At 70.7% G+C, this 83,111-nt stretch carries 50 protein-coding genes and 1 pseudogene; 23 read left to right on the top strand and 28 right to left on the bottom strand.

Features of this window, described 5'->3' with window-relative positions:
- From AB0C16_RS29965 to AB0C16_RS29935, 7 genes are all read right to left on the bottom strand, one after another.
- Positions 1-6,932, bottom strand: a 6,932-nt coding sequence (locus AB0C16_RS29965) for a type I polyketide synthase (protein ID WP_357687612.1), incomplete at its 3' end; no start/stop codon positions are given.
- Positions 6,933-11,771: a type I polyketide synthase gene (locus tag AB0C16_RS29960; protein WP_357687610.1), complete on the bottom strand. Its 4,839-nt coding sequence runs from the start codon at positions 11,769-11,771 to the stop codon at positions 6,933-6,935.
- A 101-nt stretch (positions 11,772-11,872) separates the two neighbouring features.
- Positions 11,873-12,862, bottom strand: a complete 990-nt coding sequence (locus AB0C16_RS29955) for a nucleotide disphospho-sugar-binding domain-containing protein (protein ID WP_357687608.1) — start codon at positions 12,860-12,862, stop codon at positions 11,873-11,875.
- A gap of 172 nt (positions 12,863-13,034) precedes the next feature.
- On the bottom strand, positions 13,035-14,315 hold the full coding sequence (locus AB0C16_RS29950) for an activator-dependent family glycosyltransferase (protein WP_357687606.1): 1,281 nt from the start codon (positions 14,313-14,315) through the stop codon (positions 13,035-13,037).
- A 7-nt stretch (positions 14,316-14,322) separates the two neighbouring features.
- Positions 14,323-15,642, bottom strand: coding sequence for a P450-derived glycosyltransferase activator (locus AB0C16_RS29945; protein WP_357687604.1), 1,320 nt, complete (start codon positions 15,640-15,642; stop codon positions 14,323-14,325).
- The gene (locus tag AB0C16_RS29940) at positions 15,639-16,745 is read right to left on the bottom strand and encodes a nucleotide disphospho-sugar-binding domain-containing protein (RefSeq protein WP_357687602.1); all 1,107 of its coding nucleotides are present in this window, start codon (positions 16,743-16,745) and stop codon (positions 15,639-15,641) included. The genes AB0C16_RS29945 and AB0C16_RS29940 overlap by 4 nt, the downstream gene beginning before the upstream one ends.
- 11 nt (positions 16,746-16,756) lie before the next feature.
- Positions 16,757-27,937 carry a type I polyketide synthase gene (locus AB0C16_RS29935; protein ID WP_357687600.1) on the bottom strand — a complete coding sequence of 3,727 codons (11,181 nt, stop codon included), beginning with the start codon at positions 27,935-27,937 and terminating at the stop codon, positions 16,757-16,759.
- 319 nt (positions 27,938-28,256) lie between these two features.
- On the opposite strand from AB0C16_RS29935, the gene AB0C16_RS29930 reads away from it, so the two are divergent.
- Together AB0C16_RS29930 and AB0C16_RS29925 are read left to right on the top strand one after the other, a co-directional pair.
- On the top strand, positions 28,257-28,937 hold the full coding sequence (locus AB0C16_RS29930) for a PIG-L family deacetylase (RefSeq protein WP_357687598.1): 681 nt from the start codon (positions 28,257-28,259) through the stop codon (positions 28,935-28,937).
- A 386-nt stretch (positions 28,938-29,323) separates the two neighbouring features.
- Positions 29,324-30,325, top strand: coding sequence for an NAD-dependent epimerase/dehydratase family protein (locus AB0C16_RS29925; RefSeq protein ID WP_357687596.1), 1,002 nt, complete (start codon positions 29,324-29,326; stop codon positions 30,323-30,325).
- Here AB0C16_RS29925 and AB0C16_RS29920 read toward each other — a convergent pair.
- Entirely contained in the window at positions 30,285-30,950 is a 666-nt protein-coding gene (locus AB0C16_RS29920; RefSeq protein WP_357687594.1) for a response regulator transcription factor, read from the bottom strand. The two genes, AB0C16_RS29925 and AB0C16_RS29920, sit on opposite strands and share 41 nt — an antisense overlap.
- A gap of 126 nt (positions 30,951-31,076) precedes the next feature.
- Positions 31,077-33,812, bottom strand: a complete 2,736-nt coding sequence (locus AB0C16_RS29915; RefSeq protein WP_357687592.1) for a histidine kinase — start codon at positions 33,810-33,812, stop codon at positions 31,077-31,079.
- Between the two features lie 186 nt (positions 33,813-33,998).
- Here AB0C16_RS29915 and AB0C16_RS29910 point away from each other — a divergent pair, with 186 nt between their 5' ends.
- The 3 genes from AB0C16_RS29910 to rfbB all read left to right on the top strand — a co-directional run bounded on the left by AB0C16_RS29910 (position 33,999) and on the right by rfbB (position 39,259).
- Positions 33,999-36,614 carry an AAA family ATPase gene (locus tag AB0C16_RS29910; RefSeq protein ID WP_357687590.1) on the top strand — a complete coding sequence of 872 codons (2,616 nt, stop codon included), beginning with the start codon at positions 33,999-34,001 and terminating at the stop codon, positions 36,612-36,614.
- 186 nt (positions 36,615-36,800) lie between these two features.
- Complete coding sequence (locus AB0C16_RS29905) at positions 36,801-38,243, top strand: NDP-hexose 2,3-dehydratase family protein (RefSeq protein WP_357687588.1); 1,443 nt, start codon at positions 36,801-36,803, stop codon at positions 38,241-38,243.
- Complete coding sequence (gene rfbB, locus AB0C16_RS29900; protein WP_357687586.1) at positions 38,240-39,259, top strand: dTDP-glucose 4,6-dehydratase; 1,020 nt, start codon at positions 38,240-38,242, stop codon at positions 39,257-39,259. The genes AB0C16_RS29905 and rfbB overlap by 4 nt, the downstream gene beginning before the upstream one ends.
- Before the next feature lie 64 nt (positions 39,260-39,323).
- Here rfbB and rfbA read toward each other — a convergent pair whose 3' ends face one another.
- Complete coding sequence (gene rfbA / locus AB0C16_RS29895) at positions 39,324-40,229, bottom strand: glucose-1-phosphate thymidylyltransferase RfbA (RefSeq protein WP_357687616.1); 906 nt, start codon at positions 40,227-40,229, stop codon at positions 39,324-39,326.
- Between the two features lie 169 nt (positions 40,230-40,398).
- Positions 40,399-41,301: a putative sugar O-methyltransferase gene (locus AB0C16_RS29890; RefSeq protein WP_357687614.1), complete on the bottom strand. Its 903-nt coding sequence runs from the start codon at positions 41,299-41,301 to the stop codon at positions 40,399-40,401.
- Positions 41,302-41,662: 361 nt separating this feature from the next.
- On the opposite strand from AB0C16_RS29890, the gene AB0C16_RS29885 reads away from it, so the two are divergent.
- From AB0C16_RS29885 to AB0C16_RS29875, 3 genes are all read left to right on the top strand, one after another.
- A complete protein-coding gene (locus AB0C16_RS29885) occupies positions 41,663-42,604 on the top strand; it encodes an aldo/keto reductase (protein ID WP_357687584.1) in 942 nt (313 codons plus the stop codon).
- On the top strand, positions 42,604-43,344 hold the full coding sequence (locus AB0C16_RS29880) for an NAD-dependent epimerase/dehydratase family protein (protein ID WP_357687582.1): 741 nt from the start codon (positions 42,604-42,606) through the stop codon (positions 43,342-43,344). Before AB0C16_RS29885 ends, AB0C16_RS29880 begins: the two co-directional genes overlap by 1 nt.
- Before the next feature lie 97 nt (positions 43,345-43,441).
- A complete protein-coding gene (locus tag AB0C16_RS29875) occupies positions 43,442-44,401 on the top strand; it encodes a TAXI family TRAP transporter solute-binding subunit (protein ID WP_357687580.1) in 960 nt (319 codons plus the stop codon).
- A gap of 142 nt (positions 44,402-44,543) precedes the next feature.
- Here AB0C16_RS29875 and AB0C16_RS29870 read toward each other — a convergent pair whose 3' ends face one another.
- Both AB0C16_RS29870 and AB0C16_RS29865 read right to left on the bottom strand, forming a co-directional pair.
- Positions 44,544-46,097, bottom strand: a complete 1,554-nt coding sequence (locus tag AB0C16_RS29870; RefSeq protein WP_357687578.1) for a HAMP domain-containing sensor histidine kinase — start codon at positions 46,095-46,097, stop codon at positions 44,544-44,546.
- Between the two features lie 6 nt (positions 46,098-46,103).
- Positions 46,104-46,787, bottom strand: a complete 684-nt coding sequence (locus AB0C16_RS29865) for a response regulator transcription factor (RefSeq protein WP_357687576.1) — start codon at positions 46,785-46,787, stop codon at positions 46,104-46,106.
- Between the two features lie 174 nt (positions 46,788-46,961).
- Here AB0C16_RS29865 and AB0C16_RS29860 point away from each other — a divergent pair, with 174 nt between their 5' ends.
- Genes AB0C16_RS29860 through AB0C16_RS29850 form a run of 3 tightly spaced genes read left to right on the top strand, consistent with a single transcriptional unit; the run spans position 46,962 to position 49,976 of the window.
- Positions 46,962-47,987 carry a tripartite tricarboxylate transporter substrate-binding protein gene (locus tag AB0C16_RS29860; protein WP_357687574.1) on the top strand — a complete coding sequence of 342 codons (1,026 nt, stop codon included), beginning with the start codon at positions 46,962-46,964 and terminating at the stop codon, positions 47,985-47,987.
- Between the two features lies 1 nt (position 47,988).
- Positions 47,989-48,450, top strand: a complete 462-nt coding sequence (locus AB0C16_RS29855; protein WP_357687572.1) for a tripartite tricarboxylate transporter TctB family protein — start codon at positions 47,989-47,991, stop codon at positions 48,448-48,450.
- Positions 48,451-48,470: 20 nt separating this feature from the next.
- Positions 48,471-49,976, top strand: coding sequence for a tripartite tricarboxylate transporter permease (locus tag AB0C16_RS29850; RefSeq protein WP_357687571.1), 1,506 nt, complete (start codon positions 48,471-48,473; stop codon positions 49,974-49,976).
- A 211-nt stretch (positions 49,977-50,187) separates the two neighbouring features.
- Here AB0C16_RS29850 and AB0C16_RS29845 read toward each other — a convergent pair whose 3' ends face one another.
- Positions 50,188-50,553, bottom strand: coding sequence for a DoxX family protein (locus AB0C16_RS29845; protein WP_357687569.1), 366 nt, complete (start codon positions 50,551-50,553; stop codon positions 50,188-50,190).
- A gap of 94 nt (positions 50,554-50,647) precedes the next feature.
- Between AB0C16_RS29845 and AB0C16_RS29840 the strand changes: the two genes are divergently transcribed.
- Together AB0C16_RS29840 and AB0C16_RS29835 are read left to right on the top strand one after the other, a co-directional pair.
- Positions 50,648-51,193 carry a hypothetical protein gene (locus tag AB0C16_RS29840; RefSeq protein ID WP_357687567.1) on the top strand — a complete coding sequence of 182 codons (546 nt, stop codon included), beginning with the start codon at positions 50,648-50,650 and terminating at the stop codon, positions 51,191-51,193.
- Positions 51,194-51,424: 231 nt separating this feature from the next.
- Positions 51,425-53,932 carry a polysaccharide lyase family 8 super-sandwich domain-containing protein gene (locus tag AB0C16_RS29835; protein WP_357687565.1) on the top strand — a complete coding sequence of 836 codons (2,508 nt, stop codon included), beginning with the start codon at positions 51,425-51,427 and terminating at the stop codon, positions 53,930-53,932.
- 1,370 nt (positions 53,933-55,302) lie between these two features.
- Here AB0C16_RS29835 and AB0C16_RS29830 read toward each other — a convergent pair.
- On the bottom strand, positions 55,303-56,013 hold the full coding sequence (locus tag AB0C16_RS29830) for a helix-turn-helix domain-containing protein (RefSeq protein WP_357687563.1): 711 nt from the start codon (positions 56,011-56,013) through the stop codon (positions 55,303-55,305).
- 173 nt (positions 56,014-56,186) lie between these two features.
- On the opposite strand from AB0C16_RS29830, the gene AB0C16_RS29825 reads away from it, so the two are divergent.
- The 3 genes from AB0C16_RS29825 (at position 56,187) to AB0C16_RS29815 (ending at position 59,244) form a co-directional block, all read left to right on the top strand.
- Positions 56,187-57,275, top strand: a complete 1,089-nt coding sequence (locus tag AB0C16_RS29825) for a copper oxidase (protein WP_357687561.1) — start codon at positions 56,187-56,189, stop codon at positions 57,273-57,275.
- 173 nt (positions 57,276-57,448) lie between these two features.
- Entirely contained in the window at positions 57,449-58,801 is a 1,353-nt protein-coding gene (locus AB0C16_RS29820; RefSeq protein ID WP_357687559.1) for a multicopper oxidase domain-containing protein, read from the top strand.
- Positions 58,798-59,244 carry a hypothetical protein gene (locus tag AB0C16_RS29815; RefSeq protein ID WP_357687557.1) on the top strand — a complete coding sequence of 149 codons (447 nt, stop codon included), beginning with the start codon at positions 58,798-58,800 and terminating at the stop codon, positions 59,242-59,244. Before AB0C16_RS29820 ends, AB0C16_RS29815 begins: the two co-directional genes overlap by 4 nt.
- Before the next feature lie 69 nt (positions 59,245-59,313).
- Here AB0C16_RS29815 and AB0C16_RS29810 read toward each other — a convergent pair whose 3' ends face one another.
- A complete protein-coding gene (locus tag AB0C16_RS29810) occupies positions 59,314-60,084 on the bottom strand; it encodes a TIGR01458 family HAD-type hydrolase (RefSeq protein WP_357687555.1) in 771 nt (256 codons plus the stop codon).
- 53 nt (positions 60,085-60,137) lie between these two features.
- The gene (locus tag AB0C16_RS29805; RefSeq protein ID WP_357687554.1) at positions 60,138-61,082 is read right to left on the bottom strand and encodes an amidohydrolase family protein; all 945 of its coding nucleotides are present in this window, start codon (positions 61,080-61,082) and stop codon (positions 60,138-60,140) included.
- Positions 61,083-61,242: 160 nt separating this feature from the next.
- Between AB0C16_RS29805 and AB0C16_RS29800 the strand changes: the two genes are divergently transcribed.
- From AB0C16_RS29800 to AB0C16_RS29790, 3 genes are all read left to right on the top strand, one after another.
- Complete coding sequence (locus tag AB0C16_RS29800; RefSeq protein ID WP_357687552.1) at positions 61,243-63,147, top strand: MGMT family protein; 1,905 nt, start codon at positions 61,243-61,245, stop codon at positions 63,145-63,147.
- A 160-nt stretch (positions 63,148-63,307) separates the two neighbouring features.
- Positions 63,308-64,474, top strand: coding sequence for an acyl-CoA dehydrogenase family protein (locus AB0C16_RS29795; RefSeq protein ID WP_357687550.1), 1,167 nt, complete (start codon positions 63,308-63,310; stop codon positions 64,472-64,474).
- 135 nt (positions 64,475-64,609) lie between these two features.
- The gene (locus tag AB0C16_RS29790; protein WP_357687549.1) at positions 64,610-64,996 is read left to right on the top strand and encodes a TraR/DksA C4-type zinc finger protein; all 387 of its coding nucleotides are present in this window, start codon (positions 64,610-64,612) and stop codon (positions 64,994-64,996) included.
- A gap of 169 nt (positions 64,997-65,165) precedes the next feature.
- Here AB0C16_RS29790 and AB0C16_RS29785 read toward each other — a convergent pair whose 3' ends face one another.
- Together AB0C16_RS29785 and AB0C16_RS29780 are read right to left on the bottom strand one after the other, a co-directional pair.
- A complete protein-coding gene (locus tag AB0C16_RS29785) occupies positions 65,166-65,345 on the bottom strand; it encodes a hypothetical protein (protein ID WP_357687547.1) in 180 nt (59 codons plus the stop codon).
- Positions 65,346-65,610: 265 nt separating this feature from the next.
- Positions 65,611-66,177: an ABATE domain-containing protein gene (locus AB0C16_RS29780; RefSeq protein ID WP_357687545.1), complete on the bottom strand. Its 567-nt coding sequence runs from the start codon at positions 66,175-66,177 to the stop codon at positions 65,611-65,613.
- A gap of 95 nt (positions 66,178-66,272) precedes the next feature.
- On the opposite strand from AB0C16_RS29780, the gene AB0C16_RS29775 reads away from it, so the two are divergent.
- The 3 genes from AB0C16_RS29775 to AB0C16_RS29765 all read left to right on the top strand — a co-directional run bounded on the left by AB0C16_RS29775 (position 66,273) and on the right by AB0C16_RS29765 (position 68,583).
- Positions 66,273-67,517 (top strand): MFS transporter, encoded by a 1,245-nt coding sequence (locus tag AB0C16_RS29775; protein WP_357687543.1) that lies wholly within the window; start codon positions 66,273-66,275, stop codon positions 67,515-67,517.
- Between the two features lie 62 nt (positions 67,518-67,579).
- Positions 67,580-67,948, top strand: a complete 369-nt coding sequence (locus tag AB0C16_RS29770; RefSeq protein ID WP_357687542.1) for a hypothetical protein — start codon at positions 67,580-67,582, stop codon at positions 67,946-67,948.
- An 83-nt stretch (positions 67,949-68,031) separates the two neighbouring features.
- Entirely contained in the window at positions 68,032-68,583 is a 552-nt protein-coding gene (locus tag AB0C16_RS29765; protein WP_357687540.1) for a hypothetical protein, read from the top strand.
- Positions 68,584-68,773: 190 nt separating this feature from the next.
- Here AB0C16_RS29765 and AB0C16_RS29760 read toward each other — a convergent pair whose 3' ends face one another.
- From AB0C16_RS29760 to AB0C16_RS29725, 8 genes are all read right to left on the bottom strand, one after another.
- Positions 68,774-70,597, bottom strand: coding sequence for an ABC transporter ATP-binding protein (locus AB0C16_RS29760; protein ID WP_357687539.1), 1,824 nt, complete (start codon positions 70,595-70,597; stop codon positions 68,774-68,776).
- Complete coding sequence (locus AB0C16_RS29755; protein WP_357687537.1) at positions 70,597-72,441, bottom strand: ABC transporter ATP-binding protein; 1,845 nt, start codon at positions 72,439-72,441, stop codon at positions 70,597-70,599. The genes AB0C16_RS29760 and AB0C16_RS29755 overlap by 1 nt, the downstream gene beginning before the upstream one ends.
- A gap of 114 nt (positions 72,442-72,555) precedes the next feature.
- Complete coding sequence (locus tag AB0C16_RS29750; protein WP_357687535.1) at positions 72,556-73,788, bottom strand: TIGR02679 family protein; 1,233 nt, start codon at positions 73,786-73,788, stop codon at positions 72,556-72,558.
- Positions 73,785-77,858, bottom strand: a complete 4,074-nt coding sequence (locus AB0C16_RS29745) for a TIGR02680 family protein (protein WP_357687533.1) — start codon at positions 77,856-77,858, stop codon at positions 73,785-73,787. The genes AB0C16_RS29750 and AB0C16_RS29745 overlap by 4 nt, the downstream gene beginning before the upstream one ends.
- Positions 77,855-79,042: a TIGR02678 family protein gene (locus tag AB0C16_RS29740; RefSeq protein ID WP_357687531.1), complete on the bottom strand. Its 1,188-nt coding sequence runs from the start codon at positions 79,040-79,042 to the stop codon at positions 77,855-77,857. Before AB0C16_RS29740 ends, AB0C16_RS29745 begins: the two co-directional genes overlap by 4 nt.
- On the bottom strand, positions 79,035-80,543 hold the full coding sequence (locus tag AB0C16_RS29735) for a TIGR02677 family protein (RefSeq protein WP_357687530.1): 1,509 nt from the start codon (positions 80,541-80,543) through the stop codon (positions 79,035-79,037). The genes AB0C16_RS29740 and AB0C16_RS29735 overlap by 8 nt, the downstream gene beginning before the upstream one ends.
- 93 nt (positions 80,544-80,636) lie before the next feature.
- Positions 80,637-81,776, bottom strand: a complete 1,140-nt coding sequence (locus tag AB0C16_RS29730; protein WP_357687528.1) for a serine hydrolase domain-containing protein — start codon at positions 81,774-81,776, stop codon at positions 80,637-80,639.
- A gap of 36 nt (positions 81,777-81,812) precedes the next feature.
- Positions 81,813-81,974: a QsdR family transcriptional regulator gene (locus AB0C16_RS29725; protein ID WP_357687526.1), complete on the bottom strand. Its 162-nt coding sequence runs from the start codon at positions 81,972-81,974 to the stop codon at positions 81,813-81,815.
- Between the two features lie 470 nt (positions 81,975-82,444).
- On the opposite strand from AB0C16_RS29725, the gene AB0C16_RS29720 reads away from it, so the two are divergent.
- Entirely contained in the window at positions 82,445-82,780 is a 336-nt protein-coding gene (locus AB0C16_RS29720; RefSeq protein ID WP_357687524.1) for a cupin domain-containing protein, read from the top strand.
- 147 nt (positions 82,781-82,927) lie between these two features.
- Here the strand turns inward: AB0C16_RS29720 and AB0C16_RS29715 are convergent.
- Positions 82,928-83,111 (bottom strand): annotated as a pseudogene (locus AB0C16_RS29715) (hypothetical protein); the annotation flags it as partial.

Raw genomic sequence — 83,111 nt, 5'->3', positions numbered from 1 at the left:
CACATCACCTCACGCAAACCCCCACCCACCACACCCCCGAACCCACCCACCACCTCATCCAACGCCCCCGCGAACACCCCAAAACGCTCATACAACCCCCGCCCCATCCCCACCCACTGCCCCCCCTGACCCGAAAACACGAAGCCGGTACGGCCGGCCGTACGAGCGAGGCCGCTCACCACGCCCGGCGCGTCCTCCCCGTCCACCAGCGCCGTGAGCCCGCGCAAGAACTGCGGGGCCCGGCTGCCGATCACCACGGCGCGGTGCTCCATCGCGGCACGCGTGGTCGCCAGCGACAACCCGACGTCGGCCAGGTCACGATCCGGATCCTCGTCGAGGAAGGACAGCAGCTGCTCGGCCTGCGCCCCCAGCGCGTCACGGCTTCGGGCGGACAGCACCCACGGGACACTGCCCCCGCCGGCCGGCCGCGCGCCGGGCGCGGGCGCCGCGGCAGGTGGCTCCTCGAGGATGACGTGCGCGTTGGTGCCGCTGACGCCGAAGGAGGAGACACCGGCACGCCGGAGCCGCCCGCCGCCCGGCCAGGCGACGGGCTCGGTCAGCAGCCGTACCGTGCCCGCCGACCAGTCCACTTCAGGCGAAGGCTCGGTGACGTGAAGCGTCTTGGGCATCAGGCCGCGCCGCATGGCGAGGATCATCTTCATCACGCCGGCGGCTCCGGCGGCCGCCTGAGTGTGGCCGATGTTGGACTTGATCGAGCCGATCCACAGCGGCCGTTCCGCCTGGCCGTAGATGGCCATGAGGGCCTGTGCCTCGATGGGATCGCCGAGCCGCGTCCCGGTGCCGTGCGCCTCCACGGCGTCCACGTCGGCGGGCGACAGGCCCGCGTCCGCCAGCGCCTCAAGGATGACCCGCTGCTGCGCGGGCCCGTTCGGCGCGGTCAGCCCGTTGGACGTGCCGTCCTGGTTCACCGCGCTGCCCCGGACGATCGCCAGCACCGGATGACCGTTGCGCCGCGCGTCGGACAGCCGCTCCACGACCAGCAGCCCCACGCCCTCCGACCAGCCGGTGCCGTCCGCGGCCCCCGCGAACGCCTTACACCGCCCATCACGCGCGAGCCCACGCTGCCGCGAGAACTCCACGAACGTCTCCGGCGTCGCCATCACCGTCACGCCACCCGCCAGCGCCAGCGAACACTCCCCCGACCGCAGCGCCTGCCCCGCCAGATGCAACGCCACCAGCGACGACGAGCACGCCGTGTCCACGCTGAGCGCGGGTCCCGAGAGGCCGAGAGTGTAGGCGATCCGGCCGGTGACGAGCGAGCCGGCACTCGCCGAGCCGACGTAGTCGTGGTACTGCACGCCGACGTAGACGCCGGTACGGCTGCCGCGCAACGAGCGCGGGTTGATGCCCGCCCGCTCCAGCGCCTCCCACGACACCTCCAGCAGCAGCCGCTGCTGCGGGTCGATCAGCGGCGCGTCCCTGGGCGCGATGCCGAAGAACGCCGGATCGAAGTCCCCGGCGTCTCGCAGGAACCCGCCCTCCCGCACGTAGCTGCTACCGGGCCGGCGGCCTTCCGGGTCGTAGAGAGCGTCGACATCCCAGCCGCGGTCGGCGGGGAACGGGCCGATCGCGTCGGTCCCCTCCTCCAGCAGCGTCCAGAGGTCATCCGGTGAGGCGACCCCGCCGGGAAGCCGGCAGGCCATGCCCACGATCGCGATGGGGTCGTCGTGTTCGATTTCCCGGCCGTCGCGACGCTCCGGGAGGGTGGCGTGCTCCGCCGTCCCCGACAGCCGGCCGTACAGGTGCTCGGCGAGCGTCTCCGGGGTCGGGAAGTCGAAGATCATGGTGGCGGGCAAGCTCAGGCCCGTCGCCTCGCCGAGCCGGTTGCGCAGTTCGAGCGCGGTCAACGAGTCGAAGCCGAGCTGCTGGAATTCCAGGACCGTCTCGACGTCGGCAGCCGACTCATAGGCCGCCACCGCGGCCACGTGCTCGCGTACCAGGTCCAGGACGGCGGCGCGGCGTTGCTCCGGCGCCGTCGCGGCGAGTCGGCCGGCGAAGGTGGGCGCCGTGCCCGGCGGCGGCGCGGCGACTTGCCGTGCCGTCCCACCAGCGAGGCCGGCCAGCGGTCCCGCGCTCATGGCGCCCCGCACGCGCAGAGCCGGGAGGTCGAGTTTGGCCGCCACCAGCGCGGGCTCCGCCATCCCGAGCGCGGCGTCGAACATGGCCAGCCCCTCGGACACGGTCAGGGGCGCCAGGCCGCCGCCGGTGTGCCTGGCGACGTCCGCGTCGCTGAGCTTGCCGCCCATGCCGCCGGCATCGCGCCACAGGCCCCACGCAAGGGACAGCGCGGGCCGTCCGGCGGAGCGGAGATGCGCGGCGAACGCGTCGAGGAAGCTGTTGGCCGCGGAGTAGTTGGCCTGCCCGGGCGCGCCGAGGGCGGCGGAGACCGATGAGAAGAGCACGAAGGCCGACAGGTCGCGGTCTCTGGTCAGCTCGTGCAGGTTCACCGCGCCGTTCACCTTGGGCCGCAGCACCCCGGCCACCCGATCCGGCGTCATGGCGGTAACCACGCCGTCGTCGAGCACGCCGGCGAGGTGCACGATCGCGGTGAGCGGACGGTCCTCCGGGATGCCCGCCAGCACGGCGGCCAGCGCCTCCCGGTCGGCCACGTCGCACTCGGCGACGTGCGCGTTCGCGCCGAGTTCGGCCAGGTCGCCGGCCAGTTTCGCGGCCTCGGTGCCGGGGGTACGGCTGAGCAGCACGAGGTGGCGCACCCCGTGCCTGGTCACCAGGTGCCTGGCCACCAGGCCGCCGAGTGCTCCGGACGCGCCGGTGACGAGCACGGTGCCGGTGTCGCCGAACCCCGGACCCCCGTCCGCGGTGCTCCGCACGCCGCCTGCCGTACCTCTGACCAGGCGGGCCGCGTACCGCACGCCGCGTCGGACCGCGAGCTGTGGCTCGCGGGAGGCAACCGCGCCGGGTACCAGGTCGGCGGCGCGAGCCGCGTCATCGACATCGAGCAGGACGAACCGGCCAGGATGCTCGGTCTGCGCCGACCGGACCAGGCCCCACACCGCCGCCCCGGCGAGGTCCGTCACCGGCTCGCCGTCCACCGAGACCGCGCCGCTGGTGATCACCACCAGGGGCTCGTCACCCCCGGCGCGCACCCATGCCTGGACGGCGCCCAGCACCCGCTCCGAGGCGGCGTGCACCGCCTCGGCGTCCACCCCGGGCGAGCTCCGCACCATCACCGTGTCCTGGACCGGTGCGGCGAGATCCACCTCATCGAGCTCCACCACCCCAGCCGCGACCTCGGTGGGGCGTACCTCGGCAGCCCGTCGCCAGGCCAGCCGATACAGCGGCGGGGCGGCCTCCCCTGTCGCCGGCTGGACGGCGCGGAAGACCGCGGCGTCGACGGTCGCGACCGTACCGCCGGCCCCATCCGCCACGTGCACGGCGAAGGTGTGCGACCTGAGCGCGGTGAAGCGGACCCGCGCGACGGCCCCGGCGCGGGCCGACAGCTCGATGCCCGACCAGGAGTACGGCGCGACCCCCTCGCCGCCCTCGCCCCCGGCGCGCAGGGCGTGCGTCCCGGCGTCGAGGACGGCCGGGTGCAGCCAGAGCCGGTCGACGTCGTGCGCCGCCTCGTCGGCCAGCCGCACCTCGGCGAAAATCTCCTCGCCGCGTCGCCAGGCCGCGCGCAGCGCGCGGAAAGCCGGCCCGTACTCCAGTCCGCTCGCGGCGAAGTCGTCGTACAGCTGCTCCAGCGGGACCGGCTCGGCGTCCAGCGGGGGCCAGGCGGTCAGCCCGGCGTCGTCATGGCCGCCGGTGGCGGGTGCCAGCGTGCCCGTCGCGTGTGTGGTCCAGGGATCGTCCGCGGCGGCGCCGTCCGGCTGGGAGTGGACGGCGAGGGCGCGGCGGCCGGCCTCGTCAGCGACCCCCACGGTGAGCTGGATGCGGACGCCGCCGGACCGAGGCAGCACGAGCGGGCTGCTCAGCGTCAGCTCCTCGACCCTCCGGGAGCCGACATGGTCGCCCGCCTCCAGAGCGAGCTCGACGAAGGCGGTGCCCGGCAGCATGACGGTCCCGTTGACGGCGTGGTCGGCCAGCCACGGCTGCTGGGTGGCGGCCAACCGGCCGGTGAGCACCGCGCCCCCGTCGCCGGCGAGACTGATCGCGGCGCCCAGGAGCGGGTGGGCCGGCGCGTGCAGACCCGCGGCGGCCAGCCGGCCCTGCCGCTCACGTCCGCCGATCCAGTAGCGCCGGCTCTGGAACGCGTACGTCGGCAGCGGGATCCGCCGCGCGCCCCGCGAGGCGAAGACCGCGTTCCAGTCGGGATCGACGCCGCTCACGTACAGCCGCGACACTGCGGCGAGCACGGCGTCCGCCTCCCCGTGTCCTGTGCGCGCCGTGGGGACCACGACCGTGCCAGCCCCGCCCACACTCTCCATGACGAGCGGCGACAGCGGACCGCTGGGGCCCGCCTCGACGAACCGGGAGACCCCGGCGGCACGCAGGGCTCGAACGCCGTCGTGGAACCTGACCGGCTCTCTGACGTGCCGCACCCAGTAACCGGGCGAGCACAGCTCCTCGGCGGGCGGCACCGCGCCGGTGAGGTTGGAGACCACGGGGATCGTGGGCGCCGCGTAGGTCACGTCGGCGGCGACGCGCGCGAACTCCGCCAGCATCGGGTCCATGAGGGAGGAGTGGAAGGCGTGCGAGACCTGAAGCCGCCTGGTCCTGCGGCCCGCGTCGGCGAAGCGCGCGGCGACGGTGAGGGCGGCATCGGCGGCGCCGGAGACGACGACCGACGCGGGGCCGTTGACCGCGGCCAGGCTCACCCCGTCCGTCAGCCACGGAAGCATCTCCTCCTCCGACGCCTCAACGGCCACCATCGCGCCGCCCGGCGGCAGGTCCTGCATCAGCCGGGCGCGAGCGGCGACCAGCTTCGCGGCATCGGCGAGCGAGAACACCCCGGCGACGTGGGCGGCGACGACCTCTCCGACGGAGTGGCCGAGGAGCAGGTCGGCGCGGACGCCCCAGACGCCGAGCAGCCGGGACAGCGCCAGCTCGACCGCGAACAGCGCCGGCTGCGTGTAGCCGGTCTGGTCGAGCAGCCCGGCCTCGTGCCAGATCACCTCCCGCAGCGGCCGGTCCAGGAGGCCGTCGAACGCCGCGCAGGCTTCGTCGAAGGCTTCGGCGAAGGCGGGGAACGCCTCATGCAGCTCACGCCCCATGCCCACCCGCTGCGCGCCCTGGCCGGGGAACAGGAACGCCGTCGCTCCCCTGACCGCCGGCCCCGTCACCACCTCCGGGGCAGCTCCGTCCGTGGCGATCGCCGCGAGCCCGCGCCGGGCCGCGCCGGGGTCCCGGGCGAGCACCACCGCGCGATGCAGCAGAGGAGTCCGCGTGGTCGCGAGCGAGTAGCCGAGGTCGAGCACGCCTGCCTCCGCCGCCACAGGCTCGAACAGGTCCGCCTGGGCTCTCAGAGCCCGCGCGCCCTGCCCTGCGACCGGCAGCGGCACGGCGACGCCATCCGGCCACCCGAACCCCTCATCGTGCGCCTCGCTCTCCTCCACTGGAGCCTCTTGAAGGATCACGTGGGCGTTCGTCCCACTGACCCCGAAGGAGGACACACCGGCGCGGCGTGGACGGCCCTCCTCGCGCGCCCACGGCCGTTCGCTCGTCAGCAGCCGTACGGCTCCGCGCGACCAGTCCACCTCGCCGCTGGGCCGCGTCACGTGCAGGGTTCTGGGCAGTATTCCGTGCCGCAGGGCAAGCACCATCTTGATGACGCCACCTATCCCGGCGGCGGCCTGGGCGTGCCCGATGTTCGACTTGATCGACCCCAGCCACAACGGCCGATCCGCGGGCCGATCCGCGCCGTAGGTCGCCAGCAGGGCGCCCGCCTCGATGGGGTCGCCGAGCGTGGTGCCCGTGCCGTGCGCCTCGACCGCGTCGACGTCGGCCGGGGTCAGCCGGGCGCCGGCCAGCGCCTGCCGTATGACGCGCTGCTGGGACACGCCGTTCGGCGCGGTGAGCCCGTTGGACGCGCCGTCGGAGTTGATCGCCGAGCCGCGGATGACGGCCAGGACGGGATGCCGGTTGCGCCGCGCGTCCGAGAGCCGTTCCAGCAGCACCATCCCGGCCCCCTCCGACCAGCCGGTCCCGTCGGCGTCGTCGGAGAAGGCCTTGCACCGCCCGTCGGGAGCCAGGCCGCGCTGCCTGCTGAAGGCCAGGAACGGCGCGGGCGTCGACATCACGGCGACGCCGCCCGACAGCGCGAGTGAGCACTCCTGCCGGCGTAGGGCCTGGCAGGCGACGTGCAGCGCGACGAGCGAGGACGAGCAGGCGGTGTCGAGGGTGACGGCCGGCCCTTCCAGGCCGAAGCAGTAGGCGATCCGGCCGGAGATGACCGATGCGGCGGTGCCCGTGCTGAGGTAGTCGCCCGCGACCTCCGACAGGAGCTCGGGCGCGACCCCGTCGTAATAGTCCTGACCGCCGCTGCCGATGAACACGCCGACGGACGTGCCGCGAAGCGAGTGGGGCGCGATCCCGGCGAGCTCGAAGGTCTCCCAGGCCAGTTCCAGTGCGAGCCGCTGCTGCGGGTCCATGGCCAGCGCCTCGCGCGGCGAGACGCCGAAGAGTTCGGCGTCGAAGTGGGCGGCGCCGTCGAGGAACCCGCCCTCGGTCACGTAGCTGGTGCCGTGCTGGTCCGGATCGGCGTCGAAGAGCGCCTCGAGGTCCCAGCCGCGGTCGGCGGGGAAGGGGCCGATGGCGTCGACGCCATCGGCGACCACGCGCCAGAGGTCTTCCTGCGACTTCACCCCGCCCGGGAAGCGGCAGCCCATCGCGACGATGGCGATCGGTTCGTGCTCGGCCGACTCCAGCTCGCGCAGCCGTTCGCGCGTCTGGTGCAAGGTAGCCGTCACCCGCTTGAGGTAGTGGACGAGCTTCGCCTCGCTGGCCATCTACACCTCGTATCCGGTCGCGCCGAGTTCGTTGTCGATCAGGTCGAAGAGGTCGTCGGCGGTGGCCGTCCGCAGCCGCTCGGCGACCGCGGCCTGGCCGTCGTCAAGGGTCTCGATCAGCTTCCCGGCCAGCGTCTGGAGCCGCGTGATGATCCGCGCGCCCTCGATCTGGCCGCGCGACAGGGTGGCGAGCCTCGCCTCCAGGCGGTCCAGCTCCACTGAGAGCGGCACGTCGGTGGCGGACTCATCCTGGAACAACCGGGCCCACAGGTCCTCGGCCACGCCCGCGGCGTTGACGCGGTCGTAGGCGAGTGTGGCGGGCAGGCGCAGCCCGCACGCGGCACTGAGCCGGTTGCGCAGGTCCACGGCGGCCACCGAATCGAAGCCGACGTCCTTGAACGCCCGTCCCGGTTCGACCGCCGCCGCACTGTCATGGCCGAGCAGCACCGCGACGTGGGTGCACACCAGGTCGAGCAGCGCGCGACGTTGCTCCGCCGCTCCCGCTCCGGCCAGCCGGTCGGCGAGCCGCCCGCCCTCAGCCGAGCCCTGGGCAGCCTGCGGGGCGAGCGCCTGGGACGCATCGGGCAGGTCACGCAGGAGGGGGCGGCTGCGGTGCAGGGCGTAGACGGGCGCGAACCGGGGCCAGTCGATGTCCGCGACCACCAGGTGGCTCTCCCCGGCGCCGACCGCCCGGCCCATGGCCTGAACGAGCGGTCCGGGATCCATCTCGGCCAGGCCGATACGGCGAAGCTGCCGGCTCGTGTGGGCGTCCACCATGCCTCCACCGGCCCAGGAACCCCACGCGATCGAGGTCGCGGGCCGGCCGCGCGCGCGGCGGCGCTGGGCGAGCCCGTCGAGGAAGGCATTGGCGGCGGCGTAGGCGGGCCGTCCAGAGGAGCCCCAGATGGCCGCGCCGGATCCGAAGAGCACGAAGGCGTCGAGCGGCCGATCGGCGAGCACGTCGTCCAGGTGCGCCGCCCCGGCGACTTTGGCGCGCATGGCGTCGGCGAAGCGCTCCGGGGTCGTCTCCGCCAGAGGCGCCTCGTCGGGCAACACCCCGGCCACGTGCACGACGGCGGTCAGCGGCAGCCCGGCCACCAGCTCGGCGACGGCCGCGCGGTCTGCCACGTCGCACGACTCCACGCTCACCGTGGCGCCGAGCTCCTCCAGTTCCGCGGCGAGCTCGACGGCGCCGGGCGCCTGCCTGCCCCGGCGGCTGACCAGGACGACGTGCTCGGCGCCGTTACCCACCAGCCAGCGGGCGACGTGCGCTCCCGCCGCTCCGGTGCCGCCGGTCACCAGCACGGTGCCGCGCGGGCGCCACGGGGTCGCGGCGCCTGTTTCCAAGGGGGCTCTCACCATGCGCCTGGCGAACGCTCCAGCTTGCCGTACTGCCACCTGATCCTCGTGGTCGGAGCCGGAGAGCACGCGGCACAGCCGGTCGAGGCCGCTGTCGTCCGTCACGTCGGCGAGATCGACCATGCCGCCCCACGTGCCGGGCTGGTCCAGCGAGAGCACCGTGCCCATGCCCCACAGCGCGGCTGCCGCCGGATCGGCGTCCTCGAACCGGTTCGCCGCGACCGCGCCCGTGGTCACGCACCAGACCGGCGCGGTGACGTCGGCGTCATGGAGCGCCCCGAGCAGCCGGAGTGTGCCTTCGAGCGCGTGGGACAGCACCGGATGCGCGGGGTGTCGCCGTTCATCCAGCGCCAGCAGGGAGAGCACCCCGGCGGGGCGGGTGTCGCCCAGGGCCGAGCGCAGCCGCCGCACGAGTTCCGCGCGATCCGCGCCGTCGACCTCCAGGCCGATCACCGTGGCGCCGCGCCGCGCCAGCCCGACGGCGACCGCGTCAGCCTTCTCACTTCCGGGCGGCGTGGCGACAAGCCAGGCGCCGCGGAGAGCCGCGGGCCCCTTCAGGCCGAGCGGCTTCCAGGAGACCCGGTAGGACCAGGAGTCCAGGAGCGCGTCCTCCGTGCGGTCGCGCCGCCACGCCGACAGGTGGGGCAGCACCTCCCGCAGCCGGGCGGCGTCGATGCCGAGCCTGCCTGCGAGCGCCTCAGCGTCCTCGCGCTCCACGTCCTGCCAGAACGCGCGGTCGTCGGCGCGGTCGAGGTCCTCGGCGGGCGGCGGCTCGGGTTTCGTCTCCCAGTACCTGGCGCGTTGGAAGGGGTAGGTGGGCAGCTCGACCGGCCGCGAGCCGGGGAAGAAGGCGGTCCAGTCCGGCGCCAGGCCGCGAACGTGCAGCTCACCGAGGGAGGCGGCGAACCGCTCGACGCCGCCCTCGTCGCGCCGCAGCGTGGCGGCGACCGCCGCGTTGACGCCGAGCTCGTCCAGCGTCTCCTGGATGCTCATGGTGAGCACGGGATGCGGGCTGACCTCCACGAACATCGCATGGCCGCGCTTGGCCAGGTCGGCCACGACGGGACCGAACCGGACCGTCCGCCGCAGGTTCTCGAACCAGTACGCGGCGTCCATGGTTTCGCCGTCGACCGGCCCGCCTGTGACCGTGGACATCATGTCCACGTGCTCCGGCCGGGGAGTGATGGAGGCGAGATCCTCCAGCAAACGTTCGCGCAGCGCGTCGACGGACGGGGCATGCGACGCGTAGTCCACCGGCACGCGCTTGGCCCGCACGTCCTGGGCCACCAGGTCCAGCCGGAGTTCCTCGAGCGCGTCGGCCTCCCCGGACAACACCACCGAGCCGGGGCCGTTGTCCGCGGCGAGCGAGATCCGGCCCTGCCACCGGTCGAGGTGGGCGCCCACGCCGGCGGCCGGCAGTCCCACGGCGAGCATGCCGCCGCCGCGATCGAGCACCTCGCCGATCGCCCTGCTGCGTAAGGCCACGACTCGGGCGGCGTCCTCCAGCGACAGCAGACCGGCCACGCACGCCGCTGCGATCTCGCCCTGCGAGTGCCCGATCACCACGTCGGGCTCGACGCCGTGAGCGCGCCATACGGCCGCCAGCGAGACCATCACCGCCCACAGGGCCGGCTGGACGACGTCCACCCGGTCGGCGGGTGGCGTGCCTGGCTCACCACGCAGGACCGCGGTCACCCGCCAGTCCACGCTCCCCCGCAGGGCCTCCTCGCACTCGTGCAGGCGCTCAGCGAACACCTCGGACTCCGCCAGCAGCGCGGCGGCCATTCCCGGCCACTGTGAGCCCTGGCCCGGGAAGACGAAAACGGTCTTGCCTCTGACGTCGGCCAGTCCGGACACCACGCCGCGGGGCGAGTCCCCGGCCGCCAGGGCGCGCAGCCGTACCTCCGCCTCGTCCCGGTCCCGGGCGAGCAGCACCGCGCGCCTGTCGAAGGACGCGCGGCCGGTCACCAGGGAGAGGCCGATGTCGGCCAGCCGCTCGCCAGGGTGAGCGGCCAGATGTCCGGCCAGCCGCCCGGCGTATTCGCGCAACGCGTCGTCGGTCTTCGCGGACAACACCACCGGCGTGATCGCCGCCCCTGCCGCTTCCGCGGGCACCTCGTCCGAGTCCTGCCTCGGTTCCTGCGGCTCCTCCAGGATCACGTGCGCGTTGGTGCCGCTGGCCCCGAACGACGAGACCACCGCCCGGCGGGGACGCCCGTTCCGCGGCCACGGCATCGACCGCGTCAGCAGTTCGACCGCGCCCGCCGACCAATCCACGTGCCGGGAGGGCTCACGCACGTGCAGGGTCCTGGGCAACTCGCCGTGGCGCATCGCCATGACCATCTTGATGATCCCGGCGATCCCGGCCGCGGCCTGGGCGTGCCCGAGGTTCGACTTGATCGACCCGAGCCTGAGCGACCGGTCTGCCGGCCTGCCCGTGCCGTACGTCGCGATCAGGGACTGCGCCTCGATCGGGTCGCCGAGTGCTGTGCCCGTGCCGTGCGCCTCCGCCGCGTCGACGTCCGACGGCGTGAGCCCGGCCACGGCCAGCGCGCTCCTGATGACCTTCACCTGGGAGGGTCCGTTCGGCGCGGTGATGCCGTTGCTCGCGCCGTCCTGGTTCACCGCCGAGCCGCGGAGCACGGCGAGCACCCGGTGGCCGCGCCTCCGCGCCTCCGACAGCCGCTCCAGCACCAGCATCCCCGCGCCCTCGGACCACGCTGTGCCATCAGCGTCGTCGGAGAACGACTTGCACCTCCCGTCGGGAGCCAGCCCGCGCCGCCTGCTGAAGTCGAGGAAGATCTGCGGCGTGGCCATGATCGCCACGCCCCCTGCCAGCGCGAGCGTGCACTCGCCGCGCCGCAGCGACTCCGCGGCCAGATGCAGGGCGACCAGCGACGAGGAGCACGCCGTGTCCAGGCTCACCGCGGGCCCTTCCAGACCGAAGCTGTAGGCGATGTGTCCGGAGACCATGCTGCCCGCCGGGTCGCCGGCGCCGTAGTCGTGGTACATCAGCCCCGCGAACACGCCCGTCCGGCTTCCGGCCAGCGAGTCGGGTGGGATGCCCGCCCGCTCCAGCGCCTCCCACGTCACCTCCAGCAGCACGCGCTCCTGTGGGTCGGTCTTGCGGGCCTCCAGGGGGCTGATGCCGAAGAACGCCGCGTCGAACTCCGCCGCGCCGTACAGGAAACCGCCGTGCCGTACGTAGGTCCTGCCCGGCTGGTCGGGCTCGGGGTCGTAGATGGTGTCCAGGTCCCAGCCCCGATCGGCCGGGAACTCGCCGATGGCGTCGCGGCCGTCGGCGACCAGCCGCCACAGGTCCTCGGGCGAGGCGACGTCACCCGGATACCTGCAGCCCATCCCGATGATCGCGATCGGCTCCGTGGCGCTCGCCTCGACCTCCCGGAGTCGCCGCCGCGTCCTCTGCAGGTCGGCGGTCGCTCGCCTGAGATAGGAGCGAAGCTCCTCCTCGTCGGCCACGACGCTCACCCCAATGTCGCGCGAATGGTGTCGCGCTGAACGCTACAGAGACGCCAAAACCACACACACCCCTATTCGTCGGGGTGGACCCCCAATGCCTCCTACCGGTCCGCGGCGAGCTCGGCCAGCACGGGCACCACGTCGCGCGGGCTCGGCAGCTCCGCGATCTCCCGCCGCGCCAGCTCCGCCCGCTCCCGCAGCGCGGGGTCGCCCAGCAGCCGGTCGAGGTGTCCGGCCAGCGCCTCGGCACCGGCTCGCGCCGGGTCGGCCAGCAGGCCCGCACCGAGGCGCGCGACTTCTCCAGGCAGGCCGCCCTCGCCCGACAAGCCGCGTCCCACCGGGCCGCCACGCGGCGGCACGAGCGCGAGCTGGGGCAGCCCGCAGGCGAGGGCGGTCACAGTGGCCACGGGATCGCCGTCGTGCACGACCGCCGCACACGAGGTGAGCACCGCGACCTCCGGGACGCCGTCCACGAGCCGGACGTTGGCGGGCAGTCGCAGCCCTTCGGGCAGGCGGCGCGCCGCACAGACGATCTCGACCCGCCTGCCCCCGGCCGCCTCGAAGAGCCCGCCCAGCACGACGGCGGAGTCCAGCCGCGACACGTAGACGCGCGGCCTGCGCGATTTCCTGCCCAGCCAGGCCGGGAGCTCGGCGGGGCCCGAATAGGGCACGAACCGCACCGGACGATGGTCGGCGTGGGCGGCGGGCCGCAGCGACCGCGGCAGGGTGGTCAGCGTGACGGCCCCCGGGTCCTGGGGCACGGTGTCGTGGTCGTGTGGTCCCACCAGGCACACGCCCGCGGCCCCGCCCTTCCGCGCGACCGCGGCCACGCCCCAGGCCGCCGCGTCCCAGATGACCAGATCCGGACGCCACCGGGCGGCGTAGTCCAGCACCCCGCCCAGCTCGCGCGGGTCATCGCGGATCGCCTCGTTCACGCTCACCGCCACGAACCCGGTCGCCGTGATCGTCCCGGTGAACGATGACCGGCCGGCGATCTGCACCTCGTGCCCCGCTGTACGCAACGCCCAACCCAGCGGGACCATCCCGTACAGCCGCGCTCGCGAGGACGGCACGGCCAGCAGCACACGCATAGGACCCTCCGCGAGGCGCTCTACTCGGTGCCGAATGTAACGCGCGGCGGGACAGACCAGACCCCCTAACCACAAGGAGTGGCGGTGGACGCCGGCAGTAGGGGTCGGCCGGTCCGGCCGCCCGGCGTGAGGCCGATCGAGGCCATCGGGAACGCCGGCTCCCGCCCGCGGGCTAGAGCCTGCGCCGGTAGCGGATGGTCAGCTCTTCGAGAGTCGGCACGATGCTGTGCGGGGTCGGCGCGGCGAGCAGGTCTCGCTGGGCCTCCCTCGCGGTGGTGCGGAACGACGGGTCGGCCAGGATCGTGACCAGCTTGGCCTTGAGCGCCTCCGGCGTGAACTCCTCCAGCGGCAGGTGCAGCCCGATGCCGCGGGTCTGGAACATCCGCCCGCACTCCGGCCCGTCCCAGATCGGGTGGGGGATGACAACGCTCGGCACGCCATGGGTGATCGCCAGATTCCTGGTCCCGGCCCCCGCGTGGTGCACGATCGCCGAGCAGGTGGGGAGCAGCTCATTGAGCGGGACGAAGTCCACGATGGTGACGTTGTCCGGGATGGTGGCCATGTCGAGCTGGCTGGGGTCGAGAGTGGCGACCAGCTCGATGTCGAGGTCGGCGAGCTCGCGCAGCAAGTCGCCGGTGGACCCGCTGGTGTCGCCGAGCAGCTCACGCATCGTCAACCCGAAGGTCAGGCAGACCCGCGGCTTGGCCGGCGGCGTGTGCACCCAGTCGGGGATGACCACGGGTCCAGGGGACGACAGCGCCCGGACCGACACGGTCGGCAGCGTCGTGGGCAGTCGCATCCAGGTCGGCGCGGGGTCGATGGTCCATTGCCCGGTGAGCAGCTCGGTCGCCATCTCGGGCTCGTAGCGGCGGCCGATCCTGGCGAGCCGGCCGGTGAACCAGTCGGCCAGCGGATCGTCGCGCCGCTCCGGCGGCTGCAGGTCGCGGAGACGGATGTAGTCCTGATACAGGCGGTAGATGTAGTCCAGACCGAACAGCAGGCGGGCGTGCGCGGCGCCACTGGCGTGTGCGGCTATGGGTCCGGGGAACGTCAGCGCGTCCCAGATGATGAGGTCGGGTTCCCAGGCGCAGGCCGTCTTCACCAGGTCGTCGGCGAAGGACTGGTCGGCCAGCGACTCGTACCTGACGCCGCACCCCATCGTGAATTCGCCGAGCACATGGTTCCAGCCGCCCAGGAGCTGCTCCTCGTGCGGTGCGGCGAGGCCGCGGCTGATGGCCGCCTGGTTCCACGTCCCGCCGGCGCGCCAGGAGCCGCCGGAGTCCAGCTCGTCGCCCACGGCGACCGCCGGCAGCCCGGTCATCGTGGCCACGTCCACGACGCCGGGCTGGCCGGCCACGAAGACCTCGTGCCCGGCCGCGCGCAGCGCCCAGGCCAGCGGCACGAGGTTGTACACGTGGGTCGGGGACGCGAACACCGCGAACAGGACACGCATCTGCTACCTACCTCAGCGAGGTCGTGGAGACCGGGCACCGTGCGATCAACCCGATGACGGGCGAGCGGATGTGCCGCACGACCTCCCCGGCCCGTTCCAGGCCGGGAAGGAGCGGCACGAGCGCTCGGATCGCTTCGGTGGCCAGAAGCCGCACGACGGGGGCGACGAACCGGGCCGGGAAGTCATCGAAGGTCAGGTGCGGCACCGGGTCGGCCCTGGCGAGGTCGAAGGTCTCCGGCTCGGAGAACGCCGCGGGGTCGCGGTTGGCGGCGTCGACGAGGACGACGACCTGGTCTCCCGCGTTGACCGTGACTCCGCACAGGTCAGTGTCCCGGTCGGCGATCCGGCTGACGATCCTGAGCGGCGGGTCGTAGCGCAGGGTCTCCTCCACGACGGCGCCGGCGAGCGACGGGTCTTCGCGCACAAGGGCCCACTGATCCGGATGGTCCAGGAGCGCCAGGATGGCGTTGCAGATCAGGTTCGACGCCAGGTGGGTGCCGACGACGAGGGTGAGCAGGCCCGCCGCGAGCGTGTCCGCCTCCCGCTTCTCACCGTCGGCGAGGCGCGACAGCTCGTGGAGCACCGTGCCCTCATCCACGCGGTCGAGGCATCGGCCATCCTCGATGAGGCCGGTGAGCATCTCCTTCACCCTGTCGTAGCACTCCACCAGCCTGCGGGTGGAGTGCAGGGTGGGCGGGCACAGCAGAGCGTCCAGCACGTGGCCGGCTCCCACGACGTCTTCGGCGAACCACGGCCGCTTCTCGACGGGCAGGCCGACCACGTCGGCGAGCGCCACGATGACGCCCCTCGTCGCGTAGTCGGTCATCAGGTCGAACTCGCCGGCCAGGTCCTCGGCGACCTCGCCGAATACGGCCGCCACGTGCGCGCGGCGGGCGTTCGTGGCGGCGGCCCCGAGCACGGGATCGGTCAGCCGCCGCAGGCGGTCGTGATCGTCGCGCTCCAGGGCCAGAGTGGCGTCGTCGATCGCCAGCACATGCTTCGGCGTCGTGTCGGCGTCAAGGCCGTAGATGCGCCTGCGGCGGCGGGCGAACCTCGGGTCCCGCACCTTCAGCCTGGGGTCGGCCATGACCTTGGCCGCGATCGCGTGCTCGGCGATGATCCACACGTCGAGGTCGCTCTGCCGCAGCGCCGGATAGCCCCGCAACTCCGGGTACCACGCGCGGGGGTCGGCCTCCTGAGCGCGCAGGATGCGGGCCAGCGGCACGCCGCGCTCCCCCTGCAGCCACTGAACGCCGCGCACCGTCAGCAGGTGACGTGAAAGGTCGCTGTCGTTGTAGAGCCGCGGATCGATCTGATGTCTGGTCATGGTCGGCGTGAGCCCCCTGGGGATATCGGATCGGCCGCGAGCTTCGCGAGCCAGGAAACGATGTCGTGCGGGCTGGGCCTGCGCGACAGCTCCTCTCGTGCCCCGGCCGCGCCGTCCCGGATCGACGGCTCCTCCAGGAGCCGGGTGATCTGCTCCGGCAGTGCGCCGGCGTCGCCGGACAGTCCCGCACCGGAGCGCTCGATCTCGGCCATGACGTCGCTGTCGCCCCAGACAGCGGTGGCCAGGCCCAGCTGAGGCACTCCGTAGATCATCGCGGCCAGGATCGTGCCCGACCCGCCGTCGTGCACGAGAGCGGCGCAGCCGGGCAGCAGGACGGTCAGCGACATGCGCTCCAGGAGCCGGACGTTGGCCGGGATGCGCGTGCCGAGCGGGAGGGCGGCGGCGTCGAGCACCGCCACCACGTCAACGTCGAGCTCGGCCACCGCGGCGAGGACGGCCGCTGTCGAGGAGGCCTGCGGCCGCGTCAGCGTGACGCAGACCCTGGGGTGCTTGGGCTTCCGCTGGAGCCATCCTGGAGCGACGGCCACCCCGTCGTACGGCACCTGCCGTATCACCTGGACCTCACCCTCCAGCGGGAGCCGAAGACAGGACGGCAGCGGGTCGATCGTCGCCTGACCCAGCACCAGGTCTTCGGAGAACGAGGCGCCGAACCTGGCGGCCTCGGCGCTCAACTGGCGAGCCAGGTCCTCGCGGCCGGGCGGAGAGGTCCATATCCGGCCCCAGCGGTCCGGTGCGGTCAGCACGCGGACGTGGGCGGTGCCGACCGCGTGGGCGGCGAGGGGGCCGGCGAAGTGGTCGGCATCCCAGATCACGAGGCCGGGTTTCCAGCGGGCGGCGAAGTCGGCCAGGGCCGCCGCGTCGACTTCGGCGGCCTCGGCGGCCTCGGCGACCTCGGCGACCTCGGCGACCTCGGCGCCGCCTTGTCCCACCACTGCCACGGGCAGCCCGGTGCCCCGCGCGGCAGGCAGGAGCGCGGGCGGTACGGCGACGCAGACCTCGTGCCCCGCGGTCCGCAGCGCCCACCCCAGGGGAACCAGGCCGGCGAGGCGGGTCCACGTCTCGGTGGTGACGAGCACGCGCATGAGGCTTTCCTTCAGCTCAGGGAGTCGAGCCAGCGGTCGACGGCCGCGGCGGTGGTCTCCGCGTCGTCTTCGACGAGGCCGAAGTGATCGCCGGGCACGGTGTCGATCGTGCCGGCTTCCGCCCACGTGGTTCGCCAGCCGTCCCCGTCCTCCTCGCCGGTGAACGGCCGTGCGGCGCGCAGCAGCAGCGTCGGCGCCGCGAGAGCGGCCGGCTCGATCTTCGGCAGCAGGTCGACGTACCTGGCCATCGCGGTGAGCGTGGTCCGGTCGATGCGGCCGTACTGCTCGCCCCGCTCGATCGCCACGGCCGCCAGACCGGCCGCGATATCCTCGCCGATGGCCGCGCCGGGTTCCCCCTGCGGTCCGGTGACCACGTAGGTGTCCAGCAGAACGACAGCCGCGGGCTGATGGCCGGTCCGCTCGAGCCGTTCCGCCGTCGCATAGGCGAGCAGGCCGCCAGAGGAGTGGCCGAGCAGGGCGAACGGCTGGTCTCCCGCCACTTCGCGCACGGCGGCGGCGAGCACGTCGAGGATCGCGTCGACCGATGTGGGCAGGCGCTCGTCGGGGCCGAAGCCGGGGATCGCCAGGGCGCTGAGGCTGCGTCTGTCACGGAAGTAGCCGGCGAGCTTGGAGAACTGGTACGGCCCGCCCATGGGAGCGGGGGTGCACAGGCAGATCACATGCGGCGGCTTCGGCCCGCCCGCGAGCCGGACCGGCGCGGGGAGCCGCCCGGCGTCGGCGAGCGAGGAGAAGGCAGGCCGTAGGTTCGCCACCGATCCCATCAGGTGGAGCCCGTCCATCAGCCGTCCGGCCTCGGCGGCTTCGCGGAACAGGTCTACCACCGTGTCACGGGGCGCGGCTGCGGCCGGGGCGGGCTCGGTCACGAGTTCCGTAGCGAGGTGGGCGGCCAGCCCGGCCGGAGTGTGCCGGTCGAAGACGATCGTGGGGGGTAGCCGCAGCCCGGTGGCAGTGGCCAGGCGATTGCGCAACTCGACGGCGGTCAGCGAGTCGAAGCCGGACTCCAGGAAGTCACGTCGCGGATCGATCGTCTCGTTGTCGCCGTAGCCGAGCAGGGCGCCCGCGTGCTCCAGGACGAGGGCCAGCAGGTCCTTGTCGAGCTGCTCTCCGGTGAGGCCTGCCAGCCGGTGGCGGAGGCCGGGTGTGTGCGCCTCGGTCGCGGAGACCCGGGCGGCGGCGCGCCGTCTCGTCGAGACCAGCGCGCGGAACACGTGCGGGACCTCGCCGTCCGTGTCACCGGTGGCCGAAAGCCTGATCGGGACGAGCAGGGACTCCGGTCGCGCTACGGCGGCGTCGAACAGGGCCAGGCCTTCCTGGTCCGTGAGCGCCGCCATGCCGTTGCGCTCCATGCGCCCCCGGTCGGCCGCGGCGCCGGAGGACACCCACAACCCCCACGCGAGCGCCTGGGCGGGCAGCCCGCGGGCGCGGCGATGGGCGACCAGCGCGTCGAGGAAGCTGTTGGCGGCGGCGTAGTTACCCTGTCCAGCGTTGCCCAGGAGCCCGGCCACCGAGGAGAACACCACGAACGCGGTGAGCGGCGCGTCATTGGTGAGTTCGTGCAACACCAGAGCACCGTCCACCTTGGGACGCAGCACCGCGTCCACCTGGTCCTCGGTCAGCGTCCCGACGGTCGCGTCGTCCACCGCCCCGGCGGCGTGTACCACGGCGGTCACCGGCTGCTCGGCCGGAACGGCCGCGAGCACGGCGGCCACCGCGTCGCGGTCCGCCACGTCGCACGCGGCGAAGGTGGCCTCGGCACCCAGTTCGGCCAGTTCGGCGGCGAGGTCTGGCGCGTCGCCTCCCCTGGAGAGCAGGAGCAGCCGCCGCACACCGTGCGCGACGACCAGATGCCGGGCGAGCAGCCTGCCCAGCGCGCCCGTGGCGCCGGTGACGAGCGTGGTGCCCGCGCCTCCGAAGGCTCCGGCCCGCTCGCCGGCCTCGGCGGGTGGCTGCACGAGCCGGGCCCCGTGGGCGATGCCGTGCCGCAGGGCCACCTGGGGTTCGCCGGTCGCGAGTGCGGCGGGGAGCGCTCGCAGCGAGGCGGGGTCGTCATCGACGTCGACCAGCACGATGCGGTCGGGGTTCTCCGCCTGCGCCGAGCGCACCAGCCCCCAGGCCGCCGCCCCGGCGAGATCGGTGACGGCCGCGTCGCCGACCGCGACCGCGCCCGTCGTGAGAACCACGATCGTCGCCGCGCTGAGGCGGTCGTCGGACAGCGACGTCCTGAGCAGGTCCAACGTCCCCAGAACCGCGGCGCGGGCCGTCGTGGCGGGTTCAGTGCGATCCAGCAGCACGACATCGGGGGTGCCCGCCAGGTCGGAGAGCGGCGTCACGTCCATCCCGGTGACCCGCCAAGACTCAGGTGTCCCGCCCACGATCGTCCACGGTCCCGGCCTCGGCGCGGTGGTGGACGGCACGCGCCGCCAACTCCAGCCGAGCAGCCATCCGGGACCCGCGGCAGGTGCCTCCGCACCGCCCGGCCGGCCCGCGGGACGCAGCACCAGGGCTTCCACGCCGGCCACGGGCGCGCCCGACGCGTCGGCCAGCAGGAGCGCCACAGTGTCGCCGCCGGTCGGCGTCAGCCGTACGCGCAGCTTGGTCGCACCGGTGGCGTACAGCTGCATGCCCGACCAGGAGAACGGCACGCCGCCCTCGACGTCGATCTCCTCGGCCAGCGCCACGGCCTGGAGCGCGGCGTCCAGCGCGGCCGGGTGCAGGCTGAACCCCGAGGCGATCTGGCTGGCCTCGTGGCCGAGACGCACCTCGGCGAACACCTCGCCGCGCAGCTTCCAGGCGGCGCGCAGCGCGCGGAAGGCGGGGCCGTACCGGAATCCGGTCTCGGCCATGACCCCATAGAACCCGTCGAGGTCGATGGGTTCGGCCTCGGGCGGCGGCCACGTGGTCAGGCCAAGCGGCTCCGGCGCGGCGTCGGAGGCGAGCAGGCCGCTCGCGTGCCTGGTCCACGGCGCGTCCCCGCCGTACGGCCGGGAGTGCACGGTCACGCTCCTGGCGCCGGAGTCGTCCGCCCCGCCGACCAGGACCTGAACCTGGATCTTCCCGCGCTCGGGCAGCACGAGGGGACGTTCCAGGGTGAGCTCCTCCAGGCGGCGGCATCCGACCTCGTCACCTGCCCTGATCACCAACTCGGCGATACCGGCGCCGGGGAACACGATGGCCTCGCCGAGGGCGTGGTCGGCCAGCCACGGCTGCGTCTCGATCGACAACCGGCCGCAGAGCACGACGTGGCCGGAGTCGGCCAGGGTGACGGCGGCCCCGAGCAGCGCGTGCTCCGTGGAGTCCACCCCGCTCGTCAACATGCCGCCGGAGCTGCGTACCGCCCCCATATCGGCGTCCGGCCAATACCGCTTGCGGTGGAAGGCGTAGGGCGGCAGCTCCACCCTCCTGGCGCCACGGCCGTCGAACAGCCTCACCGGATCCAAACCGGAACCCTCGACGTACAGCCGGCCGACCGCCAGGCCGACCGCCTCCACCTCCGGCATCTCCTCGCGAACGACTTGGAGGATGCCGGCGGCCTCGGCCGAGCCGGTCAGGCAGGAAGGCACCATCGCCGCCAGCGCGCCATCGGAGCTCAGGTCCACGTACCGCCTGACACCCTCGCTCTCCAGGGCGCGCACGCCGTCGAGGAAGCGCACGGTCCGGCTCGGCGCGCTCGACCAGTACTCCGGATCCGCCAGGTCGGCATCAGCGGCGAGCGCACCGGTGACGGAGGAGACCACGCCGATCCGCGGTGACTCGTACGCCAACTGGTCGGCCACGTCGTAGAGCTCGTCGAGAAGCTCGTCCATCAGCGGCGAGTGATCCGCCGTCGGGAACGGCAGCCGCTGTACGGCCCGGCCGCGCGCACGCCAGTGCTCGGCGATCGCCTCAACGTCGGCGGCGTCGCCGGACAGGACCACCGATCCGGGTCCGTTGACCGCCGCGATGCCCACCTGCCCGGCGAGCACGGTGCAGATCTCCTCCTCACTGGCCTCGACCGCGACCATGACACCGCTGCGCATCTCCTGGGCCAGTTCGGCGCGCGTCGCCGTCAGCTTGACGGCGTCGGCGAGCGACAGCAGCCCGGCGATGTGCGCCGCGGCGATCTCACCGCCGGAGTGGCCGAGGACGTAGTCGGGACGCACCTTCCAGTGCTCCAGCAGCCGGGCCAGCGACACGCCCAGCGCGAAGTCGGCGGCCTGGCGGAAGGTGACCTGGCCGAGCAGCTGGGCGTTCACCGAACCGGCGGGGGCGAACATGACCTCGCGAAGCGGCCGGTCGAGGTAGCGGTCGAAGCGGGCGCAGATCTCGTCGAACGCCTGGGCGAACACCGGAAAGGCCGCGTGCAGATCGCGGCCCGTGCCGGGCTGGGGCGTGCCATGGCCGGGGAAGAGGAAGGCGGTCTTGCCGGACGTCGCGGAGCCCGTCACGACGCGAGGGCTCTGCTCGCCTCGCGCCAGGGCGGTCAGGGCGGCGAGCAGCTCGCCGCTGCCGGCCCCCACGATCGCGGCGCGATGCGCGAACTGGGGACGGCGGGTGGCGAGCGAGTAGCTGATGTCGCACGGGTCGGCGTCGGGGTGGTCGGCGAGGTGCCTGAGCAGCCGGTCCGCCTGCGTGGGCAGCGCCTCCGCCGTTCTGGCGGCCAGCAGCCACGGCAGAGCCGGTCCAGCGTGCGCGGATGTCCCGCCATCTTGGGGCGCGGCCGGGGGCGGGTCCGCTCCGTCCGGTCGCGCCGTGATCGGTGTCCGCCTCGGAGCCTCTTCGAGGATGACGTGCGCGTTGGTGCCGCTGTAGCCGAACGACGACACCCCCGCGCGGCGGGGACGCTCGCCCGGCGACCACGGAACATTCTCCGTCAGCAGCCTGACGTTGCCCCACGACCAATTCACGTGGGGCGTCGGCGCGTCGGCGTACCGGCTCATCGGCAGCTGACCATGCCGCAGCGCGAGAACCATCTTGATCACGCCCGCCACGCCCGCCGCCGCTTGCGTGTGCCCGATGTTCGACTTGATCGAGCCCAGCCACAGCGGCCGGTCCGCTGGGCGGTCCTGACCGTACGTCGACAGCAGCGCGTTGGCCTCGATGGGGTCGCCGAGGGTCGTGCCCGTGCCGTGCCCCTCTACGGCGTCTATGTCGGACGGCTGGAGCCCGGTGACGGCGAGCGCCCGTCGTATCACCCGTTCCTGGGCCGGCCCGCTGGGCGCGGTCAGGCCGTTGGAGGCGCCGTCGGCGTTGACCGCGCTTCCCCGCACCACGGCCAGCACCTCGTGGCCGTTGCGCTCGGCGTCGGAGAGCCGCTCCAGCACGATCACGCCCACCCCCTCGGCCCAGCCGACGCCGTCGGCGGTCGCGGAGAAGGACTTGCAGCGGCCGTCGGACGACAGTCCCTCGCCGAAGCGGGCGAACGACTCGGGCGAAGCGAGCGCGGTGACGCCGCCGACGAGCGCCAGGGAGCACTCGCCCGAGCGCAGGGCCTGGACGGCGAGGTGGAGGGCGACCAGCGAGGAGGAGCAGGCGGTGTCGACGGAGATCGACGGGCCCTCCAGGCCGAAGGCGTAGGCGACGCGGCCCGAGACCATGCTGTTGAGCGAGCCGGTGCCCGCGTAGCTGCCGTTCTGCTCGTAGCTGGTCAGAGGGCCGGGGTCGTAGCTTCCCGACATGGTCCCCGCGAACACGCCTGTGGCGCTGCCCCGGAGTGCGAGCGGGTCGATTCCGGTCCGTTCCAGCGCCTCCCAGCAGGCCTCCATGAGGATGCGCTGCTGAGGGTCCATCATGATCGCTTCGTTGGGCCCGATGCCGAAGAACGCGGCGTCGAATTCGGTGACGCCCGGCGCGAACCCGCCCATGGGCTCGACCCCTGCCGAGGCGAGCAGTCCGAACCAGTGGTCCAGGTCCCAGGAGCGGTCGACGGGGAAGGGAGAGGCGCCGTCGCGGCCCTCAGCGAGCAGCCGCCACAGTTCCTCGGGCGTGGTGACGTCACCGGGGAAGCGGCATGACAGGCCAACGATCGCGACGGGGTCCGCCGTGACGTCCGCGGCCGGCTCCGCTGTCGATGGTCCTTGGGCCGCGCCGAGCAGCAGCATGTCGAAGTGGTCGGCCAGCGCGGTCGGCGTCGGATGGTCGAAGACGAGCGTGCTGGGCAGCGCGGCGCCAGTGGCAGCGCTGAGCCGGTTACGCAGCTCGACGGAGGTGAGGGAGTCGAAGCCGAGGTCCTTGAACGGCCGGTCGGCGTCGATCAGCTCCTTGGAGGCGTGGCCGAGCACGTCGGCGACGTTGCCCAGCACGAGGTCCAGCAACGCGGTGCGCCGGTCGTCGGGCGACAGTTTGGCGAGCTCCCCCCGAGCGGCGCCGGCGCCGGACCGAGCCTCCGACGCCACCCGTCGGCGCGCGGGCGCCAGCCCTCGCATGAGGTCGGGTGCGCCCGCCTCGCGCAGGGCGGTCAGGTCGAGCTTGATGGGCACCACGATGGCTTGCCTCGAGGCCAGCGCGGTGTCGAAGAGCGCGAGGCCCTCCTCCGCCTGCAGCGCGAGCATCCCCGCCCGGCCCTCACCGCCGGAGCCGGCAGCCATTCCGGTCTCCAGCGCCCACTGGCCCCAGGCCAGCGAGTGGGCGGGCAGCCCCAGCGCGCGGCGGTGCAGGGCCAGAGCGTCGAGGTAGGCGTTGGCCGCGGCGTAGTTGGCCTGTCCAGGCGCGCCGAGCACCCCGGCGGCCGAGGAGAACATGACGAAGGCGGCCAGCCCGGAATCCCGGGTGAGCTCGTGCAAGTGCCATGCGGCTTCGGCCTTGGGCTGGAACACCGTGTCGACCCGCTCGGGCGTCATGGCGGTGACGATGCCGTCGTCCAGCACGCCCGCGCAGTGCACCACCGCGGTGATGCGCCGGCCGGCCAGAAGCGCCTCCGCCTCGGCCCGGTCGCCGAGGTCGCAGGCCACCACCTCGGTTTCCGCTCCCGCTTCCGCCAGGGACGCCACGAGCTCGGCGACGCCTGCGCCCCGGGCGCCCCGGCGGCTGGCCAGCAGCAGTCGCCGCACACCGTGGCGCTCCGCGAGATGGCGCGCGACGAGGGAGCCCAGCGCTCCGGTGCCGCCTGTGACGAGGACGGCGCCGTCGCCCCAGTCCGGCAGGCCGGGCTGCCCGCCGGCGGTCAACCTGGCCAGCATCGGCACCATGACGCGGCCGGCACGAACCGCCACGACGGCCTCGTTCAGCGAGACGATCTGGGAGACCATGCCGAGCGCGGCCCGCTCGTCGTCGGCGTCCACGAGGACGAACCGCCCCGGCTCCTCGGACTGGGCCGATCTGACCATTCCGTGAACGGCCGCGGCTGCCAGGTCGCGGACGTCCTCGCCGGGCAGGGCGACGGCCCCGCCGGTCAGCACCACCAGCCGCCCGCCCCGGACGCGGGACCAGGCCTGCACGGCGCCGAGCACCCGATGCGTGGCCGAGCGCGCAGCCGCGGCGCCCTCGCCACCGGTCACACGCAAGACCGCGACGTCCGGCCCGGACCCGTCCGTGAGCTCAAGGGCCTCGAAGTCGGCGACGCTGAGCTCTGCCGCCTCCGGCAGCTCAGCCGGGATCCACGAGACCTGGTAGAGCTCCGCACCTTCCCCAGGTCCGGCGGACGGGGCCGGCCATGCGGCCGAAACCTCCCGAAGGGTAAGCGCCCCGACCGCGGCCACCGGCTGCCCGGCCGCGTCCGCCAGGTCGAGCGACACGGTCTGCGCCGCCGTACGTGTGATCCTCACCCGCGCGGTCGGCGTACCGGCCGCGAACAGCTCCACGTCCTGCCAGGCGTACGGCAGAGCCGCCTCGCCATCCTGCGGCCCGATCAGCCCCACGGCGTGCAGGGCGCCGTCGAGCACTGCCGGATGCAGCCCGAACGACTCGGCGGCCAGACGCTGAAGGTCCGGCAGCCGCACTTCGGCGAAGACCTCCTCGCCACGGCGCCAGACGGCGTGCAGCCCGCGGAAGGTCGGCCCATAGGCCAGTCCGCGCGAGGCGAGCTCCTCGTACAGGCCGTCCAGGGGAACCGGCTGCGCGCCGGGGGGCGGCCAGGCGGCCAGGCCCTTCGGTACGCCGGCGCGACCGGCCGCGAGGACGCCGGTCGCGTGGCGTACCCATCCCGCGTGCGCGGCGGCGTCGCCCGGCCGCGAGTGGACGGTGATCGGACGTTCCCCCGCCGCGTCGGGGGCTCCGACGACCACCTGGATCCTGACCGCGCCGTGCTCCGGCACCACGAGCGGCGCGTGGAGGGTCAGCTCACGCAGCCGAGGGGTGCCCGTACCGTCCCCGGCCCGGATCGCCAGTTCCACGAAGGCGGTGCCGGGCAGCACCACGGAGTCGCCGACGGTGTGGTCGGCCAGCCACCGGTGCGTCGCCAGCGACAGGCGTCCGGAGTACACGACGCTGTCGGAGTGAGCGATCATCGTCACGGCGTTCAGCAGGGGGTGACCCGCCGAGTCGAGGCCGAGGGAGGCCGGGTCACCGTCCATCGCGGACGCCTCCAGCCAGTACCGCTGACGCTGGAAGGCGTAGGTCGGCAGGGCGGTACGGCCGGCGCCACGCCCGGCGAGGTAGGCCTCCCAACGAGGCGACACGCCGCGCACGTGCAGCTCGGCCAGGGCGACGGTCAGAGCCAGGTGCTCCGGCCGATCCTTGCGCAGCGCCGGGACTGTCAGGAGCGCGTCTCCCTGGTCGCCGAGGCCCGCCCGCACCATCGCCGTGAGCGTGCCGTCCGGGCCCAGCTCGACGAACCGGTTGACGCCCTTGGCGCGAAGGCTGGTCACTGCGTCGTGGAAGCGGACCGCCTCGCGGGCGTGCCGTACCCAGTAGTCCGGGGAGCACAGCTCCTGCTCGTCGACCGGCTCGCCGGTGAGGCACGAGACGATGGGGATCTGCGGAGCCGCGTAGGTGAGGCCCGCCGCGACCGCTCTGAAGTCGTCGAGCATCGGCTCCATGAGCGCCGAGTGGAACGCGTGGCTGACCCCTAGCCGCTGGGTGGCGCGGCCCTTGCCCTCGCAGGCGGCGGCCAGGGCGATCACCTCGGCGACGTCGCCGGACACGACCACCGACGTGGGGCCATTGATGGCGGCGATGCTCACGTTCCGGGTCAGCAGCGGCCTGACCTCCCCTTCGGAGGCGCGCACAGCCACCATGGCCCCGCCTGGCGGCAGTTGCTGCATCAGCCGTCCTCGCGCCGCCACGAGCCGCGCGGCATCGCGCAGGGACAGCACGCCGGCGACGTGTGCGGCGCTCAGCTCGCCGATGGAGTGCCCGGCGAGGTGGTCGGGATGGACGCCGAGTTTCTCGAAGAGCCTGAACAGTGCCACTTCGACGGCGAACAGCGCGGCCTGGGTGTAGGCGGTCTGCCCGAGCGCCTCGGCGTCGGACTCGATCACCTGGCGTAGCGAGCGGTCCAGCCATTCGTCGAGCGCCGCGCAGGTCTCATCGAAGGCCACGGCGAAGTCCGCGAACCTCGCATGGAGCTCCATGCCCATGCCGGGGCGTTGCGCTCCCTGGCCGGAAAACAGGAACGCGGTCGTCGCGTCCCCGCGAGACACGCCGCGGACGACGGCGGGTGAGGGCTCGTCCTGGACCAGGGCGGCCAGCCCGCGCACGAGGTCGTCGCGATCGTGCCCGGTGACGACAGCGCGGTGATCGAGAGAGGAGCGGGTCACCGCGAGGGAGTAGGCCACGTCGGCGGCCTCGACGTGCGGACGCCGGCGCATGAACTCCAGGAGCTGAGCCGCCTGGGCGCCGACCGCCTCCCGGCCGCGCGCGGAGATCACCAGCGGGATCGGGCCGCCGCTCCTGGCCGGGGCCTCGGGTTCCGCCGCTTCTTCCTGTTCTTCGAGGATGAGGTGCGCGTTGGTCCCGCTCAGGCCGAAGGACGACACGCCGGCGCGGCGTGGCCGGCTGTTCCGCCGCCACTCGACAGGCTCGGTGAGCAGCCGCACGGCGGCGGCCGACCAGTCGACCTGCCTGGTCGGCTCGTCCACGTGCAGCGTCTTCGGCAGCAGGCCGCCTTGTAACGCCATGACCATCTTGATCACGCCTGCGATGCCCGCGGCCGCCTGGGTGTGCCCGAGGTTCGACTTGACCGAGCCCAGCCAGAGGGGCCGGTCGCCGGCCCGGTCCTTGCCGTAGGTGGCCTGGAGCGCCTCGGCCTCGATGGGATCGCCCAGCACGGTGGCGGTTCCGTGTGCCTCCACCGCATCCACCTGGTCGGGGGTCAGGCGGGCGTTGGCCAGGGCCTGACGGATCACCCGCTGCTGGGCGGGCCCGTTGGGCGCGGTCATACCGTTGGAGGCGCCGTCCTGGTTGACGGCCGTCCCACGGATGACCGCCAGCACCGGGTGGCCCTTCCTGCGCGCGTCGGAGAGACGCTCGATGAGCACCATGCCCGCGCCCTCCGACCAGCCCGTGCCGTCGGCGGAGGCCGCGAAGGAGTGGCAGCGGCCGTCGCTCGAGAGGGTCCGGTCCAGGCTGAACTCCACGAAGGTGCGGGGTGTGGACATGACGGATACCCCGCCGGCCAGGGCGAGGGTGCACTCTCCCGACCTGAGCGCCTGCACGGCCAGGTGGACCGCCACGAGGGAGGAGGAGCAGGCGGTGTCGAGGGTGACGGAGGGCCCTTCCAGGCCGAAGGTGTAGGACACCCGTCCCGACACCGGGCCGGAGGAGCCGTAGCTGCCGGGGTAGTCGTGGTACATCACGCCGGCGAATGCGCCAACAGGAACGCCCCTGACACTGTGCGGCGGAATTCCTGCCCGTTCGAAGGCCTCCCACGCCAGTTCCAGCAGCAGACGCTGCTGCGGGTCCATGAGCAGGGCGTCGCGAGGGCTGATTCCGAAGAGCCCGGCGTCGAAATCCGCAGCGTCGTGCAACCACCCGCCCTCACGGACGTAGGTGGAGCCTGGTCGCTGTCCCGTCGGGTCGTACAGCCGCTCCAGGTCCCAGCCGCGGTCGGCGGGGAACTCCCCGACGACGTCGCGTCCTTCTGCGACGACCCGCCACAGGTCCTCGGGGGACATCACGCCACCCGGGAAGCGGCACGCCATGCCGACGATGGCGATCGGCTCCCTGGCGGCGTCCGTGAGTCTCCTGTTCTGCTCGCGCAGCCGATCGGTCTCCTTGAGCGACGCGCGGAGAGCGTCGACCAGCCTGTCTTCTGACATGCCTGCGCCATCCCCAATTCATCGGCTGCCCGGTGCCTGAATTACTTGGGCGACCATCCTGTGGATTTCCGCGCCATCCGCACGACGCGAATAATTCGCGGTTGCGTGTAAACCTCGGCGAGGCAAACTCTACGTACGCGTGAAGCACTGCCCACCCCTAACGGGCCGGGCCGAGCCCCTAGCCATGTGATACCGGCGGCCGCGGAGCACGCCCGCCGGGAATTCTGGGGTCCGGCGCGCATTCGGCTCTGCGCGCTGGAGGGAATTGTCGGGGCAACCGTTACGGTGCCCCTCAGCCACCCCACGAAAGGGATTTCCGATGCCGCGGACGATAGGCAGGCTTCTGGTCGGCGTCGCACATGGCGACGACGAGACTCTCGGCGCCGGCGGGACGATCGCCAGGCTGGCCGACGAGGGTGTGCGCATCAGGTTGTGCGTCCTGACCCATGACGACGGGTCCCGCTCGCCGTCCGGCGAGGATGTGACAAACCGCGTGTCCGCCATCGAGAAGGCTGCCGAGATCCTCGGCATCGAGCAGGTCAGGATCCACGAGTACGGCGACAACCGGCTGGATACGATCGGCCAGCTGGAGCTGAACCAGGTGTTCGAGCGCGAGGTGCGCGAGTTCCGGCCGGACACGGTGTTCACCACGAGCCTGAGCGATCTGAACATGGACCACCAACTGGTGAGCCGGGCCGTCCGCGTGGCCGGGCGGCCCGGGCGCAGCGGCGTGCGCGAGATCCGATGCTTCGAGGTCCGGTCCGCGACCGACGCCGGTGAGGCGGCCGGCCTGCCGGTGTTCCAGCCCAACTGCTGGCAGCCGCTGGCGGACGCGCACGTGGACAGGAAGCTGGAGGCGCTACGCGCCTACGGCAGCGAGATGGAGGAGTGGCCGAGCCCCAGAAGCGAGCGGGGGGTCCGGGCACTCGCCGAGTATCGCGGCTCGCAGGTCGCGACACCATTCGCCGAGGCCTTCGAGTTGGTCCGCGTTGTGCTGTAGGGGCTGGGCGAGCCGTTCCAAGGTAGGGGTGGTGGGCGTCCTTCGCGGCTTTTAGCATTCGGTCCTGAAAGCAGCCGGCAGGGCCGATTCCAGATTCGCTTTCCCGGTCCGTTGCCGACTTTATCGCAAAGCTGCATCGCATTGTCACTGCGACAATGCCGTCGTCATTTCCGCTCGCGAGGCCATGACCCACGAGTTCATCTGAGGAGACCCATGCCGCAGTCGCTCGCTACCTGCCGGCTCCGCTCGACCGCCATCGGCATGCGCGGCGTGGCGGACGAGCGGCGTTGCGCGTACCAACGGCCCAGGATGCCCGGGCCGGAGCCCGTCGGAAGTGCATCCGGGCGCCCCCTGGCCACGACGAGGACCGAATCCCGGACCGCGCCATGAACGTCGACACCACGCCCGGAAACGGAACCAAGCGCTCCCTGATCACCGGGGGCGCGGGCTTCATCGGTTCCCACCTGACCGAACATCTGCTCAACCTCGGCCACGAGGTGGTCGTCCTCGACGACCTCAGCACCGGCAGCGAAGACAACCTGGCCGGTTTCCGCGACCATCCGCGGCTGCGCTTCGTATGCGGCTCGGTCTGCGACTTCGACGCGGTGGAAAGCTGCATGGCAGGCGTCGAGGCGATCTACCACCTGGCCGCGGCCGTCGGAGTGTTCACCATCCTCAGCAAGCCGCTGGAGAGCCTGCACACCAACCTGAAGGGCACCGAGATGGTGCTGGAGGCGGCCAGGCGACATGAGGTGCCGATCCTCATGGCCTCTACGAGCGAGGTGTACGGCAAGAACAACTCCGAGCAGCTCTCGGAGGGCGAGGACAGGATCATCGGTTCGCCGCTGGTGAGCCGGTGGTCATACGCGGAGGCCAAGGCGCTCGACGAGACGCTGGTCTTCCTCTACAGCCAGGAGTGGGGGGTCCGCTCGGTGATCGTCCGGCTGTTCAACACGGTCGGCCCCCGCCAGAGCGGCCGGTACGGGATGGTCATCCCCCGGTTCGTCGCGCAGGCGATCGCGGGCGAGCCGCTGACGGTGTTCGGGGACGGCCAGCAGATCAGATCGTTCTGCCACGTCTTCGATGTGGTCCCGGCGCTGGTCGCCCTGCTCGAGGACGAAGCCTCGCACGGCACGGTGTACAACCTGGGCAGCTCGGAAGCGTTGTCGATCACCACGCTCGCCCAGAAGATCATCGCCGCGACCGGTTCGCGGAGCGAGATCGTCAAGATCCCCTACGAGGAGGCCTACGGTCCGGGTTTCGAGGACATGCTGCGCCGGGTCCCGGATTGCGCGCGCGCCCGCGGCCAGATCGACTTCCAGCCGAGGCACAGCCTGCAGCAGATCATCAACTCGGTGATCGCCGAACATCGCGCAGCGAGGGGCTGACCAGCCAGCCACGCTTGGGTGTGTACCAGCCTGACTCGTAGGCAATCCTGATCGCGTCAACGCGATTGCGCGCGTTGAGCTTGATAATGATCTTAGTGAGGTGGTTGCGTACGGTTCCCACGGACAAGCGCAGCTCCGCCGCTATCTCCGGCGCCTCTGCCCCTTCAGCCGCCAGTTCCAGCACCTCGATCTCGCGCCCGGTCAAGGGGTTCTCACCGACGTCCCACGCGGATAGGGCGAGTTGCACATCGATGACACGCTGTCCCGAGGCCACCGCCCGGATGGTCGTGGCGAGCTGCGTGGACGGAGCGTCCTTGAGCAGGATGCCCGACACCGCCGAGGACAGGGCGCGACGGAGAGTGCCGGGGCGTGCCAGACCGGTGAGAATCAGCGTCCGGCACGTCGGCAACTCCTTGTGGAGCAGGTCAGCGGCCGTGAGGCCGTCGACGCCCGGGAGAGCGACGTCGATCACCGCCACGTCGGGGCTCCGCTCGAGTGCCATCGGCACGATCATGTCGCCGTTGTCGACCTCGGCGACCACGCACATATCCTCTTCCAGCTCGAGCAAGGCGACCAGCGCCCCCCGTACCATGTCCACGTCCTCAGCCAACAGGATCCGCAGCAACAGATCCCCCGTTCAACAAGCACGTCTCCTGGCTACACGCACATGTCCCGGCCCGCGCGAAGCGTGGCCAATGGGAGGACCATGACCCATAGATCACGGAATTGCAATCTTTACTCTGACATGTAGTCATTTGTGGTGATATGCGTCAAGTTCCGGTGGACGGCCTGAACCGCCGCGAACAGCCGGAATCTCGGCAGTGAGCCGGAACCAGCCGCCTTCCACATCCGATATCAGACGCCCCCCGACGCCCTCCAGCACGGCACGGAGATCCGTGAGCCGGCGGTCCGCGGGCGGCGAATGGCGCGGCATGGCGTCGCCGTCGTCGAGCACCCGCAGCCGCAGAGCGTCGCCGTCCTCGGACACCTCGATCACGCAGCGGCGCGGGTCACGGTGGCTCAACACGACGACGACCTCGCGTAGCGCGATGGCGAGCACAGTGCCCTGCCTGCCCGTCACGTCGCTCACCGCCAGCCGCGTCTCCACCTCGATACCGAACGCCCTCAGTACCGACTCCGACGAGCTCAGCTCGGCATGCAGGGACAGATGGTGATGGGCCCCCGCCATCTCCCGGACGTCCGTGATCACCTTGCGCGCACCGTCGAGAGCGAGGCCCATCTCGTGGCGCGCGCCCGAGATCCGGTCCGGCAGCAGCTCGCGCGCCTGCTCGAGCCGCGTGATGATCGCCGACAGATAACGCTCGACGAGCGAGTGGAGTGTCTTCGCGAGCTGCAGCCGCTCGAGGTCGACCGCGGTCCGCGCCAGCCGCGCACGAGCGGCGTAGGCATCCCCGACGAGGCCGGCCAGCCGGGTCAGGCCGTAGATCGCCAGGCCGACCAGCAGGCTGGAGACCGGCAGCACACTCAGCGGCTCGGCCGGGTCGTTCCAGGCCAGCGCAGCCAGGGCAACGCCCACGCCCGCGTAGAGCGCCCATCGCCACCAGCCCGTCATCAGCAGCAGCAGCGAGCTTTCGAACAGTCCGGCCATCCCGCCCCATGGCCCACTGAGCCACACCAACGGCACGAAAGTGGCGGCTCCCTGGACGGAGAGGGACACGATCCGGGCATACATCGGCCAGCGCTGCGGGCGGCCAAAGGAGTGCGCCGCCTGGAGCGCGAACACGACCACGACGCACCCGACCATCGCGGCAGCGACGGGGCCGGGCGGTTCGAGCGCCAGCCCCCTGGCCAGGCTGACCACGGAGTGACTCAGCAGCACCGAGGCCAGCAACACCACGACCGTCCGAGGGTCCCACCCACCGGCGAGATCGAAGCGCCAAGAGCGGTCACGCCACAGGTCCCACGGCCTGGTCTCACCGAAGCCCGCCCGGATCCGGCTCGCCCGCGCCGCTCCCCCGTTGAGCGGCACCTCCGCGGTGAAAACGAACCAGCCATCGCGGAGCTCGAAATGTAATCGGCCGCCGACCCTGCACAACCTCGTGGCGAGGTTGCGCAGCCCCTGACCCTTGACCCGTGAGGCCGTCATGCCGGTGACCGCGCCGTCATTGGCCACCACCAGGCGGACCACCGTGCCACCCTCCTCACCGTGCTCGGCGACCACCCGGACGCGGCACCGCTGCGCCAGGCTGTGCCGCAGCAGGTTGGTCATGGCCTCGCGGAGCGCGATGGCCAGCACGGCGTCGACCTCCGGAGGCAGCTCGCCGGCGGATGCCGCGACGTCGACCTCGATATCCGCCGGTGCGAGAACCGACGCCATGGAGTCCAGCTCGGCGGCGAGCGACAGGCGCCATTGGCCCCGGGCCACCGACTGCACATCGGCTCTCGCCCGGCTCGCCCGGTAGAGCGCGTTGCCCAGCACCTCCCCGACCCGATGCGGCGAGGCCGGCAACAGACGGTGGGCCAGCTCGCACTCGAGCTTCAGCACCAGCAGATCGTGGCCGATCAAGTCGTGGATGTCCTGCGCCATCTGCAGCCGCTGCCGCTGCACGGCCCGCTGTGCGGCCCTGGCCCGCAGGGCGTGCACCGAACGGGCCACCGAGCCGAGCGAGCTCAGGCCGTAAACGACCAGACCCGTGAGCAGAGCGAAGCCGATGTCGTGCAGGAAGCCGGGCGTCTCCACGTCGTGGATCCAGTGCCCGAGCGGCAACGTGGCGCTGACGACGAGGAAGAGTCCCTTGCCTATTAGGCCGGGAAGGACCAGCAGACAGGCGGCGGCCAGCAACGGGATCAGCGAGAGGAACTGGGGACTGATCCACACCGACGGCAGATACGTCGTCGACGCCTGCACCACCACGGTCAGCACGCGCACCTGTCGTGGCCAGGTCCGCGGACTCATCGCCGTGTGGGCACTCTGCTGGAGGAACACGAGAGTGACGACCGCGAAAACGGCGATCGGGAACCAACTGGCCGACGGCTCGCCGTGCTCGCCGCTGAACACGCCTATCGCGGTGATCAGCAGATAGCCAAGCGACCACGCCGCCAGCACCGACGCCGCCAGGCGCGGCGCGGCGCGCTCTGGAGCCGACCACGGCTTGGCCCGGGACGCCCAGCCGACCGCTGCGCCGCCCCGCTGCCGGAACGGCGCTGGACCTACCTCGTCGTCAGCCACTCTCGGCCCCCCCTCTGAAGCCAACCCGATCTCCCGCCACTCTGACTCGAATCTGATCAGCATGTGGCTTACCGGGCAAACCTTCAGGTCAGACGGAATTACTACAACATTCAACGACACCGGGGATTCGTCTGCGTAAGAGCATGGCGACAGGACGTCATAACTCCATTTCAAGACGCTGCCAGGACCGGCTACCGCGTTCTGGGCATGAATTTTTAACGCTGCAACTGATGAGCGCTTCAGTATCCAGGCTGGGGCGATTCGCCTACGCTGGGAGCCGTGGATCAGCTGGCACATTGGGAAATTCGGTAAGTCGGCGGAATACGACCGGCAGCAATGCGGGCGACACAATTACACATCCCTCGTGCCACCGAGCGTGGCACTTCGCGGTGGAGCCGCCGTTTTCTTCTCCGAGAGCAGAAGGGCATAGCGTTGGCTACCGGCACCCACGTGAAAATCCCGCCTGATGACGCGGCCGTCTTCTTGAGGAGTCAATTCGAGCAGTCCTCGGCCGGCGCCGGCCGAGTCGTGATGGTCAGCGGGGGCGTCGCCAGCGGCAAGACAACCCTCCTGAACGATCTGCTCGACGAGGCGACCGCGGCCGGTGCCGTCACGCTGAGCGCCACGGGCGCCCCCGACGAGCAGCGGATCGAGTCAGCGATCATCGACCAGTTGCTGGCCAACTCCTCCACCCCTGTCACCGGGGCCGCCAAGCCGTACACGGCTCTGGGTCTGTGCGACACCCTCCAGGGCCTGGCGCGGGAGCGGCCCACGGTCATCTGCGTCGACGGCATCCACTACGCCGATGAGACCTCTGTGAGGATCCTCCTGCAGCTGCAACGCCGGATCAGGTCCGTCAAGCTGCTCATGGTGCTGAGCCGGCCCGAGTGGCCGCGCGGTTCACCGGCCGGATTCGACCTCCAGCACCGCTGCTACGGCGTGCGCCTCGCCCCTTTGCCCGAGCAGACCATCGCCGCCATGCTCGACGCGGCCGGCCACAACCACAGCGGGCTGGCGGCACGGCTGCACGCCCTCAGCGGGGGCAACCCGATGTTCGCCAAGGCCGCAGTGGACGACCACCTGGAAGGCCTGGGCCACGACGGGCGAGCCGTGGCCGGTCCCGCCTACGCGCAAGCGGTGTGGGCCTTCCTTCACCGATCGGAGGACCACCTCCTCGACGTGGCCACCGCGCTGGCCGTGCTGGGCGAGTGCGGCGACGCGGAGCTGATCGCCAAACTGACCGGCATCGACGCCGATGCGGTCGTGGACGTCCTCGCCGTCCTCGAACAGGGGGGCCTCCTCGCCGGCGGGTGGTTCCGGCACCCGGACGCCCCTACGGCGGTACTGAGGAACCTGCCGACGACTGAACGTATCCGGCTGCACCGAGCCGCGGCCGAGCTGAAATACCGGGAGGCCGCAGCGGCGACGGAGGTGGCGAGCAACCTGGTTTCCGCCGGAGAGACCTCGGCGGAATGGTCGCTACCGATCCTGCGCCGAGCCGCCGAGCGGGCGTTGATGGCCGACGACATCGCCTTCGCCACGCGCTGCCTGGAACTGGGCCTGTCGGCGGCATCCGACGAGGCGGAGCAGCGATCCATCCACCTGTCCATCGTGCGCAGCACCTGGCGAGTCAACCCGAGCGGTGTCCTCCCCCACATTTCCGCGCTGGCAGCGGCCGCCGATCAGGGCGAGCTCGACCAGGCCGGATGCCTGGCACTGCTCAGGCACGCGCTGTGGCACGGCGACAGGCAGAACGCCCTGCGCGCGCACGAACTGCTGCACACCGGGCCAGGACCGATCGACCCGCAGATCGACACGGCCGTGAAGCTCGCGTTCCACTGGCACTTCGGCCAGGACCTCCCCCAGGTCAAGAGCTCCGATTTCGCCACGCACCCCGGCGCCGCCCCCTGGAACCACACCGCACACTCGCTCACGCAGACGTGGCGGCAAGGCAGTAGCGACACCACCAAGGCCAGCGCGGAACGCGTCCTACGCAACAGCCGCCTCGGCGACACCACTCTCGAAGCGATCGCGATGGCGATCTCGGCGCTCGCGCACGGCGGCAACTGCGACCGCGCCCAGTGGTGGTGCGGACGGCTGGCCAAGGAGGCTCGGCAGCGCGGCGCCACTAGCTGGCAGGCGATGATCGAGGCCCTCCGCGCCGCCGTGGTCCTGCAGCGCGGCGAGGTCACCAAGGCCGCCGAGCTGGCCAGGTCCGCCCTGGACATGCTCAGCGAGCCCAACTGGGGCGTGTCGATCAGCCATCCGCTCACCACCCTGCTCATGGCCGACATCGCCGCGGGGACGTTCGCCTCGGCGGCCGAGACGCTGCGGCGGCCGGTGCCCGACGCGATGCTGGAGACCGTCGGCGGGCTGTGGTTCCTGCGCGCCTGTGGCCACTTCTACCTGGCGACCAAGCGCCCGCTGGCCGCGATCGGCTACTTCCACAAGGTCCAGCGATTGATGCGCACGCGGGAGGAGAGCATGCCGCTGCTGGTGCCGTGGCGCAGCGACCTCGCCGAGGCCACCCTGCGCCTGGGCAACCGGACGATCGCCCGCGACCTGGCCAACCAGCAGATCGAGCTGGCACATTCCAGCAACCCGTTCGCTCACGGCCTGGCACTGCGCGCGCTGGCCCTCGCGGGCACTCCTGCGGAGGGCTCCCGCTCCCTCCTGGAGCGGGCGGCCAAGTCCTTCCAGCAAGCCGGCCACCAGTTGGAGCTCAACCGGACGCTCAAGGTGATCGCCCAGCTCCAGAACCCCGAACGCGAACGCCTCAACGGGCTGGCCGCAGACGCGATAGAGGCTCCGCGACCGGTACCGGCCAGCCGGCTCATGGTCGCGCAGGACGCCCGTCCCGAGCCCGTCGCGCGCGAGGACGGCCGGTCCGAACGCGCCGAGTCCGTCACGTTGAGCGAGGCGGAGCTACGGGTCGCGCAACTCGCCGCGCTCGGGCACACCAACCGGCAAATCAGCCGCCGCCTGTTCATCACGATCAGCACGGTGGAACAGCACCTGACGCGGACCTATCGGAAACTCGACATCAGAGGGCGCAGCGCACTCGCCCACGAATTGGGATACGCCAGAATCTCCATCTGAACACCACCCCGGAAAACCCCTAGCAACCCCAGTAAGCAAAAACATTCCACCCGTTATTCAGCGGCCACGCCGTTGCCGGTGGAAATGTTCTTTCGGCAGTTTTAGAGTGCCGCGCGAGCATTTCACCGTTCCGGTGGGCCATTTCGCATGAGCACGAACGCGCCCGCGCCACAGATTGGAGCGCCAGTGCCTCAACTCAGCTGCCGGTCGACGAGCCCGAGCCTGCGCGATCCCGCACGCGTCGCGACCTCGGCGCTGGCGGGCGGGACCGACCTGCCGCACTTCCACGACTGGTGGGAGGAGCGCGCACGGCTGGACCAGATGACCGTGTCGCGAATCGCCCTGAACGACCTGGCCGGCTGGCGCACCGACGCCGTCACCGGTGACCTACGCCACCAGAGCGGCCGGTTCTTCACCGTGGAAGGCCTCGACATACAGGAGCGCGGCGAGCGCGACGTCCATTGGACGCAACCCGTCATCCGCCAGCCGGAGATCGGCACCCTCGGCATCCTGGTCAAGGAGATTGACGGGATTCTCCACTGCCTGATGCAGGCCAAGAACGAACCGGGCAACGTCAACGGCCTGCAACTGTCGCCCACCGTCCAGGCGACCAGGAGCAACTACGGGCGCGTCCACGGCGGCAAGGCCGTCCCCTACATCGAGTGGTTCCAGCGTGCGCGGCCCTACCGGGTGATCAGCGACGTCCTCCAGTCCGAGCTGGGCGGATGGTGCTACCGCAAGAGCAACCGCAACATGGTGGTCGAGGTGGAAGGCGACATCGAGCCGCTGGACGGCTTCCGCTGGCTGACCGTGGGGCAGATCCAGCGGCTGCTGACCGTCCCCGACCTGGTCAACATGGACGCGCGGACCGTGCTCGCCTGCTTGCCGTACACCGGGCTCGGCGTGACCCGCCGATACGCTGCCGTGTCGGCGTTCTCCGCGGCGCTAGCGCGCTCCCTCGACGAGGCGAACGCCGGCCTGCACACGATGGACGAGATGCTTCACTGGATCACCGAGGCGCGGTCGCGGCACGACGTGGCCACCCGCGGGATCCCGCTCAACGACGTCAGCGGCTGGAAACGAGAGCACGACGTCCTGGCCCACGAGAGCGGGGCCTTCTTCACCGTCATGGGCGTCGCGGTGTGGACGGGCAACCGCGAAGTCTCGCACTGGACGCAACCCATGATCGAACCGGTCGGGCTTGGGCTCTCCGCCTTCCTGGTCCGGGAATTCGCCGGGGTGCTTCACGTCCTGGTGCGGGCCCAGCCGGAGCCGGGCACGCTCACCGTCGTGGAGCTCGGCCCCACGGTCCAGTGCGCTCCCGGCGACCTGGCCGCGGTCCCCACGCTGTCGCGGCCGCACTTCCTGGACGCCGTCCAGGACGCGGCCCAGGACCGCATCCGATTCGACACCATCCACTCCGAGGAAGGTGGGCGCTTCCACCACGCGCGCACGCGCTACATGATCGTCGAAACCGACGATCTGGATCAGCCGGAGCTCCCGCCCGGCTACCTGTGGCTGACCCTGAGCCAGCTCGGTCACCTCCTACGGCACAGCCACTACCTGAACGTGCAGGCCAGAAGCCTCTTCGCGAGCCTGGCCAGCCTCGTCGGCGGGAACACGCCATGAAAGTCCTTGTCACCGGCGGGGCGGGCTTCATCGGCTCCCACTACGTCCGCGCCCTCGTCAGGAAAGGCGGGGTCAGCGTCACCGTCCTCGACAAGCTGACCTACGCAGGCAACCTCGCCAACCTGAGCGAGGTGTGGGGCTCCATCCGCTTCATCCGGGGCGACGTCTGCGATGCAGAGCTGGCGGCACGGCTGAGCGCCGACCACGACCAGATCGTCCACTTCGCCGCGGAATCGCACGTCGACCGCTCGATCGTCGATGCGACGAGCTTTGTCATGACCAACGTCGTGGGCACCCAGACCCTCCTGGACGCCGCGCTCGCCGGACGCGTCGGAACATTCGTCCACATCTCCACCGACGAGGTGTACGGCTCGATCGACTCGGGCTCGTGGTCGGAGACGGAACCGGTGAGCCCCAACTCCCCCTACGCGGCTTCCAAGGCCGCCTCCGACCTGCTGGCGCTGGCCTACCACACGACGCACGGCTTGGACGTGCGCATCACCAGGTGTTCCAACACCTTTGGGCCCCACCAGTATCCCGAGAAGATCATCCCTCTCTTCGTCATCAAGCTCCTCATGGGGGAACCAGTCCCGCTCTATGGGGATGGCGGCAACGTGCGTGACTGGTTGCACGTCGATGACCATGTGCGCGCCATCGAGCTGGTGCGGGAAGCGGGGCGGGCCGGGCAGATCTACAACGTCGGAGCCGGGTGCGAACAGACCAACCGGGAGCTGGTCACGCGCCTGCTGGAAGCCTGCGGCGCGACTTGGGGCATGGTGAAGCCGGTCGCAGACCGGCCTGGGCACGACAGACGCTATTCGCTGGACTGCACGAAGATCAGGCGGGAGCTCGGTTTCGCGCCGCGCGAGGATTTCGCCACGAGGCTGCGAGAGACAGTCGAGTGGTACCGGGCCAACCCATGGTGGTGGCGGCGCTTCCATCCGGAATCGGCCACCGTCGCCCCCTCGCGAGACGTCGGCATCGGCACCCCCGTCGCGCAGGATCACCATCCTTAGACGATCAGTTCCACGCCCGGCCCACGACCGTGGGAACGATGCGAGCGCGAACGGAACCGCGGGCTCAGCTGCTCGCCCGGCTTGCCCTCGCCGGATTCGCGCCGTAGGCGGTGGCGATGCTCATGATGTACTGACCATAGCTGGACGTCGCGCACTTCTGTCCGAGCTGGTAGCACGCGTCCGCGTCCACGAACCCCATGCGCAGGGCGACCTCCTCCAGGCACGCGATGCGCACGCCCTGCCGTTCCTCCATTGTGTGCACGTACTGTCCGGCCTGGAGGAGCGCTCCCGGCGTGCCGGTGTCCAGCCACGCGTGCCCGCGGCCGAGCTCGACGAGCTTGGCGCGGCCCATGTCGAGGAACGCCCGGTTGACGTCAGTGATCTCCAGCTCGCACCGCTCAGACGGCAACAGGTTCTTGGCGATGTCGACGACGTCGTTGGCGTAGAAATAGAGCCCCGTGACGGCCAGGTCGGAACGCGGGTTGGCCGGTTTCTCCTCGATGGAGACAAGCTCGCCGTTCACATCCAGCTCGGCGACCCCGAAACGCTGCGGATCGCGCACCGGGTAGCCGAACAGAACACAACCATCGACGCTGCGAGCGTTCTCGGTGAGCACCTGGGAGAAAGCGTGACCATGAAAAACGTTATCGCCGAGGATGAGTGCCACGGAGTCGTCGCCGACATGGCCGGCGCCGATGATGAACGCCTCGGCGATGCCCTTCGGCTCGGGCTGCTCGGCGTAGTCGAGTTGCAGGCCGAACTGGGAGCCGTCGCCGAGCAGCCGCTTGTAGTGCGGCAGGTCGTGGGGCGTGGAGATGATCAGGATCTGCCTGATGCCGGCCAACATCAGCACGGAGAGCGGATAGTAGATCATCGGTTTGTCGGCGACCGGCAGGAGCTGTTTGGAAACGGCGAGCGTCGCCGGATAGAGCCGCGTGCCAGAGCCGCCCGCGAGCACAATACCCTTCATGCCACACCTCGTTTCCCCGCACGTGCAGACTAGGAGAGGGTCGCGCACGAGCAAAGGCGGATCCTGGATGATAGGGGTCCGTTCTCGACGACCCCCGACGCTCGCGCGTGCCGGCAGCATGACGAGCCTTCCTGCCGACCGGACAGGGGATCACCGTTGAAGGTTCGGCTCACGGCTTCTTGAAGATCGCCTGCCAGAAGTAGCTCCACGGGATCGCTCGCCCGTCGGCGACGCACTGCCAGCTTTCGGCGGGCCGGTAGGCCGCGATGAAGTCAGCCACCCTGTCCTCCACCGCCTGGTTGTCATAGATGTCCACCACCTGGCGCAGAGGCCCGGCCTCCAGCGCGATCCGGACCGCCTCGTCGCCCTTCGAATGGCCGTCCAGGCTCTTGTCGAAGAACTTGCCGACCGGGTTCTTGACGAAGAACGCGCTGCAACTGCCGGCGATCAGGTCGAGGTAGGCCTGCACGGTCTGCGGAGGCATCTCGGTGAGGGAGTGGATGTTGACGCACAACTCGAAGTCTCTGGAGGCCAGGGCGGATTCGACATCGTCCACTTCGACGAAGGAGATCTTCGCGAACTGCGTGTCATCCAGGACCTCGCGAAGATACCTTCTGCTCAGCCGCAGGGTGTTCTTCAAGTCGATGATGCAGTAGCCGGATAAGTCGTGATTGGACAGGATCGTGTGGCAGGTGCGCCCGTAGCCTGCGCCGATCTCCAGCACCCTTGCGCCACGGAGATCGACGTGCTGCTCGATGAAGCCCAGCTCCAGCGAGGCCTGGAGGTAGTCCATGCACACCGGCTCGCCGTGAACACGGACGGTGATCGGACCGCCCACCTCTCGATTGCCGATCTTCTTTATTCTGGCCCAGTCCTCGTCGGTCAGCTCCATCGCGACGTGGTAAAGCATCGCCTTCAGGTAGCGGACGCCGTTCACCGTGGGATCCCAGAGCGACAGGTTGTAATTTCTGTGGTCCGACTTGAAGGCGCTCAGATCAACTGCAGCGTCCTCGGTGACCCAGAATTCGGAGATGCGCTCCCACATGCGGCTGGCCTGGAAGGTTTGGGCCATTGTGCCGTCCTTTCGTATCGCTGGTCGCGTTCTCAGCCTTCGCGGGAAACGAGAAGGGATTCCGGAATCCGGCATATCAAGTCTTTCGCCATATCGAACGGCCACCGTAGGGCGAGCTTCCACCCTTATCGGTGGGATTAGGGGTCGGCGGCGTGATCTACAGGCTGCCTGCCTCGCGCTTCGCCGACCCGCCCGATGCCGTCCAACCTGCGAGAAGGCGCCACGTGACACAACCCCCACCCCGCCGAGCCCCCCGGAATATTCGGAATAGGGGCGGCGACGCCTCCTTTCCGCGAAGTCGCAACGGTAATCAGTAGTGGACAGCCCCTGTGCGCAGGCGCTCTGTCATTGAGGAGACCCGATGCGATACGCCCGCCTTGGCCGAAGCGCCCTCCAGGTGAGCCGCCTGATCCTGGGCACGCTCAACCTCGGCGTCCGCACGACCCGCGAAGAGGGATTCGCCCTGCTCGACGCGGCCCTCGACCACGGGATCAACACCGTGGACACCGCCAACGACTACGGCTGGCAGCATCACAAGGGCTTCACCGAGGAGTTTCTCGGCGACTGGCTGGCCAAGGGCGACGGCCGCAGAGACAAGGTTGTGCTCGCCACCAAGGTGTGCAACCCCATGAGCGACTGGCCGAACGACTCGGGCCTGTCGATCCGCAACATCATCGGCTCCTGCGAGCGGTCGTTACGCCGTCTGCGCACCGACTGGATCGACCTCTACCAGATGCACCGGGTCGATCCACACGCCTCGTGGGACGAGGTGTGGCAGGCCATGGACATCCTCATCCGGCAGGGAAAGGTCCGGTACGTGGGCTCGTCCAACTTCGCGGGATGGAACATCGCAGCGGGGCAGGAGACCGCCAAACGAGTGGGCGGGCTCGGGCTGGTGTCGGAGCAGTGCGTGTACAACTTGGTGGCGCGGGCGGCTGAGGCCGAGGTGCTGCCCGCGGCCCGAGCCTACGGCGTGTCGGTGCTGGCGTGGTCGCCACTACACGGAGGACTGCTCGGTGGGGCGCTGCGCAAGCTGGCCGAGGGCAGCGCGGTCAAGACCGCCCAGGGCCGCGCGATGGAGGCGCTGCCGCGGTGGCGGCCGAAGCTCGAGGCGTATGAGGAGTTCTGCGCGGGATCGGGCCTCGACCCCGCGGAGGCGGCCCTGGCCTGGGTGCTCAGGCGGCCCGGCATCACCGCGGGCGTGATCGGCCCACGCACGGCGGCCCACCTGGACGGGGCGGTTCGCGCGCTCGACCTGGACGTCCCTGAGGAGCTCGGGAAGATCTTCGGCGAGGCGGGGTGATGGAGATCGTCGGACGGGGCTTCCTCGCCGCCAACTTCGCCCCGTTGCGCGACCGGCACCCGCGGGTGACCCTGGTCGCGGCGGGGCCGTCGAGCACCAGGATCGCCGACCACGGCATCTTCGCCCGCGAGAAGGCCATGCTGCGCGACGTGCTCGACGACTGCCGCAGCCGCGACAGGACCGTAGTCGTCTTCTCCTCGGCGTCGCACGCCGTCTACGGGGACACCGCACATCCCGCGGCCGAGGCTGACCCCTGCCCGCTGGGCGACCCGTTCGGCCGGCACAAGCTCGAGATGGAGTCGATGGTGACCGCGGGCGGCGGGCGCTGGCTGATCCTGCGGCTCAGCCACGCCGTCGGCGCGGGACAGCGGGAGCACCAGTTCTTCCCCTCGATGGTCCGCGCGGTGCGCGCGGGGAGGGTGCGTATGTACCGCGATTGCCACCGAGACCTGCTGGACGTCGCGGACGCGGTACGCGCGGTGGACGTCTTGCTGACGGCGGGCGTGGAGAAGGAGACGGTCAACGTGGCGACCGGCGCCCCTTACCCGGTGGAGGTGGTCGTCGACCATCTCGAACGGCACCTGGCGGTGCGGGCGGCGCGCGAGGTCGTGGACACGCCGCCGTCGCGGACGCTGGTGTCCACCGCCAAGCTCCGCCGCCTGGCCCCCGGGCTGGACTGGCCGGTCGCCGACGAGGCCTACCTGGACCGCCTCGTCCGCGACTACGCCCCCCTGTACTGAGCACGGCGACGCGCCCTCGGCGGCCTGACCGACACCGAACCGTTCGACCTCGCTGATGTCATCGGCGACCGGCGACCGGCGTCCGTATCATCTCGGCATGGTGCTGAACCTGGAGCTACGGCTCAGCCGGCGTGCGGTGCTTCTGGCCGCGGGAGGGCTGCTCGCCGGTTGCTCCCAGCAGCCCGAGGTCGACAAGGTCCACCTGCGACTGGCCACCGGGCCGGCGGGGGCGGTGTACCGGCGCATCGGCGGTTCGCTGGCCGAACACATCTCCGAGCAGGTGCCGGGTGCCACGGTGAGCACCGTGCCGAGCGGGGCGTCCACCGACAACATCCGGATGCTGCGGGCCGGCGAGGTGCACCTCGGGCTGACGAGCCTGGACGCGCTGATCACGGCCGACGGCAGCGCGCCCGAGGGGCTCTCGGCGATATGCCGGCTCTACGACAGTCACCTGCATCTCGTGGTCATGGCCGGTTCGGCGATCGACGAGTTCCGGGACCTCGAGGGCAAGCGCGTATCCCTCGGTGCCCGCGACTCGGGCACAGAGTTCACGTCGCTGCGGGTTTTGAAGCTCGGCCCGGTGAACGCCGACGGCCGATACCTCAGCCAGGCCGAATCGGCGGCGGCACTGCGCGACGGCGAGATCGACGCGATGTTCTCCCTGACCGGCGTCCCGACACCCGCCATCACGGAGCTGGCGCAGCGGCACCCGATCCGGCTGATCCCGTTGGACGCACAGGCGGACGCGCTCTTCACGGCGTTCCCAGGTCCCTACACCCCGGCCATGATCCCCACGACCGCCTACGCCGGCGTTCCGGCCACCCGCACCATCGCCGTGCCGAACGTGCTTCTCGTGCGCAACGACCTGCCCGATGACCTGGTCCGCGCCATCACCGACACGATCTTCACGCACACCGGCACGATCACCTCCACCCACCGCGGCGACGCCGAAGCCGTTCCCGAAGCGTGGCGGATCAACGTGCGGAGCGGGATCTCCACCGCATCGATCCCGCTCCATCCGGGCGCGGCCGGCTGGTTCCGCGACCGCAAGCGCTGACCCAAACGCTGACCCAAACGCTGACCCAAACGCTGACCCAAACGCTGACCCAAACGCTGACCCAAACGCTGATCCGAGCGCTGATCCGAGCGCTGATCCGAGACGGCCGGCAGGCCGGCAGGCCGGCGACGAGCCCGGTTCCTCAGACCAGGGACGGATCCGGGGCGCCGGACGACGACGCCACCCGCGCAACGACCGGCAACGCGACCACTGCGGCGAATCCGTGCCCGGACCCGTCCGGACGCGGCAGGCCCTCCTCCAGCCGCAGCTCGCCCCCCGCCGCCCCGACCAGGTCGGCACAGATCGCCAGCCCCAGGCCGGTCCCGGACACGTTCTGGTGCCGCGGCGACCGCCAGAACCGCCGTAGCGCCTGGGCCCGCTCCGACTCGTCGATCCCCTGGCCGTCGTCCCGGACAGCGATCGTGACCACGCCGCCGGCCGCGGAGGCGTCGCCGCGTCCGGCGCCCCCACCACCGCCGCGTCCGGCATCCGCACCACCACCGCGTCCGGCGCCCCCACCACCACCGTGCCCGGCGGCAGCAGCGCCGGGGACGACTCGGGCGGTCACCTCCACCACCTGCGCGTCCGACAGCCGCAACGCGTTGCTGATCAGCTCGTCCAGGATGCTGCCCAGCCCGCCCGTCGGCTCCAGCAACCGCAGCCCCGGTGGCACGTCGACCGCCAGTGTCTGCCCTGCCGTCGCCGTCAACGCCCGCCACCGGTCCACCCGGGTCGCCAGCACGGCGTCGAGATCCACTGGCGACGCGGTCCGTATGCTCTCCATCCGTGCGCTGGCTTGCAGCGAGTTCAGCATCCGCTGCATCGCCTTCAGCTCGTCCACGGCGATGTCGTACACCTGCCGCCCGTTGCCGTCCGCGCGCAGGTGCGGTTCCAGACTCTCCACAGCGAGCCGGAGGCTGGTCAGCGGATTGCGCAACTGATGCGACGCGTCGGACACGAACGCCCGCTGCCGCTGCACGGCGTTCTCGACCGCGTCCATCATGGTGTTGAACGACTCCGCCAGCCGCCGCAGTTCGATCGGGCCGGTCTCGGCGTCCGCCCGGATGGTGAGGTCGCCCTGCGAGATCCGCGAACTCGCCGCGTCCAGCTCCCGCACCGGCCGCAGCACCCACGCCGACACCGGCCAGGCGACGGCCACCAGCGCGATCAACGGCAGCAGCCCGAGCCCGGCGAGCCAGGCCCATCGCACGAGGATGAGATGGCGCGTCTTCGACAGGTCGGAAATCGTCACGACGGCGCCGATGACCTCGCTGTCCCGGCCCACCGGCTCCGCGACCACGAGTGCGGAGTCGTCCCACGGCGCCCATTCGGCGGACGGTTCGGACCTCGTCCCGGCCAGCGCCGCGGTCACGATCCGGGGCAACGCCGGCTCCGACCGCGCCGCCTCCTGGTACGCATCGGCCTGTCCGAGCAGCACCGTGCCCGACGTGTCGATCACCGCGGCCGGGATGGCGTACAGCTCGTGGTAGCGCGCCAGCTCCTGGCGGAGCGCCTCGGTCCGCCCGGTCGACAGCGCGGTCTCGGCCAGCGACGCGAACCGGCCGACGTCGTTGAGCCGGTCGACGTAGGTCTCCTGCATCTCCCGCTCGGCCACGGTGACGCTGAGCGGAACCCCGAGCGCCGCGACGAGCAGCACCGCGAGGGGCACCAGGACGAAGAGCAGGCGGCGGTGCACGGCGCGTCAGCCGATCAGCTCCGGCCGGTCGGACAGGAGCCGATAGCCGACCCCGTGGATCGTGCGGATGAGCACGGCCGGCGCGAGTTTGTTCCGCAGGGCCGCGATGTGGGTGTCCAGGGTGCGGCTCGAGGACTCCCAGGTCGCGCCCCAGATCTGGTCGAGGATGACGTCGCGGCTCACCACGTTCGGCGCCCGCCGGGCCAGCAGCAGGAGCAGCTCGAACTCCTTGCGGGTCAGCGTCACGGGCGTGCCGTCGACGGTGACCTCGCGGGTGCCGACGCCAATCCGCATCGGGCCGAGGACGAGCGGCTCGTCCGGGTGGCTCAGGGCACGAGCCACCCGGGTGCGCCGCAGGACGGCGTCGATCCGGGCCAGCAACTCCGGGATGCCGAACGGCTTCACGATGTAGTCGTCGGCGCCGGCGCGTAACCCACGGACCCGCTCGTGCTCCTCCGATCGTGCTGTCACGGCGATGACGGCGGTCTCCGGGCGGTCACGCAGCTTGCGGATCACGTCGAGCCCGTCGCCGTCGGGCAGGCCCAGGTCGACGAGGACCACATCGGATGGGGCGGCACGCACGGCCTCCGTGGCGGTGGCGATGCGGTGGACCTCGAAGCCCGCTTGGGCCAGGACGGTCACCAGACCCCGCGCCACGCGGTCGTCATCCTCGATGATGGTGATCCGCATACCGGATTGTACGGCCGAGGCCGATGCTCGCGTTAGCCCCTTCAGTTCTTGGGATTTCTCTGACATCCAACGCATTCCTTGGGATTTCTCTGACACCATCCGCGTCCCTGCCCGCCCAGACTGAGGCGGCGCACTCACCGACGAACGCGAATGCGCTGATGAGGAGGCCGCGATATGAGAACGACCAGCAGGTACCGGGCCGCCGCGCGGATGATCGCCGCGATCGGCGTCGTTTCGCTCGCCGCCGCCTGTTCCGGCAACGGAGGCGGCACCAGCGGAGGCGACACCGGCGGAGGCTACCCGGACCAGAACATCACCTTCGTCGTGCCGTTCAGCGCGGGCGGCCCGACGGACACCGTCACCCGCATGATCGCCGAGCCGATGGCCGCCAAGCTCGGCGCCAAGATCGTCGTCCAGAACGTCGAGGGCGCGGGCGGCACGGTCGGCGCCGGCGACGTCGCACGGGCCCAGCCCGACGGCTACACCGTGCTCATGCACCACATCGGCATGTCGACGGCGCCCGCCCTCTACCAGAACCTGGGCTACAAGCCGCTCGAGAGCTTCGAGACGGTCGGGCTCGTCACCGAGGTGCCGATGACGGTCGTCGCCCGCAAGGACTTCGCGCCCGCGACGCTCCAGGACCTCGTGACCCACGTGAAGGCGAACGCCGACAAGGTCACGCTGGCCAACGCCGGCATCGGCGCCGCATCCCACCTGTGCGGCCTGCTGTTCCAGAGCGCCGCCGGTGTCAAGGTCCAGGAGGTCCCGTACGCAGGCACCGGCCCCGCGCTGACCGACCTCGTCGGCGGCCAGGTCGACTTCATGTGCGACCAGACGACCAACACCAGCGGCCAGATCTCCGCGGGCGAGGTGAAGGCGTACGCGGTCACCACCCCGGAGCGGGTCAAGAGCCTGCCCGACCTGCCCACCACGGCCGAGGCCGGGCTGCCCAACCTTCAGGTCAGCGTGTGGCACGGCCTCTACGTCCCGAAGGGCACGCCGCAGGACGTCGTCCAGAAGCTGTCCGAGGCGCTGAAGGCGGCGCTGGCCGACCAGAAGGTCATCGACCAGATGGCCAAGCTCGGCACCGCGCCGGTCCCGGCCGACGACGCGACTCCGCAGGCGCACCGGGCCAAGCTCGAAGAGCAGCTCGGCACCTGGGCGAAGGTCATCGCCGACGCCGGAATCAAGGCCTCCTGAGGTGGAGCGCCGCCGGTCCTTCCCGGACGTCCTCGCCGGGGGACTCTTCGTCCTGATCGGTGGCGCATTCGCAGTGGGGTCGCTCGGCTACGAGCTGGGCGCCCCACTGCGGATGGGCCCCGGCGCCTTCCCGCTGCTGATCGGCGCGATCGTGGCCGCCCTGGGCCTGGCGATCGTCATCAAGGGACTCATCGCCGGCGAGGTGGTCTCGTTCGGGCCGATCCCCTGGCGCGCGGTCGCCGTCATCGTGCTCGCGCTCCTGTTCTTCGGATTCACCGTACGGGGCCTCGGGTTCGTACCGACGTCGGCGGTGACCGCCCTGCTCACCACGCTGGCCAGTTCGCGCGTCCGGCCGCTCACGGCCGTGGCCGTGGCCGCCGGGCTGACCGTGGCCAGCACGCTCGTCTTCGTTGTCGGACTTCAGCTGCGGATCCCGTTATGGGGCCCCTGGCTGGGGTTCTGACGCGGCATCCGGATTGAGGCATGGAACTTCTCGACAACCTCGCGCTGGGCCTTTCGACCGCCCTGCTGATCCAGAACGTCCTCTACTGCTTCGTGGGAGTGCTGCTCGGCACGGCGGTCGGCGTGCTGCCCGGCATCGGGCCGACGGCGACGGTGGCGATGCTGCTGCCGATCACGTTCAGCTTCGAGCCGGTGACAGCGCTGATCATGCTGGCCGGCATCTACTACGGCGCACAGTACGGCGGCTCGACGACCGCCATCCTGATCAACCTGCCCGGTGAGTCGTCGGCGGCGGTCACCGCGCTGGACGGGCACGAGATGGCCCGGCAGGGCCGGGCCGGCGCGGCGCTGGCCGCCGCCGCGGTCGGGTCCTTCATCGCGGGTACGCTGGCCACCGTCGCGCTGGCCGTCGCGGCCCCGCCGCTGGCCCGCGTCGCGTTGCAGTTCGGCCCGGCCGAATACTTCTCGCTGGTGCTGCTCGGCCTGATCATGTCGATCGCGCTGGCGCGGGGCACGGCGCTCAAGGCACTGGCGATGATCTTCCTCGGCGTCCTGCTCGGCACGATCGGCCAGGACATCTACACCGGCACGCCCCGGTTCGTGTTCGACCAGCGCGAGCTGTACGGCGGTATCGACTTCGTGTCGGTCGCTGTCGGCATGTTCGGGGTGGCCGAGATCCTGCGCAACCTGGAGAACGAGCAGACCCGCACGACGGTCATCAGCAAGGTGAAGAACCTCTGGCCGACCCGCGAGGACCGGCGCCGGATCGTCGGCCCGATCCTGCGGGGCACCGGCATCGGCGCCGCGCTCGGCGTCCTGCCCGGCGGCGGCCACGTGCTGGCCTCGTTCACCTCGTACGCCGTCGAGAAGCGGATCTCGAAGCGGCAGCAGGAGTTCGGGCACGGCGCGATCGAGGGCGTCGCCGGCCCCGAGTCGGCGAACAACGCCGCCGCGCAGACGTCGTTCATCCCGCTGCTCACCCTGGGTCTGCCCGCCCACCCGGTGATGGCGCTGATGGTCGGCGCGTTCATCGTCCACGGCATCACCCCCGGCCCGAACGTCATCACCGACGAACCGGCGCTGTTCTGGGGCCTGATCGCGTCGATGTGGATCGGCAACGTGCTGCTCGTGCTGCTGAATCTGCCACTGATCGGCATGTGGGTGCGCATGCTGCGCATCCCCTACCAGGTGCTGTTCCCGATGATCATCCTGTTCGCCTCGATCGGCACATACTCCCTGGGGTTCAACGCGTACGACGTCTACGCGATCGCATTCTTCGGGATCCTGGGCTACATCCTGATCAAGTGCGGCTGCGAGCCGGCCCCGCTGCTGCTCGGCTTCGTCCTCGGTCCCTTGCTGGAGGAGAACCTGCGGCGGGCGCTCATCATCTCCCACGGCGACGCGTCGGTCTTCCTGACCCGGCCGATCTCCGCGGTGCTCCTTGCCGTGGCCGTGGCAGCGCTCGTCGTCGCCGTCCTCCCGACGATTCGCAGGCGCCGCGAGATCGTGTTCACCGAGGAGGATTAAGTACTTCGATCCCGGCGTCTGGCCTGGCCGCGGGCCGGGCGAGGCTCATCCGCTCACGGCATGAACAGGGTGATGACGCCCCGCCCGCGGTCGGCGGCCTCGGTCAGCCAGCGCATCTGGTAGAGGACGGAGCGTTCGATTGCGTCGATGCCACACCACCGGAACCGACACGGCCCGGGAAATTCTCCGATCCGTTCAGGTCTCGTACGGGTCAGCCGCCGAAACGGCCCCACGCCACGAAGGCGGCCAGAGCGAGCAGGACCGCGGTCACCACGATTCCCTGAGCCTCTTGCCGGCGGCCGTGCACGATGATCGCGCCGCCCATCAGCAGCACCACACCGGCGGCGGCCAGCGGCACCAGAACCGGAGCGATGCCGAGCGCGGCGGGCAGGACCAGGCCTGCCGCGGCCAGCACCTCGAGGACGCCGATGGCCTTGACGGTGCCGGCGCCGAAGTCTTCGAAGACGCCCATGCCGGAGGCGACCAGCTTCTCTTTGGACTGGATCAGCTTCATGGCGCCACTGGCCAGGAAGACCACGGCCAGCAGTCCCGCAACAATCCACAGAGCCACGTTCATGAGGGGTTTCCCGTTCGCTGATAGGTGTTTCGTGTCAGTGGTACGACGACACAGCCCCTCGAAACGTGAGGCCGCTTGTGGTGAAATGTGCCGAATGGAGCGGGCAAGGCAGCTGGTAGGCGAGATGCTCGTCTACTGTTTCGTCGTCGTCCTGGTCACCGGCGCCTTCCTGACCTTCTTCTACACCCCCAGCGGCGAGACGGTCCCGTACAGCGGCGCCTATGAGCCGCTACAAGGCATCCCGATGAGCGCCGCCTACGAGTCCGTCCTGAACATCAGCTTCGACGTCCGCGGCGGCCAGCTCATGCGGCACCTGCACCACGAGTCCTCGTCGCTGCTGGTGCTGGGGGCGGTCGTCTGGGTGCTGCTCGGCCGTTTCCGGTACGTTCTCGCGCTGCTCGGGCTGGCCCTGAGCCTGTTCGGAGCGCTGACCGGCTACGCATCCGTGGACGACCTCCTGGCAGACACCTTCCTGAGCAGGATCCCCATCCCCATCTGGTACGCCTTCCATCTGCTGGCGGCGCTGACCACGGCCGCCGTCCTGCTGATCTCTTCGCGCAAGGAAGCAGCCCGCCACCCCCGAACGCCGGCCTTCATAGCCCTGACCCTTGTCCTGACGGTGATGGCCTTCTGGCTGTGAGCCTCGCTGCGCGCATCCTGAGCCAGCGGCGGTCGGCCTGTCCACGACCGGCCCTCGTCAGGCGGACACCATCGACCGGGCGGTCGAGCCGGCACCAGCTGGGACGCCGAACTGGACGAGCGGCTCGCCGGCACTGGCAGAGGACCCCGAGACCTACTGGACGGCACGGGGCTCGCTGAAATGGCAGTGATCGTTTAGGGTGGGTATGCCCTCCGAAGGCTGGAGCCCGCCGTGCCGCACCTGTCTCGTCGCCACGTTCTATCCCTGCTCCCCGCCGCCGGTCTGCTCGCCCTGGCAGGCTCCCCCGCGCGTGCCGCGGTGGGAATCGATCACGCGCGGCTGCTCGCCAACACTGTGGCGATGCTCGCGGGGACTCCGGACGTCAATGCCCGGCCCGAGGTCGCCGGCAAGCTGGCGGCGATCCTCCGGACCGCCAGGCAGCGGCTGACCGCCATGGACCAGGCGGGCGACGGCGAGCTGTTCTCCGGCCTGCGGCTCGGCGCCGACGACGCCAATCTGCGGCTGGCGTTCCAGTATCTGTACGAGATCGCGCTCGCGACCCGCACGCCGGGCGGCGAGCTCGCCGATGACGTCGCCGTCCAGCGACGGGTCGTCGACGGCCTGCTGTGGCTGCACGAGCGCCACTACGGCGACCAGTCGGCGGGCTACTACGGCAACTGGCACAACTGGGAGATCGGCATCTCCACCCACGTGAGCAGGACGCTGGCCCTGCTGGCCGAACGGGTGCGGGAGGAGCGGCCCGCTCTGAGGGCGACCTACATCGCCTCTATGGACGCCTACTTACGCAACGGCAAGGACGGCGACGTCGACCTCGACTCGCGCTTCCACACCGGGGCGAACTTGGCCGACATCGCCGCCAACCGGATGCTGCAGGGCGCGCTCACCGGCGACGACGCCCGCGTCGGCAAGGCCATCTCCGACCAGGCCACCGTCTTCGCCACGATCGACCCCTACGACCTACGGCACGGCGTCACCGACGGCCACTACCGCGACGGCTCCTTCATCCAGCACCACTCGGTCGCCTACACCGGCTCCTACGGGCGCATCCTGCTCACCCGCGTCGTGCAGACCCTCAAGATGCTGGAGGGTGCGACGAGCGGCGGCTCCTCCGACCTGGCCGGCGTGGTGTACCACTGGATCGCCGACGGCTTCGCCCCACTGATCTTCGAGGGGTGGATGATGGAGATCGTCAAGGGCCGGGCGGTCTCGCGCACCACCACCGGCTACGCCGACGTCGGAGTGATCGTGGAGGCCATCGTCGACCTGGCCGACCACGCGGCGAGCGCCGAGGCTCTGGCTCTGAAGAAGTACGTCAGGTTCCTGCCGGCCGCCGACACGGCGGCCTTCGTCTCCCCGGTCAGCGTCGCGCGCTACGCGGCCATCCGCGCCGACTCCGCCATCCCGCCCGCCGACCTGAACGCGCCCGAGCGCTCGGTGGCGTTCAACTCCATGGACCGCACTGTCCACCGCCGCCCCGGCTACGCCTTCGCCCTCGCGCGCAGCTCCGAGCGGATCAGCATGTACGAGTACATGAACGGCGAGAACCTCATGCCCTGGTTCCAGGGCGGCGGCGCGTACTACCTCTACCTGGCGGGGGAGGACCAGCGCGAGGTCTTCGGCGTCGACTACTACACGGCCGTCTCGCCGTACCGGCTGGCCGGGATCACCGCGCCCACGGAGGAGCGGCGCACGGTCTCCGAGCTGTACGGCCAGTTCTGGTACGAGAACCCGGCCCACCCGCTGAACTTCACCTCCTCCTCGGAGTCCCAGAACACCTACGTGTACTTCCCCCGCGCCGGCAACTCCTTCTCCGGCGGCGCCACCCTCGGCGCGTACGGCGCGGCCGGCATGGTCCAGTCCGACGACGCCGCCTACACCGCCAAACAGGCGGGCATCTTGCCTGACGACTTCGTCGCCTACCGCAACGCCCGCGCGACGAAGTCCTGGTTCATGCTCGACGACGAGATCGTGGTGCTGGCCGCGGACGTCTCCGGCCAGGGCGGCCGCGACGCGGTGACCACCGTGGACAGCCGCATCGCCGCTCCCGCCGACGCGATCGAGCTCACCGGCGAGGGCTGGCGCGGCAGGGCCTGGCAGGCCGGCGACACCACGCCGCCGCGCTGGCTGCGCTACGCCAACGCCACCCGCGGCACCGCGATCGGCTACGCCTTCCTCACCGGGCAGCCCGTGGCGGCCGGCGTGGAGACGGTGACCCGCAGCCGCAGGGTCGTACGCGCGTCCAACCCCGACACCAGCGTGACCAAGAACGTCTTCACCGCCTCCGTCACCCACCCCGCCACCGGCGACGTCCCCGCCCTCGCCTACGCCCTGGTCCCGAACGCCACCGAGACCCGCCTGCGCGGCTACGCGAACGGCCCGCTGACCGTCCTGGCCAACGACCGGCACGTGCAGGCGATCAAGCACGGGAAACTCGGGATCGTCGCCGCCAACGTCTTCACCGACGGCCCGCGCCACGCCGAGCGCCTGCTCATCGACGGCCCCGCCTCGGTCATCGTGCGGTCAGGCGAGCGCACGGTCGTCGCCCTGTCCGACCCCACCATGAACCGCGACCGCGTCACGGTCGTCCTGCGCGGCGCACCCCTTCGCCTCGTCGCGGCGGACGAGGGAGTGACGGTACGCCGCGTGCCGGGCGGCACCCTGATCCAGGCCACCACCCGCCACGCCCACGGCCATACCTTCACCGCCACCCTGCGCTGACGGCGGTCACGACCCGGCCGGCTCCTGAATCACCTGGACCTTGGTCGATCGCCGGGCTTGACGATCATCCGTACATCTGATGGCAGACCTGGTTGTGGAGACGGGACTCGGGGCGCGATAGCGGGAACAACTCATCGCACTTCTCAGCAAGCAACGAGGCCATTCCGTTGCTGGTGCCGTCTTCTGGTACCTCTTCCGCGCTCCTGACCTCCACGGGAGGGTCGACCCGCCTCTTCACCACGGTCTTGCCGGATGGATGCGGGGGGACGTTCTCATGTCGATGACGCGGTACGGCCCGGGTCCCCGTCCGGGTCCCCGTTGGGGTCTCCGTCCGGGTCCCCGTTGGGGTCCCCGTCCACGTCCCCGTTCGAGGCTCCGTTCGGGTCCCCGTTCGAGGCTCCGTTCGGGTCCCCGTTCGAGGCTCCGTTCGAGGCTCCGTTCGAGGCTCCGTTCGAGGCTCCGTTCGAGGCTCCGTTCGGGTCTCCGTGCGGTGGTGCTGCTCAGACGATGTCGCCCCACGGGTCGACGCTTTGGGCCTCGGTCTGGACGTGGCCGAGCGCGGCGGGCGGACCACGGCCGTGGGACTCGGCGGCGAGGTGGGCACGACCGCGCGTTCCGTCACGCGCGGGTGAGGCGTCGGCGCCATGGCGGTGCCCATCCCCGGGGAGGTGGTGTCCGTGCCCCAGGCGCTCGACCAGATGCCCAAGGCCACGCAGACCACGAAACCGGTGATGACCGCCGGTCTGGTCCGGCGGTCCCAGTCCCGTGGTGACGATCGCTCCGGTGGGGTCGGAGTTGAGTACGTTCGCCAGCCGAAAGACTCGGCCCCACCGACGAGCCTGACCGGCTGCCGACGTGGCAGGCCGTTCGAAGGGCGCAGCATCGGTGGAGGCTCTTCGGGTGAAGGTGCGGGGTGGTCGTGTTCGTCGTGCATGGCTCTCCCTCCTCACTACCCGTGCACGCCAGGGTGCCGCAGCGTGGCGACGTCCGGCCGCAACGACTCGGTGTGACGAGCAGGGGATTGAGATGACCTTGGCTTTGGCCGGGGCCGAAGATGGAGGAAACGCGATTTATGCGGCCAAGGCGTTGATCTGCTTTGCCGGCCGTCCATGCGCATGGCGCAGATGCGTGAGCACGCTGCTGGTCATCGGCCCGCTGATGACCGCGCTGGTCCTGCTCGCCGCGCTGCCCATGGTGGCCGCCCAGTTGTCGCTGAGCCGCCGGCACGCGCATCTGGTGTGGGCCGTCAACCCCGGCGTGCGCCGCCAGTTCTTCTACGCCGGCCTCCTCAGGCGAGCGGCTACCAGCCCGGGCGCCCCTGAGCGGGCGTCAACCTCCCGACCGCTCCCGACCGGCACGCCGAGGGACTGCTATGTGCTCGCAGCCGACTCGGCGCGCTCGCGGGAAGCGAGGTGGGTGACGCACAGGCTGGGCTCGACGAACGGGTCCAGGGCCTCCGCGTCGAGCGGCGCGTCGATCTCCGCCAGCAGGCCTTGCATGAGCCCGAGGTGAAGCGAGCAGATGACCTCACGATTGCCCATCGCCACCTCGCGGAACGGGCAGTGGCGCAGGAGCACCTGCCGTTCCCGGCCGGCGACGACCGCCTCGGGGGCGAAACCGATGTCATCGAGCATGCGGACGAGTTGCCGGATCGCGGCCGGGCCGTCGACGGGCCGGAACGGCGGTGGCCTTTCGGCGAGGTAGCGCCCCCAGGCGCGCCCGGCACGCAGGGCGGCCTCGGCGGGCTCGGGCGTCTCGCCGGCCATGTAGCCGGTGAGGATCTCGGCGAGCAGCCGGTAGCTGCGCCGCCCCGCGCGCCCGCCGTCGGAGCGGGCGGCGTAGAGGACGCGGGGCCTCCCTGGCTGCTCGCGCTCTTCGACCTGCCGGTCGGCCAGCTCCGCCTCGACGAGGCCGTCGAGGTGGAATCTGGTCGTGTTGCGGTGCAGCCCCACGCGCTCGGCCACGTCCTCGACGGTCAGCGGCACCCCGGCGCCGCGCAGGGTGGCGAGCACGCTGGATCGACTCTTCCCCAGGGCGGGCGCCCCGCCGGGGTCGGGTCGGGTCAGATCGCGCACATCCATGCGAGCCATTTTCACATATGAACTTGGTTAAAACAAGGCAGAGCCTCGTTCAGCAGCACGAAACGGTTGCGACGAGGAGCGTGCCACCCCGGTCGCAAGCCCGTCCGGCGAGGTAACTACGGTACCCACCATAAGAACGAATTCAGTTCGTTAAAACCAGTTAGAGAGGTCAGATGTCCAAAGCCAAGGCCCTCGCCGGAGCCATCGCCTTCGCCACCGCGATGGCCGTTCCCGCCTGGTTCGTCCCTGTCAGCACCACGGCCGAGAGCGCGCACACGCACACCGCCCCCGCCACCGAGTCCAGCGGGATGTCCGGCATGTCGCATGCCGACGACGCCTCCGGCGGCTCGGATTCGGCCGCGGCCTCCACGGACGGCACCGGCGCCGCGATGGACTGGAAAACCATGGACGCCCAGATGGCCAAGCGCGACAAGTCCTTCCCCGCCGCCACCAAGGGCCTCGGCGCGCAGGTGCTGCAGCCCAAGATCCTCGCCGACGGGACCAAGGAGTTCCACCTCACCACCGAGGTGGTGAAGTGGGAGGTCGAACCGGGCAAGGTTGTCGAGGCCTGGAGTTACAACGGCACGGTGCCGGGGCCGACGCTCCGGTTGAAGGTCGGCGACAAGCTGCGCATCGTGCTGGAGAACAAGCTGCCGGAGTCGACCGGCATCCACTGGCACGGCGTCCTGCTGCCCAACGCGCAGGACGGCGTCACCAACATCACCCAGGACCCGGTGCCGCCGGGAGCCACCTACACCTACTCCTTCATCGCGTCCCGGCAGATGGTCGCCTGGTACCACTCCCACCACGACGGCACCAAGCAGGTGACCAACGGCCTGTTCGGCGCACTCATCATCGGCGACCTGCCGCTGCCGGAGGGCGTGAAGGTCAGCCAGGAGATCCCGTTCGAGCTGCAGGACGCCGGCACGATCGGCATGACCATCAACGGCAAGTCGTTCCCGGCGACCCAGCAGATCCGCGCCCGCCGCGGCGAGTGGATCGAGGTGCACTACATCAACGCCGGCGTGCAGAGTCACCCGATGCACCTGCACGGCATCGACCAACTCGTCATCGCCAAGGACGGCTTCCCGCTCGCGCAGCCGTACAAGGCCGACACCGTGTCGGTGGCGCCCGGCGAGAGGTACACCGTGCTCGTCCACGCCGACGCACCGGGCCGATGGGCATGGCACTGCCACATCTTCCCCCACTCCGAGGGCCCTCAGGGCATGTTCGGCCTGTTCACCGAACTGCTCGTCACCTGACCCGGCACACCTCTCCGAACCCCTGCCCGTACCGACCGAACAGGAAGGAAACCTTGTCCGAGAACGCGTCCGGCCCCACGGGGCCGGCTCCGCACGGCTCGGCACGGAGGGTGGCCGACGCCCCCCTCCCCGCTGCCGGGAACCGTCGAATCCTGACCCTGATATCCAGCCTCATGCCCGTCATCAGCGGCGCCGTCGCGCTCGGGCTGCTCGTCGGCTTCACGCTGGTCCTCGTACAGCCCGGCCCGGCGCCGGTGTCGGCGGCGGGCGTCGCGGGCGCGGCCCCCGCCCCCGGCCCGATGAGCTTCGAGATCGAGCTCGGCGAGATGTACGTCAAGCCGGCGTCGATCGACGTGCCCGCCGGCGCCGACGTCACCGTGCACGTCACCAACCGGGGCACCCAGCAGCACACCCTCGCCCTCGAAGGGCGGGAGACCCCGCTGATCGACCCGGGCAAGTCCGCCACCATCCGCTGGGGCGTGCTGACCAGGTCCACTGAGGCGTGGTGCCTGGTCGCCGGGCACAAGGACTCCGGCATGAGGATGACGATCACCATCGCCGGCCAGACCCTGGCGGCCGGTGCCGCCCCCGACGCCGCGCCGACCGCCGGCACCGAGGGCACCGCGGCCGCGAGCACCGACGCGAAGATCGACCCCAGCGCGAAGCCGGGCCCCGGCTGGCAGGCGATGGACCCCACGCTCAAGCCCGCCGAGGGCGGCGCCACCCACGAGGTGACCTTCCACATCCAGGAGAAGGTCATGGAGGTGGCGCCGGGCGTGAAGCAGATGCGCTGGACCTTCGCCGGCACCGCCCCAGGCCCCACGCTGCACGGCAAGGTGGGTGACGTCTTCAAGGTCACCCTGGTCAACGACGGCACGATGGAACACTCCATCGACTTCCACGCCTCCAAGGTCGCGCCCAACGTGCAGATGCGGACGATCAAGCCGAACGAGTCGCTGGTGTACGAGTTCAAGGCGAGTTACGCCGGGATCTTCACCTACCACTGCGGCGCCGATCCGATGATCTACCACATGGGCAACGGCATGGTCGGGGCGGTCGTCGTCGACCCGCCGGACCTCGGCAAGGTGGACAAGGAGATCGTCCTCGTCCAGTCCGAGCTCTCCCTGGGCCCGGCCGGCCAGCCGGGCGATCTGAAGAAGATGCTCGCCGGCGCCTCCGACGCGGTGGTGTTCAACGGCTACTTCAACCAGTACGCGTACACCCCGATCACGGTGAATCCGGGGGACCGCGTCCGCGCCTGGGTGCTGGACGCCGGGCCGAACGAGAACACTGCCTTCCACGTGGTCGGCACCATCTTCGACACCGTGTGGAAGGAAGGCGCATACCTCCTGCAGCCGAACAACCCGAACAAGGGCGGCTCGCAGACCCTCGACCTGCAGCCCACGCAGGGCGGCTTCGTCGAATTCACCCTCCCCGACGCGGGCACCTACCCCTTCATCACCCACAAGATGATGAACATGGCCAAGGGCGCGCTCGGAGTCTTCCAGGTAGGAGAAACCAAGTGACCACCCAGGCGATGACCCCCGAATCGGCGCGGCCCCGCTCGGCGCCCACCGGAAGACCGGCCCACATGACCGCTACGCCGGTGCGCGTCGCCGCCGCCGCGTCGGTCCTGGCCGGACTGATCCACTACGCCGTCATCCCCGAACACCGAGGTGAGTGGTGGGGGTACGCCATCTTCTTCACCCTGCTCGGCGCGTTCGAGATCGTGTGGGCCGTTGCGGCGTGGACGGGCGGGCGCAGGGTGATGTTCCTCGGCGTGCTGGTCAACGTCGCGGTGCTCATCGTGTGGACGCTCAGCCGGACGACGGGAATCCCGATCGGGCCGCACGCGGCTGCCCCGGAGCCGTACGGCGCGCTGGACGTCATATGCGGCGTGGCCGAGATCGTGACCATCGGCGCGATCCTGATCGCACTGCGCGGCCGACGGCCGGTTCCCGGGCTCTGACCGCACGGCCACACCTTTCGGCCCGGTGCCGGACGCGAAGCTCCGCGCCCGGCACCGGGCCCCGGCGGCTCACGCGCCGAGCAGGGCGAGCAGGTCGGGGAAGGAGTCGATGACGTGGGACGGCGCCGGGGAAACGGCCTCGGCGTGGGGCCGGCTCTTCCCGGTCCGAACGAGGACGCCGGTGATGCCACAGCGCTGGGCGGCCAGCACATCGGCTTCCACGTCGTCGCCGATCATGATCGCCTCATCCGGGCGTACGGCCAGCAGATCCAGCGCCGACTGGAAGAAGGCGGCGGCGGGCTTTCCCACGACCTCGGCCTCGACACCGGAGGCGCGTTCCAGGCCGAGCAGGAAGGCGCCGCCGTCCAACTGCAGACCTTGGTCGGTGCGCCAGCAGAGGTTGCGGGCCATGGCGACGAGCTTCGCTCCACGCTGCAGGTGGCCGAATGCGCGGTTGAGCGCCTCGTAGCTGAACTCGGGGCCGGCCCCGCCCACGACGAGCACGTCCGGATCGTCCTCGACGAGGCGTACGCCTGGAAGGTCCTCCCGGATGTCGCCGCTGTTCAGGAGCACGCAGCGGGCGTCCGGATGTCGGGTGGCCAGGTAGGAGGCGGTCGCAAGGGGTGCGGTGAGCATGTCGTCCGGGCTCACGTCGAAGCCGGCGTCGAGCAGGGCCGCGGCGATCTGGGCGCGGGTTCGGGAGGTGGTGTTGGTCAGCAGCTTGATGCCCACGCCCATGGCGCGCACCCGGGCCAGCGCTTCGACCGCACCGGGAATCGGCCGCCAGGAGACGGTGAGCACACCGTCGATGTCGATCAGGACGGCTCTGGGCGACGTCATACCTCGAAGGTAGTCCCTGGTCCCCTGGTCGTTGGTCCCGTGGTCCCTGACCCTCACATCCGGGGGACGGCGTCCCCGAAGGTGGTGTGGGACGTGGTAGACGCCACGATCTTTCCGGCGACGACCACGTGGCGGGGTGGGGAGTGCCGAGTCAGCGCTTCGCGGACGGTCCGGCTGTCCAGGATGACGAAGTCGGCCGGTGCTCCCGCCATAAGGTGTGCGGCGGGGCGGCCGATGACGCGGGCGGCGGTGACGGTCACCATGTCGTACAACTTCTCGAGGGCGGCGTCGGTGCGGGCGTCCAGCAGGTGGGCGGCGTCGTCCACCAGCATGGCGACCCGGCGCCCGTGCCGGCGAGCCAACTCGACGACGCTGTTGACGTGCCGCTCGGCGTCGGCGTCGGTCCATTCGATCCAGGGGATGCCGCCCACCACATCGGCGCCGCGCCTGACGGCCTCGACGAGCAGTTCCTCGGTCACCGGCTCGCGCAGCAGGCCGTCCTGGGGGAAGGCCACCACCTGGACGTCGATCAGGCCGGCGAACTCGCGGCGCAGTGCCAGCAGGGCGTCGATCCCGGTCAGTTGCGCCTTGGCGTCGACGTCGGCGAAGGCTTGCACGGCTCGTACGCCGTGCCGTACGGACTCCAGCAGGACCGGACGCGCCCGGGCCAGGACCGCCTCGACGGTTTGGCCGTGCTTGACGACGGCAGCGGTGTGGATGGCGCTCATCGCCGCACCCATGGCGCCGGTCGTGTAGTCCTCAAGCGCGCTCGACCCCGCGAGCTCCAGCGTGCCGGCCTTGCACAGATGTAGGTGGGCGTCGACGAACGGCTCGGTGATCAGTGCGCCGTCGGCGTCGATGGTCATGCCAGCGGCCGGGCCGGGGTCGTGGTCGTCCTCGGTGAGCAGGCTGATCCGGCCATCGCGGGCGGCCAGCATCCAGCGCCCGGGGCGACCACGCCTGGCGGCGTTGCGGACGAGCAGGTCAGGGGCTTCCATGGCAACACGCTAGGGGCATCCGGTGGAATAGATCACTGTCGCGGGGGTGCGAAAGAGTCGGATCGTTTGAGACGCTACGTGAGCGTCCGGTAACTAGTGTGCTGTTCGAACCTGCTACTGATCGGACCATTGACCGCTTCCAGAGAGTACGGAGCCATCCGTGTCCTTCGCTGAGCACATCGCACCGATTCTCCGCGCGACCATGGAGATACTGCGCGAAGCCGGCCATCCCATGCAGCCCGAGTCAGTGCGTGATGCGATCACGAAGAGAGTCGAGATCTCACCCGAGCACCAAGAGCTCAACGCACACGGCCAGATGCGCTGGTGGGCGCAGTTAGGCTTCCGAACGGGCGAAGCAGCGTCTCTAGGCTGGATGATCAAGAGAAACGGCTGGTCGATCACAGACTCAGGCATCCACGCGCTGGGCCGGTTTCCAGGAGTCGAGCTCTACCACGAGCTGACACGTCAATACCGGGCGCGTCGCGTGGCCGCTGAGACACGCAGCTACACCGATCCCCGGTGGAGGACGGTCTTGGAGGCCTTGGCCCGCCTGACGCCCGGCACCTGGACTACCTATGGCGACCTGGCCGAACTAGTCGGCATGTCAGCACAGTCGGTCGGAGGCTTCATGGCCTCATCGCTCGAATCCTTGAACGTCCATCGAGTGCTCCAAGCGAACGGCCGCATCTCGCCGGGTTTTCGCTGGCTGGATCCCGAACGGACCGATGATCCCCGTGAGGTTCTGGAGCGGGAAGGAGTCCGGTTCGATCCCGCCGGTCGAGCCTCCCCTTCCCAACGGGTCAGGGCCGACGCCTTCCGCCGGATGCTTACGGATCTGCTGCCTCTCCCTGTCATGGGAACCGTGGTTGACGACACTCCAGGGGCGTTCGAGCAGTTCCAGCGCAACCTGGACTACGCCCGACAGCTCGTCCATGGGGGCCGGAGCCTGGAAAGACTCAAGGTCGGCGCCTTCGATGTCACGGACCTCTACCGAGCCGCCTGGACCCAGGCCGTCGCGGCGCTCGACCACTGGGTCACCCGGGAAATCATCGACCGTGGAGTGGCGCTCGCCCAGCGCCCCGGAGCGACGCGCCCTCCCAGGTTCAACAGCCTGTCCATCCCCGTCGAGTTGTTCGAGAAGGTCCACCATCACGACGAACCCCTCGCCGAATCTTTCCGGGCCTACCTGGAACAGTTCTTCGGGTTCATGACCTTTCAGAACCCCAACAAGATCAAGGAAGGGTTCGCTTACGTCAGCACCGTCAACCTCTGGCCGGCGGTCGCTGAGATCCTCACCGAACAAGATCCGGCGACACCGATCACAGCCGACGAAATACGTACTCAACTCAGAGACATCGCATGGCGCCGGAACAACATCGCACACACAGCCGATCACGACCCCGAGCGCTCCGACCAGAAGAAGGCCGTCAACGCCCAAGAGGCCGAGCAGACCATCGATACACTCGAGTCGATCGCGATATCGATACTCCAAGCACTCGGCGATCCGCTCCCGACCACGGATTACGACTCCGCCCCAGCCGAGGCCGGTCCCCTTGGCGCCGCTCCTGCACCGACCGCGACCGAGTCGTCCGGCCTCGTCAGAGGATCGAGCAAGTGGGACGAACGCAGCCTCCTCAGTGCGCTGGAACAGTACTGCCCCTCTAAGGTGGCCGACACTCTCCTGGCCGTCTACCGGCATGCGGAGCGCCATCCATCCTTCCGCGGCTACTACTTCGGCGAAGCCGCTTATCCCTCGGTCACGGCCTGGTTCAGCCTCGGTCACGACGAAGCGGCCGTGTGGAGCATCTATACGGGCGTCAGCAAATCGGTTCTGTCGATCAACTTCGAGTGGATGCGCAACCGAGGAGCGTCCGGCGACCGCCTCATACGACTAGCCGACACGCTCGGAGCCCTCCCCGAATGGAGGGACGTACCCGCACAGTTGGCGTCCGCCGACTACGCCAGGCGGCCATCCCTTGCTCCATCGGCCCTGGCTCGTCCCGATGCCTCTTGGCTCGTCATCGAAGCCCTGAATGACTTCTTGGCCGTGGACATCAACCTCTGACAGTCACGTTCAGCTCCGCGGGTCCGCGAAGCGCGCTGACGCTCGTCGGAGCCCTCGTCCGGGCTTGTGGACGGCTACCGGCACTGGACAACATGCCGCTTACGTGATCTGACGGAAGGAGTAAAGGGCGCCGTCCATCACGAAAACAGGAGGCCCTGGAATGAGCGATACGCCGCGACTGCACACCGCCGGCACCACCCTGCTGGACCGAGCCCGCGAGCTGCGCCCGCTGATCGAGCGCGAGGCGGCCACCGCCGAGGCGCAGGGCAGGCTCACCATCTCTGTCGTGGACGCCCTGCACGAGGCAGGACTTTTCGGCATCTGGGTGCCTGTGCCGCTGGGCGGCGCCGAGCTCTCCCCGAGAGAACTGATCGCCGTCTTCGAGGAGCTCTCCTACGCCGACCCCTCGACGGGCTGGGTGGTCATGGCCACCACGCTGGAGAACGGCACAGCTGGTGCCTACCTGGGCGACGAGGCCGTCGAACGGATCTTCAACGGCCCGCGGATGCCGGTCTTCGCGGGTCAGGGCACCCGGCCCGGCACCGCCGTACGCGAAGACGGCGGTTTCCGCCTCAGCGGGCAGTGGAGCTTCGCCTCGGGCATGCCGCACGCCCAGTACGTCCACAGCCTGGGTGCCATCGAGGGCACCGGCGAGGCCCGGATCTTCATCACCCCGATCGAGGACGTCAAGATGCTCGGCAACTGGGACGTCCTGGGCCTGCGCGCGACAGGCAGCATCGACTACTCCATCGACGGCGCCTTCGTACCGGAGTCCCAGACGCACGTCTTCACCCAGAACGAGCCGCTGCGCGGCGGCGCGATCTACCGGCTCGGCGTGCTCGACCAGGCGTTGATCTGCCACTCCGCCTGGGCGCTCGGGGTCGGCCGCCGGCTACTCGACGAGCTGATCCGCTACGCCGGGGCACGGGCCGGGCGGCCCGGCCAGATCGCCGGCAGTGACGCCTTCCACGCCGACTTCGCCCGTGCCGAGGCGACGTTCCGCGCGGCGGAGGCGCTGGTGCACGCGACATGGGACGACACGGAACGCACCCTGGACTCTGGCCGGACGCTCGACGTACGCCAGGAGACGATGGTGCGGCTCGCGCTCAACCACGTCACGTCGACGGTCGCCGAGGTGGCCCGTTTCGTCTACGCGTCGGGCGGCACCTCGGCGCTGCGCGACGGGCTGATCCAGCGGCTGTTCAGGGACGTCCACGCCGGCACCGCGCACATCACCTCGGGCCCGCAGCTGCTTCGGGAGTGCGGGCGCGAACTGGCCGGTCTGGCTCCGGACCAATCCTGGACGCTCTTCGCCCTGGAGGCGTGAGCAGGGGCGTTCAGGACCGCGACCATCGCAGGCGGTCCGCGGGCGACCATCGCAGGAGGTTCAGCGGTGCGACCAGCCCAGAGCATCTCAAGGGAAGGGCGGCGCATACCCTGGCTGGGAAGGTGAGGAGCCGTCATGACCGAACAGCATCGGGACGCCGCGCTTTCCCTCTCCGAGCAGGCGACCATACGAGAACTACTCGACGCCGACCGTCGCAGGACCACGGACCGTGTCGCCCTGCTGGGCCGCGACCGGGACGAGATCGTCACATCGTCGGCGCTGACGGCCTCCGACGATGAGCACGACCCCGAGGGCACGTCCACGGCGTTCGAGCGGGCCCATGTCCAGGCCCTTCTCGATCAGGCCCTGACACACCTCGCCGAACTGGACCTCGCTTCCGAGCGGCTACGCGATGGCACCTACGGGACCTGCGCGAGGTGCGGGCAACGCATTCCCATCGAGCGCCTGAAGGTCCTCCCGGCCATCAAGACCTGCGTGAGCTGCGCCTCCCGCCGCCGCTGACCCGCGGACCGGACCTGGCCGGACTGATCTAAGCCGGGCATCCGCCAGCGATGCGCGAAACAGAACGGTCTCCTGCACGAAAACAGAGCAGGCACGACCTTGTCGAAGGTCGTGCCTGCTCGTATGTCCCACCCGGCACGGGCCCTGTGCCGGGTGGGACAAGGACGTCTTAGACGTCCTTGCACCACATCCAGCCGTAGTCCGGAACCCAGCAGCGGTACCAGCCGTCACTTGGCCTGGCCTGGGCTGCGCTGCCGAGGATGGTCAAGGACGCTGCGGCGATCACCGCGACCGCGGTGATCCGGCGACCCGCGCGCGCGAAGGCACCGGTCTTCTTCTCGTTCGTCATGCCCCCATTCCACCGCGTCCCTCTTGCAACGCTCTTAAATCTGGCTGCACCACGCAACTCAGGCCACTTCCCCCGGCCGTCGCGCCGCCCGGGTGACCACTCCAGCCGCCGCCGGGCCGCCACCGCCACGTTGCCGCCACCCTCGGCACCCGCCAGCACGATCCGCGCCCGCATCGCCAGCGCCTGGCCCAGCCCTGCGGGACGGCCGCCTTCAGCAGGGGCGCGGAAAGCCCCTGGATCCTCTGGTGACCCGCGTCGGCGGGCGTCAGGAGGACCGGGTCGCGTAGTAGCGGCGGGACTTGTCGCGGCTGCCGCAGGTGGTCATGCTGCACCAGCGGCGGCGGTTGTTCTTGCTGGTGTCGAGGAAAAGCCAGCAGCATGACGGGCACTCGCCCAGCCGGCCGAGCGGCCCATGGCCGAGCAGTTCCATCGCGGACGCGGCGACCTCCCAGAGCAGGATCCGTGCCGTCCCCGGTGTATCCCATGTGAGCCGGTAGTGCAGATCCTCCCCCTCGCCCCGTCTGTCGTCGAGGCGGCCGTGCGCGACGCCGTCGGCATGCGTGGCGGCGATGGCGTCCAGGTCCGCGCGGGGCGGTCGCTCACCGTGCGCGAGCGGCTGGAACACCCGGAACACCACCTCACGCAACTCCCGCGCCGCGGGCAGCGCGGCGGCGAGCCCGGCCGTCTCCTCGATCGGGTGCCCCACGGCCCGGGCCCAGGTCTCGGCTTCCTCCGCACTGGCCAGCCAGTCCCGCCGCGCCACCGGGCGGGCGTTGACGGTGTTGGCGAAGTCCAGGCAGAGCGCGTTGCCGACCAGTTCGACATCCATCATCACACCAGTATCTCACTGCTCAAATGCCGTTGACAGGTCAGAGCAGAGAAAGCCAGGCTATGACCGATCAACAATATTTGAAAGGTAAGAACGTCGTGCTTCCCCTATCACTCGGCCGGCCGTTCAACGCGCTGTGGTTCGGCACCGGTGCCGCGAACCTGGGAGACGGCATGGCGTTGTTCGTGCTGCCCTTGCTGGCCATCGCCGTCGACGCGTCCCCCGGTGGGGTCGCCGCCGTCACCGCGGCGCTGACCTTGGCCTGGCCGCTCTTCGGGCTGCACGCCGGCTGGATCGTCGACCGGGTCGACCGCCGCGTGGTCCTCACCAGCGTCAACCTGGTCCGCGCCCTCGCACTGGCCGGCCTCACCGCGGCCCACCTCACCGGCACGCTGTCGCTGCCGCTCATCCTGGCCGGGGCCGTGCTGCTCGGCGCCGCCGAGACGCTCGTCGACACGGCGCTGACGGCGACCATCCCGATGGTCGTCGCGCCCGCCGGCCGCAACCGGGCCAACGCGCGCATCGAGGCGACCATCAACATCACCAACCAACTCGCCGGCCCGCCGCTCGCGGGCCTGCTGGCCGCGGCCACCCTCGCCCTGGCCACCGGCGCCAGCGCGGCGCTCTACGTGCTGGCCGCCGCCGGCGTGCTCGCGATGACGCTGCGCCGCCCGCCCGCCGGACCACGCGCCGCGAGCGGCGCCGTGGTCGCCGGCTTCCGCCACCTCTGGCGGCAGCCGGTCGTGCGGACCCTGACCCTCTTCACCGCCGCCATGAACATCCCGTGGGCCGTCGCGACCGCCCTCCTCGTCGTGTACGCGGTATCTCCCGGTCCGCTCGGCCTCAGCACGGCGCAGTACGGGCTGGTGCTGACCGCGATGGCGGTGGGCGGCCTGCTCGCGTCGATGGTGGTGGAGCGGCTGCGCCACAGGTTCGGCGTGACCAAACTGCTGATCGCCGACGCCGCCGGGACCGTCCTGCTGGTGGCTCCCGTGGCCGTGGACGGCCCGGTGTGGACCGTGGCCGCGGGCGCGGTGGTCGCCGGAGCGGGCTCCAGCATCTGGCGCATCCTGGTCGCCACCATCCGGCAGAACCTGTCACCGCCCGACCTGCTCGGCCGCATCTACGCCGCCTCGCGCGTGCTCAGCTGGGGCGTCATCCCCGTCGGCGCCGCCCTGGCCGGCCTGGCGGCCGAGCTCTGGGGCGTGCGGGCGGTGTTCGTCATCGCCACCGTGCTCGCCGCCGTCATCCTGGCCGCCTTCATCCCGTACGTGCTGCGTACGGACCTGTCGGCGGCTGTCGAGACAGAGCAGTCCCCGCCGCCTGTGCAGCCGGTCGTGTGAGGGCGTCCTCCCCAAGCACGGCTCGACCGGCCGAATGCCCGCGTACGTGGTAGGTCCTGTCGTTGGCCGCCGCGCTGCGGCTGCTGTTGAGCTGCGACGTCACGGTCCTGGTGATCTGCCCCGACCGTGGGGTCGCCGCCCACTACGCACGGCCGATCGACTCCGGGCTGACGGGCTACCGCCTCCAGGGCCGGGTGCTAGGACCGGACGACATTCCGGCCATCACCGACCCCCACCAGGCCGCAGCTCACCTGCAACTGTCAGCCATGGCGGTCATGGTCCACGGCGGTGATCGCAAGGTCGTCGAGGCGTTCGCCATGGCTTTGGCCGAACTGCGCGACGACGTCCTTCGGCCATCAGCCACAGCTGCTCCTGAGGTCTTCCGGCCACGGGTTTCCCGCGTCGAGGAGGGCGGCCACGGCGATGGGTAATCACGTTTGTCCCTTATCGCAACGCTTTAGGATATGGGCGACCGTACCTAGATCATCGCCGCGAGAGGTTGGAGTCGAGGCCCATGACCAGTGTTTCAGTGCCCGAAGGGTTCGGTGACCTCTGGTCCGAGAACCGAGATCGGCAGAACGCCGCGTACGACGAGATGATGAAGGCGACCGGCGATCCGGTTCCCTGGGCTTATGAGGTATGGGATGAGGTGGTCGGAAATCTCGTCCACGACGACAACCACAACCGGGCGATCGCATCGCAGATCCTGTGCAACCTGGCGATCAGCGACCCGGAGCAGCGCATTCTGAAAGGCATCCCCTCGCTGATCGAGGTGACCAGGGACAAGCGATTCGTGACGGCGCGCCACTGCCTGCAGTCGCTGTGGAAGATCGGGCTCGCGGGGCCCGTGCAGCGAGCGGCTGTGGTTGACGCGCTCGTTGTACGATTCGCCGATTGCGAGTCGGAGAAGAACTACACGCTCATCCGAAACGACATCGTCGTCGGACTGCGAAATCTGCACAAGGCCACCGGCGACGAGACGATCGAGCAACGGGTGCCAGCGCTCATCGAGACCGAGAATGACGCCAAATATCGAGGTAAATACGCTAAATCCTGGCGTCAATGACGCCGCCGTTGCGCTGTGAGGCCACCGCCGGCACCCTCGTTCGCATCGACTCGGCCGCCTCACCCGGAGTGACCGCGGCGGTCAGGCCGGCATGAGGCCGGCGTCGCGGCCATCGGCTGGTGGCATGGTGAGTGACGACCGTCAGGCGGACCGCAGGTGTGGGACCCGACGGCCGCGTAGCCGGCCGGGATCAGTCACCGCCGACGGCGACGAACCCGGAGCCGGCGCGATAGTTGGGCGACTGGTGCCGGAAGTAGGTGTTGTAGACCTGGCAGTAGCGGCCACCCCGAGCCAGCAGCGTCGCGTGGTCGCCCTCCTCCACGATCCGGCCGTGGTCGAGCACGATGATGCGGTCGACGTGCTCGATCGTGGACAGCCGGTGGGCGATGACGATCGAGGTGCGGCCGGCCAGCACCAGGTCGAGGCCCTCCTGGATCTGGGCCTCGGTCAGCGGGTCGACACTGGCCGTGGCCTCGTCGAGCACCACGATCGCCGGGTCCTGGATGAGCAGGCGGGCCAGCGCGACGAGCTGGCGCTGGCCCATCGACAGGGCGCGGCCGTGCTCGCCCACATCGGTGCGCAAGCCGTGGGGCAGGGCGTCGATCCAGTCGCCGCCCCCGACCGCGGTCGCGGCGGCGAGCACCTCCTCGTCGCCGGCGTCGGGCCTCGGGTAGCGGATGTTGTCGGCGACCGTGCCGCTGAACAGGAACGGAGCCTGCGGGACCGCGCCGATCTGCCTGCGGTAGCCGGCCAGCTCAAGGGTGCGGATGTCGCGGCCGTCGATCAGCAGGCTGCCTTCCTGGAACTCGTAGAACCGGGTGATCAGCTTGCTGAGCGTCGACTTGCCCGCACCGGTGTGGCCGACGAGAGCCACGGTCTCACCGGCCTCGATGAGCAGGTCGAAGTCGCGGAGCACGGGGTTGGCGGCGTCGTAGCCGAAGGTGAGGTGCTGGAACTCGATGCGGCCTGCCAGCCTGCCGACGGGTTGCGCGTCGGTCTGCACCACGCGGGGCTGGGCGTCGATCAGGGCGAAGACCCGCTCGGACGCCGACAGGCCCTGCTGGAACTGGGACCAGAAGGCGGCGATGGACGTCAGCGGGAACCAGAAGAGCGACACTCCCTGCAGGAAGAGGTACCAGTCGCCGGCGGACAGGCCGCCCCCGAGCACCGAGGTGCCGCCCAGGTGGACGAGCGCGACGGTCGCGAGGCCGGCCACGAGGAAGAGCACCGGGAAGATGGCGGAGAAGACGAACCCCTGTCTGAGGGTCACCCGGTAGCTCTGCTCGTTGATGGGCCGGAACTCGTCGTAGACCTGCCGCTCCTGGCGGAAGTTCTTGGCCACGGCGATGCCGCCCATGGTCTCCTGCAGGTTGGCGTTGACCCGGCTCAGCGAGCGTTGCGCCCTGCGGGTGCTGATGCGGGCGAGCCGCCGGAAGACCAGCGCGATGCCCACCACGACCGGCACCATCAGGAGGGTCAGCAGGGCGAGCTCGACGCTGCGCAGGAACAGCAGGACCGTGACGAAACCCACCATCAGCACCTGGCTGATCAGGTCCATGGTCAGCGTGGACACCGTGGCGAAGTCGTCGGTGTCGGACGTCACCCGGCTGACGATCTTGCCTGACGGCGTCTCGTCGTAGAAGGACAGATCGCGCTCGAGCACGGCGTCGAACGCGTCTTCGCGCAGGCGGAGGACGACGTCGCCGGTGACCCTCGCGCTGTGCCACTGCCGGACGAAGTTGAACAGCCAGCCGAGCGCCCCGGCGAGCAGGAGCCCCACCGTGAGCTGCCATCCCACCTCGGCGATCGTGCCGTCGGCGATCGCGTCGACGCCCCAGCTCGCCACCAACGGCATGGCCGCCTGGCTCGCCGAGACCAGCACGATCATGGCGGCCACCAGGAGCATCGCTCCCAGCTTCGGCCTGAAGTAGGACAGGATCCGGCGCAGCAGGTCACGGTCGTTGTAGCTGCGGTCGTAGTCTTCGGCGTCGAGGCCGTCCATGACGAAACCCATCAGCGGGCCCTCCCCTGCTCGCTCGCCAGGACCGGCGGCTCGGCCGCCGGTCCTGGCTGCTCGGCCGCGCCGGCGACCTCGTCGTAGTGGGCGAAGATCCGCTGGTAGAGGCGGCTCCGCGCGATCAGCTCGTCGTGCGTGCCGTAGTCGACCAGCTCGCCGCGCCTGAGCAGAAGGACCTTGTCGGCCCAGCGGATCTGGGAGAGGCGATGGGTGATCAGCAACGTCGTGCGCCCGTCGAGGATGCGGCCGATCGCCTGCTGGATCCTGTCCTCGGTCGCGGAGTCGACGGCGCTGGTCGAGTCGTCGAGCACGAGGATCGCCGGGTCGGTCAGCAACGCCCGCGCGATGGCCAGGCGCTGGCGCTGGCCTCCCGACAGGGTGACGCCGCGCTCGCCGATGACCGTGTCGTAGCCGTCGTCGAGCTCGGCGACGAACTCGGCGGCCTGCGCGTCCTCGGCCGCCCTGACCACGGCCTCGCGATCGGCCCGCTGGCCCAGGCTGAAGGCGATGTTGGCGGCCACCGACCGGGAGAAGAGCACGATGTCCTGCTCGATGGTGGAGATCTGGGAGCGCAGCGAGTCGAGGTCCCACTCGCGCACGTCGACGCCGTCGACCAGGATCCGGCCCGAGGTCACGTCGTAGATCCGGGGGACTAGCTTGGTCAGCGTGCTCTTGCCGGAACCGGTCTCGCCGACGATCGCCACCGTCTCGCCCGGCCGCACGGTGAACGTCACCCCGCGGAGCACCGGCTCGCCCTCCCCGTAGCCGAACGTCACGTCGTCGAAGACGATCTCGCCGGTGATGGGCGCGGCGTGGCCGTCGGCCCGCTGCTCCAGCTCGGTCTCGGAGTTGATGATGCTCAGGATCCTGCGGGAGGACACGATGCCGAGCTGGACCAGCGAGAACGTGAACATCGACATCTGCGTCGGGAAGCCCAGCATGGCCGTCAAGCCCATGAACGCCACCAGCTCGCCGATGGTGATCGCCCCCGCGCCGTGGAGGTAGAGGGCGTGCCACAGCGCCCCGGCCATCGCGCAGGCGAACAGCAGGGTGGGCAGGTAGCGGGCCTGGACCAGGCCGTTGCGGACGAAGGAGTCGCGGTAGAGGCGCGCCTGGGAGCGGAACCGCCGCCGCTCCTGCCCCTCCTGCGCGGTCACCTTGATGACCTCGATGCCGCGGACGGCCTGGTTGAGCCCCGCGTTGAGGTCGCCGAACTGCTCGCGCATGCGGGTCGCCACCGGGTTGAGCTGCCGCATGTAGTGCCAGAGGGCGAACCCGAAGGCGACCGTGAAGACGCCGGGCACCAGCAGCAGCCGCGGGTCGATCGCGCCGATGAAGACGAGCGGCACCAGGCCGGTGAGGCCGGAGTCGACGATCAGGTCGACCCCCGGAGTGATCATGATGGAGAGCTGGCGGATGTCGTTGGCCGCCCGGGCCATCAGGTCGCCGACCCGCTGCCGGTTGTGGAACGTCTGGCTCTTGCCGAGCAGGCTCACGTAGAGCTCGTCGCGGGCGTCGCGCTCCAGCCGCTTGGCCAGGACCTCGCTCGACAGCCGGGCGGCGAGATCGAACAGCCCACGGGCCGACACGATCGCCAGCAGCGCCAGCGTGATCAGCCCCAGCGCGGCCGCCGGGTCTCCCCGCTCTCCCAGCACGGCGTCGAAGGCCGCGCCGGTGAGCTGGGGAACCGAGGCGTTGAGCACCACCATGACGAGCGACCCGCCGAGGAAGCCGGTCAGGTGCAGCGGATGGCGGCGCAGGTGGGACCAGAGCCAGCGCACCGGACCACGCCCGTTGTAGCGCGGACCGGAAACGGAGAACTCCGAACTGCTGGTGGTCACGGCGAGGCCCCCGGCCGCAGGTAGGCGTACATCGAACCTGTTTTCTACCATCGGCCTCCGACAGTTTCCCAACGGTTTTCCGGTCCCCGTCCCGCTGGGCGCAGAGCCGGGATCTCAGGTCCCGCTTCCCCATCCGCCCGCTGATCTCAGGTCGGCGAGCAGGCCCGGGATGAGCCGCTCCTCCATGACCGCCCGGCCCGTCCGCGCCATGCGCTCGGCCAGCCCCAGCTCCCAAGGGCTGCCGGATCGGCTGCCACGCAGCGGCTCCGACTCGCCACCCGACAGCGCGCGGTCATAGGTCTCCAGATCCATCCGCCATGCCGTCGCCCCGTAGCGGGTGATCGCCTCGGCGGTGGTCCGGAGGCCGGTCCAGTCGAAGTCTCCCCGCCAGTGGACGGGCCGTCCCGAGCAGGCCGCGAGCAGCCGGTGGCAGGCGATGGAGGGGATCCCTTCCGTGCAGATCAGGGCCGCGCCGGGGATGCCGGCCGCGGCCCTGAGCACCGCGGGGTTCTCGCACACGTAGACGACCGGCGAGGTCACAGTGACGGGCATGGTGTCGAGTTGGTGCAGCGTGACGCGGAACGGGATGCGGTGGCGGGCCGCCGACGACAGCCACTCGGCAAGCGCGGATCCCTCCGCCGTCAGCCCCAGGACCAGGACCTGGCTGGCCAGATCGTCCACGATCACTCCGGCGGACTCCCACAGCGCCCGGCGCTCCGCAGCCGTCACCGGAGCGCTCTCTCCCGCCCGCCACGCCAGCGCGCGCAGCACGAGCCTGGCGAGCGGCGAGCCGGACAGCGCCTTGGTGTCGCCCGTCGCCCGCTCGGCGATCACGGTCAGCGGGGCCGGGTCGGCGGGAAGCAGATCGAGTACGGCACGCACGTGGCGAGCCTGCCCGGTGCCGCCCTGCCGGACGAGTCTGGTCAGGGTGCCGTCGGCCGACAGCGAGTCGAGCCAGTCGGCCATCCAGAGCTCCCCGGCGTGCCGGCCATCGGACAGCGTGGCGAGGATCCCGGCTCGGGCCATGTCCTCGTCCGCCAGGGTCTCCGCCCGCACCGGGATGTGACCGACCAGCCCGTGTACGGCGGTGCGGAGGTCATCGCAGATGCCGGCCTCCCGCAGGACGGCCTGGATCAGCTCCGGCCGCACATTCAGCGATCCGGCCCCCTGCCGGTTCCTGCGGCCGAGCAGTCCGGCGACCGCCCTGCGCTCGGCGTCGGACGGCGTCGCCAGCACGATCGGCGCGTAGAGGTCCTGTCCGAGCTCGATCCGCCTGACCAGCCTGGACAGCAGGCGCTCCAGCTCCGGGGCGCCGAGCGTGCGGCGCAACCGCGCGACGTCGGTCACCAGAGGGAGGCACCGGAGCCACCGGAGCCACCGGAGCCGCCGGAGCCACCGGAGCCACCGGAGTCGCCGGCATCGCCGGCATCGTCCGGGACCTTCGGCCGGCGGTCTCGCACAGCGTGCTCCACTCGTTCGGCGCTCCTGCCGTCCCATTCCCAGGTCGTCACATGGACCGCGTCGATGCCGTCCCGGCGAACGAGCTGGTGGGCGGCGATGCCGGGCACCGTCGAGTAGAACCCCCACTCCCGCTCGCTGGTCATCGCCACATCGAGGTCAAAGGCCGTCAGCAGTCCCAGACACTTGGCCCGGGCGTCGTCGTCCACGCCCGCGAACGCCTCGTCGAGGGTGACCAGCCTCGGCGCGTGCGGGTGTGCCGACCGGTAGTGGGCGGATGCGGCGGCGAACAGCGGCAGCGACACCGTCAGGACCCGCTCACCGCCGGAGGCCGGGCCCGAGGCCGGCCGCCAGCCGCCGTCCTGGTGGCGTTCGATGACGAACGTGTGCCAGCCGCGGTAGTCGAGGGCCCGGCGCAGATGCTCGGCCCAGGTGCCGTGCTCGTCCTTGAGCCGCTCGGCCTCGATCTGCGTCTGGAGGAAGTCGCCGACGGCCGCCCTGTCGGCCGGGGACCAGAGATCCGCTCCCTGCCGCAGCAGCCTGGCCCTGGCCTCGGCCAGGGCCGCCGGGCCGTCCTTGCGTGGCAGCCATGACATGCGCAGCCTCATGCCGGTCGAGGTCGGGCGTTCCTTCAGCTCCCGGTTCATCTGGGCCACCTGCTCGTCACCGTCGGCGATGAGCTGTTGCAGGTGCGCGGCGACGTCGTTGACCAGGTGCTCTTCGACGATCCCCCGTTGCCGCGCGGTGAGGGTGCGCTCCCGGTAGTCGATCTCGCCGTCGAGCAGCGCGGTCAGCTCTCCGGGCGGTCGTTCCCTGCCCTGGAACTGGATCGTCACCACGAACCAGTCCGACAGGCCCGCCATGGCGTGGTGGCCATGACGGGTGAGCGCTTCGGCCAGCTCGGTGTACTTGCGGGTGATCTCGTCCTGCACCCTGCGCCAGGCGTCGTCGGAGTCGTCCACGTCGGTGAGGAGTTGCTCGGCGCGGCGGGCCAGCCGGACGGCGGGCTCGGCCGCCCACGACCCGGGCGGCTCGATGTCACAGGCGACGCCGAGCAGCCCGGTCTCCGCGAACCTCCGCAGCGCGGCGATGGCCGCGTCACGCCGTTCGAGGACCGCGGTCATGCTTTCGACGAGTTGTTCCTCCCTGCCCTGCGCCCTGGCTCGTCGCTCCGTGGCCTCCCGGTGCCTGCCGTCCAGACGCTTGATCTCAGCGCTCAGCGCGGTGATCCGTGACTTGGCCTCGGCCAAGCGAGCCTTGAGATCGTCCACCGAGGCGCCGACCGCGGCCTGGAGCGCCACCAGCCGCCCGTGCTGCTCCGCGGCCCTGCGCACGGCGTCCCGCTCACGCTCGTGGGCGTGTCCCAGCTCCCGCTCCGCCGACTCCAGCTCATCCGCCCAGGTCAGAACCTCCGTCGTCCGGCCCGCGTGCAACCGTGTGGCGCCGGCCAGCTCGGTGATCGTCTGCCGGTAGTCGGCGAGCGCCTCCCTGGTTTCGTCGAGCCCGGTCAGCGTGGCGGGCAGGCAGGTGTCGGCCGCCGCGCGGTCGCGGTCCTCCGCGGCCCGCGTCAGGTCGTCCTGGGCCCAGCTCACGTCGTTCGCCTGGCTTTCGACCGACCGTACGGCGTCCAGGTGCCGGTCGGCGGCCGTGGCCACCGTGGCGTGGGCGGCACGCAGTTCCTCGTCGCGAGGGTGGCCTTCCGCCTCGGCGGCCACCGCTTTCTGCCGGGCGGCCAGCACGTCGGCCGCCTTGCGTGCCTCTTCGACCTCCTCCGCCGCGGCCGCCGTCAGCTCGGCCAGCTCGGCCAGGCGACGCGTGCGGGCCTCCTCACGTGCCGCCGCGCCGATGTACTCGGCGCGATCCTTGGCCCATGACCCGTGCAGCGGCCCGAGCCGCCACCGGCCGCCGGCCGTCACGTACGGGCCGTCCTGCTCGCCCAGGCCGATCGTCGCCAGCACGGCTCGCGCCGCCTCGTCATCGGTGACCAGCGCGCCGGTGAGAGCGTGCGCGGCCGGCCGATCAGGTAGGGCGATCACATCGTGCGTGGCGGGGTCGAGCAGCCGCCCGTCCGGCATGATCCAGGCGTCGAGCAGCCCAGACGCCTCCAGCGCCGCCTCGATCCCGGCGCGCGCCCGTTCTTCCAGCCCTTCCCTGAAGTCGGTCAGCTCCCACAGCGCCGCACCCGGCCTGCCCTCGCGGACGCCCTCTTCTCGTGTGTACGGCGGACGCGGCCGGGCCAGCTCGCCCTCCTCCAGCCGGTCACGTTCGTCGCACAGCTCGCGCAGGGCGGTTTCGGCCCGCTCCAGACCGACGATCGCGACCGCGCGCTCGCCGGCCAGGCGCTGGCCGGCGCGCTGCGCCACCGCGCGCAGATGATGCTCGGCGGGATGCGACCCGACCAGGTTCGCCGTCCAGGCGGGCAGATCCAGCTCCTCGGGGTCGCCGAGGGTGAGCTCGGTCAGGCCCAGACCGTAGCGGCGCCACTCGGTGACGTGGGCGGACGCCGCCGTCTCCAACTCCTCTCCGGCACGGGCCAGCCGGTCGGCCGCGGTGTCACGCTCGCCCTCCAGCCTGGTCAGGACGGTGCGTGCCTGGATCAGCTCACGTTCGGCGCTCTCGGCCACCTTGGCGAGCGCCATCACGTGGGCCACCGCCTGGCTCCTGACGGCCATGCCGCTGCGCGCGGCGGCCTCGGCTTTCGTGATCGCGTCCTCGTCGGCCGCTGCGGCGATCGCCGAACAGTGGTCCTTCAGTCCGGCTCTCTCCTCGATCCGGGCGGCACCGGACCGGCCGCGTTCCACCGCGTCGCCGGTTTCCCGCGCGGCCGTGACGGCTTCGGCGTGCCGGTGCCGCCGACTCGTCCGCGTCGTCTCGGCCCGTTCGACGGCGTCCCGCGCGGCGGTCACGCCCCTGTCGGCCTCCTCGGCGTAGCGCTCGGCCGCGTCGAGGTCCTTCAGCCGCGGATCGCCCGCCAGCTCTTCACGGATCGCGTGCTGCTCGCCGAGCGCGACCTGCGCGGTCTCCCGGCCGGACGCCGCCTCCGCCTCGGCCAGGCCCTCTCGCGTGATCTCCTCGCGGGCTGTGGCGAGGTCGCGATTGACCTGCTCGTACGCCGAGTGCGCGACGCGTAGTTCGCGGCTCTGGCGCCTGGCGGCCACAGCCGCGTAGCGCTGGTATCGCCCCAGGAAGCGTCGCACGTGCTCCAGGGTGTCGCGGAGCCCCGTCAGCTCGTCACGCTGCTGCTCCAGGTCGTGGAACGCCGCGGCCACGTCGGAGATGATCGCCTGGTCGACGGGCGGCAGCGCCTGCGACAGGGCCTCCGACAGTTTCGCCTCATCGGGGCGCTTGGACAGCTGCGGTTGGCGGAGCTGGATCAGCAGGTTGATGAGCGCGTCATATCGCTCCGCGCCCAGGTGGAACAGGTGCTCGTCGAGCATCCGCCGGTAGTGCTCCGCCCGCTGGGTCACCTGTCCCGACAGTCCGATGGCTTCAATGAGGCGATCCCGGGACAGGGCGGTCCCGTTCTTCCCGATCAGGTAGAGCTCCTCCCCCACCCGCTGAGAGGTCAGGAAGAACCAGCGGTCGGCTATCCCCCTGCCCTTCACCGCCTTCAGGCCGCAGCCGATGGTGACGTAGGCGCGCTCGCCGTCCTCGGTGATCCGGCCGAACTCCAGCCAGGTGTAGCCAAGCCGCTCGTCGTACTTGCCGCCGAGCAGCAGGTTCCACTCCATGCGCTTGCCCCGGTCGCCGTCGGGCTCGACGCGGCTCGGTGACAGCTCGCCGTCCAGCAGAAAGGGCAGCGTGAGCGCCAGCACCTTCGACTTGCCGGTGCCGTTGTTGCCGCGGAACAGGACCCGTCCGTCGCGGAACCAGAACTCTTGGTAGTCGTAGTAGAACAGGTCGACCAGGCCCGTCCGGAGCGGCTGCCAGCGGGTGGTGGAGGCGATCGGCTGGGTCATTTCCGGTCCTTCCCCGTGATGACGGCCTCGGCGAAGCCGAAGCGCGCCAGAGCCGGCAGCGAGGTCACGGTCTGCCCCCGGACCTGGATGAGGCCCAGGGCCCGCAGGCGGTGGACGGCTCCGGCGGTCAGTTCCGGCACCAAAGCGTTCTTACGCCAGTGTGTACGGTGCCGCTCGGCCAGGCGGGCCATGTGCTCGTGCAGGTCGTCGAGGTGGACGGGCTGCCCCGGATACATCCTCAGCCGCTCGGCCAGATGCTCGGCGAGCAGCAGGGTCGCATGACCGTCGGTGCCCTCCTCGGGCATGCCCAGATCCGTGGCCTCACCGGTGGGGTCCAGCAGCGCGATGCCCTCGGCCCTGACCTCCGCGACGAATCCCGTCGCGTCCACGATCCTTTTGATCATCGGTCCGCGCTGGCGTTCGAGGTAGACCCGCTCGGGTTCGGTCATCTCCCGGTAGTAGAGGACGGGATCGTCCAGCAGGCGCCGGGTGAGAGAGTGGCGGATCATCCTGTTGCGGCCGTCCTCGGTGTCCGGGACGAGCTCGGCGCTGATCTCGGCCAGGCGTTCGTCCAGCTCGGTCGAGGTCACTGTGGAGGGTCCTTTGCGGGTGGTCAGCAGGACAGCCAGCACACGGCGGTCCACGTCGTAGAGCGCGTCTCCGGATCCGCTGACGAAGGCCGCCTCGTCGCCGGCCACCTTGGTGAGGACGCCGGTGCCGATCAGCAGGCCCGAGACGGCCACGAGATCGGCGCGCTCCTCGCGGTTGGCCAGCGTGAAGGTGACGCCCGAGGTGGCCAGCTCTTCGTCTCCCGCGAGGGCCAGGAGCCGTTCGGCCAGCCAGCCGAGCGTTAGCTGGCTCTCCGCCCGTTCCAACACCGCCAACGCCAGGCAGACCAGGACATAACGACGACGGCTGAAGGCCACCTTGCCCTTTGCCTGAGCGGCTCGGGTGCCGTCGCGGTGGCGGACCGGCACCTTGCGCAGCCGTGCCACGGCCGTGTCGGTGTAGAGCGCCCAGCCGGTCTCGCGGGCGAACCAGTCGGCCAGCCACCCGGCGTGCTTGCGCACCAGCTTGTATTCAGGCAGCTCCGGCGTCAGCAGGGGGCGGCGCAGCAGCGCGCGCACCGCCTTCCGGCGCTCGTCCTCCTGCTGCGCCTCCAGGACATCCCGCACCTCAGCCACCGGTCACCCCCACCGGGCTCGTCAGGTCGATGATCGTGAGCTCGTGGTCCGGACCGCGGAGCGTTCCGGATTGGGTGCGGATCTCGGCGTGTCCGTCCACCGGGCGCATGACGATCTCCAGGCTTCCGTCCGCCGTCCTGGTCGTGACCTCACCGGGCCCGAGTGACAGGGCCTCGCCCAGCAGACGCAGGAACAGCTGGAACTCGGCCGGATCCAGGGTGCCGAGCTCGCTCAACAGGATGGGCTTGCCCGTGGCCAGGCGGCTGCGGGCCCGCTCGGCCTGATCGCGCTCGGCGGCCACGAACTCGGCCAGGTGGGCGCGCTGCCGGCTGCGGTCGATGACCTTGCTCGGCGCCCCGCGGCGCTGGTAGCTGCCGGTGGCGCGCAGCCGTACGGAGATCTCCACCTGGGGTGCCTCCGACCAGCTGACGGCTGCCGGCACATCGTCGCCCGAGTCGCCTTCGACGGTCAGATGGCGAGACGACGTCAGGCCGAAGGCCGCCCGCCACAGCCGGTGGGCGTCGCCATCGGTCGGACATTGGGCGAACCAACGAGCCAGCGCCCTGAAATCAGCCGATCTGTCACTACGGCCCGCCCGGCGTTCCTGCAACACGCTGATCGTCGCGAGCAGGTCGGGAATGGCCTGCCGGGCCCGCGAACGGAGAAGATCGGCCTGGCACGGACGCGCCCGGTCCCCCACGAACCACGACCGCAGCCCCGACCAGCGGTCGCGCCACGCGGCCAGCTTGAACTCGGCGGCCTCACCCGGCTCGGACTCCCCGCCCGGGGCGACGTCGGCGGCCTCCCTGTCGGCGGCCAGCCGTAGCAGCCCTTCGGCGTCGTCCAGCTCACGAAGCGTCACGGCGATGTCGTACGCCTTGACGACCAGTTCCGAGACGAACCGTTCGAGATAGGCGATCAACCGGTCCTTGTAGGCGAGGAAGGCCTCCTCCTCGATGTCCTGCAGGTCCATGGTCCGCTGCAGGCTGCCCATGAAGGCGCTGGCGTTGGCGGCCAGGCTGTCGAGCCTGTTGACGATCTCCAGCAGGAGGCTGTGCACCACCGCGGCGTCCGGCCGCTCGCCCAGACCCACGAGCGCGTGCAACCGGACCCGGATGTCCTCGAGCGCGACGGCCTGCAGCTCGCCCCGCCGGCCCAGCTCCTGCTCGAAGACGTCGAGTGCCCGCTCAGCGGCTTCGCCTTCGCGGCTCAGCTGGTAGAGGTAGCGGGCACGGTAGAAGTCCTCGACCGTGGTGACCCGGCCGGTGTCCGGGTCCGCCCGCAGGTTGCCCCAGTCCTTCAGGCTGCTCAGGGCCTTGTCGACCTGATCCTGACCGACCGGGTCGCCGCCGTCCGTGCGGAGCGACTCCGCCACGTCCTCGGGACGCAGATGAACCACGAACCGTCGCTTGTTGAGCGTGAACACGCTCATCACCCGGCGATAGAGCACGACGTTGGGGGCATCAAGGTGCGCGAAAACGCTCGTCAGTGAGGAAGTCATGACGTTACGTCAGTATGCCGTATCGAACGGGTCGACCGGAGTAAGTACCACGAACAGATCAGCACGCTGCCAGAGGTTCCTGGAGCCGGGCGGCTAACGCAGCGCGTCGTAGACGGCCTGGCCGTAGGCGGCGCTCCGGTCGGAGCCGATGATGCCCGGCGCCATCCTGTTCATCATGTACGAGATCGTCATCCGCCGATCGAGATCCATGATGATCATCGATCCACCCCATCCGCCCCAGAAGCAGATCCTCTCGTCGGGGATCCACGCGATGGTGTCGCGCTGCGGCAGTCCGTAACCGATGCCCCACCGCAGGGGCACGCCGAGGACCAGGTCGACGCCGTTGGCCTGCTCGTCGAAGATGAGGTCGATCGTCTTCCGTCCCAGCAGCCGGACGCCGTCGACCTCGCCGCCGCGGGCGACCGCCGACAGGACGCGGGCGACCGAGCGGGCGTTGCCGTGCCCGTTCAGGCCGCCCATGTCGGCCTGGCGCCAGGCGGGGGTGTTGGCGAAGCCCGCGTCCAGGACGGGTCCGGTGAAGGTCTTGACGACAACGCTGTCCGGCCCGAGGGCGCTCAGGTCGAACGGCAGTGGCGGCGGCGGGATCACGTTCGCGATGCGGCCCCAGTCCTTCTCGGCGGCCCCGATCTGGAAGTCGGCGCCCAGGGGGCCGGCGATCTCCTCGGCGACGAACCGCCTCAGGCTCTTCCCGCTCACGCGGCGTACGACCTCACCGATCAGGTGGCCGAAGTTGGCGGCGTGGTAGCCCGAGGCCGAGCCCGGTGTCCACCACGGCGGCTGGGCGGCCATCCGGGCCGTGGACCGTTCCCAGTCGTAGAGGTCCTCGACCACGGCCGGCTGGGCGAGGCCCGAGACCCCGGAGGTGTGCGAAAGCAGGTGACGGACCTCGACGTCCTGCTTGCCGTTGGCCGCGAACTCGGGCCAGTAGGTGGCGACCGGCGCGTGGACGTCGAGCTCGCCGCGGTCGACGAGCATGAGCGCGGCGAGGCTGGTGACGGCCTTGGTGGTGGACCAGACGTTGGTGATGGTGTGCTCGTCCCACGCCGTGGTGCGGGCCTGGTCGCGGAAGCCGCCCCAGAGGTCGATGACGATGTCGCCGTCGATGTCGAGGACGAGGGACGCTCCCAGCTCCTCTCCGGAGGCGAGGTTCTGTTCGAGCGCGGTGCGTACGGCGTCGAATCGGGGGTCGCACGTGCCGTGTAAGTCGGTCATGATCAGTCTCCTCCGCGAGGGCCTGCGGGCGGTCGGTCAGCTCGGCCTGGGGGTGTTGGCGATGCTCCGTGGAGCAGTGCGGTGATGGCGGCTTCGGCCTTGCCCCTCGTCAGAGGGCTCGCCGGTGATGAGATCGGGGTAGATGAACGATTCGCCGATGCGCACGACGAGGTAGGCGAGATCGGATCGGCGCGTCAACGGGTTTGGAGGAACGACCGGAAGTACCTGTCGAGCGCGGTGGCGATCTTCTGCAGGTCGATCCGCTCGCCGGCGATGAACGCCCTGCGGGCATGTCGCAGCGCGGTGGTGGCGCTCGGCCGCTCGTCACCCTGTGGGGGGTCGGGAGGCCTGGACGTCCGCCGGAGAACACTCCGTTCGCTCTGTGGAACCCGCGGCGTTCATGGCCGCATCGTATTCTCCGAACATTGCCACAAACAAGGAAAAATGTTGCGCCCTTCTCCTCGCCACAGCCGCGATTCAGCGGTCTGCGGCAATGGCCGAACAATTCCCTACATGTCACTATTTGCAGGTGCGTCGAGCCAAGATGAACACATCCGCACAGAACAGCCATCGGGCTGAGCTCACCGGGTGAGCTCGCGAGCTGAGCTTGCGAAACGCAGGGCTGGGGTGCCGTGGTGGGCGGGTCGGGGGTGGGGCAGACTCGTGACATGCAGAAGATCCCTTTGGACGTGCTCGTACGGGAACATCTGGAGCGTGCCGCGACGGCCGCGTCCGGGCGCAGCGCCGAGACCCTGTTCGGTGGCCAGGGGCACGCGCTCCGGCAGACGCTCTTCGCCCTGACGGCCGGCACGTCTCTGTCCGAGCACGCGAGCCCCGGCGACGCCACGCTCCTGGTGCTGCGCGGGCGGGTACGGCTGCGCGGCGGCGACGGACCGCTGGACGGGGTGGCCGGCGACTTCCTGAAGGTGCCGGACGACCCCCACAGCCTGGAGGCCCTGGAGGACGCCGCCGTGCTGCTCACCGTCGCCAAGATCATGGCGTAACCGGTCAGCGGACGCGCTTGTCCCGCGACCGGTACGTGCAGCCCTCTGTCGCGACCGGCACAGCGAAACGCCCCGTCCCTGGTCAGGGGCGGGGCGTCGGGAGTACGGTCCGATGCCCACCGCGTGGGTGGGCATCGGCGGTGCCGGTCACTTCAGGTACGGGTTGCGCTGGACGATCGGCAGCTTGCCCAGGCCGAGCGTGGTGCCGGCGCCGGCCAGGGCCAGGCCGACCATCACGATCGCGTAGATGATGTGGTCGTCCATGAAGGGGTTGGTGGTCAGGGGCAGTGCGGCCGCCCACATCATGACCATCAGGAGGCTTCCGGTGACG

The sequence above is a fragment of the Nonomuraea sp. NPDC048916 genome (assembly GCF_040649575.1).
GTDB lineage: Bacteria > Actinomycetota > Actinomycetes > Streptosporangiales > Streptosporangiaceae > Nonomuraea.
Note: the sequence above shows the minus strand (reverse complement) of the source record. Positions and strands in the feature narration are given on the sequence as shown.

Bases quoted from the DNA above. Each gene is read 5' to 3' on its own strand.
- AB0C16_RS29890 (WP_357687614.1), bottom strand. From the start codon at position 41,301: ATGGCCCAAACCTTCCAGGCCAGCCGCATGTGGGAGCGCATCTCCGAA.
- AB0C16_RS29805 (WP_357687554.1), bottom strand. From the start codon at position 61,082: ATGGAAGCCCCTGACCTGCTCGTCCGCAACGCCGCCAGGCGTGGTCGC.
- AB0C16_RS29825 (WP_357687561.1), top strand. From the start codon at position 56,187: ATGTCCAAAGCCAAGGCCCTCGCCGGAGCCATCGCCTTCGCCACCGCG.
- AB0C16_RS29840 (WP_357687567.1), top strand. From the start codon at position 50,648: ATGGAGCGGGCAAGGCAGCTGGTAGGCGAGATGCTCGTCTACTGTTTC.
- AB0C16_RS29915 (WP_357687592.1), bottom strand. From the start codon at position 33,812: ATGTGCCAGCTGATCCACGGCTCCCAGCGTAGGCGAATCGCCCCAGCC.
- AB0C16_RS29860 (WP_357687574.1), top strand. From the start codon at position 46,962: ATGAGAACGACCAGCAGGTACCGGGCCGCCGCGCGGATGATCGCCGCG.
- rfbB (WP_357687586.1), top strand. From the start codon at position 38,240: ATGAAAGTCCTTGTCACCGGCGGGGCGGGCTTCATCGGCTCCCACTAC.
- rfbA (WP_357687616.1), bottom strand. From the start codon at position 40,229: ATGAAGGGTATTGTGCTCGCGGGCGGCTCTGGCACGCGGCTCTATCCG.
- AB0C16_RS29845 (WP_357687569.1), bottom strand. From the start codon at position 50,553: ATGAACGTGGCTCTGTGGATTGTTGCGGGACTGCTGGCCGTGGTCTTC.
- AB0C16_RS29850 (WP_357687571.1), top strand. From the start codon at position 48,471: ATGGAACTTCTCGACAACCTCGCGCTGGGCCTTTCGACCGCCCTGCTG.
- AB0C16_RS29865 (WP_357687576.1), bottom strand. From the start codon at position 46,787: ATGCGGATCACCATCATCGAGGATGACGACCGCGTGGCGCGGGGTCTG.
- AB0C16_RS29795 (WP_357687550.1), top strand. From the start codon at position 63,308: ATGAGCGATACGCCGCGACTGCACACCGCCGGCACCACCCTGCTGGAC.
- AB0C16_RS29780 (WP_357687545.1), bottom strand. From the start codon at position 66,177: ATGATGGATGTCGAACTGGTCGGCAACGCGCTCTGCCTGGACTTCGCC.
- AB0C16_RS29830 (WP_357687563.1), bottom strand. From the start codon at position 56,013: ATGGATGTGCGCGATCTGACCCGACCCGACCCCGGCGGGGCGCCCGCC.
- AB0C16_RS29880 (WP_357687582.1), top strand. From the start codon at position 42,604: ATGGAGATCGTCGGACGGGGCTTCCTCGCCGCCAACTTCGCCCCGTTG.
- AB0C16_RS29820 (WP_357687559.1), top strand. From the start codon at position 57,449: ATGCCCGTCATCAGCGGCGCCGTCGCGCTCGGGCTGCTCGTCGGCTTC.
- AB0C16_RS29925 (WP_357687596.1), top strand. From the start codon at position 29,324: ATGAACGTCGACACCACGCCCGGAAACGGAACCAAGCGCTCCCTGATC.
- AB0C16_RS29735 (WP_357687530.1), bottom strand. From the start codon at position 80,543: ATGACTTCCTCACTGACGAGCGTTTTCGCGCACCTTGATGCCCCCAAC.
- AB0C16_RS29720 (WP_357687524.1), top strand. From the start codon at position 82,445: ATGCAGAAGATCCCTTTGGACGTGCTCGTACGGGAACATCTGGAGCGT.
- AB0C16_RS29935 (WP_357687600.1), bottom strand. From the start codon at position 27,937: ATGTCAGAAGACAGGCTGGTCGACGCTCTCCGCGCGTCGCTCAAGGAG.
- AB0C16_RS29940 (WP_357687602.1), bottom strand. From the start codon at position 16,745: ATGCGCGTGCTCGTCACCACCGAGACGTGGACCCGCCTCGCCGGCCTG.
- AB0C16_RS29790 (WP_357687549.1), top strand. From the start codon at position 64,610: ATGACCGAACAGCATCGGGACGCCGCGCTTTCCCTCTCCGAGCAGGCG.
- AB0C16_RS29760 (WP_357687539.1), bottom strand. From the start codon at position 70,597: ATGGGTTTCGTCATGGACGGCCTCGACGCCGAAGACTACGACCGCAGC.
- AB0C16_RS29885 (WP_357687584.1), top strand. From the start codon at position 41,663: ATGCGATACGCCCGCCTTGGCCGAAGCGCCCTCCAGGTGAGCCGCCTG.
- AB0C16_RS29930 (WP_357687598.1), top strand. From the start codon at position 28,257: ATGCCGCGGACGATAGGCAGGCTTCTGGTCGGCGTCGCACATGGCGAC.
- AB0C16_RS29955 (WP_357687608.1), bottom strand. From the start codon at position 12,862: ATGCGTGTGCTGCTGGCCGTGCCGTCCTCGCGAGCGCGGCTGTACGGG.
- AB0C16_RS29730 (WP_357687528.1), bottom strand. From the start codon at position 81,776: ATGACCGACTTACACGGCACGTGCGACCCCCGATTCGACGCCGTACGC.
- AB0C16_RS29875 (WP_357687580.1), top strand. From the start codon at position 43,442: ATGGTGCTGAACCTGGAGCTACGGCTCAGCCGGCGTGCGGTGCTTCTG.
- AB0C16_RS29745 (WP_357687533.1), bottom strand. From the start codon at position 77,858: ATGACCCAGCCGATCGCCTCCACCACCCGCTGGCAGCCGCTCCGGACG.
- AB0C16_RS29810 (WP_357687555.1), bottom strand. From the start codon at position 60,084: ATGACGTCGCCCAGAGCCGTCCTGATCGACATCGACGGTGTGCTCACC.
- AB0C16_RS29950 (WP_357687606.1), bottom strand. From the start codon at position 14,315: ATGCGTGTCCTGTTCGCGGTGTTCGCGTCCCCGACCCACGTGTACAAC.
- AB0C16_RS29765 (WP_357687540.1), top strand. From the start codon at position 68,032: ATGACCAGTGTTTCAGTGCCCGAAGGGTTCGGTGACCTCTGGTCCGAG.
- AB0C16_RS29945 (WP_357687604.1), bottom strand. From the start codon at position 15,642: ATGACCAGACATCAGATCGATCCGCGGCTCTACAACGACAGCGACCTT.
- AB0C16_RS29785 (WP_357687547.1), bottom strand. From the start codon at position 65,345: ATGACGAACGAGAAGAAGACCGGTGCCTTCGCGCGCGCGGGTCGCCGG.